This window comes from Vibrio sp. R12-SW3-ISO1, from assembly GCF_059834005.1.
This window is the reverse complement of sequence record NZ_JCBDGK010000041.1, coordinates 57,672-162,007: the sequence shown is the minus strand read 5'-3', so window position 1 is coordinate 162,007 and position 104,336 is coordinate 57,672. Positions and strand designations below refer to the sequence as shown.

The 104,336-nt window shown below is 49.4% G+C and carries 95 protein-coding genes, 4 tRNA genes, 1 riboswitch and 1 other annotated feature (1 of these 101 only partly in view); of the genes, 61 read left to right on the top strand and 38 right to left on the bottom strand.

Going from position 1 to position 104,336, the window contains the following annotated elements; genetic code table 11:
* On the top strand, positions 1–207 hold a 207-nt coding region (locus AC6R0R_RS12490; protein WP_500626927.1), incomplete at its 5' end, for a DUF2057 family protein.
* A 46-nt stretch (positions 208–253) separates the two neighbouring features.
* Here AC6R0R_RS12490 and bioA read toward each other — a convergent pair.
* Positions 254–1,546 carry an adenosylmethionine--8-amino-7-oxononanoate transaminase gene (gene bioA / locus AC6R0R_RS12485; protein ID WP_500626926.1) on the bottom strand — a complete coding sequence of 431 codons (1,293 nt, stop codon included), beginning with the start codon at positions 1,544–1,546 and terminating at the stop codon, positions 254–256.
* 129 nt (positions 1,547–1,675) lie between these two features.
* On the opposite strand from bioA, the gene bioB reads away from it, so the two are divergent.
* The 4 genes from bioB to bioD are packed head-to-tail and all read left to right on the top strand — an operon-like array spanning position 1,676 to position 5,430.
* Entirely contained in the window at positions 1,676–2,728 is a 1,053-nt protein-coding gene (bioB, locus tag AC6R0R_RS12480) for a biotin synthase BioB (protein WP_500626925.1), read from the top strand.
* Positions 2,715–3,896, top strand: a complete 1,182-nt coding sequence (gene bioF, locus AC6R0R_RS12475) for an 8-amino-7-oxononanoate synthase (protein ID WP_500626924.1) — start codon at positions 2,715–2,717, stop codon at positions 3,894–3,896. The genes bioB and bioF overlap by 14 nt, the downstream gene beginning before the upstream one ends.
* Positions 3,884–4,726: a malonyl-ACP O-methyltransferase BioC gene (gene bioC, locus AC6R0R_RS12470; protein ID WP_500626923.1), complete on the top strand. Its 843-nt coding sequence runs from the start codon at positions 3,884–3,886 to the stop codon at positions 4,724–4,726. Before bioF ends, bioC begins: the two co-directional genes overlap by 13 nt.
* On the top strand, positions 4,723–5,430 hold the full coding sequence (gene bioD, locus AC6R0R_RS12465; RefSeq protein ID WP_500626922.1) for a dethiobiotin synthase: 708 nt from the start codon (positions 4,723–4,725) through the stop codon (positions 5,428–5,430). The genes bioC and bioD overlap by 4 nt, the downstream gene beginning before the upstream one ends.
* Before the next feature lie 100 nt (positions 5,431–5,530).
* Here bioD and AC6R0R_RS12460 read toward each other — a convergent pair whose 3' ends face one another.
* The gene (locus tag AC6R0R_RS12460) at positions 5,531–5,698 is read right to left on the bottom strand and encodes a hypothetical protein (protein ID WP_334550797.1); all 168 of its coding nucleotides are present in this window, start codon (positions 5,696–5,698) and stop codon (positions 5,531–5,533) included.
* A 370-nt stretch (positions 5,699–6,068) separates the two neighbouring features.
* On the opposite strand from AC6R0R_RS12460, the gene htpX reads away from it, so the two are divergent.
* The 9 genes from htpX (at position 6,069) to AC6R0R_RS12415 (ending at position 13,390) form a co-directional block, all read left to right on the top strand.
* Positions 6,069–6,929: a protease HtpX gene (gene htpX / locus AC6R0R_RS12455; protein ID WP_500626921.1), complete on the top strand. Its 861-nt coding sequence runs from the start codon at positions 6,069–6,071 to the stop codon at positions 6,927–6,929.
* A 214-nt stretch (positions 6,930–7,143) separates the two neighbouring features.
* Complete coding sequence (locus AC6R0R_RS12450) at positions 7,144–7,563, top strand: nuclear transport factor 2 family protein (RefSeq protein WP_500626920.1); 420 nt, start codon at positions 7,144–7,146, stop codon at positions 7,561–7,563.
* Positions 7,560–8,288, top strand: coding sequence for an SDR family NAD(P)-dependent oxidoreductase (locus tag AC6R0R_RS12445; RefSeq protein WP_500626919.1), 729 nt, complete (start codon positions 7,560–7,562; stop codon positions 8,286–8,288). The genes AC6R0R_RS12450 and AC6R0R_RS12445 overlap by 4 nt, the downstream gene beginning before the upstream one ends.
* A gap of 47 nt (positions 8,289–8,335) precedes the next feature.
* The gene (locus AC6R0R_RS12440) at positions 8,336–9,637 is read left to right on the top strand and encodes an NAD(P)/FAD-dependent oxidoreductase (RefSeq protein WP_500626918.1); all 1,302 of its coding nucleotides are present in this window, start codon (positions 8,336–8,338) and stop codon (positions 9,635–9,637) included.
* Complete coding sequence (locus tag AC6R0R_RS12435) at positions 9,637–10,422, top strand: DUF1365 domain-containing protein (protein WP_500626917.1); 786 nt, start codon at positions 9,637–9,639, stop codon at positions 10,420–10,422. The genes AC6R0R_RS12440 and AC6R0R_RS12435 overlap by 1 nt, the downstream gene beginning before the upstream one ends.
* A gap of 100 nt (positions 10,423–10,522) precedes the next feature.
* Entirely contained in the window at positions 10,523–11,785 is a 1,263-nt protein-coding gene (locus tag AC6R0R_RS12430) for a class I SAM-dependent methyltransferase (RefSeq protein WP_500626916.1), read from the top strand.
* Positions 11,786–11,788: 3 nt separating this feature from the next.
* Positions 11,789–12,313, top strand: a complete 525-nt coding sequence (locus tag AC6R0R_RS12425; protein ID WP_500626915.1) for a DUF2878 domain-containing protein — start codon at positions 11,789–11,791, stop codon at positions 12,311–12,313.
* Positions 12,297–12,860 (top strand): chalcone isomerase family protein, encoded by a 564-nt coding sequence (locus AC6R0R_RS12420; protein ID WP_500626914.1) that lies wholly within the window; start codon positions 12,297–12,299, stop codon positions 12,858–12,860. The genes AC6R0R_RS12425 and AC6R0R_RS12420 overlap by 17 nt, the downstream gene beginning before the upstream one ends.
* Entirely contained in the window at positions 12,857–13,390 is a 534-nt protein-coding gene (locus tag AC6R0R_RS12415) for a DUF3833 domain-containing protein (protein ID WP_500626913.1), read from the top strand. Before AC6R0R_RS12420 ends, AC6R0R_RS12415 begins: the two co-directional genes overlap by 4 nt.
* 120 nt (positions 13,391–13,510) lie before the next feature.
* Here the strand turns inward: AC6R0R_RS12415 and purB are convergent, their stop codons facing one another.
* From purB to mnmA, 3 genes are all read right to left on the bottom strand, one after another.
* Complete coding sequence (gene purB, locus AC6R0R_RS12410) at positions 13,511–14,881, bottom strand: adenylosuccinate lyase (RefSeq protein ID WP_500626912.1); 1,371 nt, start codon at positions 14,879–14,881, stop codon at positions 13,511–13,513.
* Positions 14,882–15,035: 154 nt separating this feature from the next.
* Entirely contained in the window at positions 15,036–15,653 is a 618-nt protein-coding gene (gene hflD, locus AC6R0R_RS12405) for a high frequency lysogenization protein HflD (protein ID WP_487902047.1), read from the bottom strand.
* Between the two features lie 48 nt (positions 15,654–15,701).
* Entirely contained in the window at positions 15,702–16,823 is a 1,122-nt protein-coding gene (gene mnmA, locus AC6R0R_RS12400; RefSeq protein ID WP_487902048.1) for a tRNA 2-thiouridine(34) synthase MnmA, read from the bottom strand.
* A gap of 330 nt (positions 16,824–17,153) precedes the next feature.
* Here mnmA and AC6R0R_RS12395 point away from each other — a divergent pair, with 330 nt between their 5' ends.
* Together AC6R0R_RS12395 and AC6R0R_RS12390 are read left to right on the top strand one after the other, a co-directional pair.
* Complete coding sequence (locus tag AC6R0R_RS12395; RefSeq protein WP_487902049.1) at positions 17,154–17,426, top strand: hypothetical protein; 273 nt, start codon at positions 17,154–17,156, stop codon at positions 17,424–17,426.
* A gap of 134 nt (positions 17,427–17,560) precedes the next feature.
* Positions 17,561–18,865, top strand: coding sequence for an inosine/guanosine kinase (locus AC6R0R_RS12390; protein ID WP_500626911.1), 1,305 nt, complete (start codon positions 17,561–17,563; stop codon positions 18,863–18,865).
* A 50-nt stretch (positions 18,866–18,915) separates the two neighbouring features.
* Here AC6R0R_RS12390 and AC6R0R_RS12385 read toward each other — a convergent pair whose 3' ends face one another.
* Positions 18,916–19,323 (bottom strand): H-NS family histone-like protein, encoded by a 408-nt coding sequence (locus AC6R0R_RS12385; protein ID WP_334550775.1) that lies wholly within the window; start codon positions 19,321–19,323, stop codon positions 18,916–18,918.
* Positions 19,324–19,945: 622 nt separating this feature from the next.
* Positions 19,946–20,127, top strand: a riboswitch (Lysine riboswitch).
* Between the two features lie 111 nt (positions 20,128–20,238).
* Here AC6R0R_RS12385 and AC6R0R_RS12380 point away from each other — a divergent pair.
* The 9 genes from AC6R0R_RS12380 (at position 20,239) to hisIE (ending at position 29,416) form a co-directional block, all read left to right on the top strand.
* Positions 20,239–21,840, top strand: a complete 1,602-nt coding sequence (locus AC6R0R_RS12380) for a Na+/H+ antiporter NhaC family protein (protein WP_500626910.1) — start codon at positions 20,239–20,241, stop codon at positions 21,838–21,840.
* A 199-nt stretch (positions 21,841–22,039) separates the two neighbouring features.
* Positions 22,040–22,175: a sequence feature (His leader region), on the top strand.
* A gap of 49 nt (positions 22,176–22,224) precedes the next feature.
* Positions 22,225–23,121, top strand: coding sequence for an ATP phosphoribosyltransferase (gene hisG, locus AC6R0R_RS12375; RefSeq protein ID WP_334550773.1), 897 nt, complete (start codon positions 22,225–22,227; stop codon positions 23,119–23,121).
* A 5-nt stretch (positions 23,122–23,126) separates the two neighbouring features.
* Positions 23,127–24,425, top strand: a complete 1,299-nt coding sequence (hisD, locus tag AC6R0R_RS12370; RefSeq protein WP_500626909.1) for a histidinol dehydrogenase — start codon at positions 23,127–23,129, stop codon at positions 24,423–24,425.
* Positions 24,426–24,428: 3 nt separating this feature from the next.
* Positions 24,429–25,490, top strand: a complete 1,062-nt coding sequence (hisC, locus tag AC6R0R_RS12365; protein ID WP_500626908.1) for a histidinol-phosphate transaminase — start codon at positions 24,429–24,431, stop codon at positions 25,488–25,490.
* Positions 25,491–25,578: 88 nt separating this feature from the next.
* A complete protein-coding gene (gene hisB, locus AC6R0R_RS12360) occupies positions 25,579–26,652 on the top strand; it encodes a bifunctional histidinol-phosphatase/imidazoleglycerol-phosphate dehydratase HisB (protein WP_500626907.1) in 1,074 nt (357 codons plus the stop codon).
* Positions 26,653–26,663: 11 nt separating this feature from the next.
* Positions 26,664–27,278, top strand: a complete 615-nt coding sequence (gene hisH, locus AC6R0R_RS12355; protein WP_500626906.1) for an imidazole glycerol phosphate synthase subunit HisH — start codon at positions 26,664–26,666, stop codon at positions 27,276–27,278.
* Positions 27,279–27,291: 13 nt separating this feature from the next.
* The gene (hisA, locus tag AC6R0R_RS12350) at positions 27,292–28,029 is read left to right on the top strand and encodes a 1-(5-phosphoribosyl)-5-[(5-phosphoribosylamino)methylideneamino]imidazole-4-carboxamide isomerase (protein WP_500626905.1); all 738 of its coding nucleotides are present in this window, start codon (positions 27,292–27,294) and stop codon (positions 28,027–28,029) included.
* A complete protein-coding gene (hisF, locus tag AC6R0R_RS12345; RefSeq protein ID WP_500626904.1) occupies positions 28,011–28,784 on the top strand; it encodes an imidazole glycerol phosphate synthase subunit HisF in 774 nt (257 codons plus the stop codon). The genes hisA and hisF overlap by 19 nt, the downstream gene beginning before the upstream one ends.
* Entirely contained in the window at positions 28,781–29,416 is a 636-nt protein-coding gene (gene hisIE / locus AC6R0R_RS12340; RefSeq protein WP_500626903.1) for a bifunctional phosphoribosyl-AMP cyclohydrolase/phosphoribosyl-ATP diphosphatase HisIE, read from the top strand. Before hisF ends, hisIE begins: the two co-directional genes overlap by 4 nt.
* Before the next feature lie 88 nt (positions 29,417–29,504).
* Here the strand turns inward: hisIE and AC6R0R_RS12335 are convergent, their stop codons facing one another.
* Both AC6R0R_RS12335 and AC6R0R_RS12330 read right to left on the bottom strand, forming a co-directional pair.
* Positions 29,505–30,710, bottom strand: coding sequence for a putative manganese transporter (locus AC6R0R_RS12335; protein ID WP_500626902.1), 1,206 nt, complete (start codon positions 30,708–30,710; stop codon positions 29,505–29,507).
* A 162-nt stretch (positions 30,711–30,872) separates the two neighbouring features.
* Positions 30,873–31,598 carry a transporter substrate-binding domain-containing protein gene (locus AC6R0R_RS12330; protein WP_500626901.1) on the bottom strand — a complete coding sequence of 242 codons (726 nt, stop codon included), beginning with the start codon at positions 31,596–31,598 and terminating at the stop codon, positions 30,873–30,875.
* A 191-nt stretch (positions 31,599–31,789) separates the two neighbouring features.
* Between AC6R0R_RS12330 and AC6R0R_RS12325 the strand changes: the two genes are divergently transcribed.
* The gene (locus AC6R0R_RS12325) at positions 31,790–32,695 is read left to right on the top strand and encodes a manganese-dependent inorganic pyrophosphatase (protein ID WP_500626900.1); all 906 of its coding nucleotides are present in this window, start codon (positions 31,790–31,792) and stop codon (positions 32,693–32,695) included.
* A 73-nt stretch (positions 32,696–32,768) separates the two neighbouring features.
* Positions 32,769–33,143 carry a DUF2750 domain-containing protein gene (locus AC6R0R_RS12320; RefSeq protein WP_334550759.1) on the top strand — a complete coding sequence of 125 codons (375 nt, stop codon included), beginning with the start codon at positions 32,769–32,771 and terminating at the stop codon, positions 33,141–33,143.
* Between the two features lie 19 nt (positions 33,144–33,162).
* Here AC6R0R_RS12320 and AC6R0R_RS12315 read toward each other — a convergent pair whose 3' ends face one another.
* The 7 genes from AC6R0R_RS12315 to pspF all read right to left on the bottom strand — a co-directional run bounded on the left by AC6R0R_RS12315 (position 33,163) and on the right by pspF (position 40,404).
* The gene (locus AC6R0R_RS12315; protein WP_500626899.1) at positions 33,163–33,972 is read right to left on the bottom strand and encodes a DUF2927 domain-containing protein; all 810 of its coding nucleotides are present in this window, start codon (positions 33,970–33,972) and stop codon (positions 33,163–33,165) included.
* Positions 33,973–34,000: 28 nt separating this feature from the next.
* Positions 34,001–34,786, bottom strand: a complete 786-nt coding sequence (locus AC6R0R_RS12310; RefSeq protein WP_500626898.1) for a peptide ABC transporter ATP-binding protein — start codon at positions 34,784–34,786, stop codon at positions 34,001–34,003.
* Positions 34,783–35,781, bottom strand: a complete 999-nt coding sequence (locus AC6R0R_RS12305; protein WP_500626897.1) for a peptide ABC transporter ATP-binding protein — start codon at positions 35,779–35,781, stop codon at positions 34,783–34,785. The genes AC6R0R_RS12310 and AC6R0R_RS12305 overlap by 4 nt, the downstream gene beginning before the upstream one ends.
* Positions 35,781–36,668 (bottom strand): putrescine export ABC transporter permease SapC, encoded by an 888-nt coding sequence (gene sapC / locus AC6R0R_RS12300; RefSeq protein WP_500626896.1) that lies wholly within the window; start codon positions 36,666–36,668, stop codon positions 35,781–35,783. Before sapC ends, AC6R0R_RS12305 begins: the two co-directional genes overlap by 1 nt.
* Positions 36,655–37,617 carry an ABC transporter permease gene (locus tag AC6R0R_RS12295; RefSeq protein WP_500626895.1) on the bottom strand — a complete coding sequence of 321 codons (963 nt, stop codon included), beginning with the start codon at positions 37,615–37,617 and terminating at the stop codon, positions 36,655–36,657. Before AC6R0R_RS12295 ends, sapC begins: the two co-directional genes overlap by 14 nt.
* The gene (locus tag AC6R0R_RS12290) at positions 37,617–39,230 is read right to left on the bottom strand and encodes an ABC transporter substrate-binding protein (protein ID WP_500626894.1); all 1,614 of its coding nucleotides are present in this window, start codon (positions 39,228–39,230) and stop codon (positions 37,617–37,619) included. Before AC6R0R_RS12290 ends, AC6R0R_RS12295 begins: the two co-directional genes overlap by 1 nt.
* 139 nt (positions 39,231–39,369) lie before the next feature.
* Positions 39,370–40,404, bottom strand: coding sequence for a phage shock protein operon transcriptional activator (gene pspF / locus AC6R0R_RS12285; protein ID WP_500626893.1), 1,035 nt, complete (start codon positions 40,402–40,404; stop codon positions 39,370–39,372).
* A 188-nt stretch (positions 40,405–40,592) separates the two neighbouring features.
* Here pspF and pspA point away from each other — a divergent pair, with 188 nt between their 5' ends.
* The 11 genes from pspA to AC6R0R_RS12230 all read left to right on the top strand — a co-directional run bounded on the left by pspA (position 40,593) and on the right by AC6R0R_RS12230 (position 52,111).
* On the top strand, positions 40,593–41,267 hold the full coding sequence (pspA, locus tag AC6R0R_RS12280) for a phage shock protein PspA (protein ID WP_334550744.1): 675 nt from the start codon (positions 40,593–40,595) through the stop codon (positions 41,265–41,267).
* A 90-nt stretch (positions 41,268–41,357) separates the two neighbouring features.
* Entirely contained in the window at positions 41,358–41,591 is a 234-nt protein-coding gene (gene pspB, locus AC6R0R_RS12275) for an envelope stress response membrane protein PspB (RefSeq protein WP_334550742.1), read from the top strand.
* Positions 41,584–41,973, top strand: a complete 390-nt coding sequence (pspC, locus tag AC6R0R_RS12270) for an envelope stress response membrane protein PspC (protein WP_334550740.1) — start codon at positions 41,584–41,586, stop codon at positions 41,971–41,973. The genes pspB and pspC overlap by 8 nt, the downstream gene beginning before the upstream one ends.
* Before the next feature lie 212 nt (positions 41,974–42,185).
* Entirely contained in the window at positions 42,186–43,217 is a 1,032-nt protein-coding gene (locus AC6R0R_RS12265; protein WP_334550738.1) for an efflux RND transporter periplasmic adaptor subunit, read from the top strand.
* A complete protein-coding gene (locus AC6R0R_RS12260) occupies positions 43,217–44,311 on the top strand; it encodes an efflux RND transporter periplasmic adaptor subunit (RefSeq protein WP_500626892.1) in 1,095 nt (364 codons plus the stop codon). Before AC6R0R_RS12265 ends, AC6R0R_RS12260 begins: the two co-directional genes overlap by 1 nt.
* On the top strand, positions 44,298–47,447 hold the full coding sequence (locus AC6R0R_RS12255; RefSeq protein ID WP_500626891.1) for an efflux RND transporter permease subunit: 3,150 nt from the start codon (positions 44,298–44,300) through the stop codon (positions 47,445–47,447). Before AC6R0R_RS12260 ends, AC6R0R_RS12255 begins: the two co-directional genes overlap by 14 nt.
* A 34-nt stretch (positions 47,448–47,481) precedes the next feature.
* Entirely contained in the window at positions 47,482–48,054 is a 573-nt protein-coding gene (locus AC6R0R_RS12250) for a DNA-3-methyladenine glycosylase I (protein ID WP_500626890.1), read from the top strand.
* Between the two features lie 407 nt (positions 48,055–48,461).
* Positions 48,462–49,370, top strand: a complete 909-nt coding sequence (locus AC6R0R_RS12245; protein ID WP_500626889.1) for a siderophore ABC transporter substrate-binding protein — start codon at positions 48,462–48,464, stop codon at positions 49,368–49,370.
* Between the two features lie 69 nt (positions 49,371–49,439).
* Entirely contained in the window at positions 49,440–50,396 is a 957-nt protein-coding gene (locus AC6R0R_RS12240; RefSeq protein WP_500626888.1) for an ABC transporter permease, read from the top strand.
* Complete coding sequence (locus tag AC6R0R_RS12235; RefSeq protein ID WP_500626887.1) at positions 50,389–51,339, top strand: iron chelate uptake ABC transporter family permease subunit; 951 nt, start codon at positions 50,389–50,391, stop codon at positions 51,337–51,339. The genes AC6R0R_RS12240 and AC6R0R_RS12235 overlap by 8 nt, the downstream gene beginning before the upstream one ends.
* Before the next feature lie 10 nt (positions 51,340–51,349).
* Complete coding sequence (locus tag AC6R0R_RS12230) at positions 51,350–52,111, top strand: iron ABC transporter ATP-binding protein (RefSeq protein ID WP_487902069.1); 762 nt, start codon at positions 51,350–51,352, stop codon at positions 52,109–52,111.
* Positions 52,112–52,198: 87 nt separating this feature from the next.
* Here the strand turns inward: AC6R0R_RS12230 and AC6R0R_RS12225 are convergent, their stop codons facing one another.
* Together AC6R0R_RS12225 and cls are read right to left on the bottom strand one after the other, a co-directional pair.
* Positions 52,199–53,401: a cystathionine beta-lyase gene (locus AC6R0R_RS12225; RefSeq protein ID WP_500626886.1), complete on the bottom strand. Its 1,203-nt coding sequence runs from the start codon at positions 53,399–53,401 to the stop codon at positions 52,199–52,201.
* A 77-nt stretch (positions 53,402–53,478) separates the two neighbouring features.
* Positions 53,479–54,933 carry a cardiolipin synthase gene (gene cls / locus AC6R0R_RS12220; protein ID WP_500626885.1) on the bottom strand — a complete coding sequence of 485 codons (1,455 nt, stop codon included), beginning with the start codon at positions 54,931–54,933 and terminating at the stop codon, positions 53,479–53,481.
* A gap of 422 nt (positions 54,934–55,355) precedes the next feature.
* Here cls and AC6R0R_RS12215 point away from each other — a divergent pair, with 422 nt between their 5' ends.
* From AC6R0R_RS12215 to AC6R0R_RS12205, 3 genes are all read left to right on the top strand, one after another.
* Positions 55,356–56,783: a sodium-dependent transporter gene (locus tag AC6R0R_RS12215; protein ID WP_500626884.1), complete on the top strand. Its 1,428-nt coding sequence runs from the start codon at positions 55,356–55,358 to the stop codon at positions 56,781–56,783.
* Between the two features lie 107 nt (positions 56,784–56,890).
* Entirely contained in the window at positions 56,891–57,583 is a 693-nt protein-coding gene (locus tag AC6R0R_RS12210; protein ID WP_500626883.1) for a TIGR01621 family pseudouridine synthase, read from the top strand.
* Positions 57,584–57,611: 28 nt separating this feature from the next.
* A complete protein-coding gene (locus tag AC6R0R_RS12205; protein ID WP_500626882.1) occupies positions 57,612–58,544 on the top strand; it encodes a class I SAM-dependent methyltransferase in 933 nt (310 codons plus the stop codon).
* A gap of 88 nt (positions 58,545–58,632) precedes the next feature.
* On the opposite strand, the gene AC6R0R_RS12200 is transcribed toward AC6R0R_RS12205, so the two are convergent.
* From AC6R0R_RS12200 to AC6R0R_RS12170, 7 genes are all read right to left on the bottom strand, one after another.
* Positions 58,633–59,247, bottom strand: a complete 615-nt coding sequence (locus AC6R0R_RS12200) for a CDP-alcohol phosphatidyltransferase family protein (RefSeq protein ID WP_500626881.1) — start codon at positions 59,245–59,247, stop codon at positions 58,633–58,635.
* Between the two features lie 2 nt (positions 59,248–59,249).
* Entirely contained in the window at positions 59,250–59,888 is a 639-nt protein-coding gene (locus tag AC6R0R_RS12195; RefSeq protein WP_500626880.1) for an ATP-binding cassette domain-containing protein, read from the bottom strand.
* Positions 59,854–61,596, bottom strand: coding sequence for an ABC transporter permease (locus AC6R0R_RS12190; protein ID WP_500626879.1), 1,743 nt, complete (start codon positions 61,594–61,596; stop codon positions 59,854–59,856). Before AC6R0R_RS12190 ends, AC6R0R_RS12195 begins: the two co-directional genes overlap by 35 nt.
* Positions 61,597–61,620: 24 nt before the next feature.
* Entirely contained in the window at positions 61,621–62,763 is a 1,143-nt protein-coding gene (locus AC6R0R_RS12185; protein WP_500626878.1) for an ABC transporter substrate-binding protein, read from the bottom strand.
* Between the two features lie 219 nt (positions 62,764–62,982).
* A complete protein-coding gene (locus AC6R0R_RS12180; protein WP_500626877.1) occupies positions 62,983–63,534 on the bottom strand; it encodes a hypothetical protein in 552 nt (183 codons plus the stop codon).
* Between the two features lie 188 nt (positions 63,535–63,722).
* The gene (locus tag AC6R0R_RS12175) at positions 63,723–64,220 is read right to left on the bottom strand and encodes a response regulator (RefSeq protein ID WP_500626876.1); all 498 of its coding nucleotides are present in this window, start codon (positions 64,218–64,220) and stop codon (positions 63,723–63,725) included.
* Complete coding sequence (locus AC6R0R_RS12170; RefSeq protein ID WP_500626875.1) at positions 64,217–66,190, bottom strand: ATP-binding protein; 1,974 nt, start codon at positions 66,188–66,190, stop codon at positions 64,217–64,219. Before AC6R0R_RS12170 ends, AC6R0R_RS12175 begins: the two co-directional genes overlap by 4 nt.
* A gap of 173 nt (positions 66,191–66,363) precedes the next feature.
* On the opposite strand from AC6R0R_RS12170, the gene AC6R0R_RS12165 reads away from it, so the two are divergent.
* Entirely contained in the window at positions 66,364–67,632 is a 1,269-nt protein-coding gene (locus tag AC6R0R_RS12165) for a DUF945 family protein (RefSeq protein WP_500626874.1), read from the top strand.
* 119 nt (positions 67,633–67,751) lie between these two features.
* Positions 67,752–68,834 carry a 3-phosphoserine/phosphohydroxythreonine transaminase gene (gene serC / locus AC6R0R_RS12160; RefSeq protein WP_500626873.1) on the top strand — a complete coding sequence of 361 codons (1,083 nt, stop codon included), beginning with the start codon at positions 67,752–67,754 and terminating at the stop codon, positions 68,832–68,834.
* Positions 68,835–68,906: 72 nt separating this feature from the next.
* On the opposite strand, the gene AC6R0R_RS12155 is transcribed toward serC, so the two are convergent.
* Positions 68,907–71,174, bottom strand: coding sequence for a YgiQ family radical SAM protein (locus tag AC6R0R_RS12155; protein ID WP_500626872.1), 2,268 nt, complete (start codon positions 71,172–71,174; stop codon positions 68,907–68,909).
* Positions 71,175–71,344: 170 nt separating this feature from the next.
* Between AC6R0R_RS12155 and AC6R0R_RS12150 the strand changes: the two genes are divergently transcribed.
* The 3 genes from AC6R0R_RS12150 to AC6R0R_RS12140 all read left to right on the top strand — a co-directional run bounded on the left by AC6R0R_RS12150 (position 71,345) and on the right by AC6R0R_RS12140 (position 74,795).
* The gene (locus tag AC6R0R_RS12150; protein ID WP_500626871.1) at positions 71,345–73,810 is read left to right on the top strand and encodes an EAL domain-containing protein; all 2,466 of its coding nucleotides are present in this window, start codon (positions 71,345–71,347) and stop codon (positions 73,808–73,810) included.
* Between the two features lie 34 nt (positions 73,811–73,844).
* Positions 73,845–74,525 (top strand): HI_1241 family integral membrane domain, encoded by a 681-nt coding sequence (locus tag AC6R0R_RS12145; RefSeq protein WP_500626870.1) that lies wholly within the window; start codon positions 73,845–73,847, stop codon positions 74,523–74,525.
* A 69-nt stretch (positions 74,526–74,594) separates the two neighbouring features.
* Complete coding sequence (locus tag AC6R0R_RS12140; RefSeq protein WP_334550693.1) at positions 74,595–74,795, top strand: DUF4250 domain-containing protein; 201 nt, start codon at positions 74,595–74,597, stop codon at positions 74,793–74,795.
* Positions 74,796–74,888: 93 nt separating this feature from the next.
* On the opposite strand, the gene AC6R0R_RS12135 is transcribed toward AC6R0R_RS12140, so the two are convergent.
* Entirely contained in the window at positions 74,889–75,800 is a 912-nt protein-coding gene (locus AC6R0R_RS12135) for a LysR substrate-binding domain-containing protein (RefSeq protein WP_500626869.1), read from the bottom strand.
* A 157-nt stretch (positions 75,801–75,957) separates the two neighbouring features.
* Complete coding sequence (ohr, locus tag AC6R0R_RS12130) at positions 75,958–76,380, bottom strand: organic hydroperoxide reductase Ohr (RefSeq protein ID WP_500626868.1); 423 nt, start codon at positions 76,378–76,380, stop codon at positions 75,958–75,960.
* A gap of 113 nt (positions 76,381–76,493) precedes the next feature.
* Here ohr and ohrR point away from each other — a divergent pair, with 113 nt between their 5' ends.
* Positions 76,494–76,955, top strand: a complete 462-nt coding sequence (ohrR, locus tag AC6R0R_RS12125) for a transcriptional regulator OhrR (RefSeq protein ID WP_500626867.1) — start codon at positions 76,494–76,496, stop codon at positions 76,953–76,955.
* 24 nt (positions 76,956–76,979) lie between these two features.
* Here the strand turns inward: ohrR and AC6R0R_RS12120 are convergent, their stop codons facing one another.
* Together AC6R0R_RS12120 and AC6R0R_RS12115 are read right to left on the bottom strand one after the other, a co-directional pair.
* Positions 76,980–79,436 (bottom strand): response regulator, encoded by a 2,457-nt coding sequence (locus AC6R0R_RS12120; RefSeq protein WP_500626866.1) that lies wholly within the window; start codon positions 79,434–79,436, stop codon positions 76,980–76,982.
* 46 nt (positions 79,437–79,482) lie between these two features.
* A complete protein-coding gene (locus AC6R0R_RS12115; protein WP_500626865.1) occupies positions 79,483–79,953 on the bottom strand; it encodes a hypothetical protein in 471 nt (156 codons plus the stop codon).
* 435 nt (positions 79,954–80,388) lie between these two features.
* Between AC6R0R_RS12115 and ihfA the strand changes: the two genes are divergently transcribed.
* The gene (gene ihfA / locus AC6R0R_RS12110) at positions 80,389–80,685 is read left to right on the top strand and encodes an integration host factor subunit alpha (RefSeq protein WP_334550680.1); all 297 of its coding nucleotides are present in this window, start codon (positions 80,389–80,391) and stop codon (positions 80,683–80,685) included.
* 111 nt (positions 80,686–80,796) lie between these two features.
* On the opposite strand, the gene AC6R0R_RS12105 is transcribed toward ihfA, so the two are convergent.
* Together AC6R0R_RS12105 and yeiP are read right to left on the bottom strand one after the other, a co-directional pair.
* Positions 80,797–81,117, bottom strand: coding sequence for an HI1450 family dsDNA-mimic protein (locus tag AC6R0R_RS12105; protein WP_500626864.1), 321 nt, complete (start codon positions 81,115–81,117; stop codon positions 80,797–80,799).
* 1 nt (position 81,118) lies between these two features.
* Positions 81,119–81,685, bottom strand: a complete 567-nt coding sequence (gene yeiP / locus AC6R0R_RS12100) for an elongation factor P-like protein YeiP (RefSeq protein WP_334550677.1) — start codon at positions 81,683–81,685, stop codon at positions 81,119–81,121.
* Between the two features lie 139 nt (positions 81,686–81,824).
* Between yeiP and AC6R0R_RS12095 the strand changes: the two genes are divergently transcribed.
* On the top strand, positions 81,825–82,592 hold the full coding sequence (locus AC6R0R_RS12095) for a nucleotidyltransferase family protein (RefSeq protein WP_500626863.1): 768 nt from the start codon (positions 81,825–81,827) through the stop codon (positions 82,590–82,592).
* Here the strand turns inward: AC6R0R_RS12095 and AC6R0R_RS12090 are convergent.
* The 3 genes from AC6R0R_RS12090 to AC6R0R_RS12080 form a co-directional block, all read right to left on the bottom strand.
* Positions 82,589–84,952 (bottom strand): DNA polymerase II, encoded by a 2,364-nt coding sequence (locus AC6R0R_RS12090; protein WP_500626862.1) that lies wholly within the window; start codon positions 84,950–84,952, stop codon positions 82,589–82,591. The two genes, AC6R0R_RS12095 and AC6R0R_RS12090, sit on opposite strands and share 4 nt — an antisense overlap.
* 95 nt (positions 84,953–85,047) lie before the next feature.
* Entirely contained in the window at positions 85,048–86,910 is a 1,863-nt protein-coding gene (locus AC6R0R_RS12085; protein WP_500626861.1) for an Lnb N-terminal periplasmic domain-containing protein, read from the bottom strand.
* A 141-nt stretch (positions 86,911–87,051) separates the two neighbouring features.
* On the bottom strand, positions 87,052–87,537 hold the full coding sequence (locus tag AC6R0R_RS12080; RefSeq protein ID WP_334550671.1) for a DUF3015 domain-containing protein: 486 nt from the start codon (positions 87,535–87,537) through the stop codon (positions 87,052–87,054).
* A 360-nt stretch (positions 87,538–87,897) separates the two neighbouring features.
* Here AC6R0R_RS12080 and uvrY point away from each other — a divergent pair, with 360 nt between their 5' ends.
* From uvrY to pgsA, 3 genes are all read left to right on the top strand, one after another.
* Positions 87,898–88,542, top strand: a complete 645-nt coding sequence (gene uvrY / locus AC6R0R_RS12075; protein ID WP_334550669.1) for a UvrY/SirA/GacA family response regulator transcription factor — start codon at positions 87,898–87,900, stop codon at positions 88,540–88,542.
* A complete protein-coding gene (uvrC, locus tag AC6R0R_RS12070; RefSeq protein ID WP_500626860.1) occupies positions 88,542–90,374 on the top strand; it encodes an excinuclease ABC subunit UvrC in 1,833 nt (610 codons plus the stop codon). Before uvrY ends, uvrC begins: the two co-directional genes overlap by 1 nt.
* A gap of 78 nt (positions 90,375–90,452) precedes the next feature.
* A complete protein-coding gene (pgsA, locus tag AC6R0R_RS12065) occupies positions 90,453–91,010 on the top strand; it encodes a CDP-diacylglycerol--glycerol-3-phosphate 3-phosphatidyltransferase (protein WP_500626859.1) in 558 nt (185 codons plus the stop codon).
* 33 nt (positions 91,011–91,043) lie between these two features.
* On the opposite strand, the gene AC6R0R_RS12060 is transcribed toward pgsA, so the two are convergent.
* Positions 91,044–94,133: an EAL domain-containing protein gene (locus tag AC6R0R_RS12060; RefSeq protein ID WP_500626858.1), complete on the bottom strand. Its 3,090-nt coding sequence runs from the start codon at positions 94,131–94,133 to the stop codon at positions 91,044–91,046.
* Positions 94,134–94,466: 333 nt separating this feature from the next.
* Here AC6R0R_RS12060 and AC6R0R_RS12055 point away from each other — a divergent pair.
* The 4 genes from AC6R0R_RS12055 (at position 94,467) to AC6R0R_RS12040 (ending at position 94,888) form a co-directional block, all read left to right on the top strand.
* Positions 94,467–94,540 (top strand) — tRNA-Cys (locus tag AC6R0R_RS12055).
* Positions 94,541–94,543: 3 nt separating this feature from the next.
* Positions 94,544–94,619, top strand: a tRNA-Gly gene (locus AC6R0R_RS12050).
* Between the two features lie 78 nt (positions 94,620–94,697).
* A tRNA-Leu gene (locus AC6R0R_RS12045) sits at positions 94,698–94,784 on the top strand.
* A 28-nt stretch (positions 94,785–94,812) separates the two neighbouring features.
* Positions 94,813–94,888: transfer RNA gene (locus tag AC6R0R_RS12040), tRNA-Gly, on the top strand.
* 120 nt (positions 94,889–95,008) lie between these two features.
* Here AC6R0R_RS12040 and AC6R0R_RS12035 read toward each other — a convergent pair.
* Together AC6R0R_RS12035 and AC6R0R_RS12030 are read right to left on the bottom strand one after the other, a co-directional pair.
* Positions 95,009–96,112, bottom strand: a complete 1,104-nt coding sequence (locus AC6R0R_RS12035) for a PQQ-dependent sugar dehydrogenase (protein ID WP_500626857.1) — start codon at positions 96,110–96,112, stop codon at positions 95,009–95,011.
* A 28-nt stretch (positions 96,113–96,140) separates the two neighbouring features.
* Positions 96,141–96,659, bottom strand: a complete 519-nt coding sequence (locus AC6R0R_RS12030) for a GNAT family N-acetyltransferase (RefSeq protein ID WP_500626856.1) — start codon at positions 96,657–96,659, stop codon at positions 96,141–96,143.
* A gap of 241 nt (positions 96,660–96,900) precedes the next feature.
* Between AC6R0R_RS12030 and pheS the strand changes: the two genes are divergently transcribed.
* The 3 genes from pheS (at position 96,901) to AC6R0R_RS12015 (ending at position 100,872) form a co-directional block, all read left to right on the top strand.
* On the top strand, positions 96,901–97,884 hold the full coding sequence (gene pheS, locus AC6R0R_RS12025; RefSeq protein ID WP_334550655.1) for a phenylalanine--tRNA ligase subunit alpha: 984 nt from the start codon (positions 96,901–96,903) through the stop codon (positions 97,882–97,884).
* A gap of 18 nt (positions 97,885–97,902) precedes the next feature.
* The gene (pheT, locus tag AC6R0R_RS12020) at positions 97,903–100,323 is read left to right on the top strand and encodes a phenylalanine--tRNA ligase subunit beta (RefSeq protein ID WP_500626855.1); all 2,421 of its coding nucleotides are present in this window, start codon (positions 97,903–97,905) and stop codon (positions 100,321–100,323) included.
* A gap of 309 nt (positions 100,324–100,632) precedes the next feature.
* Positions 100,633–100,872, top strand: coding sequence for a hypothetical protein (locus AC6R0R_RS12015; RefSeq protein WP_500626854.1), 240 nt, complete (start codon positions 100,633–100,635; stop codon positions 100,870–100,872).
* A 156-nt stretch (positions 100,873–101,028) separates the two neighbouring features.
* Here AC6R0R_RS12015 and AC6R0R_RS12010 read toward each other — a convergent pair whose 3' ends face one another.
* Positions 101,029–102,468, bottom strand: a complete 1,440-nt coding sequence (locus AC6R0R_RS12010) for a sucrose-specific PTS transporter subunit IIBC (RefSeq protein ID WP_500626853.1) — start codon at positions 102,466–102,468, stop codon at positions 101,029–101,031.
* Between the two features lie 237 nt (positions 102,469–102,705).
* Here AC6R0R_RS12010 and AC6R0R_RS12005 point away from each other — a divergent pair, with 237 nt between their 5' ends.
* Positions 102,706–103,695, top strand: coding sequence for a LacI family DNA-binding transcriptional regulator (locus AC6R0R_RS12005; protein WP_500626852.1), 990 nt, complete (start codon positions 102,706–102,708; stop codon positions 103,693–103,695).
* Between the two features lie 170 nt (positions 103,696–103,865).
* On the top strand, positions 103,866–104,336 hold the 5' end (the start) of the coding sequence (locus AC6R0R_RS12000; protein ID WP_500626851.1) for a glycoside hydrolase family 32 protein. The gene runs 1,149 nt beyond the window's last position; only the first 471 of its 1,620 coding nucleotides appear in the window; its start codon is at positions 103,866–103,868; its stop codon lies beyond the right edge, outside the window.

Here is a 104,336-nt window from a genome sequence, read left to right as displayed (position 1 = left end):
CACAACCAAGCGAGAGGTGTGGTATTTGCTGCAAGTGCTGCTCTAGTCGCCAGCGCTGAGTTAGCCCCTGAAACCGAGTCGAAGCAAGGAAGTGAGGCTATGCCTAGTGTTGACACCAACAGTCTTGAGCAACTCAAAGCCTGGTACCTAAAATCTTCCACCGAAGAGCGCAAAGCTTTCCGCCGCTGGATGATTGATCAGGAGTAAGTTCCTAGTGTCTAGTTCCTAGTTCCTAGATTTTGGGTTTTAGGAACTAGGATTTAGTTTGAGTTTTAAAACACACCTCTTTCTCTAGCGCGTTCTCTACTGCTATCACCAACTTCTCAATATGCTCAGGTTCGCTGATAAACGGCGGCATCATATAGATTAGACGTCCGAATGGGCGTATCCAGACACCTTGCGCAACAAAATGCGCTTGGATGTTTTCCATATCCACAGTGGTTGTCGTCTCTACCACACCAATCGCGCCGAGCCAGCGCACGTCTTTGACCTTTTTATGTTTTTTTAGTCTCGGTAGTAGTGAGGCAAACTGACGTTCGATGCCCGCAACTTGTGTTTGCCATTCGCCCTTTTTTAACAACGCCATACTGGCACTCGCGACGGCGCAGGCGAGGGGGTTGCCCATAAAAGTAGGGCCGTGCATAAAGCAGCCCGCTTCGCCCGAGCAGACGGTATCAGCAACGTGGCGAGTGGTGAGCGTGGCCGATAACGTCATGTACCCTCCGGTAAGCGCTTTGCCGACACAGAGGATGTCTGGCTGAACCTCGGCGTGTTCGCAGGCAAACAGCTTGCCTGTACGGCCAAATCCTGTGGCGATTTCATCCAATATCAGCAGTACGCCATAGTCGTCACACAGTTGGCGTACGCCTTTTAGAAATTCTGGGTGATAAATGCGCATGCCTCCCGCACCTTGCACTATGGGCTCAAGAATGACCGCCGCTATCTCTTGATGATGATTAGTGAGTTGGTGACGAAAATCGTCCAGATCACTGGGTTGCCACGTTTGCCAGAAGCCCGTTTGAGGCGAGCGAGCAAAAATATGCTCAGGAAGAAAGCCTTTATACAGTGAATGCATTGAGTTGTCAGGATCGGTTACCGACATTGCCGCAAAGGTATCGCCATGGTAGCCATCTCGAAGGGTGAGAAACTTTGAGCGTGGCTCACCTTTCGCATGCCAATATTGCAGCGCCATTTTTAGGCTGACTTCGACTGCCACCGAACCAGAATCAGCAAGAAACACCTGTTCAAGATTATCCGGTGCGAGCTCAAGCAGCGCTTGACACAAGGTGATCGCCGGTTGATGGGTGATGCCACCAAACATCACATGAGAGAGGGTGTCAATTTGTTCATGGGCGGCGCGGTTTAACACAGGGTGATTGTAGCCATGAATCGCAGCCCACCAAGACGACATGCCATCGACTAGATGTTCTCCGCTCTCTAATTCAAGATAGATACCCTTTGCGCTACGAACAGGATAGCAGGTCAGAGGTGTGAGAGTAGAAGTGTACGGATGCCAGATATGGCGGCGATCAAAGGCGAGATCCATCAAAGTCCCTTAATAAATTAAAGTTCAAATATTAAGCAGATGTAAACCTGCGTGTTTTTATTGTGTTGACAGTGCGTATGGTGTCAGTAGACTGACGAGAAATCAATCCAATAATAAAAAGGAAAGCAGGTGGAAGTACGTCATAACTGGACTGTCGAGCAAGTCCGTGCGCTCATGGAAAAGCCATTCATGGACTTAGTCTTTGAAGCGCAAACCGTCCATCGCCACTATCAGCAGGCCAATCATGTGCAGGTGAGTACCCTGCTGTCGATCAAAACCGGCGCTTGCCCGGAAGATTGCAAATATTGTCCGCAAAGTGCACGTTACCAAACTGACATCGAAAAAGAGCGATTGATGGAAGTCGAGCGGGTACTCGATGCTGCGCAAAAAGCGAAAAACGCGGGTTCTACACGTTTCTGTATGGGCGCCGCATGGAAGAACCCCAAACAGCGTGACATGCCTCATCTCACCGAGATGGTCAAAGGCGTCAAAGAGATGGGGCTTGAGACCTGTATGACTCTGGGCATGTTGACGGCCGATCAGGCGAAGGAGCTCTCACAGGCTGGTCTTGACTACTACAACCACAACTTAGATACCTCGCCAGAGTTCTACGGCAACATCATTACCACTCGCACTTATCAAGATAGACTGGATACTCTGTCACACGTGCGTGACGCAGGCATGAAGATTTGCTCCGGTGGCATTATTGGCATGGGTGAGAGCGCCAATGACCGAGCGGGCTTACTGGTTGAACTGGCTAATCTGCCGACACACCCTGAGAGTGTGCCGATTAATATGCTCGTTAAGGTCAAAGGGACCCCACTGGAAGAGGTCGAGGACGTCGAACCGTTTGATTTCATCCGCTTAATTGCCATTGCGCGCATTATGATGCCGCGCTCTGCAGTACGCCTCTCTGCTGGACGTGAAAATATGAACGAGCAGATGCAAGCACTGTGCTTTATGGCCGGGGCCAACTCGGTGTTTTATGGTTGCAAACTGCTGACTACGCCAAACCCATCCGAAGACAAAGATATGCTGCTGTTCAAAAAGCTGGGCATTAACAGTCAACAGGTGTCGCAAAAGCCGGATGAAATAGAAGAGAACGATCTGCTGGATCGCGTTGTTGAACGTGTGGCAGCTCGCCCAGCCAAAGACGACCTGTTCTACGATGCCAGCGTTTGATTCTCGCGTGCGCGCTGCGCTGGCCGAGCGCCGCTCGCAGGGCTTACTGCGTCAGACACGCACTTTGCACGGTGGCAATCAGGTGGAGATTGCTGATAACGAGCGCCGATACTTGAATTTTTCCAGCAACGACTATCTTGGTCTTGCGACGAACGCCACTATTGGGCAAGCCTGGCAGCAAGGCATCACCGTCTATGGCAATGGCTCTGGCGCATCGCCATTGGTGACAGGTCATGGCGGCGCGCATCAAGCGCTGCGAGAGCGGCTGTGTGAATGGCTAGGCTATGAGAGAGCGGTGCTGTTCAGCTCCGGTTTTGCCGCTAATCAAGCGCTGCTATTGAGTTTACTTCAGCAAGACGATGTGCTGATTCAAGACAAGCTCAACCACGCATCCTTGATGGAAGCAGGGGTACTCTGTCCTGCGACCATGAAGCGCTTTAAACACAACGATATGGCGCATTTGCGTCAGGTATTGAACACCGTCGCTCCAGAGACTGCCACCCTTGTCGTCACCGAAGGTGTGTTTAGCATGGATGGCGATCTTGCGCCGCTTCAAGGGATCAGCGAGCTCACAGAGCAACAGGCATGGCTTGCGGTGGATGACGCCCACGGTATCGGCGTGCTCGGCGAAGGTGGACGCGGCAGCTGCCAACATGCGGGCATCAAACCACAGGTGTTGATTGTCACCTTTGGTAAAGCGTTTGGGCTCTCAGGTGCGGCGATTCTGTGTCATGACGAATTGGCCGATTACTTGACGCAATTTGCTCGCCATTATATCTACTCGACAGCCATGCCCGGGGCGCAAGCGGTCGCGCTGCATAAAGCGAGCGAGATCATTGAGCAGCAGCAGTGGCGAAGAGATAAGTTAGCTGAGTTGACGGCACTGTACGATCAACTTCTTAGTGACGAACCTGGATATGTGTCAACGCCGACACCCATCAAGCCTTGGCTCATTGGCGAGAGTGACGATGCGGTGGCCACCGCCTCACAGCTGAAACAGCAAGGTATATGGTTGACCGCCATTCGCCCGCCAACCGTACCCAAAGGCAGCGCGCGGCTACGCATTACTTTAACCGCCAATCATACCAAAACGCACATTCATCAGTTGGCCCAAGCCATCAAAGGCGCAAGAAAACCCACGGGACGAGGACACTCATGCACGCGGTAAAGACACCTTCCCCACATCCTCTTACACCGGTGAGCGTCAAAACAGTCAGCGATAAAGCAGTGAGCGATAAATCCGCGATTCGTGATGCGTTTAGCAAAGCATCCGCCACCTACGATGCCCATGCGGCTTTCCAGCGTGATGTGGGTGAGAGACTGCTTGCACGCATGCCCAGCGATTTGAGTGGTCAAGTCGTGCTGGATGTCGGTTGCGGGACGGGGTATTTCTCTTGGCAACTACAACAGCGCGGGGCTAAGGTGATCTGTCTTGATCTCTCTCCGGATATGTTGGACGCCGCTAAGACGCGCTGCGGTGACGTGAACATGCACTATCAATTGGGCGATGCCGAACAGTTGCCGCTGCAAGCGGGCAGTGTGGATTACGTGTTCTCAAGCTTGGCTTTGCAGTGGTGCGAGGACTTGGCTCTGCCACTTAAAGAAATGCGCCGCGTAGTGAAAAAGGGCGGTGAGATTGTATTTTCGACTTTGCTGGATGGATCGCTCGATGAGTTTAAAAGCGCATGGCGTAATATTGATTCATATCAACACGTTAACGATTTTATTACCGTCAATCAGTTAAAACTTGCGTTAGCGCAATCTGAATCACCCCACCATCATCTAGACTTGCCCGCTGTCACAGTGTGGTATGAGACTGCTTTTTCTCTAATGCGTGATTTAAAGGGCATTGGCGCAAACCATGTGAGCGGTCGCTCACCGGGACTCATGAGTCGCCAAACGCTTAGAAAGTTAGAGCAAGCGTACCAGGTATTTCAAAACCAAGAGGGGTTGTTACCCGCAACTTATCAGGTTTGTTTAGGGGTTATACATCGATGATTGATGCTTTTTTTATTGCTGGTACGGATACCGATGTAGGCAAAACGGTTGCTTCTAAAGCAATCCTCAACGCTTTAGCCGAGAAAGGAATGAAGACAATTGGCTACAAGCCGGTCGCGGCTGGAAGCGAACAGACAGAATTTGGACTGCGTAACTCAGACGCGCTCTATTTACAAAGCGCTGCAACGTTGGATGTCGCTTATGAAGACGTCAACCCGTATGCGCTAGCGCTACCTGCGTCACCACATATTGCGGCGCAGCGCGAAAATGTGACGATTGATTACGCGGTGCTGAGCGATAAGTTAGCGCAACACAAGCAAAATGCGCAGATGGTCCTTGTCGAAGGGGCGGGCGGCTGGCGCGTACCTGTGTCTGAGAGTGACTGTTTGTCGACTTGGGTCGTGCAAGAAAAGCTGCCGGTGGTACTGGTGGTGGGTATTAAGCTGGGCTGTTTGAGTCACGCTATGTTGACGTTAGATGCCATTAAAGCCGATGGTCTTGACGTCATCGGTTGGGTTGCAAACCGTGTCAATCCGGGCACAGAGCACTATCGTGACATCATTGAAATGCTTGAGAACAAGATTGACGCACCTAAAATCGGCGAGATTCCGTATGTGCCGAGCGTCAAACGCAAAGATTTGGCAAAATACATCAATGTTGAGCCGTTGATTGCTGATGCGACCTCACCTTTGTTAGAAGTGTGATCGGTTTTAGGCGATAACCGCACTGAAGAGACAAAAAGGGCAGCCGTGTGGCTGCCCTTTCTCGTTGCGTCTTTATCCGATGCGTTTATGTCGTTGCCGTTTACTGCTCTTCGTTTAGCCCCAGCATGGCTTGTTGCATTTCCATTGCGTGGTTCTGCGCTGATTGCCCCAAGGCTAATCCCAGTTGCTGTTTGGCCTCATCCTCAGACAATCCTAAGTGACAACGAAGCATATCAATAGCCATTTGATAGTTGTTAGTTTCAACCATGATGTCGTTCCCTTATCCATGGAAGTGAAAATCTGTTTGAAATCTACCATGAAACCAAGATGCAGCAATAAGACCAAAGTCTAATGGTGTTTGGTTAGTCTGTTGATTGATTCAAGATAGAGGCGAAAAAGTGCTGTGACATCAAATGTTTCAATTTGCCACTTAACGTTATTGAGAAAAGGAATACACTCTCTTTATCCCTGATAAATTGTGGTGTGTGTCATACTTAGCCTGAAATAATTCCTATCCTAGGTATTGATATTGAGTCAATGTGCCCACAATTCATCTACAACAGGTCATTCGTAACAGTTCATTCAGAACAGGCGATGGATCTGTTCACTGTCAGCTTTTGCGTGGAGAAGAGTAAATAATGAAGCGTGTCATGTTATTTCTAGCGACCAACTTAGCCGTTATCCTTGTGCTGAGTGTGGTGCTTAATATCGTTTATGCGACCACCGGTTTGCAGCCAGGTAGCCTATCGGGCTTGCTGGTGATGGCAGCGGTATTTGGTTTCGGCGGTTCGTTCATTTCTCTCTTGATGTCTAAGAGTATGGCGCTTCGCTCCGTGGGTGGTATGGTGATTGAGAGCCCACGTAACGAAACAGAGCACTGGCTGCTTGAAACCGTAAAGCGTCAATCTGACCAAGTGGGCATCGGTATGCCGACGGTGGCCATTTATGACGCTCCTGATATTAATGCTTTTGCGACAGGCGCTAAGCGTGATGACTCTCTGGTCGCGGTATCGACCGGTCTTTTGCACAACATGACCCGCGATGAAGCGGAAGCCGTGTTGGCACACGAAGTGAGCCACATTGCCAACGGTGATATGGTCACCATGACCTTGATGCAAGGTGTGGTGAATACCTTTGTGATCTTCTTGTCACGCTTTATTGCCAATATCGTCTCGTCGAACCGAGACGAGGAGGGAGGCAGTAGCATGATGGTCTACTTCGGCGTCTCTATGGTGTTGGAATTGGTGTTTGGTTTCCTCGCGAGCTTTATTACCATGTGGTACAGCCGTCACCGTGAGTTCCACGCCGATGCGGGTGCGGCGAATTTGGTTGGCAAACACAAGATGATTGCCGCACTTGAGCGCCTTAAAGTGAGCCACGAGTCTCAACTCGAAGGGTCGATGATGGCCTTTGGTATTAACGGTAAACGCTCAATGACCGAACTGTTAATGAGCCACCCTCCACTGGATAAGCGCATCGCCGCACTGCGCAACTCATAACGCTTATCTCGTCATAAAGACAACTTAATTGACTGAAAAGGCTTGGTTTATCACCAAGCCTTTTTTTGATCTTATTCGCTAATCAGACGTACAAGCTGGCAGTAGAAAGTTGTACAAAAAATAATTTGTACAACTTTTGATGTTCAACTAAGGTTATATAAGTTGTACATTAAATAAAAGTGTATAACTTGTATGAATGTAAGATGGAGGCGAAATGGACGTCCAGTCAGTCAGCAATATCTATCAGCAACTCGATAAGCATAATCTGGTGTTGCTTGAGCAGGTCTATCACCAAAATGTGGTATTTGAAGATGCCGCTCATCGAATGGAAGGCTGGCCTGAGCTCGAGCGTTACTTCCAGTCGCTTTATAGCAATGTCCAGCGCTGCGAGTTTGATATTCAGCACGCCCAACAAAGCGGCGATATGGGTTTTTTAACTTGGGTGATGACGTTGGAACACCCCAAATTGTCCAAAGGCAAGCCTGTTGCTGTCAATGGCGTGTCTCATCTTAAATTTGCCGATGGCAAAGTGATTTACCATCGCGACTATTTCGACCTCGGTGAAATGTTGTACGAGAACTTGCCTATTTTGGGTAGCGTCATTAAATCGATCAAACAGAGGCTCGGACAATGAAGAGCATTCTCATCACGGGGGCGACCTCTGGCATCGGCAAGCAGCTGGCGATGGATTACGCCCGCGACCATTGGCAGGTGATCGCTTGTGGTCGAAACGAGCAAGCGCTCGCAGAGCTGGCGCAGCAATTTGAGACGATAACGCCGCTGCGGTTTGATGTCACCGATCTCGCGCAGACCACTCAAGCCATCGAATCCCTCGAGAACACACCGGACGTATGGCTGCTCAGCGCCGGAGATTGTGAGTACATCGATGATGGTGTGATGGAAGCTGCTCTGTTCGAGCACATTTTTGCGATTAATGTGATGGGGGTGGTCAATCTTGTCACCGCCGCGCAATCGCGTTTTTCGCCAGGGCAACGTGTCGCGATTTTGGGCTCGATCGCCAGTGAAGTCGCCTTGCCAAGGGCAGAAGCTTATGGCGCCTCGAAAGCGGCGGTTAGCTATCTCGCCCGCACGCTGCAGCTGGATCTCAAGCCCAAAGGCGTTGATGTCACGATCATTTTTCCAGGCTTTGTCAAAACGCCGCTCACGGACAAAAACACGTTTGATATGCCGATGATGGTTTCGGTGCAATCGGCATCGGACTCAATTCGACGAGGTTTGGAAAAGGGGGTGTCGACGCTCTATTTCCCCAAACGATTCACCACGCTACTGCGCGTGTTTGGTGCGTTGCCTTATCGTTGGCAAACCGCGCTGGTCAGGCGACTACTTGGCTCGCGTTGAACGCATTCGCGGCATAGATAACAGGATAGGGAACAAGGATAACAACAATGAAAATAGCAATCATCGGCTCGGGTATTTCAGGTTTAACCTGTGGTTACTACCTACACCCAAACCACGACATCACCGTGTTTGAAGCTAACGACTATGTAGGTGGGCATACCGCCACGGTGGATGTGGAGGTTGAAGGGCGCACCTACGCGGTAGATACCGGCTTTATTGTTTACAACGATCGCACTTACCCCAATTTCATCCAGTTGATGCAGGAGATTGGCGTGCTTGGCAGACCGAGCCAGATGAGCTTCAGTGTGAGAAACGACGACACTGGACTGGAGTATAACGGCCACACACTCACGACCTTGTTTGCCCAGAAGCGAAACTGGCTTCGCCCGCAGTTCTATCGTTTTATTTTCGAGATTTTGCGCTTCAACCGTTTGGTGAAAGCGCAAGCACAGGCCAGTCAAGAGAGTTCACTGACGCTTGGCGAGTTTCTTACCCAGCATGAATTCAGTGACTATTTTTGTACGAATTATATTTTGCCGATGGGCGCCGCGATTTGGTCATCAACGTTGGCGGATATGCGCGCCTTCCCACTCGGTTTCTTCGCCCGCTTTTTCCTCAATCACGGCTTGCTGGACGTCACCAACCGCCCGCAATGGTATGTGATTGAGGGAGGATCGCGTGAGTACATTGCTCCGCTGACCAAAGGCTTCAAAGAGAGAATTCGTTTGAACACGCCTGTCACTCGTGTCACGCGTGATTCGGCAGGCGTGACGATTCATTATGTTGATAGAAACGCGACGCAAAGCGAGCAGCGCCAGTCTGAACGTTTCGATCAGGTTATTTTTGCTTGTCACAGTGATCAAGCCCTCGCGATGTTGGCTGATGCGAGTGAAAGCGAAACATCCGTGCTGAGCCATCTTGCCTATCAAGCCAACGAAGTGATTTTGCACACAGACGAGGCGTTGCTGCCGACTCGCAAGGCAGCATGGGCGTCTTGGAACTACTGGATTGAAGGTGGAGACGGTCAGCACACTCGCGCACCGACGCTGACTTACAACATGAACATTCTTCAGCACATTGAAGCGCCGGTGACCTTTTGCGTTTCACTTAACAGCGCAGAGCATATCAAGCCGAGCAAAGTGCTGCGTACCTTCAATTATCATCATCCAGTGTTCAATACGGAATCTCTCAACGCCCAGGGTCGCAGAGAGGAAGTCAACGGGCAAAGTCAAAGCTGGTTTTGCGGCGCTTACTGGTACAACGGATTCCACGAGGATGGTGTACGCAGTGCACTGGATGTGGTTCGCGGTATCGAAGCCCTTGCGCAGACGAAACGAGGTGCAGCCTAATGACAGACGCGTTGCGCAGTGCACTGCTGGTGGGGGATGTGAGACATCGGCGTTTTTCGCCCATCTCGCACAGTCTCAACTATCCGCTCTTTATGCCGTGCATCGATTTGGATGAACTAGAGGCGCTGGAGAGCAGAGTCTGGGCATTTGGTACACGCTGGTGGCACTGGGCGAGATTCAAACGCAGTGACTATGTTGGCGAGGGCAGTCTCAAGGTGGCGGTGCAAGAGAAAGTCAAACAGCTGTCGGGCGTTACCCTTAGAGGTCGCGTTGAAGCCGTCCTCCATCTTAGATACCTCGGTATTTACTTCAGCCCGGTCAATTTTTACTACCTTTATGATGAACAAGGGCAATGGCGCTACTTATTGGCAGAGGTCTCCAACACGCCTTGGAACGAGCGCCATTACTACGCGGTGGATGCCAATGATGCTAACACTTGGCGTCATGATAAGGCTTTTCATGTGTCACCGTTTAACCCAATTAAACAGACTTATCTATGGCGTCTTAAACCGCTTGCTGAGTCTCTGTTTGTCCATCTTGAATGTCATAGTGATGGGGAGGAGACAACGCGAACCAAAGTGTTTGATGCCACGATGGTGATGCGAAAACAGCCTCTTACCTCCACTCAACTCGCTAAGCGATTGATCGCAACGCCGATTATGGCAGTAAAAGTGGTGATAGGTATTTATTGGCACGCGTTGAAACTGTGGGTGAAAGGGGCCCCTTTTTACTCTCACCCCGGTTCCCAAGAACCCGGCTACCAAGACAAAGAGACCAACAGCTAGCCAAGGCGTTTAGCCATCTAAAACCCTAGCACCTAAAACAAAGACAAATGTACGCACAAAACAGAGTCCGCCGGACATGTTGCAAGGAGCAAAGAGAACAATGAATTCGCAAGTAATGCCCATACCAAGAGCGCTGACCACTGTGCAAAAAACGGCGCGTAATCTCGCCTTTTCGACGCTGTCCCATCTTCAGGTCGGGACATTGACCATACGAGAAGTGTTTAGTGACAGTGATGGCAGTCAAAGACAAGAGACGTTTGGTCAGCATCACGGATCCAATCAGCACTTAGATAATGGACCCAATGCCGTTGTTGAAGTTAAGCACCCCGGCTTTTACGCGCGTCTACTCAAGGGGGGCAGCATTGCAGCAGGTGAAGCCTATATGGATGGCTGGTGGGACAGCCCGAATCTGACCCAAGTGATGGAATTGATGGCGAAGAACTTATCCGCATTGGATGCCTTGGAAAGTCGCAGCAGCTTACTCTCTAAAACCCTCTATAAGCTCGGCCATTGGTTAAATCGCAATACGGTTGAGAAGGCGCAGAAGAACATTGAAGCGCACTATGATTTGAGCAACGAGTTATATCAAACCTTCCTCGACAAAGAGATGCTCTACTCTTCGGCGCTGTTTACTGACCCAAGTGACTCATTAGAACAAGCGCAGATCAATAAGATGGAGAGACTCTGTCAGGAATTGCAGCTCAATGAGCAAGACCGAGTGATTGAAATCGGCACGGGTTGGGGCGCGATGGCCATCTACATGGCGACGACCTACGGGTGCCATGTGACCACAACCACTATCTCTGAGCAACAATATCAATACGCCGCGAGCCGGATAGAAGCACTTGGCTTGCAGGATAATATTACTTTGCTCAAGCAAGATTATCGTCTGCTTGAGGGGGAGTTCGATAAATTGGTATCTATCGAGATGATAGAGGCCGTCGGTAAACAGTATCTGCGCTCTTATATCGAGAAGTGTCAGTCTCTACTGCGCCCGGGTGGATTGATGGCCATTCAAGCGATCACCATTGCCGATCAGCGCTATGACTATTACAGCGACAATGTGGATTTTATCCAGAAATACATCTTCCCGGGAGGATTTCTGCCATCCATCACAGCCTTGACACAAACCACCACTAAACACAGTGACTTGGTGCTGCGAAACCTATTCGATATTGGTCAGGACTACGCGCAAACGCTCAACCACTGGCATCGACGCTTTAATGGTTCGCTGGCGCGCGTCAAACACTTAGGGTTTGATGAGCGTTTTATTCGCATGTGGAACTATTACTTCTGCTATTGCGAAGGGGGCTTTAAAGCCAAGAGCATCAGCACCGTTCATATGACATTTCAGCGACCATAACTGATGATTCGTTTACTGCTGATATCGAGCTGGTTTCAAGCGCTTTGGCTGCTCGCAGTATTAGGCAATGAGGCGTGGCAATGGTGGTTGGTTGCGCTGGTGGTGGCGACTTATGCGGTCACCATAGGGGTGTCAGCTAAGCCGTTGCCTTTGAGTTTTGTTGGTATCGTTTTCGCTGTTGGTATTGGCATCGACAGTGTCAATATGCTTGCGGGGGTACTGCGGTTCGAGTACGCGATGCATTCAACTTGGTTGATACCGATTTGGCTATCGGCGCTTTGGGCGATATTCATCTGGTACAGCACTTTTTTGTTGCCCTTGGTGAACACATACCCCAGTTGGATCGTAACAGTGATAGGAGGGCTCTCGGGCGCTTTGAGTTATTGGGCGGGAGAGCGGCTTGGTGCGGTTGAATTCGGCTATTCTCCCACACTCAGTTTACTGATTCTTTTTGGTCAGTGGATGGTGGTGATAGGTTTGATGTTAAGGATATACGGCAATGAAAAAGGTCATGACATTCCTGATTAGCGTGCTGTGCTTGTCTCAATACGCGCACGCCTCCATTTCAGCGGGACACGTTTCAGGGGGAGATAATGAACAGACGCAGAGCGCGCTATGGTCACACTGGCCGGTGGTCGGTCAGGCGCAGCTTTCCATGTTCTTTTTTGATATTTACCAGTCGGAGTTACGCGCGCCCAATGGTCAATACCGGGAAAGTGACGACGTGACGCCTCATCCACTCGCGCTTTCGATTACCTATCAGCGTAACATCAGTCAAGATCAGTTACTCAATGCCACGATGGAGCAGTGGCAAAAACTCGGCTACAGAGAAGAGGTTGCACAAGGTTGGTTGACTCGTTTGGCCGAGGTTTTCCCCAACATCGAACAGGGGCACAACTTAACCTATGTGACCAACGGTCAAGTGGGTGAGTTTTATTATACGCGTCAGTCGGATACGCAGCGCATTGGTATTATCGACGATGAAGCCTTTAATGATGCGTTTGTCTCAATATGGCTTTCCCCCAACACTGACTACCCAAGATTGCGTCAACAACTGATAGGAAAGCAGCGATGATATCTCGTTTAGGTGCTCGTTTAGCGGCGATACTTTTGAGTGTCGTATTAGTGGGGTGTAGCGCCGATATTGATGATTACCAAACTAGCAGTCCCGCTTTTGATTTGTTCGACTATTTTCAAGGCGAAACCCACGCGTGGGGTATGGTGCAAGACTATACAGATAAACAGACTCGGCGTTTTTTTGTCACTATTGACGGAACCGTAGAGGGTGACACGTTGACGCTGGTGGAAGATTTTCGTTTTGATGATGGCGAGTTGAGTCAGCGTATCTGGACGATAACACGCAGTGACGCTGGTCGCTACACCGGAAAAGCCGATGACATCATCGGTACCGCCCGCGGAAGAGAAGTCGGTAATGCGCTGCAATGGCAATACGATTTTGAACTGCAATTGGATGACGGCAGTGTGTCGGTCAGTTTTGATGATTGGCTATATCGACAAGATGAACGGCACGTATTCAACCTGACCAAGATAAAGAAATGGGGGATGGAAGTGGGGCAAATCACGCTCTTCTTCCAAAAGCAGTAGGCGTGCCTTGAACAGTCCTCATATCTAAGCGAAGCTCAGATACTCTGAAATGAAAACGCCAGAAATGAAAAAGACTTTGCCGAGGCAAAGTCTTTTGATTGTTGCTGCGAGAACGCTCGCTTACAGCTTGTCAGTCAGCTCGATGGCTTGACCAATGTAGTTCGCAGGTGTCATCTCTTTCAGACGCGCTTTTTCGTGCTCTGGAAGCTCTAGACCGTCGATGAAATGACGCATTGCTTCACCATCAACGCGCTTACCACGAGTGAGCTCTTTTAGCTTCTCGTATGGCTTCTCAATACCGTAACGACGCATAACGGTTTGCACAGGCTCCGCAAGCACTTCCCAGTTTGTGTCTAGCTCAGCAAGCAGGGCTTCACGGTTCACTTCCAGTTTGCTGATGCCTTTTAGGGTCGACGTGTACGCAATGATTGCGTAACCCACACCCACACCAAGGTTACGTAGCACGGTAGAATCCGTTAGGTCACGTTGCCAACGAGAGATAGGCAGTTTTTGTGCTAGGTGGCCAAATACCGCGTTCGCTAAACCTAGGTTGCCTTCTGAGTTTTCAAAGTCGATTGGGTTCACCTTGTGTGGCATGGTTGAAGAACCAATTTCACCAGCAATGGTTTTTTGCTTGAAGTGACCCAGTGCGATGTAACCCCAAACGTCACGATCGAAATCGATAAGGATGGTGTTGAAACGTGCGATGGCATCAAACAGTTCTGCGATGTAATCGTGCGGTTCGATCTGCGTCGTGTATGGGTTCCACGTTACGCCAAGAGATTGCGTAATGAACTCTTCAGAGAACTGGTGCCAATCAAGCTCAGGGTAGGCGGAAAGATGCGCGTTGTAGTTACCTACTGCGCCGTTGATTTTCGCGAGAATCTCAACATTTTCGATCTGCTTGTATTGACGCTCCATACGGTACGCCACATTCGCCATCTCTTTACCCATAGTGGTCGGTGATGCTGGTTGACCGTGAGTACGAGAGAGTAGCGGGATGTCGCGGTACTCGACAGCCAGTGCTTTGATCGCATCAATGATATTTTTGATTTCAGGAAGAATCACGCTGTCACGCGCTTCTTTAAGCATAAGAGCGTGAGAGGTGTTGTTGATGTCTTCTGATGTACATGCAAAGTGAATGAATTCGTTCACGGCATGCAGTTCAGGAACGCCGGCGACTTTCTCTTTAAGGAAATACTCAACGGCTTTGACGTCGTGGTTAGTGGTGCGCTCAATCTCTTTGATGCGAGCCGCGTCCTCTTCTGAGAAGTTGGCCGCTAGGTCATCAAGGAACTGGTTCGCTTCTGCACTGAAGGCAGGAACTTCTGCGATGGCATCGGTCGCTGCGAGCTTTTGTAACCAACGAATTTCAACGATAGAGCGGTACTTTAGTAGACCAAACTCACTAAAGATGCTGCGAAGTGCAATTGTCTTGCTACCGTAACGGCCGTCTACGGGTGAAACAGCAGTCAGTGCTGACAGTTCCATGATGTTCTCCTGAATTGGGTTTTAAATCTGGTGAGCTTTATACCAATAACTGTGGCAATTGTCACGAATATTGCGCAAACGTTTGCGCGATTCTTATCCGACAGAGAAAAAATAAGCTCGCCGAGTGGCGAGCCAAGATTCTCTGTGGTGTATCTTACATTCTGGCGAGCAAAATTTGTGCTTGCTCCACCATCTTCTTGCGTCCAAAAATAAGGTGGCGACGTTTGCCGCCCACTTGACGCCATAGCACGGCACTACGAATGCCAGAGAGCAATAAAGCACGCACTTTGTGCTGGTTGCTAGTCTGCTGTAATACGGACGGTGTGCCAGTGACCTGAATACGTGGACCCACCGGGCTGATGACATCCAGGTAGACGCTGGCAAGGTTGCTGATCATCTGCTCGCTGTGTAGGTCAAAGTGCTCGAGTTGGCGCTCCAACATCTGGATGCGATCGCCAAGCTGAGACATCGAGTCGCGGCGGGCGCTGAGTTTACGTTCAAGCGCCATGAGACTAATGATGTAGCGTGTGATTTCGCTGCCTGCTGGCGTGCTATCGATCCCTTTGACTAAACACTCAAGCCCCAGTTTAAGATCGGATTCACGACCATACACCGCCACTGTGTTGCTTGGATTGGTGTTTAAGACCGCTTTTAACGAGGTTTCGAACGCGTCATTATCGCAGTAACCGTTCTTCGCCACTTGTTGAACCAAAGCGACAGCCTGGCAAATACCGGCAAAGGCAATGGTGCGGTCATAGAGTGCATTAGCCACCGATTCGTACTCCTATCAATAAACTGTTGATTACAGACACACTGTCCATTACAGACGCTGTTCGATGATGCCGCCACCCAAGCACACATCACCATCATAAAATACCGCGGATTGCCCTGGGGTCACCGCCACCTGAGGCTCATCAAAGGTAACCTTGATGTTCTCATCATCGATAGGTGTGATGGTACAAGGGATGTCGGTTTGGCGATAGCGGGTTTTTACCGTGCATTTGATTGGCTCGCGAATCGGTGTGCGATCGACCCAATGTAACTGTGAAGCCACCAAACCCTCAGACTTGAGCAGTGGGTGATCTGCACCTTGCACAGCAATTAACACATTGCGTTTCAGATCTTTGTCTGCCACGTACCAAGGGTCTTCATTACCGCCGCCACCTTTTTGACCACCAATGTGTAGTCCTTTACGCTGGCCTAGCGTGTGGTACATCAAACCTTGGTGTTCGCCAATCACTTTGCCTTCCGGTGTTTCGATTTTACCGGGTTGCGCAGGTAGATAGCGAGATAAGAAATCGGTAAATTTGCGCTCACCAATAAAACAGATGCCGGTGGAATCTTTTTTCTTGGCGGTGATCAAATCTTGCTCTTCGGCGATGCGTCGCACTTCCGGCTTTTCAAGCTCGCCAACAGGGAATAGGCTACGCGCTACTTGGTCACTGCTTAGTGTATAAAGGAAGTAGCTTTGATCTTTGTTGCCATCTAATCCACGCAGCATCTTAGGTGCTTCGCCATTGTCAGGGAAGGTGCGGCGCACGTAATGACCCATCGCAATGTAGTCGGCGTCGAGGACTTCGTCGGCGAATTCCAAGAATGCTTTAAATTTGATCTCTTTGTTGCAGAGAATATCCGGGTTCGGCGTGCGGCCCGCTTTGTATTCCGCCAAAAAGTATTCGAATACGTTATCCCAGTACTCGGCAGCAAAGTTAATGGTGTGCAGGTGGATGCCCAACTTGTCACACACCGCTTGCGCGTCGGCGAGATCTTCTGCTGCTGTACAGTATTCTTCGTTGTCGTCTTCTTCCCAGTTCTTCATGAACAAGCCTTCAACCTGATAGCCTTGTTGCTTTAACAGGTAGGCAGAAACGGACGAATCTACACCGCCAGACATACCGACGATGACTTTCTTTTTACTGTTGTCAGTACAGTTTTCAGACATTAGGTCACACCACTCAATTTAACTGGATGCAAATTCTAGCAGAAAGCCGGTAGCGGTGACAGATCCGAGATCGAAATCACACCCATGCTTTTCAGCTTGTTCTCGCTAGGTTGTTATGCAGCCCATAGTTTGACAAATAGAGCCCAAGTTATCTGCTAAACACGGCAATGTACCTCGCGTAAATATCACAACATATCGGTTGATTGCGTTGATGGTCATTACGTCGACAGTTAGCTCGGATATCGTTGGGTAATGCAGGGTTAGTTGTGGCATAGTGGACGAAATTCAAGAGTCCTAGGCTCATCTATCTCATTATTAAGTGAACTCCTCATGACTGAACACCAAGACGAACTGCTGCAAGAAACGCAACTTATTGAAGTAATTGAAAACCAACTGCAAGATGGCAACCCCATCAAAGTGAAAGAAACGTTAATGCGTTTGATGATGACGGGCACAGCAAGAGACGAAGCAATTGCCATGATGGCTTGCGCAGTCTCAATCGAAATTTTTGATGTGATGAAAAACGATGGTGAGTTTAATCTTAAACGCTATTCCGAGCACTTGGATTTGTTGCCAGATTTGAGTTTTATGGAAGGCGAATAAGCCGCCGCTAATCCTTATCGACGTTGCTCTAGGTTAAATGTGCGAGCAAACGTTTGCTATACTAGCGGGAGTTGCCGCGCCAATAAGGGCGCGGTAGAATCGCGCCACTTTTTATCCCTTACTTTACTCTGATTATGAAATTTCCCGGCCAACGCAAATCCAAACATTACTTCCCGGTTCATGCTCGCGATCCTTTAGTGACTCAAGCGCAGGACAGCAAGAAAATGTCACGCACCCACATTATTGGTATCGACCAAACCTTAGTGGATATTGAAGCCAAAGTGTGTAGCACGCTCATCGAAAAATACCAGTTAAGTAAGGGACACTCACTGGTGATTGATGATGCGACGGCCGAAGCGTTATACGACGAACTAAAGAGCGATGATTTGATCACCAATGAATACGCGGGTGGTACGATTGGCAATACCTTGCACAACTATTCTGTGTTGGCGGATGACCGTTCGACGCTACTGGGTGTCATGAGTCAGGACATCAAGATCGGCAGTTACGGCTATCGTTATTTGTGCAATACCTCCAGTCGAATGGACTTGAATTATCTGCAAGGCGTCGACGGCGCGATTGGACGCTGCTTCGCGCTGATCACCGAAGACGGGGAGCGCACTTTTGCCATTAGTGAAGGGCAGATGAACCAGCTTAAACCAGAGAGCATTCCAGAAAAAATCTTTAAAAATGCCTCTGCACTGGTGCTGACTGCGTATTTGGTGCGCTGCAAAGCGGGCGATCCGATGCCAGAAGCGACCATGCGCGCTATTGAGTACGCGAAAAAGCACGATGTACCAGTCGTTCTCACGCTAGGGACTAAGTTTGTCATCCAAGATGATCCGCAGTTTTGGCAGCAATTTTTGCGCGATTATGTCACCGTTGTGGCGATGAATGAAGATGAGGCGCATGCGCTCACTGGGGAGAGCGACCCGCTTGCGGCATCAGACAAAGCCTTGGAGTGGGTCGATTTGGTGCTGTGTACTGCTGGGCCACTTGGCTTGTTTATGGCTGGTTATACCGAAGAAGCAGCCAAACGTGAAACGTCATTGCCTTTGTTGCCAGGTAGTATTGCGGAATTCAATCGTTATGAATTTAGCCGCCCAGCATTAAAAGATAATTGCGATCAAGCGATCAAAGTGTATTCTCATATTTCACCATACATGGGTGGTCCGGAGAAAATTAAAAACACTAATGGTGCCGGTGATGCGGCATTGTCTGCGTTGTTGCACGATATGGCCGCGAATAAATACCACAAAGAAAATGTGCCCAACTCGAGTAAACACGCGCATGCGTTTTTAACTTACTCTTCTTTTTCACAAGTGTGTAAGTATTCTAACCGTGCCAGTTATGAGGTATTGGTTCAGCACTCTCCACGTCTTTCGAAAGGTTTACCAGAGCGAGAAGATAGCTTGGAAGAAGCCTACTGGGAAAGATAAATGAAAAAAGCGCCAACAGGCGCTTTTTTTGAACTAACTTTCGATGTAAGTTAGATCAGGAACTCTTCTAGGCTCTTGCCTGCATCCAATTGCTGTTGAATAGCAGATGGGGTGCGACCTTGACCGGTCCAAGTTTTAGTTTCACCGCTTGCATCCACGTATTTATATTTTGGTGGACGAGGTGCACGTTTCGATTTTGTTTTGGTTTTTGTTTCACCAGCAAGCGCAGAGTAAAGGGCATCAATATCGATACCTTCTTTAGATATTTGCTCAGCAATTGCAGCCAGTTTGGCTTCTTGCTCTGCCGCTGCTGCACGCTGCGCTTCTTCCTCTTCTTTACGCTCAGTAAAGACTGTCGTTAATTTGCTTAGGGCGTCTTCCAGTTGCTCAAGAGTCAGTTCACGTGCTGCTGCACGAAGACTACGAATATTTAATAGTGTTTTTGTTAGTTCAGACATAACATCTCTCATTGTTATCTTATTTAAGAGTATTTCTTAAATACTAATCCTGATATTTAAACATTACAATCCATTCTTAGCAGAATGCGATAAATTTATTGTTACTGTCAGCCAAATTTACCTTTCTTTACTTTATTGGAGCGATCATTCGGCTAAGTCCTGTTTTGACGCTCAGATTTAATAATAGAGTTTCATATCTATTATTAAACGTTTCTAATCCTGATGGCACTGTTTAGATAAAAGTCGCCGAAATCAGCATGAGAACGAATTTGCCTAATAGTTGGCATTATAATGTCGATATAGTTCAAATGAACCACCTCAATACGTTTTCTTTTACGATTTCGATCACAGCACATATTTCGACTTCGAGAAAGTGCTATCTATTTGGTATTGCAGTCAACACCGAGTTTTTAATGTCCCGGGCGTTGTACGTCAGCACAGTGTGAAATGTCACCAAATTGAGAGTTGGCTTCCCGTTTGTACCATCGCTAAGCAATAAAAGTGACAACAAAACGAGCCAAATTGTTGAAATGCAGTTTTAGATGGGTACAATGGCGCCACCTAATGCATGACTACAGCAAAACCTTTGTTAATTTGATGTTTCATTGGTTGATTATTTTGGTTGTGCGGTAGAGGAGCGGAATAAAATAGTAGCGTTTGTTGGGGTGATGCCAATGAGCATGCGTGAAAGGTTATCTCGCCGAAGTGGGCTTCCATATCAAAGGAGCTCGCTGGGGTTAGTCTCGAAAGGGCTAACACTGCCATAGTCTATAATGTGTAAAACTATGGAGCGCTACTGTAGGGTTGGGTGAATTGTCTACTTCCCTGTCGCTAAGTTCAACATTATCAACGGCCTCGTGCGGTTGACTAATCTGCAGTAGATCTCTAACCATTTATTACTGGTTTTTGAAGATCATGAATTTAATTGATTTTGCCTCATCTCCTTTATCTCTTTTGCCACCACTCGTGGCGTTGAGTCTTGCGATCATTACGCGTCGCGTTCTTGTGTCTCTCGGTGTGGGTATCGTTTTAGGTGCCGTATTGCTTAACGACTATTCGTTTGCGAGTGCGTCGGGTTATCTTGCGTCAACCGTATCGGGCGTTTTCGTAGAAGACGGTGGCCTCAATACTTGGAACATGAGTATTGTTGGCTTCTTGCTTTTGCTCGGTATGATGACAGCACTGCTGACGCTCTCAGGCGGCACTCGCGCGTTCGCTGAATGGGCGCAGTCTCGTGTGAAAAGTAAGCGCGGTTCAAAACTGCTTGCTGCGTTTTTGGGCGTGTTCATTTTTGTCGATGATTACTTTAACAGCTTGGCGGTGGGTGCGATTTCTCGCCCAGTCACGGACCGTTTTTACGTCTCTCGCTCTAAGCTGGCTTACATTCTCGATTCGACCGCTGCCCCTATGTGTGTCTTGATGCCCGCATCAAGCTGGGGTGCCTATATTATGACCATCATTGGTGGCATCTTAGTCTCTCATGGCATCACAGAGTATTCCGCGTTGGGCGCTTACGTGCGTTTGATTCCGATGAACTTCTATGCGGTATTTGCGCTGTTGATGGTGTTTGCTGTGGCTTGGTTTGGTCTCGACATCGGTAAGATGCGCAGCCATGAAATTGCGGCGTCTCAAGGCCGTGGCTTTGACAAAGATGCAGAGAACGACACCAAAGAAGCGCATGAGCTCAATGAAGAGCTGGATATTCGTGAAAGCGAAGGCGGACGCGTTCTTGATTTGGTTTTGCCTATCGTGCTGTTAATCATTGCAACGGTCGCGGCCATGCTTTACACCGGTGGTCAGGCGCTTAAAGCGGATGGTGAAGCGTTTAATCTGCTGGGCGCTTTTGAAAACACCGATGTGGGTTTGTCTTTGATCTACGGTGGTATTGTGGGTTTGGCAACTGCGCTGTTTACGGTGGTTAAGCAACGCATTGCGACCATCGAAATTGCTCGTACACTGTGGATTGGTGCGCGCTCAATGTTTGGTGCGATCCTCATTCTAGTCTTCGCGTGGACCATTGGTAGCGTGATTGGTGACATGAACACAGGTAAATACTTGTCAACGCTGGCGCAAGGTAGCATCAACCCACATTGGTTGCCGGTTATCCTGTTCTTGCTCTCGGGCTTGATGGCGTTCTCGACCGGTACCTCTTGGGGTACATTCGGTATCATGTTGCCGATTGCGGGTGATATGGCTGGAGCAACAGATATTGCCTTGATGTTGCCAATGCTGAGTGCGGTGCTCGCAGGTTCGGTCTTTGGTGATCACTGCTCACCGATTTCGGATACCACGATCTTGTCTTCGACGGGTGCTCGTTGTAATCATATTGATCACGTCTCGACTCAGTTACCTTATGCGTTATCTGTAGCAGCGATCTCTTGTGTCGGCTTTATCACTCTCGGTATGACAGCGTCGGTCGGTCTCTCATTTGCGGTCGCCAGCGTGGCGTTTGTGGCCGTGTGCGCGGTGCTTTCAATGATGTCTAAGTCGAAGCTAGCGAGCTGTGCGACGTCCTAAAACGATAGACAGTTCGTATCTAACTGACAGATTCTATTGATTATTTTAAGGAGGCTTTGGCCTCCTTTCTTATTTGTATTAGACAAATAAGAAAAAGTTGAAATTAAAGGTTGAAAAGATCCCTGAGCTTGGTTAGTGTGGGTATCAACCAAGCGAGCTAAGAGAGCTTTTTCAGTATGCGCAATTTTGTAATGAACATTCATCATCACCATCACCCAATCTAGTCTTTCGGGAGATGTGCGCATACCCGGGAGATAGGAAACTCCCGGAGGTAAAAATCGCAAATATAATGATTTATGACCCTCGGGAGACAAACCTTCCGAGGGTTTTTTAGTTTTTAAGTCTAACGTTTTGAAAGATTTCGAACACAGGGATACAAGAGTCATGCAAACACAACGCCTAAGAATCGCCATTCAGAAAAAAGGTCGTCTAAGTAAAGAGAGCCAAGCACTGCTGAAAAAGTGCGGTGTGAAATTTAACGTCATGGGTGAAAAACTGGTGGTTCACTCAGAGAACATGCCAATCGATTTGCTGCTTGTGCGTGACGACGATATCCCAGGTTTGATCATGGACGGTGTGGTTGATCTTGGTTTCATTGGCGAAAACGAATTGGAAGAAGTCCGCCTAGACCGCAAAGCATTGGGTGAGCCTAGTGAGTTTGTGACATTGCGTCGTCTCGATTTTGGTGGCTGCCGTCTTTCTATCGCGATTGATAAGGATGAAGAGTACAACGGCCCGCAAGATTTGGCCGGTAAGCGTATCGCTACCACCTATCCACAATTGTTAAAAGCCTACATGGATGAGCAAGGCGTACCGTTCTCAACCTGTATGCTGACCGGTTCTGTTGAAGTCGCGCCACGTGCTGGCCTTGCTGATGCCATCGCCGACCTAGTGTCTACCGGCGCTACTTTAGAAGCGAACGGCTTAAAAGAAGCGGAAGTCATCTTCCAATCAAAAGCGACCCTTATTCAGCGCAAAGGTGAGTTCGCACAAGATAAAACCGAACTGATTGATAAGCTATTGACTCGTATGCAAGGCGTTCAGCAAGCGAAAGAGTCGAAATACATCATGCTGCACGCCCCAGCAGACAAACTTGAGCAGATCAAATCGCTCCTTCCTGGCGCAGAAGATCCAACCGTTTTGCCGCTCTCTGCTGATAAACAAAAAGTGGCCGTTCACCTTGTTAGTACCGAAAACTTGTTCTGGGAAACCATGGAACAACTCAAAGAGCTTGGTGCTAGCTCAATCCTAGTACTGCCAATTGAGAAAATGATGGAGTAAGGGCGATGAGAACAGTTGTTTGGCAATCATTGAGTGAATCTCAACAAGACTCCATTTTAGAGCGCCCTGCCATTACCGAAGGGGCGAATATTACCGCTGCGGTGTCTGAGGTTATCGCACAAGTAAAAACGCAAGGCGATGCTGCTCTATTGGCGTTGACGGAAAAGTATGATCGCGTCAAACCAGAGTCGATTCGAGTCTCAACTCAAGAGATTGAGGCGGCGTCAGAGCGCTTAAGCGAAACCATGAAGCAAGCGCTTGAGCAAGCGTACGCCAATATCGCTAAGTTTCACAAAGCCCAAAAGCCACAGCCTATTAAAGTTGAAACGCAACCTGGTGTTGTGTGTGAACAAGTGACTCGAGCGATTCAGAAAGTCGGTCTTTATATCCCAGGTGGCAGTGCGCCACTGCCATCGACCGTATTAATGCTCGGCGTACCGGCTAAGATTGCGGGTTGTCGTAAAGTGGTACTCTGCTCACCACCACCGATCGCAGATGAAATCCTCTACGTGGCGAAGCTGTGTGGTATCGATGAAGTTTACAATGTTGGTGGTGGTCAAGCGATTGCTGCGATGGCTTACGGAACAGAAACCGTGGCGAAAGTGGACAAGATTTTCGGCCCAGGTAATGCGTACGTCACAGAAGCTAAGCGCCAAGTGAGCAACGATTTTCGCGGTGCCGCGATCGACATGCCAGCGGGCCCTTCTGAGGTGTTAGTGATCGCTGATGAGACCGCCGACCCAGATTTCATTGCTGCGGATCTCTTGAGCCAAGCTGAGCACGGCCCAGACTCACAAGTGGTGCTGGTCACGCCATCGCCAGTGATTGCCGATCAAGTGACGGATGCCGTTCAGCGTCAGCTCAAAGTACTGTCTCGCGCTTCTATTGCAGAAAAAGCACTGGCGTCGAGTTTGATCATCATTTCTGATTCCATCACTCAGGCGGTTTCTATTTCGAACTACTATGGCCCAGAGCACTTGATCGTACAGACCAAGAACCCACGTGAGCTGCTACCCCTTCTTGATAACGCAGGGTCGATTTTCCTTGGTGATTGGTCTCCTGAGTCAGCGGGCGACTATGCGTCGGGCACCAACCACGTTCTGCCTACCTATGGTTACACTCGCACCTATTCAAGCCTAGGCTTGGCGGATTTCTCCAAGCGTATGACGGTGCAAGAGCTCTCAGAGGAAGGGATTAAAAATCTTGCGCCGACCGTCGTGACCATGGCGGAAGCAGAAGGACTGGATGCGCACAAACGCGCCGTAACCATTCGTGTTGAAAAATTGGCTCAGAAGCAAGGGTAAGAGATGGAAAAGCTAGCACGCAAACAAGTTCAGCAACTGACGCCTTACCTGTCAGCACGTCGCATTGGCGGCAGTGGCGATGTGTGGCTCAATGCTAACGAGTCGCCGTTCAACAATGAATACAAAACGGATTTCGCCCGCCTGAATCGCTACAGTGAGTGTCAACCTGCTGAGTTGATTAACGCTTACGCCGCTTACGCGGGCGTGAAACCTGAACAAACGCTCACCTCGCGCGGTGCGGATGAGGGTATTGAGCTTTTGATTCGCGCATTTTGTGAGCCGGGTGAAGACGCCATTTTATATTGTCCACCTACCTACGGAATGTACGCTATTTCAGCGGAAACCATTGGTGTGGAGAAAAAAGTGGTGCCGTTGACCCAAGATTGGCAACTGGATCTCAGCGCCATTGAAGCCAATCTAGACAAGGTAAAACTGGTCTTTGTTTGCAGCCCTAACAATCCAACCGGTAATTTGGTTAAGCGTGAAGACATCGTCCGACTGCTTGAGATGACCCAAGACCGCGCTATCGTTGTGATGGATGAAGCTTACATCGATTTTTGTCCAGAAGCATCGACGGTCGATTTACTGGCTCAGTACCCCAATTTGGCTATTTTGCGCACTTTGTCCAAGGCGTTTGCCCTTGCCGGTCTGCGCTGTGGCTTTACCTTGGCGAATGAGGCGTTGATCAACGTCTTGCTGAAAGTGATCGCGCCATACCCAGTGCCTGTGCCAGTGGCGGATATTGCCACCCAAGCCCTCTCAGAGGCAGGGCTTGCTAGAGCCAAGTTCCAAGTGCTGGACCTCAACGCCAACCGCGCGTATTTGCAAGCGGGCCTGTCGACCATTGCCGGTTTAACGGTGTTCGAAGGGTGGGGCAACTATCTATTGGTGAAGTTCCCTGATGGTGATGCACTGTTTAAAGTCGCGTGGGAAACTGGCATTATTTTGCGCAATTCGCCAATTGAGGATTGTGTCCGCATCAGTATTGGTAGTCGAGATGAGTGCGAGAAAACACTCGGTTTTATCCGCAACTACTATTTATCCGCAAGTGCTATTAATCCGTAAGCACTATAGCGCGTGATGACACGCAGTAAAGAAACAAATGGGCGCTGGCTGTGGCGGGCGCCTTTGAGATTGAGATAAGGAAGTTCGAGTGAGCACACAACAAAAAATTCTTTTCATTGACCGAGACGGCACCTTAATCGTCGAACCGCCGGTTGATTTTCAAGTCGATCGTTTAGACAAACTCAAGCTAGAGCCGTTTGTGATCCCAAGCCTGCTTGCGCTGCAAGACGCAGGGTATCGCTTGGTGATGGTCACAAACCAAGATGGCCTAGGCACAGACAGCTATCCGCAAGCGGATTTCGATGCGCCGCACGACATGATGATGGAAATCTTCTCCTCTCAGGGTGTGAAGTTTGATGATGTATTGATTTGTCCTCACTTTGAAGAGGACAACTGTTCGTGCCGTAAACCGAAATTGGGTATGGTCAAAGAGTACCTTCAAGGCGGCAAAGTGGATTTCAAGCACTCTGTGGTCATTGGCGATCGCGCGACCGACCTTCAACTGGCGGAAAACATGGCGATTCGCGGCATCCAATACCACCCAGAAACCATGGGGTGGCCGACAATATTAAAAGAGCTCACCGTGAATGCTCGCGTTGCTGAAGTGGTGAGAACCACCAAAGAAACCGACATCAAAGTGAAGGTTAATCTCGATGAGCAAGGTGGCAACGCCATCAGCACTGGTCTTGGCTTTTTTGACCACATGCTAGACCAAATTGCGACGCACGGCGGCTTCCAAATGGTATGTCAGGTGGAAGGCGATCTGCACATCGACGATCACCACACCATCGAGGATACCGCACTTGCGTTGGGCCAAGCACTAAAAGAAGCGTTGGGCGATAAACGTGGGATTGGCCGCTTTGGTTTCAGCTTGCCGATGGATGAGTGTCTTGCTCAGTGCGCGTTGGATCTCTCTGGCCGACCTTACTTGAAGTTTGATGCCAAGTTTAGCCGCGATCAGGTCGGCGATTTATCCACTGAAATGGTGGTGCACTTCTTCCGCTCATTGACCGACACATTGGCGTGTACCTTGCACCTCTCTTCAGCAGGCGATAATGATCACCACATCATCGAAAGCTTGTTTAAGTCGTTTGGTCGCACTTTACGTCAAGCTATTAAAGTGGAAGGCAATGAACTGCCGAGCAGTAAAGGCGTGTTGTAAGGAGAGAGACTATGACAAAGCAAAACGTCGTTATCATCGACACTGGCTGTGCCAACGTCTCATCGGTCAAGTTCGCTATTGAGCGCCTAGGTCAATCCGTGACGATTTCAAAAGATCCTGATGTGGTGCTCACTGCGGATAAGCTGTTCTTACCCGGTGTTGGCACGGCAAGCGAAGCAATGAAAAACCTTGCTGAGCGTGATTTGATTGATTTGGTGAAACGGGTCGAAAAGCCACTGCTTGGTATCTGTTTAGGTATGCAACTGCTTGGCAAACTCTCCCAAGAGAAAGGCACGCAAGGCGAAAATGCGGTTGAGTGTCTCGGTCTTTGTGATGGCGAAGTGCGCTTGATGGAGACGGGTGATCTTCCGCTCCCGCACATGGGGTGGAATACGGTATCGGCCACCCCAGATCACCCACTGTTTAAGGGGATTGAAGAGGGCGAGTATTTCTATTTCGTCCATAGCTTTGCGATGCCTGTCGGCGACTACACCATCGCTCAGTGTGAGTATGGCCAACCCTTTACCGCTGCGGTGCAAAGTGGCAATTACTACGGGGTGCAATTTCACCCAGAGCGCTCATCGAAAGCCGGCTCAAAACTGATTGAAAACTTTTTAGCATTATAGGGACATAACCTTCGTGATTATTCCAGCACTCGATTTAATAGAAGGTCAGGTCGTTCGTCTTTATCAGGGCGATTACGGCCAAGTGACCGAATACAAAGTGGATCCAGCTGAGCAGTTTAATCTGTATCACCAAGCTGGCGCCAACTGGCTGCACCTGGTCGATTTGACTGGTGCGAAAGACACCAGTGCGCGTCAGTTAGACCTGATTGCCAAACTGTTAGCCAGTACCCCTGCAAAAATTCAAATTGGCGGCGGCGTGCGCAGTGAGCAAGACGTGGTGGATTTACTTGAAGCCGGCGCCGAGCGCGTCGTGGTTGGTTCCACAGCGGTGAAGCAACCAGAACTGGTCAAAGGTTGGATGGAAAAATACGGTGCGGAGAGAATTGTCTTAGCGCTCGACATCAATATCGATGATCAAGGTGTACGCAAGGTGGCGATCTCCGGCTGGCAAGAAGATTCAGGCGTGACGATTGAAGCCTTAATTGACGATTATCTAACCGTCGGATTACAGCATGTTTTATGCACGGACATCTCACGTGATGGTACGTTGACGGGCTCTAACGTTGAGCTTTATGTCGACCTATGCAAGCAGTACCCGCAAGTGCAATTTCAATCGTCAGGGGGCATTGGGTCGCTGGCTGACATCGAGGCGCTCAAAGGTAGCGGTGTGTCTGGCGTGATTGTTGGTCGTGCGTTACTCGATGGCAAATTTACTACAGAGGAGGCGTTTGCATGTTGGCAAAGCGAATAATTCCCTGTCTCGACGTTCGAGATGGTCAGGTGGTGAAAGGGGTTCAGTTTCGCAACCATGAAATTATCGGTGACATCGTGCCCCTCGCGCAGCGTTACGCTGAAGAAGGCGCGGACGAGTTAGTGTTTTACGATATTACCGCATCCAGTGATGGCCGCGTGGTCGACAAGAGCTGGGTAGCCCGGGTTGCTGAGGTCATTGACATTCCTTTTTGTGTGGCTGGTGGTATCAAATCGGCTGAAGATGCGGCGCGGATTCTCGAGTTCGGTGCTGATAAAGTGTCGATTAATTCGCCGGCCTTAGCCAATCCACAGCTGATTACCGATCTTGCGGATAAATTTGGTGTGCAGTGCATCGTGGTAGGCATTGACTCTTATTACGATAAAGAGACAGGCCAATACCAGGTGTACCAGTTCACTGGTGACGAACAACGTACCAAAGCGACACAGTGGGAAACACGCGACTGGGTACAAGAAGTTCAAAAACGAGGCGCCGGTGAGATTGTCCTTAACATGATGAATCAAGATGGCGTGCGCAACGGCTACGACATCGAGCAGCTCAACATGGTGCGTGAAGTGTGCAAAGTACCACTGATTGCTTCCGGTGGAGCCGGTGAAATGGTCCACTTTGCAGACGCTTACCATCAAGCTAACGTCGATGGTGCACTAGCGGCTTCCGTTTTCCATAAGCAAATCATCAATATTGGTGAGTTAAAACACTACCTGAAACAACAAGGCGTAGAGGTACGAGTATGAGTTTTGCGAGCGGGCAAGTGAGCGCACTTGCTGAGCGTATCGATTGGGACAAAGTGGATGGCTTAGTGCCTGCGATTGTTCAAGACTTCCAATCGAGCCAAGTGCTGATGATGGGCTACATGAATCAAGATGCGCTAGAGAAAACCGCGCAGACAGGACACGTGACCTTCTTTTCACGTACGAAATCACGCCTGTGGACGAAAGGTGAGACCTCAGGGAATGTGCTTCAACTGAAAAACATGGCGCTTGATTGCGACAACGATACCTTGTTGGTCAAAGTGGAGCCTATCGGACCGACGTGCCACACAGGTACCACGACGTGCTGGGACGCTGACAAGCAAGAAGAGTCGCAAATGGTGTGGCTTCATCAACTTGAGCAGCTATTGGCTGCCCGCAAGAGTGCCGACCCAGACTCTTCCTATACTGCCAGCCTTTATGCCCGTGGCACCAAACGTATTTCGCAGAAAGTGGGCGAAGAGGGCGTTGAAGTCGCGCTTGCGGCGACGTCGGGCGACAAGGCGGAGCTAGTGTGTGAATCGGCCGATTTGATCTACCACTTGATGGTATTGCTTCAAGACCAAGGTCTATCGATGAACGATGTGATCAATAAGCTTAAAGAGCGTCATAAGTAACATGATTATTGATGAATGAGTGGTGCATGACATCGCTTGCTGACAGAAAAACGCTCTCGGCGATACCGAGAGCGTTTTTTTTGAGCGTCTATTCGAACAAAAAGAAGTAGCCGTAACCGACCAGTAACGCCGGTAAGGCTGAATAGACGGTCGCGACTAAGGCGGCTTTTGGCGCCAGTGCAATCGCCGGGAACAAGGCATCGCCATCGTTAGAGATGGCATTCGCCAATTGTGCCGATAGGGGCGCCGCACCAGAGATATACAAACTGGTCACCAAAATTTGCGGCCCGCACCCGGGAAGCAGACCCACAGCAACCCCCATTAGAGGCATCCAAACCCCAAGTTGAGCGACACTGTCACTGATATCGATATGCGCAGCCTGTTGGATGAGCTCAAAGGCGAGGAAGGCGACAATCACCCAGGCAGTCACAAAGTTGGTATCTTGCGCGGCTTTTTGAATCGGGTGTGACGAGACGATTTTGCAATCTTCCGCCACCGTTGACTCATAGTCTTTGATCTCACGAGTTAGAGACCACAGCAGCATACTAATGACAATCAAACCCGTCCCAAGCCACTCCATGGTCATGTCAGGCACGTTTAACCACTGATTCACATCAACTTGAAAGGAACCGAGTATGGCGACAAGAGCGGTGGGGATCAGCAGCCACTTCCAGAATGTCCCTTGCAGATTGATGGCTTGAATTTCAATCGCTTTACTCGTCTCTTTATTGGCTGCGTGTTGCAGCGTCTGTAACGTTAGGGCTTGCTTGAGTGCGGGACGCAAAAAGTCGTCTTTGTGAATTGCGTTAACCACCAAGCCACTGACAATACCCACGACAACACCCAGTGCAATCACACCCAATCCCACATTTGGCTGGCTGGCGAGGAGCAGAAAGGCCGCATCACCCATGGTGGCGGTCAGCACAGCGACGATGGCGCCAAATCCGACCCGGCCACTAACAAATTGAGTGGTCACGACAATCGCGCCACCGCAACCTGGCAGCGCGCCGAGCAGAGCGGCAAAAATCACTTGGTAGTGGCGCGAGTGCTGATACAGCGCCACGATTCGGTTGTCCGAACGAGTGATCTTCGCAATCGAGTGGTAGAGAGCAAGCGTCATTGCCACGTAGCAAGACACGGCCCAGAAGGCATCAGAGAGGGTTGAAACCGTGAGCGCGCGTGTTGAGTCGTTTAATAACAGCGCCAATAGCCCTACTGGTAGCAGCAAGCGTTTGTAAGCGGGTCTAAATTGCAGCGAGTCAAGCGTGGCAGTTTGGGCATCGAAGTGATTCATAGTGCAAACCATCGTAAAGCATTTCCTTGATTATATGAAAATGATAATGATTTGCAAATGCATTTAAGTCGATTTCACCTATCGATTCAATGGCTAAAACGAGCCCGTTTAAACCCCTTACTTGACAAGTGGTAAGCGCTGATGGTTGCAAGAGCACGAAGGCTATCGGTACTTCATCACGAGTTCATCATAGCGTCCGCTCTGTTTTAGCTGGTGGAGCCCTATCATAAAACGGACCATTAGGGTGTTTTTTTCGGGATGATCTTTGGCGATGGCGAGATGCACGGGTTTTATCATCAAGCTTTTATCGACAAAGTAAAAGTGGTCTGAGTCTAAACCGATTTCCTTCATGGTATGAATGGCGGCTCGCTCATCGGCGATGATGGCGTCAACGCGTTTTGCGCGCAGTTTTCGAAGATTGGTGGCGAGATCGCTCGCGACGACCCGAGTAAAGTAGGTGGATTCATTAAAGCGCTCTCCATAGCCATAATCTTCAATAATGCCGACCGTCATGCCTTCTAACGAGGTGAAGTCTTGGTACTCAAAGGCGTTTTCTTTTAGCACAATGAACTTTAGGTGGACCATCAAATAGGGCACGCTAAATTCTAGCTCTTGGGTGCGATCGTCAGACCACCAAAGCGACACCAGCATATCTTTTTTACTGTTTCGCACTTCTTTAAGTGAGCGCAGCCAAGGCAAAATTTCCAAATCGATGTCATAGCCCTGCGTGGCAAACGCTTCTTGAACAATCTCTATCGCTAGCCCGGAGTTGACCCGTTCAAACACATAGGGAGGCCACTGCGCTTGAGTGGCGCGTATCACGGGAGGGCTGGCCCAAAGCGCTGTGCTAAGGAGAAGCAGCGGCAGAGCATAAAAACAAAAACGCATGGCGTTGACTCATTTATGATTATTGTCTTTTGAGTGTAGACACCTTTTGCCCGACAGCCAAAACACCCGATAGGGGTTAATTGGCGCTTTTGGCACCGTTAGGCGATGACAAATTCTCAAAATCAGGTAAAGTATCGGGCTTCGTGAGTAATCGCCCAGATCGGGCTCGTAATAGTCGTATAGGAAATAAGATGATTCTAGTCGTAGGTCACAAGAACCCTGATAGTGATAGTATTTGTAGTGCTTTGGTGGCAACTGAACTGCTGAAAGCACGTGGCGAGCAAGCCATGCCTATCCGCCAAGGTGAAATCAACCGTGAAACTCAACACATCCTTGACGTTGCTGGTGCAGAGACGCCAGAGCTTCGTACGTCTGTGGCCGGTGAGAAAATCTGGTTGGTTGACTATTCAGATCTCGCACAGGCACCTGATGATGTGGCAGACGCAGAAATCCTAGGTATCGTCGATCACCACCGTCTAGGTGATGTGATGACCATCAACCCGATGGAAGCGTGGATCTGGCCAGTAGGCTGTACCAACACGGTTCTATTCAATATGTTTAAAATCGAAGGCCACACAATCACGCCTAAGATTGCCAAGTTGATGATGTCGGCTATCTTGTCTGACACTGTGGGCTTTGCTTCGCCAACGTGTACGCAAAAAGACAAAGACGCGGTTGAAGAGCTAGCGAAGATCGCAGATGTGGCAGACATTGATGCCTTCATCAAAGACCTTCTGATTGCTAAGACGAACATTGAAGGTCTGTCAGCAGCGGAATTGGTTGAGAAAGATCTTAAAGGTTACCCATTCAACGGTCGTGATGTCATGGTGGGTCAGGTTGAGCTTGCAACCCTAGAGCAAGTTGATGGTATGATTGATGCGCTGGAAGCGGATCTTGAGCGTCGCTGCGATGAAGAAGGTCTTGCGTTTGCAGCTGTGATGCTGACAGACATCACCACAGCGCAAACTCGTCTACTCTATAAAGGTGAGTGGGCGCAGAAGCTGGTTAAGCATGAGAAAGATGGCATGCTGATGATGGAAAACACGCTGAGCCGTAAGAAGCAAGGCTGGCCTTGGCTACAAACTGAGTTGGCGTAATCCAAACAGTGATCATTTTCAAGCGCTTACAGGGTCGCCTGTGAGCGCTTTTTTCTTTGTTTAAGGGGGTAACATGTCACTCAGTGAAGAGCAAAAGACAAGCATTAACAAGATGCGTCCGGATGAGCGTTTTAATTACTGTTTAAATGCGATCGCAAAAGAGCGCAAAGTGTGGATCTTAACCGATGAGCATGGCTGCGTGATGCTCAACACCGAAGATGATGATTGCGTGCCTGTGTGGCCCTCTGAAGAGTTTGCGCGTGAGTGGGCGACCGGTGAGTGGTCTGAGTGCGAGCCGCAATCCATTTCCACCGCAAAATGGTTCAGCCGTTGGACCGTCGGACTTGAGCAAGATGAGCTCTCTGTCGTTGTCTTTCCTGACAGCAATGAAGAGGGCGTCGTGCTGTTTCCAGACGAGTTTGAATTTGAGCTGAAAAAGCGCGGTTAATCGTGCCCGATGAACGTGATTAATAGCCACCAACCAGCTTAAATAGCTGGTTGTTTTTTGCCTGCTTGGCCGCATCGCGTAAGATGCCTTGTTGCTGATAGCGTTGCAGCAGTCTACGCACCACTGGCGCGGCCTGCTCTCGACTCATACCGGGGCGTAGCTCAGCTTCGTAGAGCAGTTTTAATAAAATGACGTCGAGAGGCGAGAGCAGATCTTCAGGCGTTTCGTCATTAAAAATCGAAGGGTAGGCGCTTTCTGCGTCATTGGGCAGACCAAGCACTTGGGTGATCTCTTCGACGATGCATGCCAGCAGCTTGCCGTGACTGCGCGCTTGATCCACCGGGATAATGACGACCCCTTTGTCGATAACGCTGCTGTTCGTATAACTAAAGCTCGCTTTGCAGATGGCCCCCTTGATGTGCTCAAGAGCAAAAAGACCTATTTCGTCGGCGATCTCGTCTTGCCACTGACTTTGACGGGTGAATATCCACACCACGTTGGCGTCCTCCCGGCGTGAAACGCGCCGAATGTCATGGCCAGTCATCGCGGATAAGTCGCGCAGATGCGCATTGGTGAGCTCATCATGAAGCGCATGATCAGCCACGCGGTGATCAACCCAAATACGAATCGGCGCCTGCCATTTTGTCAGTGGCTTGTCACCAGGGCGGTATTCGTTTTTTAGTGCAACATCGAGAAAAGCGCGTTCAACAAAGGTTGGGTCAAGCCAGGTCGTCTGACTAGGGTAGGCGAAGGTGAGGTGAGCAAAGAGCAGCAAGGGGCTAAGTAGAATCGCTTTGCCCCGTTTGAATAGATAGATTCGCTGTTCCATTGCTGACTTCCCTGATTGAAATGGCGATTTAGCGAAAGCAGAGCGCTTTGTTAAAGTGGCTTTCAACCATGCGCTGAGTGATCGGGTGTTGTGGGTCAGTCAGCACCTTGTGGGTATCACCCGCCTCGACCACTTCTCCCTCGTGCATCACCATCACTTTGTCAGTGATGTGTTTGACGGTGCCAATATGCTGCGACACATAGACAAACGATACGCCCATCTCTTCTTGCAGTTCTAGAAACAGGTTGATGATCTGTGAGCGCATTGCCATATCAAGACCATTAAGCGCTTCGTCGGCGATGATGACAGAAGGCTGCAAAATCAACGCTCGCGCGAGACAGACGCGCTGTTTTTGACCTGTTGCCAACATTTGCGGATAGAAGTACGCATGCTCGGGCAACAATCCCACTCGAAGTAGGGTCTCTTTCACGCGCTTAATACGTGCTTCGGGTGGCATGTTGGTGTTGCGCTTCAATGGCCCCTCAAGGATACGGCCGATCTGAATTCTTGGATTGAGCGAGGTGTTCGGATCTTGGAAAATCATGCGAATGAGCTTACAACGCGTCGAGTAGTCTTCATGGCGCAGCGCTTCGCCATTCACCCGGATTTCGCCAGAGCTGGGTTCAACCACACCGGCCAACATGCGCGCTAACGTGGACTTACCAGAGCCATTTTGGCCGATAAACCCCACAGTTTGCCCTGCATCTAAGCTAAAGCTCACGGGCTTGACAGCCTGTTGGATTTTCTTTCGAAACAAGCCAGAACGCGTGACAAACTGTTTCGACAGTTGGTCGACTTCAAGTAGCGCACTCATGCTTTTTTTCTCTCCGTATTGAGTGGAAAGTGACAGGCAAATTTGTGGTTTTTAATCCGTCTGGTCATGGGGATCTCAACACACTGACGCTGCGCGTATGGGCAGCGGGGTCCAAGTCGACAGCCAATTGGCAAATGTTGCAACGGTGGAATGGTGCCGGGCAAGGATTGCAGTTTTTCTTTGTGAGGAATCCACTCACTAAAATCGGGCATCGCCTTCAATAGCGCCACGGTGTAGGGGTGTTTTGGCTTTTCAAGCAACTGCTCGGTATCTGCCGACTCCACTGATTGACCACAGTACATCACGGTGATGCGATCGGCCCACTGGGTGATGGTGGTGAGATCATGACCAATCAGCAAGATTGAAGTGTTGTTAATCTGATTCATTCGACTGAGCAAACGCAGGATTTGCGATTGCGTGATCGGATCGAGGTCATTGGTGGGCTCGTCTGCAATTAACAGCTTGGGTTTGGCCGCGATCGCCATTGCGATCATCACCTTTTGGCACTCCCCATCCGTCAGCTCATAAGGGTAGCTGTTCATCAGACGGTTGTGATCTTTAATGCCCACTTTGTGCAGTAGGCCAATGGCTTGCTTCTTACGCCAACTAAAGCGCTCGTACCAGTGGCCTTCAAAGGCGCTGGCTGGAATGGATTCAATCAGCTGTTTGCCCACTTCTTCCGATGGATCCAAACAGGTGGAGGGCTCTTGGAAGATCATCGCCACATCGCGCGCAATAACGCGGCGACGCTCTTTCGGCGTGAGTTGCAATAGGTCTATATTGCCTAAGCGCATGCGGTCGGCGGTGATTTTCCAGTTCTCTTTGCACACGCCAACGATGGCTTTCGCCACCAGACTTTTGCCTGAGCCAGATTCGCCCACCAGTCCGCGAATTTCACCTTCGTTGAGAGTCAGGCTCATTCGATCGACCGCTTTCATCAGCCCTTGTGGCGTTTCAATCTCGATCGTGAGATGACGGATATCTAACAGCGGCATTATTCAATCCCCGCATTCAATGCTTGGCGAACCCCTTCGCCAACGAGGTTGATCACGATGACAGTGAACATAATGGCAAGGCCCGGTAACGTCACTGTCCAAGGCGCTAAATAGATGAGCTCGACGGAGTCACCGAGTAGCGCGCCCCATTCGGTACTTGGGGTTTGAGCGCCAAGGCCCAAAAAGCCCAGTGCGGTGATGTCCAAGATGGCCAATGACAACGCGTAGGTCATTTCGGCTGCGATCACCACTAAGATATTGGGCAAAATGGAGTTCCACAGCAGGTAGAAATCATTCGCACCATCGAGTCTTGCGGCCATGATGTAGTCTTTTTCCACTTCTGCGTGCACCGCGATATATAAGGAGCGCACGAAACGCGGAATAAGCGCTAGACCGATCGCCAGTAGGATATTGAATTCACCAAAGCCCAGAAAGGCGACGAAAATGATCGCCAAAAGCAGGGAAGGGATCGACATCACGGTATCAAGCAAGTGGTTTAGCGTACTGGAGAGCAGGCCTTTAGTCATTCCAGCCAAAATACCGATTGAGCAACCTATGAGGGCCGCGATGAGTGTGATGATGATGGCGGCGCCGAACGTCAGCTGTGAGCCTTCGATTAAGCGCGAGAGAATGTCTCGGCCTAAATCGTCGGTGCCAAGGAAGTATTCGACGGTGCCGGTCGGATCCCAAGAAGGGGGAATCAGCAATTCACCGGTTTGTGCTTGTGGGTCATGGGGTGTGATCCACGGAGAAAGTAGCGTGATGACGATCAGCAGAATCAAACACCACAAACCAAACATCGCTAAGCTGTTGGCTTTGTAGCTGCGCCAAAAACGCTCAAACTGAGTGGGTATCGACTCTTCTTGATAGATGTTATCGCTTAGCATACCACTCCTTCCTTACCAGCGGATTAACCATAGCACCAAACAGATCCGAGACAATATTGGCGGTGAGTACCAGTGTTGCCACTACGATGACACCCGCTTGAATAGAGACGTAGTCGCGGTTTGACAAAGCATCCAGTAGCCAGCGACCAATCCCCGGCCAGTTAAAAATAGACTCGGTAATGATGGCCAAGGTTAACATGCTCGATAACTGAATACCGATTTTGGGGATGATGGGTGGGATGGCATTACGCAGCACGTGTTGAGTCACGATCTCGTGATTTGAGAGACCTTTAATCCGCGCCGCGCGAATGTAGTTTTGCCCCATCACTTCCGCAACCGAGGCGCGCATCAAGCCAATAACTTGTGTGGTCGGAGCGAGTGCCAGCACCAAGCAGGGCAAGATCAGGTGTTCGATAACACTTTGCAGCGCGTGTGCTCGGTACGCACCTTTGGCAAAAAACGCGTCAACTAAGGCAAAGCCGGTCACGTGTTCTATTTGATACAGAAGATCGTAGCGGCCGCCAACGGGAAATAACTGAAAGTGCAGTGAGAACGCCATGATCATTAATAGTGCAATCCAGAATATCGGTGCAGAATAGCCCGACATCGAGGTAAAGGAGATCGCCGTATCAATCCACTTACCTTGGCGCATGCCCGCTAACGTGCCAATCGGAATACCAATCATCAGGGAGATGACAAACGCGATAAAGCACAGCTCAATGGTGGCAGGGAAGACCACGCCAAGCTCGTCAATAATCGCCACGCCTTGCTTATTAACGCCAAAGTTTAAGTGCATCAACTCTCCGACGTAAGTCGTCCATCCTGACCAGTAGCTCATTTGGTTCCAGGCGGAGTCGGGCTCTAAACGAAGTAAGCTAAAGCCCACCATGGTCAAAATGAGCAAGGTGATGATAAAGAGGTTCAGTCTTCTTAGGGTATACAGCAGCATCAGTTCACCCTCTCCACTTTATCAAAAGGTTGTGCATTGAATGGGCTCATGCGAAAACCACGAATCGAGCGATCATGCGCTTGCAACTGCACGCCGTGATTGAGTGGGATCACGGGAAACTCTTCGTTCAAAATATTCTGTGCTTGCCTATAGAGGTTGAGGCGATAGCGAGGACGATCCACTTCAAGCGCCAAATCGAGCAAAAAGTCGAAATCTGGGTTACACCAACTGGAGACATTCAGTCCAACGCGATCGGAATCACACGACAAGAGTGGACGCAGAATGTTGTCCGGATCACCCGTACTGGCGATCCAACCGGTGAGGTAGAGATCGATGTTGCTGGAGAGGTTGGTTCGCTCGAAGCGCTCATCAGTAATGAGGTTTAAGGTGATGCCAATGTCTGCCAAGTTCGCTTGAATCAACTCCGCGGTTTTGCGCGGGCTTGGGTTGAATGCGCGAGGCTCAAGAGGTACCGACATACTGAGCTCCAAACCTTCGCTGAATCCAGATTCTCGCAGCAGTGCCAAAGCATAGTTGCGATCGTAACGAATTTGGTTGGCGTCTTTTTGGTACGCCCAAGAGCTAGGCGGCAGAACCGAATAGGCTTGGCTACCCGTACCATAGTAGACAGAATCTAAAATGTTTTGTCGGTTAATGGCAAAGTTGAGCGCCTTGCGCACGCGCGCATCTTTGAGCGCAGGGTGGGCGGTATTGACAGCAATAAAGGAGATGTTCATTGCCGGCTTGGAAATCAACTCAATGTTATCTTGCGCGCGAATGATGGGCAGTTGACTCGACAGAGGCGAGCTCAGTACATCACATTCGTTACGCAGCAGTTTAGCCAGTGTGCCAGTACCGCGATGGGAGATGTCAAACACAACTTGCTCCATCAAGGCGGGCTGTTTCCAGTAACGTGTATGGCGTTTAAGGCGAATCAGGTCGTTGACTTGGTACTCTGCCAAATAAAAGGGACCGGTGCCGACGGGGTGGGAATCTAAGCGCGCTTTTTCATCTTTTATCTCCAGTTCACTCGCGTACTCTTTGGAGAGAATCACCGGGTAGCTGGTGGCGATGTTGGATAAAAACGTGTTATCCGGACGAGAGAGAATAAAGCGGACTTGGTCATCTGAGGTAGCCACGACATCTTCAATTAAATTGGGGAAGTCGATGCTGTTAAACCAAGGGTAAATACCGCCCCCAACGTGATGAAACGGATGTTGTGGGTCAATGATGCGCTTAAAACTAAACACCACGTCTTGTGCATTCAGTGCTCGAGAGGGCGTAAACCACGGTGTGATTTGAAATTGGATGTTGGGACGAAGCGTAAACGTGTACTCCGTACCGCTTGCATCAACCTGCCATGCGGTGGCGAGACTGGGTATGGGTTCGTATGTGTCTGGATCGAGGACCAGTAAGGTATCGAAAATCTGAGGACTGAGCGCTTCAGACGTGATGCCGCTGTCGACCAGTTGCGGGTTAAAGGTCCCGGGGCCACCTTGGCCACAATAGACGAAGCCACTTTGGCGGATTTTGCTGTGGTCGATGTCGTCTCCGCAGCCGCTAAGCAAACCGAGGCCAACGAGACCGAATGTTAACTGTAGTAATGCTTTCATAGAAAGAGCGATTGCCTGAGATAAAGCACAAAGCGATTGGACATTATGCCTCAATATCTGAGTGATTTACCATAAAAGATAAGGGTAATTTATCATTAAACCTCTTGATAACCCAAGTGTTGGGTTATCAAGAGCCGATTTACTCATCGTCTGCGGAAGACTCAAGGTTTGGCGTATTTAATTGATACTTTCTCACCATTCCCCTGAGCTGATGATAGCTAAGACCGAGCAATTGTGCGGCTTTTCGCTGGTTGTATTTGCTTTCTGCCAGCACTTGGTTAAGCAGAGCGATGTCCTGCTCTTCCTGCCAGCGTTTGTAATCCATCGGAAAAGTAAACACAGGCGCACCCTCAGCGTTGGACGCCTTCTCTATAGTGTCATGAGAAGCGGATTCGAGAGGCTCACTCCACTGCGGCTTAAAAGGGTTAAAGGTTAACTCATCAATCGGCGTTTCTTGCTCGCCATGAAGGTACACGGCACGTTCGACGACATTTTTCAGCTCGCGCACGTTGCCAGGCCAGTCGTAATCGAGCAGCGCTGACTCCGCATGCTCGGTGAAGCCGGCAAAATAGCTAAGCCCTAATTCGCGGCACATCTTGATGGCGTAGTATTGGGCTAGCAATAGGATGTCTTGTTGACGCGCTCGTAGCGGCGGAAGGTAAATGACATCGAAGGCGAGCCTGTCGAGCAAGTCGGCGCGAAAATGCCCGTCTTTCGCCATGGTGGGTAAATCGGCGTTGGTGGCGCAGATGAGTCTGACATTGGCTGTCAGTGGTTTTTGCCCTCCGACTCGCTCATAGTGACCATACTCGATGACGCGCAGCAGCTTTTCTTGCACCATTTGCGGGGCAGTGGCCAGCTCGTCTAGAAACAGCGTGCCATTTTCCGCACGCTCAAATCGGCCTTGATGACGCCCTTTGGAGCCGGTAAAGGCTCCTTGCTCATGGCCAAATAGCTCGGAATCTATCAAGCCTTCGCTAAGCGCCGCGCAGTTAAGTGAAATTAAAGGTTGGTCCCAACGCTTGGACAGGTAGTGAAGGCGCTGTGCGATCAGCTCTTTGCCCGTTCCTCGCTCGCCGATAATTAATACCGGACGCTCTATCGCAGCCAATTTGGAGACTTTATCGAGCACCGCAAGAAACGCGGGTGACTCGCCAATCAGATTTTGTTGCATAGTCGCGGCTCACTCAAAATTGCCCCTATGGGCGGTTGGTAAAATTTACCTTATGTTGGTTATTTTCATCACATGCGTGTCTTTCAATCAAGGGGGAAAATCTAAGTGATTGTTTTAAATGAGCTTATTTATTGGCACGACACTTGTATTGTTCACACTCGTAGCGACAACCATTAAGGAGCCTCATCATGGGTATTTTTTCAAGATTCGCCGACATCGTTAACTCCAACATCAGTGCTCTGCTTGATAAAGCCGAGGATCCCGAGAAGATGATCCGCCTCATTATCCAAGAGATGGAGGATACACTTGTCGAAGTGCGCACTAACTCCGCCAAAGCGATAGCGGACAAAAAAGAGCTGGCGCGCAAAGTGGAAGCCATTGATGAGCAAGTGCATGATTGGCAGCAAAAGGCCTCTTTAGCATTGACTAAGCAGCGCGAGGATCTCGCCCGTGCCGCCTTGATTGAGAAACAGAAATTACAAGATGTACTCAAAGGTCTTCACACAGAGCAAACCTTAGTGGAAGAAACCATCGAGAAGCTGACCGGTGAAATCAGTAAGCTAGAGAGTAAAATTACCGAGACCCGCGCCAAGCAACAGGCGTTGGCGATTCGCAGCCAAGCGGCCTCCAATCGTCGTGATGTTCAGAAACATCTGCACACGGCCCGAACCAACGAAGCGATGGCGAAGTTTGAGCAATATTCACGTAAGATTGATGAACTGGAAGCGGAAGCAGATGTGTTTGCGCAATCTGGCCAGAGTAAATCACTTGACCAAGAATTTGCTGAGTTGCAAGCTCAAGATGAAATTGAGAAAGAACTCGCGCAACTAAAGCAGCAGATGGAAGAGAAAAAATCCTCTTAATCCCTCTGTGAAAAATCATTTCGCCGCAGAACATTCGCCCCACAACAATAGGGAGAAGCGATCAGCTTCTCCGCCTAAAAGGAGTCATGTATGTCATCGTTTATGGTTACAGGGCCATTAATTGTCTTTTTGATTTTTGTCGCCCCCTTGTGGCTTTTCTTGCACTATCGCAGCAAAAAAAGAACCAGCAGTGGCTTATCGCAAGAGGATTACCAGCGCCTGCAAAGCTTATCCAACAAAGCCGATGCGATGCAGCAACGAGTAGAAACCTTAGAGCGGATCCTTGACGAGCAGTCCCCAAACTGGAGACGTCGCTATGAGTAAACGTGAACTGTATCGAGACCCTGCCAACGGTAAGTTGTCGGGCGTGTGTGCTGGGCTGGCCAACTACTTCTCACTAGAAGTGTGGCTAGTACGTATTTTGGTCATCTCTGCAGCGCTGTTGGGCGGCTCGTTTCTGGTGCTGCTAGCCTATGTTGCTCTCAGCTTTATGTTGGAAAAAATGCCCGCCAGTTATCAAGCGGAAATGGAGAGCGAGCAAGGACATAAACTCAAGAGTAAGCCTTGGGAAAAGGGTCAAGCGCCAAGCGCATTACTCGATAATATTGAGCAAGAGTTTGATCAGCTCGAAGGCAAAATCAGAGATATGGAAGCCTACGTCACCTCAGATACGTTTAGTGTCGAGCGGGAATTTCGCTCGCTCTAACGGGGCGGCGGCAAACAGTGATGGGGCGCCCACTTCATGCCTTTATCATCAAAGCGTGAAAGTTCATCACTGAGACTGATGTCTAAAACTCGGCCAAATCCCTAATTTTCATAATAATTTATTATCCCTGTTATGGAAGCGTATATCGCTATCATCTACCTTTATTAATAGTTGGATTGAATAGATGAATAGCGAACAATGGAACTGTGACTATGAGAACTTCCTTAACGCTCTTGGTGGGCGCCGCGCTGATTAGTGGCTGCGGAAAAGAGCCTGCCCCTGTCCCTGAGCCAGACTCTCGTCCGGCGAAATTATTTACCGTCTCGGTTGGCAACACGCAATTTGAACGTCAATTCCCGGCAGTCTCTGAAGCCGGAGATCGCGCCGTTCTTGCATTTCGCGTGCCTGGGCAGCTGCAAACCATTGATGTGCGCGAGGGGCAAAATGTCACGCGTGGTCAAGTGTTAGCCACCCTCAACCCCGATGAATATGCCTTACTTGCAGAGCAAGCCAACGCCCAGTTCACACTGGCTGACGTGCAATATCGCCGCTATAAAAAACTGCGTGAAGATAAAGTCGTTTCCGAGCAAGATTTCGACCAAGCGCAAGCTAATCACAATTCGGCAAAAGCACAGCTTGATCAAGCCAACGCGAATTTGGGCTACACACGCTTACTTGCGCCTTATGATGGCACCATCTCGTTGATCCCCGCTGAAAATTTTGAATATGTCGCTGCGAAGCAAGCAGTGATGAACATTCAAACCAATCAATTAATGAAAGTGGTGTTCCAACTGCCAGACTACCTACTCAATCATTTTGCGCGAGGGGCTCAATCCCAAGCCGTCATGACTTTTGACGCCTTTCCTGAGTACCAATATTCGCTGAGCTTTCAAGAGTTAGATACGGAAGCGGACCCCAAAACCGGATCGTACAAAGTGACCATGATTATGGAGCGCCCAACGGATGTCGGGATTTTGCCTGGCATGGCTGGCATTGTCAGTGTCACCGCTGGCAGCGGAGAAGCGACCACCATCCCGAAATCAGCGCTGCTTGAACAAGACGGTGTCACTTATGTATGGCGAGTCGATGACCAAGGTTTAGTGGAAAAAGCGCCAGTCACATTGGATGAGCGCCGTTATGTGGTGTCGGGGCTCAGTGATGGCGACCAAATTGTCACCTCTGGGGTCAACAGCATGACTGCAGGTATCAAAGTGCGTGAATGGATTAAAGAGCGGGGGTTGTGATGAACAGAATATGGACCACATCGGTCGCCTTGCTGTGCACCAGCGTATTGTTTGGCTGTGAAAGAGAAGCGGACTACCTGGATTTTGGCTTGCCTAAAGTAAAAGTGGCGAGCGTCGGCAGCGAGTTCAGCGGTGATAGCCTCTTTTTTCCTGCGGTGGCCAATGCGGCTGAGCGCGCTCATCTTAGTTTTCGTGTCGCTGGTGAAATTAGCCAATTGAATGTCAAAGAAGGGGATAAAGTCGCAAAAGGTGACGTCATCGCCGTGCTTGACCCAACCGACTATCAGTTGGATGTCGACAACGCCAGTGCCAAATACACTGTGGTCGACAGTCAATATCGCCGCTCAAAACCTTTGGTGGATAAAGGGCTGTTGGCGAAGTCTCAGTTTGATGAAATTGCCGCGAACCGCCAAATTGCGCTCGCAGAACTGCAACTGGCCAAGTTGCGGCTCTCGTTTACCCAATTATTAGCCCCCGTCGATGGGGTGATTTCACGTGTGGCGGTGGATCAGTTCGAAAATATTCAAGTGGGTCAGCAAGTGGTGAACATTCACAGCTTAGACAACGTCGAAGTGGTGATTCAATTGCCAGACAGACTCTACGCCCGCCAACCAGAGCAAGCCAAACTGGAAAAAATCGATGCGGTGGTTCGTGTGCCTAGTGGCAACGAATATTCAGCAACCATCAAGGCGTTCACCACTGAGCCCGATCCCTCAACGGGCACTTTCACCGTGACCTTATCGATGCCCATGCCGGAAGAGGAGTACATTTTGGACGGCATGGCGGTCGAAGTGACCTCACGTGGGGAAAACGCAGGCTTGAATCTATCGGCAGGGGTACAAGTACCCATTGAAGCGATATTCAATGCCGATGGCGATGCACTAGCGCGCAGCGAGACCTTCATCTGGCGTCTAGACGATGACGGTACGGTTAGCAAGCAAGCCGTGGTGACCGGCAAGGCGACCAAAACATCGGTGCAGATTCTTGAGGGCCTGGAAGCGGGTCAACAAGTTGTGATCGCAGGGCTCGGGAAATTGACACAGGGAATGCAAGTTGAAGTCATTGCCAAGGAGGCGCAGCATGACGAACTCTAACCAAACGCCACGCGCAGACGACGACATTACAGGCATCGCCGCGTACTTTATTCGCAATCGAGTCATCAGTTGGATGATTTCACTGATCTTTTTGATTGGTGGAGCGGCGGCGTTCTTTGGTTTGGGCCGTTTGGAAGACCCTGCCTTTACCATCAAAGATGCTATGGTCGTCACTTCCTATCCCGGTGCCACACCGCAGCAAGTGGAAGAAGAGGTGACTTACCCACTAGAAAAGGCGATTCAGCAACTGACCTATGTCGATGAAGTGAACTCAATTTCCAGTCGAGGTTTATCGCAGATCACCGTCACCATGAAAAACAACTACGGGCCGGATGATCTGCCGCAAATTTGGGACGAGTTGCGCCGCAAAGTCAACGACCTCAAAGGCTCGCTGCCACCTGGGGTGAATGATCCACAAGTGATCGATGACTTTGGTGATGTGTATGGAATTTTGCTCGCCGTCACCGGAGATGGGTACAGTTATAAAGAGCTGCTCGATTATGTCGATTACCTGCGTCGAGAGCTGGAACTGATAGACGGTGTCAGCAAAGTCTCGGTGAGTGGTCAGCAACAAGAGCAAGTCTTTATCGAAATTTCAATGAAGCGCCTCAGTAGCCTCGGGTTATCACCGAGCACGGTGTTTAATTTGCTTTCGACACAAAATGTGGTCTCGGATGCCGGCGCGGTGCGCATTGGCAGCGAATACATTCGTATTCAGCCGACGGGTGAGTTTCAAAATGTCGACCAACTGGGCGACTTGATTTTGACCGAATCGGGCGCACAAGGGCTTATCTATCTGCGAGACGTCGCCGAGATTACGCGCGGATACATCGAAGTCCCAAGCAACATTATTACCTTTAACGGCCATTTGGCGCTCAACCTCGGCGTCTCTTTCGCGCAAGGGGTGAACGTGGTCGAAGTGGGGCAGCGTTTTGATCGCCGTTTGGCTGAGCTGAAATATCAGCAGCCGGTAGGCGTCGAGATTGCAGAAATCTACAGCCAGCCGAAGGAAGTTGACAAGTCAGTGAGTGGCTTTGTGGTCAGCTTGGGCCAAGCGGTCGCGATTGTAATTGTGGTGCTACTGTTTTTCATGGGCTTACGCTCCGGGCTCTTGATTGGTCTTATATTGCTGCTGACCGTGTTAGGTACCTTTATTTTTATGAAGTACTTTGCGATCGATTTGCAGCGCATCTCGCTTGGCGCCCTAGTTATCGCACTTGGTATGCTGGTGGACAACGCGATTGTGGTGGTGGAAGGGATACTGATTGGCACGCAAAAAGGGCGCACCCGCCTGCAAGCCGCGACAGATATCGTCACGCAAACCAAATGGCCACTGCTCGGTGCGACGGTGATTGCGGTTACCGCGTTTGCGCCTATTGGGCTGTCTGAAGACTCGACCGGTGAGTATTGCGGTACCTTGTTTACCGTGTTGCTTATCTCGTTAATGCTCAGTTGGTTTACCGCGATTTCGATCACGCCGTTTTTTGCTGACATCTTCTTTAAAGGGCAAAAAAACGCCGCGGGCAGTGAGGATGCCGATCCCTATAATGGGATTATCTTTGTCGTCTATCGACGCTTTTTGCAGTTGTGTATGCGCCAAGCTTGGCTTACCGTCATCGTCTTGGTGGTGGGGTTGGCCGCCAGTGTGTATGGCTTTGGCTTTGTTAAGCAGGCGTTTTTCCCCTCATCGACCACGCCCATGTTTCAGGCGGATATTTGGTTGCCTGAAGGGACGGACATTCGCGCGACCAACACTAAGCTCAAAGCGTTAGAGAGTTGGATCACTCAACAAGATGGCGTCGAGCATGTCACCACGACCGCCGGAAAAGGCTTGCAGCGCTTTATGCTCACCTATGCTCCGGAGAAAAGCTACGCGGCTTATGGTGAGATCACCACGCGAGTCACCAGCTATGAATCTTTGGATGCCTTGATGGTGAAATTTCGTGCCCACGTTGAGCAGCAGTTTCCGGAAGTCAATTACAAGCTGAAAAAGATTGAGCTTGGCCCGGGCGGTGGCGCAAAAATTGAGGCGCGCCTGATTGGCTCCGACCCAACGGTGCTGCGTTCGCTCGCCGCAGAGGTGCAGGGCATCATGCGTGACGATCCTGGCGCGACCAACATCCGTCATGACTGGCGTGAGCGCACTAAGGTTTTAGAGCCCAAGTTTAACGAAAGCCAAGCGAGACGTTACGGCATCACAAAATCCGATGTTGACGATTTTCTTTCGATGTCATTCTCTGGGCTCTCCATCGGTGTCTACCGTGATGGAACGACCTTGATGCCGATTGTCGCAAGACTGCCCGAGGAAGAGCGGGTGGATATTCGCAACATCGAAGGGATGAAGATATGGAGCCCTGCACTGAGCGAATTTATTCCCCTGCAGCAAGTCACGCTAGGTTATGACATGCGCTGGGAAGACCCGATTATTGTGCGTAAAAACCGCAAACGTATGTTAACCGTCATGGCTGACCCAGATTTGCTCGGCGAAGAAACAGCGGCCACCCTGCAAATTCGCTTACAAACCAAGATAGAAGCGCTCGAGTTCCCGCCGGGGTATTCGCTAGAATGGGGCGGGGAGTATGAGTCATCCGCCGATGCGCAAGCATCGCTATTTACTACGATGCCGATGGGCTATTTGTTCATGTTCTTGATCACCGTGTTCTTGTTCAACTCCATCAAAGAGCCGATCATCGTCTGGTGCACCGTGCCATTGGCCCTGATTGGTGTCACCAGTGGCCTGTTGCTGCTCGATACACCGTTTGGTTTCATGGCGCTACTCGGCTTTTTGAGTCTGTCTGGCATGGTATTGAAAAACGGCATTGTGCTGCTGGATCAGATCGAGATAGAGATGAAACTGGGTAAAGATCCCTACGTCGCGGTGGTGGATGCGGCGCTGAGTCGTGTACGTCCGGTGTGTATGGCGGCGATCACTACCATTTTAGGTATGATACCGCTGCTACCGGACATCTTCTTTAAACCGATGGCCGTGACCATTATGTTTGGTCTTGGGTTTGCCACCGTGCTGACGTTGATTGTGGTCCCCGTGTTGTATCGCCTATTCCACTCAGTACGTGTGCCGAATGGTCGGGAGCCAAGTGACCCTTCAGCACTGGGTATGCAAGAGGCGACTCAGTAACTCGCAGTTATAACAACCAAGAAAAGGAGAGTGCATGCAACGGTGCCGTTGGGTGGATGAATCAAAGCCAGATTACGTGGCTTATCATGACAATGAATGGGGCGTGCCTGTCCATGATGATAAGGTGTTGTTTGAATTTTTAATTCTCGAGTCCGCGCAGGCAGGGTTGAGTTGGTACACCATCTTAAGGCGTCGCGAGGGTTATCGCCGTGCGTTTGCAGGCTTTGACCCGCAGAAGGTCGCACAGTTTGATGCCAAAAAGGTTGAGGAACTGATGCAAGACGCCAGCATTATCCGCCACCGGCCGAAAATTGAAGCAGCGATTAACAACGCTCAGCGCTTTCTTGAGGTACAAAAGGAGTTTGGCTCATTCAGTGCGTTTATTTGGGGATACGTCCAAGGAGTGCCCGTCGATAATCGCAGTGAAGAGCGTCTCCCTGTGGCCACCACGCCGTTGTCTGATCAACTGTCTAAAGAGATGAAAAAGCGTGGATTTAAGTTCTTGGGAAGTACGACGCTTTATGCGTATCTGCAAGCGGTTGGGGTAGTCTTCGATCACGATTTGGACTGTTTCTGCCGGGAGAAAACCACGATTCAACACGCATAAGCCAAGTGAACTCAGTAACGTACAAAAGTGAACGGAGTAACGTAAATAAGCAAAGGGGCTATCAAGCCCCTTTATCGTATCGGTATACTTTTAACGTTTCGTTTGTGGCTCCGTAAGTCAACCTTATCTAAATTCATTTTCTGCATAACCAGTATGGAAACTATCCTATTGACGGATTGATATTAGCTGATATTCTCAATCATAATCAAGAATCATTCTTGTTACTATTTGCGATATGGCCATTTAGCTGCCAACTATTGGTGAGAAGAATGATTCAATATTTGAATATGGAACAACACCTTAAACGTGGTGATGTCGTGAATCCTCAGTGATACATCCTGTCATTGAGTGTGGTTAGGTAAAGGTGGAACCTCCGTATGGCAAGGCTTAAGGCTTTTTCTTTAAACATGGTATTTTCTTGGAACATCGTATTGGGTTGTGCAGTTGCGCTGGCAAGTACATGGGCAAGTGCGAAAACAATCGAACACAATTTGGGTAGCATTGAGATTGAAGGTCAGCCCAAACGCGTGGTGGTGCTTAGTTACGGCGCGTTGGATTTGCTCGATGAGTTGAATGTTGAAGTGGTGGGTGTGGTGAAGCAACTGATCCCAGAGCACCTTAGTCAATACCAAGCGGAGCAATATGCGTCGCTGGGCAGTTTGAAAGAACCCAATTTTGAAGCCATTTACATGGCGAAACCGGATTTGATCATTGCTGAAGGGCGCCAAGCGGAAATGTACTCTGCTTTGTCTGACATCGCGCCGACCTATATGTACCAAATTGACAGTGCAGATTACTGGACAACGACGCAGCATCACTGGCGTGTGATGGGGGATGTGTTTGGTCAATCCGAGCGTGTTGAGCAGATGATCGCAGACGTGCAAGCGCAGTTTGATGCCGTCGCGAAGAAAGCGCAGTCTGGTGAGTTCAGCGCGCTGACCGTGATGAACAATGGCAATCGCATTTCTATGTTTGGTCGTCAAAGTCGTTTCTCGATTGTGTATGACGAGTTTGGTTTCCATACCAACGAAAGCAAAAATGTCGAGACCGTCGCTGCGACACACGGCAACTTGATCTCCTTTGAATACATCGCTGACGCCAAACCGGATGTGATGTTTATCCTTGATAGACAACAGGCGATTGGCGCGGGCAATAATGTCTCTAAACAGCTGTTTGATAATGCTTTGGTCAACAACACACCGGCCGCCCAGCACGACCGCATTGTGTTTTTGGACCCTGCTGCGTGGTACTTGACCGCAGGGGGATACCACTCAACGCAAACCATGGTGGCCGACGTCGAAAAAGTGTTCCACTGAGCCTCTGACGTTTAAATTTTATCATTGAGACAGCGACGGATGGTGTCGGCCATACGTCTACCTTATGTAATGAATAACAAAATTCTCTTCGCAATACTTGGTTTGTGCACACTGAGTATTGCTTCTTTATTTGTGGGTGTGGCGACGATCAATTTGTCGTCTCTGATGGCTGGTGACAGTCACACGCTCGACATCATTGTGACCAGTCGGCTGCCAAGGCTGTTGGCGATCGGGCTTGCGGGCGCAGGGCTTAGTGTGGCGGGTTTGATCATGCAGCAGATTGTTCAAAACCGCTTTGCTGCCCCGTCGACCACGGGGACGGTTGACTGCGCTATGCTCGGCTACATTATCGGACTAGTGCTGTTCTCCGAGGCGCAAAGCTGGCTGCATCTCACCATCATTATGAGTTTTGCTCTGCTTGGAACGCTGATCTTTGTCCGTTTTATTCAAAAGCTGAAATTTAAGAACGCTATGCTGGTGCCATTGATTGGGATCATGTACGGCAATGTCGTCTCCTCAATGACCACTTTTATTGCTTACAAATACGATTTGGTGCAAACCCTAGGCTCATGGACAGTGGCCAATTTCGCCTCCGTTCTCAAAGGCAATTATGAAGTGCTCTATCTTGCTGTCCCGACGTCGATTTTGGCCTATCTCTACGCGAGTCGGTTTAGCGCGGCGAGCATTGGGGAGAGCTTTGCGAGAAATATCGGTCTCAACTATCAACGAATCGTCACTGTGGGCGTACTGCTGGTGGCGGTGTTGTCCTCTTCTGTGGTGATGATCGTCGGTGTGATTCCCTTTCTAGGTTTGATTGTACCGAATGTGGTGTCACTGTTTATGGGCGATAACATGTGCCGAAATCTACCCTGGACAGCGTATTGGGGTGTGTTGCTTGTGCTGATCTGTGATGTGCTAGGACGAGTGATCATTTTCCCTTATGAGGTACCGATTTCGATGATCATCAGCATCCTAGGCGGAGCCATTTTCGTGACACTGATTCTAAGGGATAAGAGCAATGCGTAATGGCGTAAAAATGGCGTTGCTGACGGCCTTGTCACTGCTGTTTATCGGTTACTTTTTGGGGAAAGGTCTGACCGTCGACAACTATCAGTTTTTCTTGTCGCGTCGCATCCCTAAAGTGCTGGCGATTGTGATTGCGGCGGTGGCGATTGCCTCGTCGTCTTTGGTGTTTCAGACCATCACCAACAATCGAATCCTCACCCCCAGTATTCTCGGCTTCGACTCGCTGTATGTGATGATTCAGGTCTTGCTGGTGGTGACGTTGGGCAGTATGAGTGTGTGGGTGGTGAACAGCGGCATCAACTTTTTGCTCTCCACGTCGATTATGTTGTTGCTCGCCATGACGCTGTTTGGCTTTTACTTCAAAAAGGCGCAGCGAAACCTGTTTACCTTGCTGCTGATTGGCGTGGTGTTGAGCAGTCTATTTAGCAGCGTCACCGGCTTCTTCACTATGATTGTCGATCCCGATGAATTTATCATGATTCAGGGGTCTATGTTCGCGAGTTTCAATAACATCAACGGTGACTTGGTCTACTGGAGTCTGTTGCCTCTCTCTTTGAGCGCGGCGTACCTCTTTTATCTCTCTCCACAGTTGGACGTTTTTTGGCTTGGTGAGGCGAACGCGAAAAGTCTCGGTGTCGATACCCAAAAGCTGACGATGAGGGTGATGTTTGCCATCACCATTTTGGTTTCCATTTCCACAGTGTTGGTCGGTCCGGTGCTGTTTTTTGGTCTGATAGTGGTGGCACTGACGCGCGAGTTGTTTCGCGCCTATCAGCATCGAGTGTTACTGGTTGGTGCCAGTTTGCTGTCGATTGTCATGTTGGTAGGTGGGCAGTGGATGGTTGAGAACCTATTAGATTTTCAAACCACGATTAGTGTCATCATCAACTTTGTCGGTGGTGCCTATTTCTTAATGTTGTTGAGCAGAGAAAAACTCAGTTAAGGCGAGCAAAATGATTACCATCCGTGGATTAAGTAAACAATACGACGAACAGTATGTGGTCAACAATGCTGATGCTTTGTTCCCTCTCGGGGAGGTGACGAGCATTATCGGCCCAAATGGGGCGGGAAAAAGTACGCTGCTTGCTATGGCGAGCCGCTTGACGGACAGTGATGCTGGAACGGTTGTGATTGGCGACAAGCCACTCAATCAATGGGAAACCCAGGAGCTTGCTAAGCATCTTGCAGTGCTGCGCCAATCCAACAACATTAATATGCGATTTACGGTGCGTGAGTTGGTCGCCTTTGGCCGTTTCCCCTACTCACAAGGACGCTTGACCAAAGCGGATCAGTCGGTCATTGACGATGCGTTGGCGCAATTGGAGATCACTGATATTCAAGATCGTTTTATCGATCAGTTGTCAGGCGGGCAACGCCAGATGGCGTTCATCGCTATGGTCGTCGCTCAAGATACCGACTACGTATTTTTAGACGAGCCACTGAACAACCTCGACATCAAACACTCGGTCGATATGATGCAGTCATTGAAGCGTCTCGCGCATAAAAATAACAAAGCGATTGTGATTGTGATTCACGATATCAATTTCGCTTCCTGCTATTCGGATAACATTATTGCGATGAAAAAGGGGCATGTGGTGAAAAGCGGCCCAACGCAGGAAGTGATTCAAGAGTCGGTATTAAGTGATATTTACGAGCTGCCTTTCACGATTCGTGAAGTCGATGGCAATCGTATTTGTATGTATTACCAAGGATGACACTCTTAGTGAATCACTCTCGCTGCATCATCCATAAAACAAAAGCGCCTTCGTGGCGCTTTTGTCATGTTGGCTGTTTGGTATTTGTCACTGAGCCGCTTTTTCGGCAATGAGAGCATTGTAGCGCTGAAAACCCGCCTCCAGATCGGCCAACAGATCGTCAACGTCTTCAAGACCAATGTGGACACGAATCAAGGTGCCAGTGAAGTTCGGGTTGGCTACCGTGCGTAAACTGTTAAAACTCTTTGGCTCGTTGGCTAAAATCAAACTTTCAAATCCACCCCATGAGTAGCCCATACTGAAATGCGTCATTCCATCGAGTAGGGCGGTGGTGGCTCTTGGGTAACTGGTTTTGAGTACAAAGGAAAACAACCCGTTGCCGCCGGTAAAGTCACGGGCAAAAAACTCATGACCCGGACAGGTATCGAGCGCAGGGTGGCGAACGTGATCCACTTCTGGACGATTGGCCAGCCACTGGGCGACTTTCAGACTGTTCTGCGCATGCTGTTTTAGTCTCACATCCAGCGTGCGAATGCCGCGCAGACCCAGATAAGCATCATCCGGCGAGACACATTGCCCCATCAGATAGCTTTGCTCACGTAACTGATCCCAGTGCTTTTCATTTGCCACCGCGGTACCTAGCATGACGTCCGAGTGACCAACGATGTATTTGGTTGCCGCCTGAATCGAAATGTCGACCCCATGTTCAAACGGTGAGAAGTGGACGCCCGCTGACCAAGTGTTGTCGAGCATCACAATGATATCGTGTTTATGCGCAATTTCGGCGAGCGTCGGGACATCCTGCACTTCCATGGTGATTGAGCCTGGAGACTCGAGAAATAGCACTTTGGTGTTAGGTTGGATAAGTGATTCGATCTCTTCGCCGATCATAGGGTCAAAGTAGGTCGTCGAGACGCCCATCTTCTTCATGATGGTGTTACAGAAATCACGTGTCGGTTCGTAACAGGTATCCACCATAAGAATATGATCGCCCGTCTCGACAAAAGAGAGGATCGCGTTGGAGATGGCGGCCGTACCACAGGGGAACAGCGCACACCCTGCGCCGCCTTCAATCTCAACCATCGCATCTTGAAAGGCAAAATGGGTGTGAGTACCACGACGACCATAGAAGAGGGTTTTGTTCGCGCGGTTGACCATGGCGTGATGTTTTTCCGCAACGGTGTCGAACACCACGGTTGAGGCGCGTTGCACGGGTGGGTTGACCACGCCGTTGGTCCATTTTTTGTCACGACCTGCGGTGACGAATTTTGTTTGTTTGCCCTCTGACATCTTAAGTCCTTGTCTTTGCTGCGTTGCCAATGAAACGAACCTCTATTTAAAACATGGCGAGCGGCAATGATCAAGCCTTATAACAGTGGGTTAAATAAGTAGAAGACACGCTCTAGGAAGCGGGAATAGAGAGAGCGTTCGTTCCACTGCTCTAACTCCACCTTATAGGCACTCTCGATGTAGCTTTGCTGTAACCAATACATCTCTTTAGTAAACGCCACGTCATCGATGGCGAGGGTCAACTCGAAGTTAAGCCATAAGCTGCGCATGTCCATATTGACGGTGCCAACTAAACAGAATTGCTCATCAATCACGACCGATTTGGTGTGCAATAACCCGCCATAGAACTCAAAAATCTCCACACCCGCTTGCATCAATTCAGCGTAGAAACCGCGTGACGCCCACTGCACCATCAGTGAGTCATTTTTGTGTGGAATGATGAGTTCTACTTTGACGCCTCGCTGAGCGGTCATCTTCAAGGTTTCCAACAAATCGGCGCTCGGGACGAAGTAAGGCGTCGTAATGCGCACGGATTGGTTGGCTTGATTGATCGCCAAGGTTAAAACTTGGGAGATCAAATGCTCAGGCATCCCGGGACCAGAAGGGACCACTTGCACAGGGTGCTGGGTCTGCCTGTCATCTATTCGGCATTCTGGAATGGAGGGTAAGCTGCGCTGGCCGGTTTCCACTTCCCAATCCCAGCAATGGATGGCAGAGAGGACATTGACGGTGGGGCCAGTGATGCGGATCATGATGTCGATCCACTGACCGACACCGGAATCTTGTTTGAAATGGGCAGGATCGACCAGATTCATCGAACCGGTATACGCCACTTTTTCATCAATAACGATGATCTTGCGATGTTGGCGCAAATCGAGGCGACGCAGAAAAATACGCCACGGGCTCACTTCGAGCGCCTGAACCACCTCGACGCCCGCTTGTTTCATCATGGTGTGCCAATCACTGCTAAAAAAGCGCGGGCTGCCTGCGGAATCGAGCAACACTTTGACATTTACGCCTCGCTTTGCCGCGCGAATAAGGGCAGAGGCGACAGAGTCGGCGAGCCCACCGGGATGCCAGATGTAAAACACCATTCGAATGCTCGATTGAGCGTGTTCGATATCCTCTATGATGGAGCGCAATATCTCATTGGGTGAACTCTGCAGAGATAATGAGTTGCCTGATAAGGCGGGCAAACCGAGGCGATTATTGCACAGTTCGTCAATGCGGGTGATGTGGCGGCCAAACATCTCAGGGGAGTGCGCATGGCAATCATTGAGTTTTGAGAACCAAGTCGCAAAGGGAGCGAGCATCTCTTTCGCCCGTTCGGCGCGTTTTCTACCTAAGTTAAGTTCGCCAAATAAGAAATAGCACCCAACGCCCACCACGGGAAGAATATAAATGATCATCAACCATGCTAACGATACGCTGACAGCGCGCCGTTTATGGACGACACGAAGCGTGACGCCAGCAACAAGTATCCAATAGAGTACGATCCCCGCGAGGGTAAGGAACTGGTAAAATTTATCCATCAATTAACCTAAGACTGCAATAGCTTGTCCATCTTACTTCGAGCCCCGTTTTCCAACAAGCGTTTGAAAGTTTGCAATGGACATAAATGCATAACATTTATGAATGCGTAATAGGGTAGAGAACGGCTTATATACCAGACTGGTTTCGTATAGCGAAACAGAACGATTGTGTTAGAGAATTGTAAAATGAAGACACAAGCATGCGCGCTAGGTCAAAAAAGCAGCATTTAACTGCGCAGGTTACAAATATGTTGGTAATTTGTACTTGGCAGGGCTTCCAATTTTACTGGTAAACTGGTTTACTTACCACAACGTTAGCGTCACTCAAAATTCTTAAAAGTGTAAAAAATAATATACACATAACTTTTAAAGACGCCTAACAGAAGCATACACAACATCAATCAAGTTTTAATGGAGTAACCGTGGCTACATCAAGTTCATCAGCCCGTGATACGTGGGGGTCTAAATTAGGCTTCATCATGGCCGCAGCAGGTTCTGCTGTTGGTTTGGGTAACATCTGGAAGTTTCCTTACACTGCTGGGGAAAGCGGCGGCGGCGCGTTCGTTGCGATTTACCTAGTGTTCGTTATTGTTATCGGTTTCAGCGTCATGCTGACAGAATTTGCGATCGGTCGTAAGACGGGTCTTTCTGCGGTTGGCGCGTTCAAGTCAACAGACCGTCGCTGGGCCTTTACCGGCGTATTGGGTGTGTTCAGTGGTCTATTGATCATGGGCTTCTACCCAGTCGTTGGTGGTTGGGCGTTAGCATACGTGTTTAAAGTCGGTGGTGGTCTACTGAGCACACCGGACGCGATTGGCAGCAGCTTTGGTGGTTTCATCTCTGATCCTGTTCAGCCTCTACTTTGGATGGCGGTTTACCTTTTCCTAAACATCATGATCGTTATCAAAGGTATCTCTGGTGGTATCGAAAAAGCAGGCAAAATTCTTATGCCGTTGCTTTTCCTAATCCTCATCGTGGTTTCGGTACGTGGTCTTATGCTACCAGGTGCGACAGCGGGTCTGGAGTTCCTATTTAGCCCTGATTTCTCGAAAGTTGACAGCAACGTAGTACTTGCAGCACTAGGTCAAGCGTTCTTCTCGCTTAGCTTGGGTATGGGTGCAATGCTGACGTACGGCTCTTATTTGAAGAAGAAAGAGAACCTAGTACAGAACACGGCTATCGTTACTGCGATGGACACCGGCGTTGCCATCCTTGCTGGTATCGCCATGTTCCCAGCAATGTTCGCTTTCGGTATGGAACCAGCTGCAGGCCCAGGTCTAGTATTTGTCGTTGTACCTCAACTGTTTGCTGAAATGGGCGGCGTCGTAGGTCTATTGCTTGCTCTGGCGTTCTTCATTGGTCTAACAGTAGCGGCTTTGACTTCTTCCGTTTCTCTACTTGAAGTGGTTGTGTCTTACCTTATCGATGAAAAAGGTCTGAAGCGTTCAACAGCGGTAATTGGTTCAGGCGCTGTAATGGCGACACTATGTATCATCGCATCGCTTTCTCTTGGTGGCGTTGGTCCTACACTGTTTGATACTGGTGCGTTTGACATCTTCGATCTACTAACGGATAAAATCTTCCTAGCAGTAGGTGGTATGTTGATCTGTATCTTCGCAGGCTGGAGACTGAACCGTGACGACCTGAAGAAAGAAATCACCAACGATGGCGAAGTGTCTTTCCCACTATTCGGTCTATGGTACAACCTAGTGAAATTCGTTATCCCTGTTGCTATCGCGATTGTTGCCTTCATGGGTATCAAATCTGGCTTTGATAGCGGTAAAGGCGAAATCATGCTGCTGGGTATCGGTATCATCGTATTGGCGGGTATCTTCTCTAAGAAGTTGTAATCGCTAAGCGTTGACCTGATAAACAAAAACCTCCCTCTGGGAGGTTTTTTGCTATTTCGCTTTCGCCTCAAATCGGTATACTCGCCTTTCCAAGTAAAGGCCCATCTATGTTTGATATTCTACACACTCACCCAGACTTTCTTATCATCAACAAACACCCCGGTGTCTCTGTACACAAAGACGACGGTGATACGCTGCTTCTGCAAGCTATCGCGAGTCTCTCGGGGGATGACAAACTCTATCTTATCCATCGCCTTGACAAGATGACCTCCGGGTTATTGCTTCTAGGTAGAAACAGTCAGGCCGCGAGTGAGCTATCAGCGCTGTTTGCGAAACGAACGGTGAGTAAGTTTTATCTGGCAATCGGCAGCAAAAAACCAAAAAAGAAGCAGGGATTGATCAGTGGTGATATGGCGCGATCGCGTCGAGCAAGTTGGAAGTTAATCAATACACAGTGTAACCCTGCGCTGACACAGTTTTTCTCTGCCGCGGCGATGCCTGGCGAGCGTCTGTTTTTGTGTAAGCCACATACTGGAAAAACTCATCAGATTCGGGTAGCGCTAAAATCTATTGGCTCGGCCATTGTGGGTGATCCAATCTATAATGCCAGCTCTAAAGCAGATAGAGGCTATTTACACGCGTTTGCGCTCGGCTTTGACTATCAAGGTGAGCGCTACCAGTTTGTCTGTGACCCACGCGAGTACGAGACGCTGGGGAATAAATGGCGTGAGGCACCAGTATCACAAAGTATCGACGCTTGGCTGACGCCTTGGACACTCAACTGGCCAACCATTAAATAACGGCAAATCAAATAACGGATAACGACCTATGCAATTACTGCCCATTGAATCATTGATCACACAGTTGACCCATGCGTTGTCAGAAGCGAGCGATGAAGTTCGACGTCTATTTCACGGTCGCGGACGTCAGTATGAAGGGCTAGAGCAAATCACCTGTGATTGGGTCAATGGTCAGTTGATGGTGAACCTGTTTAAACCTGTCAGCGACGAGAATTTGCAGGCACTTAAAGCGGCGCTTATCGCCATGACCGAGCGCGATGTTTGGCGTGAAAAATGCGGGCGTTCAGTGGTGATTCAACACCGATACAGTGAAGGTGCGCCTACGGAAGTGTTGTTCGGTGAGTTAGACCGTCACCCTGTGGTGGTGGAATCTGGACTGAAGTATCAGCTTGATATTGGTCGAAATCAAAACTTCGGGTTGTTTCTCGATATGCGCTTTGGCCGGGATTGGGTCAAAGCGAACGCGCGCCATAAAAACGTGCTTAACTTGTTTGCTTATACCTGTGGCTTCTCCGTCGCCGCGATAGAAGGCGGCGCCGATCAAGTGGTCAACGTGGATATGGCCAAGGCGTCATTGAGCAAAGGACGAGATAACCACAGACTCAATGGCCACAATCTTAATCAAGTGAAGTTCTTGGCCCATGACATCTTCAAATCGTGGGGAAAAATCAAGAAAAGTGGTCCGTATGATTTAGTGATTATCGATCCACCGTCGTTTCAAAAAGGCAGTTTCGCACTGACGAAAGATTACCAAAAGATCTTGCGTCGCTTGCCCGATTTATTGGCGCAAGACGGTGAGGTGCTGGCGTGTGTGAACTCACCGCAAGTCACAAGCCAATTCCTTATTGATGGTATGCAAAGTGAGGCGCCGCAACTATCGTTTGTTGAGCGCCTAGCGAACCCACCTGAATTTACCGATGTCGACGATGAGGCCGCGCTGAAGGTACTGCGCTTTCGCTAACGCCAAGTCATCGAACAATAAGCGGATGTATAAGCCCTGATTTTCAAGCGAGGGTTAGCAGTGAGTTGATGACTTCAAGATGTCTGCTTTATGGCGCTGATTTCAGTGTATGGAAGCCAGAATAAATCCGTGTGAAGGTGGTAAACCAGCATGCTGCGCCAAACACATAGGCTATCAGGGCGAAGTGTTCAGGTAATAGGCAGAACAGAATAAAGCAGGCGATGGTCTCTGTGCCCTCTGTTAACCCGCTCATGTAGTAGAGCGACTTGTGAGAGTAGATCGGGTTCTCAATACCTCGTTTACTTGCCAAAACGGCGAAGGCGAGAAAGCTAGAGCCAGTGCCGATGAATGAGAAAATCAAAAAGGCTCCCGCAACGGCGTTCTGCTCTGGGTTGGCCAAGACAAAACCAAATGGCACTAAAGAGTAGAACAGAAAATCGAGGCTGATGTCTAAAAATCCACCCGCATCGGTGATCCCTTGTCTGCGTGCCAGCGCGCCATCTAAGCCATCACAGAGTCGATTGAGGACGATGAAAAACAGCGCCACATCGTAGCGAGAAACGATCAGCGCTGGCAAAGCCAAAACGCCAAGCAAAAATCCACATAGTGTGGTTTGGTTGGCCGTCACACCAAGCTTATCCAATCCCTTAGCCGCTAGGGTTAGCGGTGCACGTATCACGCGAATACTCACTCTATCGAGCATGATTATTTCCCCCAACGCCAATGCAAAATACGTCCCTCGGGCGGCACATCTTGTTCATCGTGGGTGACCAGTAGGGTAGGGATGTGCGCTTTGCTTAGCTGTGAAAACACCCAGTCACGAAACTGGACTCTGAGCTGTTGATCGAGTTTGCTAAACGGCTCATCAAGTAGCGCCAATTTAGGCTTAGCCAGCAACATGCGGATCAGGCTGACACGAGCACGCTGACCACCAGAAATATGCTCAGGATATTGGTTCGCTAACGCGTCCAAGCCGACACTCTGAAGGGCTTGCAGTGCGTCTTTTTTTCGTTGCTGGCCTTTAATTTGATTGGGCAGAGCAAAGGCGAGGTTTTGCCAAACATTAAGGTGAGGAAACAAGAGGTCATCTTGAAATATAATCCCTACTTCTCGCTGGTGGGCCTCGACCTGATTGAGCTCACGATCATCAAGAATGATCTCTCCTTGCGCCTGAAAGTCATCACTGAGGTGACCCGCAATCAAATTCAGTAGCGTCGACTTTCCACAGCCGCTAGGGCCCATGACACAGACGACTTCACCATTTTCTATCGTTAAATCAAGGTCATGCAGTAGTGCCTCTCCTTGTCGATTATGGATGGCGAGGTTTTTGAGATAGAGCGTCATGAGTGGAATCTTCCTTTACAGCATTGGATGTGAGAGTGGCGCTTACGGCGCTTTCTGATACTCGGCGTGTTGTTCTCCGGGTGACAGCGCGGCTCAACAGCAAGGCACCACTAAAAAAGACAAAGGGTAGTAAGGCTTGCCAGATTGCGTAAATGGCGGTGACACGGCGATCAAAGCCACTGGAAAGCGCCACAGCTTCGGTGGTGATCGTCGCGATTCTACCTGCGCCGAGCATCAAGGTCGGTAAATACTGGGCGAGGCTGACACTGGCCCCCACCGCCCAAGCGTAACAGATTGCAGGAAACAGCAGTCGCGCCTTGATGGTGAAAAAGACGCTCAGTGGCGATTTGCCGAGTGACAACGCTGCCTTGGTATAGTTGAGATTGTAACTTCGCCAAGGCCCATCGAGGGCGAGGTAGACAAAAGGAAACGCAAAGAACACGTGTGCCCAGACTGTCCATACCCAGTAGAGGTCACTGTTGATCGATAGGGTGACCACTTGTAAGCCGAACAAGATAGAGAGCTGTGGGACCAACATCGGCAAGGCGATGACAAATCCAGGCACATGCAAACGCGATCGCAGCCGGTACTCATGGCACACCAAGGCGGCTATTAGGGCAATGGTGGTTGCGGTAAGCGCTAGGAGTAAGCTATCGCTTATGGTTGGCAACACGTTCTGCCACTCATTGTGCCAAAATCGGCCACTCCAAGACGTGGGCAATAGGTCCGGAAAACGCCAACGCTGTGCGACGCTCCACACCAGCATGATGGGCAGCATTGACGCGGCAAGCAGTGCACTTAGTGTGAACACAGATTTGCCAGGTAAAGCCAATCCGGCGCGGCCAGAATATTGCCAGCCAGACCAGAATTGCGTGATCGCTTTTTCAATCACGACCACGGCAAGCAGCAAACTTGATGCGATGGCAAACAGGGTGACGGCGCCCGCAGCGGCGCGAGGTAAGACGTTGAGATCAGGATCGTTAAACCACTGCCAAATCATCACCGCAAAGGTGGGTGGGTTGGTGGGCCCCAAAATCAGGCTTAAATCGACTACGGATACGCCGTAGGCGATCACGGCAAACAGAGGGAAGCGCATTTTTCTCAGCCATTGTGGTAGCACCACTTTCCACCACATTTGTGCGCACGAATATCCGAGCGAATGAGACACCTGGGCGAGCTTAGGAAGGTTAAGCTGGCCAAGTACCGGGATACTCATTAAGAGGAAGAAGGGCACCTCTTTGAGTGCGAGAGCTATCGTTAGGCCTGTGGCGTAAGGGTCATGGATCAACCAGGCTGCATTGTGCGTATCACTGCTCATCATCAACCATTGATTCGCCCATCGTGCCAGCAAGCCGGTCGGTGAGAAGAGAAAGGCAAAGCCAATGGCAAACGCGACGTGGGGCATCGCCAATAAGGGGGAGAGCAGCAACTCTACCTTACGCCAATGTTTGTTCATCCACAAACTTTGTAAGATGGCAAAGGTGATGGCGCAGGCAAGATAGGTACTCACCAGTGCGCTGGTCAGGGTACTGCCGATGGCGCGTCCCACTCCCGGCCATTGCAACACAGTGTCATACGCAGCTAATGTGATTTGGTCAAAGCCGATGACCGGCATATACCCCAAAGAAGAGAGCATCACACCCAATATGCCGGGCATAATGGGCATGATGCAGATTAGTAAAACAATGAAATACGTCGCTCTAAACATCTGGCTCTCGTATTGGTTTGCTGGCTACTGGCCGTAGCGTTTCTGCCACTCGACTTCGAGTGCGGATTGCCAACTTGGGTGCGGCTCCGCCACAGATTTAAACAGCGTTGTATTTTTCGCGCTGCCTTGTAACACCTCATTCTTAAGCACTGACGGATCGCCCCACACATTCAAATCTCCTTTGCGTGATTGCGCTTCTGGGCTGAGTAAGAAGTTAATCGCCACCTTGGCGCCCTCGGGCGCATTGGCGTTCCAAGGAATCGCTAAGAAGTGAATGTTAGACAGGGCGCCGCTCTCCATCGCATAGGCCGCCGTGGTTGGAGCAAGCTTTCCGCTTGCTTGAGCGGAAAAAACCGCATTGGGATTAAAGGTAATCGCCAAGTCTAACTGTCCGTCGTCGAGCAATTGCAAAGTCTCTGCGGTACCTGATGGAAATTGTTTCCCTTGACGCCACGCGACCGTATGAAACTCATCGAGATATTGCCAAAGTGATGCCGTCACTGCATCAAACTGGGCCTCAGACACGGGCTTGGTGAGCGATGGATCATTGTTAGTCAGTTCAATCAACAGCGCTTTTAAAAAACTTGTGCCGTGAAATTCGGGCGGGCGAGGGTAGCTGACACGATTAGGGTAGGCCTTGGCGTAGCTCAGCAGTTCACTAAAAGAGGCGGGCGGATTATTCAGTGTGGTGGTGTCATGGATAAACACCAGCTGTCCTACCCCCCAAGGTGCTTCAAGGCCAAGTGTTGGCTCTGAAAAATCACTGTCAACGGGCAGTGACTTATCGACATACTGCCAATTGGGCAGCGATTCAACAAATGGACCATAAAGCAGAGCGTTGTTTTTCATCGATTTAAAGTTTTCACCGTTGATCCACACCATATCAACGCTGCCCCCGCTGTTTTTGTCTGCCGCTTTTTCAGCAATCAGGCGAGTCGTGGTTTCGGCAATGTCCGTCACTTTGACGTGTTTCAATGTCACGCCGTATTGACGCTCTAGTTCAGAACTTGCCCAGCGCAAGTAGTTATTGATCTCCTGGCTGCCACCCCAAGCATGAAAATAGACAGTTTGCCCTTTGGCTTTTTCAACCACCTGAGTCCAGTTGTCGGCCGCTAGGCTACTGAACGCCACAAGAAGCGAGGTGAAGAGTGTGATAAACCTTGTCATGAGTATCCTTTCTGATGAACGTATTGAATGGTTGCGATAAACAAGTAGACCGGAGCCGCATTGCGATTCATTCATTATGAACGAAAAAAAACAAAAGTTTTACGAGCGAAAGAGAAATGTGGGTTAAATCAAGGCGCTGCGTTGGAAATAAAACTTGCGGACAATAAAAAGCAGCGCTTTGGGCGCTGCTTATCAATACACGTTGATGATCGTGATGCGTTAGAACTTAAAGCGCGTGGTAAACATCAATTGGTCGCCGTAGAAGTCGTTGATACGAGCCTCTGCACCGAGAGAGAACAATTCGGTGGAGTGGAAACGTGCGTAGACAGAGCCTAACCATTGGTCTTTGTCGTCGAGCGATAAGTAACCGCCGCCACCGCCGACTTCAAGTTGTGGCCCAAGCCACTGACGAACGCCTAAGTTAAGCTGCATGCCTGTTTCAGTGCTCTTATTGTTGCGGCCATTGAAATCCACCATACGGAAGAGCATCGAACCGGTCAGATCCGCCCAGTTGTTGATCGGTGCGTGAAAGCCAAGACCGACCGCTGAGTCGTAATCGCCTTCAAACTCTGAATCAATGCGAGCAATAAAGTGTGCGTTAGGGTGGATGGACTTGCTCACGCCACCGCCGAAGGTCACTGGGCTTGCGCCGATACGAGCTTCGAAGTAGTCGTAACTGAAGTTACTCATAACCGCTGGGCTGTTTGGATCCTCAGCAAATGATTGGCCAGATGCAAGCACTAGCGCCGCTGCTAAAATTGTTTTACGCATAATGGACGATAAACCTTTATCTTGTTAATTTCCTTGGTCTTTAGCGAGAGTGTCGCTATGACGATGTGTCAACATAATAATGCATCATAGCGAATGCCACTACACTAAATGTCATTGTTTTGTCGATATATCTAGCATTTAGCAAGTGATATGCCAAGATTTAGCCAGTGAATGGCTAAGGTGGTCGTCTATTCACCCAAGTCCAAACGGTTTTTCGCTATCGCGGCAAAGATCGCTTCTGTATCGAGTGTCGATGCCCAGTGGAGCGGATTGGGCTCGTTGTCGATAACAAATTGGGTGAGTTGCTCTGTGATGACCTTCCGCAACTCCTCTCCGCGCCAGGGCTTCGCGATGTAAAAGTCGAGGCTCGAGTGATTAATCGCTTCCACGGTATCTTCTAGCCCCGCTTGTCCGGTGAGAAGTAATTTTCGCGTCGGCTTCGTCTCTTCTTGCTCATTTAATTCAATCAGGAACTGGATCCCGGTCTGCTCGGGCATAATGTGATCGCAGAGAATCAGGGCCAAACGGGTACCTTCTTTAGCCGACGACTGAATGATCTGTTTGGCTTCTGCGACCGACTCTGCCGCCTCGAGTACAAACGTCTCTTCAAAGCAATCCAAATCTTGCACTACGCTATCGAGGACTTCTCGCTCGTCATCCACGCACAAAATGAGATAGTTGTTCATACATGAGTCCTTGTTATGTGAGACATGGGGTTGACTGGCAGCCAAACCGACATCTTAGTATAGGGGGCCAACTCTGGGTGATGGTGGCACTCCTCTTCGGTAAGTGAGGCCACGTCTATCCTGCCACCGTGTTGCAGGACAATTTGCTGACAGACCGATAAGCCAATACCTAGGCCAAAATTGCCTTCTTTTTTGGTGGTGAAATTGAGAGTAAAAATTTTATCCAGTTGCGCTTTGGGAATACCACAGCCGTTGTCTTTAAACGCCACTTCTAGCCAGTTGTCGTCATGAAGGGTGGTGGAGATCTCCAACACACCTTTGGCAGGAAAGACATCAATCGCGTTGGAGATAAGATTGGTCCACACTTGTTGCAGCGCGATAGGCTGACAGGAAATGAGAGGGATGTCGCCATAGTGCTTTTCAACATGATGGAATTTTAATTTGTTTTCAAAGATCACTAAGGTGTCTTCCAACCCTTCGTGTATGTCACTCAAATGAAAAGATTCATCATCGGGTCTCGCGTAACCTTTCAGGCTCTTGACCATATCTGCAATGCGCTGCGCGCAGACGTGGATTGAGCGCAGGGTAGCCCCCGTCAATTGATAGGCTTCGAGATCGGTGAGTTGGCTTAGCGTCTGCTGCGGGTGACGTTTTGCGCGCGTTAACCACTCTTCATCCTCATTAAGCCCTAGCTTGACCAGCTTTTTTGCCACGCGGCGATCAGAGACGCGCTTTTCAGCGGCGGCGGCGAGCTCGCGCTCTTGTGAGGTTGAGCGGGGCCGTGCGGTCAAGCCATGAGTGAGAATCTCGCTCCCCAATGCTTGTATCGGCTCGTCCCCTTGATGGGCGATCAACTGATGGATTTTGTCAGTGATGGTATCTGTGCCGCGCAGTATTGCGGCTATCGGGTTATTGAGCTCATGGGCAACGCCTGCGACTAGCTGCCCCAACATGGCCATTTTTTCTCTTTCGATCAGTTGTTGGTGGGCCAGTTCCAGCGACTCCAGGGTTTTTTGCAACTCAAGTTTGGTGGTAATGCTGCGTTGCAAACGGCGATTGAAATGGCGCAGTAGTAAATTGGTAAATAGTGGCAGCAGCGCAGTATTGGAGTGCATGACTTTGGCGAAGACGTCACGATCGAGTTTGATGACTTCTGTTTTCGTCAAAGTTATGGCGGTCGAGAATGACGTTTCGCCGGTGACAAAGGACATCCCGCCCACGATGCTGCCTTGACTGTGACGGACGACTTCACGCTGAATACCGAGCTCATCTTTTTTGTACAGTGCCACTTGGCCTTCGGTGATGAACCACAGAAAGCGGTTTTCCTCGCCTTCTTTGGTTAACAGATGGTCGGCGGAGTAGGTACGACATGCGTTGGTATCATCTTGGTCAGAAAAAAACTCGCGCAGAGCACCGGTCACTTGTTCTGCTAATTGTTGGTCGGTCAGGGTGTGGTGATCGCTGATAAAGCCCTCGCGATAGCTTCGCATCTTCTGATCGATGTGGGCGCGAAGTAGGCGGTGTTGGTCGAGAACTTGGCTATAGCTGAGCAGGTTATCGCGATCGTTTTCGAGCACGAATGTGGTCAGTTCTTTCAATGCGGTACGTTCAACCACGTTGTCTTGCAAAGGCTTGGTTAAGCAGTGGTCAAGGCGGCCATCATTGACCGCGGATAAAATGGCTTGAATATCCTGCCCACAACTGACGAGCACTTTTCTTGCTAAACGTGTTTGAGGTGACTTATCAAGGTGAATCAAGAAGCTGGCGCCATCAAACTGCTCATGGTGACTGGCGATCACTAAGGCCATCTCCTGTTGCCTTTCGATACAGAACTCGAGAATCGAGTGGGCGTCCTCGATGGTATCGGCAGTGTAAATGTCGAATTTAGGCGCAAAGGTCGCAAGTTCACGTCGCAGGATTTCAACGCTCACAGGGTTGTTGTCGAGGCACAATAATGCGTAATGATTCACGGCGTTTTCATTTTTTGGAAACCAACACATGATCCACTGTAACAAGCCTTACCAAACCATGTTGAGAGCTGAGTAATAGAATCTTTGCCAAAATCGAGAGAAAGACAATACTCTGATTTATCTCAATGTTTTTTGGTGTAGACTTGGGACAAATCTCCATACCGGACACGTACATGCATCAGCTTAAAAAGATTGGCGCCATCGGTGGTGCCATTTCTCTCGCCCTTTGTTGGCCATTGGCCGTGGGGCAAATTGGTCAAAATGTTATTCAAGATGGCATTCGTCACCTAAACAGCGCGGCCATGAGTGCCGACGTCGTCAGTTACGATAGAGGCTACCTTTCCTCTAAGGTGACCACCCGCTATGTGATTCACGATCAAGAGCTCGCCGCCCAAATGGCTCAAGATGGCTTACCCAGTGAGTTTATCGTTCACAGTGATTTGACTCATGGCTTGGTGAGCCTTGACGCCGATTCGGTCATCGAAGGGCTAGAAGCCATTCCATTGACGCTGCACACCTCAACCCAACTCAACGGCAATACTCGTTATACCGTATCTATGGACAGTTGGAATTATGTCGCGCAAGGCGCTGATAACGCGGTGCTGTCGATGTCACCATCGACGCTGAGCGGTCAGGTCACTGTGCTAGGTGAAGTGAGCTACGAGCTGGATATGCCCGCTGCGGATATCGACTTTAACCACGGCGAGTCGCTGCATATTGTGGGTTTAAAAGGCAGTGGAAGTGGTAAGAAACAGGGCAGCTTTTGGTTAGGTGAGCAGACCCTATCTGTCGATGAAGTGACGTTGACGGATCCGGCTCAAGCGGTGTGGCTTGGCCTCAAGCAAGGTCAATACCGCGTCACCAGCTCTATGGACGAAGTGAATCAAACCGTCAGCAGTCAGCATGTTGTTCGTCTTAACGATGTTATCGGTCAAGAGGGCGAAGTGAAAAGTGTTGGTTTTGATCTGACTTTTGGTGGTTTAGATATGGAATCGTTCAACCATTTAGTGAATATCTATCAAAACAACCCTGTTCTCAGTGAAAATGAGATTGAGCAAGCAATTTTACAAGTTGAGACCCTGTTTACCAAAGGGTTTTATCTCACTATGAACAAATTGGATGTCGATTTGGGTGACGGCGCAGTGTTCGATTCTACTTGGACTGTGGCAGTACCAGAAGGTACATCTGGCATCTCACAAAACCCTATGATGGTAATCCCAGCGTTGACGGGCGAGATTAATACCTTTTTCTCCAACCAACTTGTTGAACAGTATCCGTTTATTAAGCAGGGTGTTGATGAAGCGATTGTGATGGAGTTTATCTCACAAACCCAGCAAGGCTACCAAATCCAAGCCACCCTTGAGCAGGGGAATTTGGTGTTTAACAATGGTCAGAAAATACCCTTGATGACCTTGTTTCTCTCTGCAATGATGCAGCCATAGTTAGGAAAACAAACCACTAAGCAAGAAAAGAGGTCGTAACACCTCTTTTCTTGCTTTTTATCTCGCAGAAAACGTGTTATTAATCCTAGCAATCTCTCAGAATGATCAAGGAATGTGAAATGGACAACGTATATAACTTCAGTGCAGGTCCAGCGGCGCTACCTAAAGCCGTGATGGAAAAAGCGCAAGCAGAATTTGTTAACTGGAACGCGCTTGGCACTTCGGTTATGGAGATCAGCCATCGCAGTAAAGAGTTTATTCAAGTCGCTGAGGAAGCTGAGCAGGATTTACGTGATCTGCTGAATATCCCAGACAACTACAAAGTCCTTTTCTGCCAGGGTGGCGCGCGCGCTCAGTTCGCCGCCGTGCCGCTTAACTTGCTCGGTAGTGCGCGCAAAGCCACTTACATTGATGCCGGTTACTGGGCACAAAGTGCGATAGAAGAAGCGCAGAAGTACTGTGATGTTGACGCATTCTCTGCAAAAACAGAGAAAGACGGCAAACTTGCTGTCGTCGCCGCGAGCGAGTGGCGTATCGATGCAGACAGTGCTTATGTCCACTTTTGTCCTAACGAAACCATCGATGGTATTGAGATCAGCGAACTGCCCGTGACTGACAAGCCGATTGTGGCAGATATGTCTTCCAACATCTTGTCACGTGAGATTGATGTGTCGAAATATGGGGTGATTTACGCAGGCGCGCAGAAGAACATTGGCCCAGCCGGTATCTGTATCGCGATTGTACGTGATGACTTACTGGAGCTTGCCAGTGACGTGTTGCCAAGCTTTTTAAACTACAAAATTTTGGCGGAAAAAGAGTCGATGTTTAATACACCGCCGACGTTTGCTTGGTACCTCTCTGGGTTGGTGTTTAAGTGGTTGAAAGAGCAAGGTGGCGTGGCAGCTATGGAGAAAATCAACCAACAAAAAGCCGCGACACTTTACAACTACATTGACCAGTCAGACTTTTACATCAACAACGTGCATTCCGACAACCGTTCGCGCATGAACGTGCCTTTCCAACTCAAAAAACCGGAGTTGGACAGTCTGTTCCTAGAGCAAGCGAAAGCCCGAGGTTTGGTGGCACTTAAAGGTCACCGCGCGGTCGGTGGGATGCGTGCATCGATCTACAACGCGATGTCGCTCGAGGGTGTACAAGCCTTGGTGGACTTTATGGCTGAGTTTGAAAAAGCCAACGCATAACGGTATTTCCACCGCGTTGCTTAAAATAGAGATTAAAAAAGGGGCGTTTGCCCCTTTTTTGATCATCATTTATTAGCGGTGTTTGGGTTTTCGCTTGCCTTGGCCATTGGATCGGCCTTGCTCTGCAATCACATGATCGCGTGAGGCTTTACCCGCTGGCGCTTTGCCTTTCTTATTTCCGCTGTTTTTACTCGCTTTACCTTTTTCACTGCCATGCATTTTTTCAAAGCCAGGCTGAGTTTTCGTGTGCTTAGTAGCAAAGCGATTGGAGCCGTGACGTCCGGACTTTCTGCGTTGCGCAGGCGTCTGGGCGGAACTGTCTTCAGCAGGAACGAGACAACTCGGCTTATCACCGATCAGGTGCTTTTTACCCATGTTGATCAGCGCTTCACGAATCAGTGGCCAGTTTTGCGGATCGTGATAGCGCAGCAGAGCTTTGTGTAAACGACGCTGGCGCTCTCCTTTCGCAACGGGCACCACTTCACGCTGCTTATATTTAACGCGCTTGAGCGGATTCGTCTCTGAGTAGTACATTGAGGTCGCATTACACATCGGTGATGGGTAGAAGTTCTGCACTTGATCGCACTCAAAGTCATTCTTTTTCAGCCAAAGGGCGAGATTGAGCATGTCTTCATCTTCTGTGCCAGGGTGGGCGGAGATGAAGTAGGGAATCAGATATTGCTTCTTGCCTGCTTCTGCACTGTATTTTTCGAACATCTCTTTGAAACGGTCGTAGGCACCCATGCCCGGCTTCATCATCATATCAAGCGGACCTTTCTCGGTATGCTCTGGTGCAATTTTCAGGTAGCCGCCCACGTGGTGCGTAACCAACTCCTTAACGTACTCTGGGGATTCAATCGCCAAGTCATAACGCACACCAGAGGCGATCATCACCTTGTTGATCCCCTCGACTTTGCGCGCCGCGCGGTAAAGGTCGATGGTGTGCTTATGGTCAGTATTGAGTTTATTACAGATGCCAGGGAAGACGCACGATGGACGACGACAGTTGATTTCCGCTTTCGGATCGCTACAGCCGAGACGATACATGTTAGCCGTAGGGCCGCCCAAATCAGAAATAGTTCCGGTAAAGCCGGGCACTTTGTCTCGAATTTCTTCCAACTCATTCAAAATAGACTCTTGAGAGCGGTTTTGAATGATGCGGCCTTCGTGCTCGGTAATGGAGCAGAATGAACAGCCGCCAAAACAGCCACGCATGATGTTGACTGACGTCTTGATCATGTCATAGGCAGGAATTTTTGCTTTGCCGTACATCGGATGAGGCACGCGTGCATAAGGCAGACCAAACACGTAGTCCATCTCTTCTGTGGTCAGAGGAATTGGCGCTTGGTTGACCCACAGCTCTCGGTCACCGTGCTTTTGAATCAGAGCACGTCCTGAGTACGGGTTTGTCTCTAGGTGCATGATGCGACTGGCGTGCGCGTAAAGTATGCGGTCATTGTTGAGTTTTTCAAAATGAGGCAGGCGCACTGCGGTGGTTTTCGCATCGTGGCGCGAAGGGCGAATCGTGATCGGTTGTGGCTTTGTCTCTTCTTGTTTCGCTTTGGTGTCGCACTGCTCTTCCACCACGTAAGGGTTTGGCGGAATAAACGCCTCTTTTCGGGGCTTCTCAATACGTGATGAGTCGATGATGGTGTAACCTTCTGGCTCGGCCGCCAAGTTCACCGCGGTACCACGAATATTGGTCATATCCGCGATAGCTTCGCCGTCGGCTAAACGGTGCGCGACTTCAACCAGTGCGCGCTCTGCATTACCAAACAGCAAAATATCGGCTTTAGCATCAAATAAAATGGAGCGACGCACTTTATCTGACCAGTAGTCGTAGTGCGCAAGGCGACGTAAGCTGGCTTCAATACCCCCCAGTACGATAGGCACACCTTTGTAGGCTTCACGACAGCGCTGCGAGTAGACCAGTGTGGCACGATCTGGGCGCTTGCCCCCTTCGTTGTTTGGGGTATAAGCGTCATCATGGCGTAATTTGCGATCCGCCGTGTAACGGTTGATCATCGAGTCCATGTTGCCGGCGGTGATGCCGAAAAAAAGGTTAGGTTTGCCAAGCGCCATAAAGGCATCTTTGGTTTGCCATTCTGGCTGAGCGATAATCCCGACACGAAACCCTTGGGCTTCCAAAAGACGCCCGATGATGGCCATACCAAAACTGGGATGATCCACATAGGCATCGCCTGTGACGATGATGATGTCACAGCTATCCCAACCTAAAGCGTCCATTTCCTTGCGACTGGTCGGAAGGAATGGCGCGGTGCCAAAACACTCGGCCCAGTACTTTTTGTGTTGGTGAATCGGGGTAATATCGTTGAACATATTTTGCTCTCTGTGCCAGGGAGCGCGAATTATAGCGGCTTGTCATTCATCTATCTACCTCAACATAGCCCTCATTTTTTTACGTATAAACACGGCAGGTTAACGGATAATTTCGAGCATCCAGTCTAAAATTAACCTCATCAACATAAACCACACAGGTGTTTACGAGCATGGAAGATAATTTTCAAGTGCATGCGCTTGAAACCACAGCAGAGCCTTCTAATCACCCCAAGTACAGCACGTTTGATTGGCGTTTGGACCTTAACAACCAGACTTTTAGTTGCGATCCCGATGCGATGCAGCTGTTGTTTGGCCAGAATGTGGCGAGCGTTTCGGCGAAGCAGTTATTCAAGCTGCTTCCTACGTTACACCGTAAGCGCTGTCAGAGTGTGTTCAAGTCGGTACTGAAAACCGGTGAGATGGACAGGTTCCATTGTTGTTTGCTGATCCCTCATGCCGTGTTTGCTTACGTTGAGTTTGACGTCAACAGAGAAGCGACCAACGTGCTTTCAGGCTGCTTTTCTCCACGTCTGGTGATCGGTTCCCGCTCGGACGCCAGTGACCTGTTTTGCTCTGCATTTGAAAGTGAGACGCGCGGTGTGGTCATCACCGACGCGCAAACTCGCATTTTGGCGTGTAATCGTCGCTTTGAACAAAATACTGGCTATTTACTCAATGAAATTGTGGGCTTGAAAACCAGTATTTTTAATGCCGACAAGCTGAGTGACGAATTTTATGAAGCGATGTGGGCGAGTGTAAATCGTTGTGGGGCATGGAGCGGACCGATCATCACCTTGAAAGCGGATGGCTCCACCGTGCCACAAGAGCTCTCAATTACGGCAATTGAGCGTGCCAGTGGCGAGCGTATCTATATTGGCGTTACGTCAGATCTCTCCAAGCAGCTGGATAAAATTGATGGCTTGGAAACCGATGGTATTGATCTACTGACCTTATTACCCTCTCGAGACAGTTTCATTGCCGAACTGGAGCAACAATGTGAGCAAGCGCCGGATGCGTTGAATGCGGTGATGTTGGTATTGCAGCCAAAGTTTCCTGCCGACAAAGCGCATCAAGTCAAAAAGCAATTTGCCAGTTATTTGATTGAGAGCACCAAAGTGGCAAGCTGCGGCTATTTGGGTAATGGTCGTTTTGCGGTGTGTTTGTCGATAGCGGAATCCATCGCCGAAGAGCGAATTCGAGAAGTACGCAAAGCGGTGAAGAACTTTTTTCACCTTTTCAAGCGTGCCCAAGGAGAAATTGCCTTGGCATTGCGTGACGGATTAACCGGGGTATCGGTGTTGGGTGTCGATGCGAATAACCCTTCGCGTTTGATTTCACATGCGACTCAGGCGTTACTGGAGCTGAACCAGAGTGAAGGCAAACGTATTGCGTTTTTCGACCGAGAGATGCATCAAGCGCAAGAGCGCAAGAAAGCGTTGGAGGAGTTCGCGATCAAGTGCGTGAAAGGTGGTCTGGTGGATGTCCACTTCCAGCCTTTGGTGGATATTAAATCGGGTCAGATTGATAAGTTTGAAGCGCTGTGCCGTTTTCCAATCAATGATCAATTGAACACTAATACGCAAGAGATGGTGAGTGTCATTGAAGACCTTGATTTGATCGTTGAGCTCGATGATATGATTTGCCATCGAGCAATGTCGATGCTGCCCGAATTACAAAAGCGCTTTGGCGCTCAAGTGGGCTTGTCTGTTAACCGCTCCCTCAACTCAAAACACGATATTGGTGAAGTCTTGGGCCGTACGGTGCAGATGGTGGACAGATTGAAAATTGACCCTGATCGATTAACCATCGAGTTTACCGAAAGCGCCTATTTTGAGAGTGACAGCTATCAAGAATCGATGTTGTCGGCGATACGAGAGGCAGGTGTGCTCATCGCCGTAGATGATTTTGGCACAGGCAGTGCGTCATTTGAGTATCTCAATCGCAGCTATTTTGATGTGTTAAAGATTGATCGGGTGTTTGTGAGTGGTATCAGTGAAACCAGCCGTAAGTACCATTTAGTGGCTTCCATCACTAAGCTAGCACAAAAGCTTGGCCTCAGGGTCGTGGCAGAGGGGGTGGAAACGGAACAAGAGTACCAGGTGATTGCCAGTCTCGGCGTCAATTATGTTCAAGGTTACTACTTTTCAAAGCCGATGAGCCTTGATGACCTTAGATTGGTTGAGGACTACTGCCAATTGCCCGATGCGCCACGTTCAAGCAGCGGTGAGCCATCATTAGCGGATTTGGTATCGCCCAACGTCAGCCACCTTAGCCCTACGGTGGCGCTGTCACTGATTTATCAGAAATTTCAGGACAAAACGATACAAGCCTTACCTGTGATCGATGAAGGGGAATGTCTGGGTGTGATAGAGCGTGCTTCGATGAATTTACACCTGACGCCCACCATGGGCACCGATTTAGAAAGCAGCAAAGAGCGCAACATGTGGCTGAAAACCGCGAACCGTATTATGTCGCCGCCTGCGGCGATCATCTATTGGCAAACCCCGCTCGATAGTATGGCGGCACTGTTGGAGCAGTACCCGCACTTTCCCTGGGTGTTGGTCGACAAGGAAGGCGCGTTCAAAGGCATTGTCGAGCAGCGCACTGTATTGAAGCATCTCACCAGTCTGTTATGATTCGCGCCTTGTTCATTCAATTATCTGACAGATTATGATTCCTGATTTGCTTGCCTCTTTCGCACCGATGTTGCTCGGCGCGCAATTGATCTTAACCCTTATTCTCGTTAAAGGGGACATCTGCCCGGGCCAGCGTGGGCGTATTCATAAGGTATTACCCGCGATCGCGATTTTGTGGTTAGCGGTCGCCTCCTTACGTATTGAAGCCATGATGGTGGTGTTCGCTATCGGCTATTTCTATTCTCAGGTTCAAACTAAGAAAACACGAGTGCAAGGACCGTTATGGGTGATGTACTTGGCGAACGGTTTAGCGCTGGCTTACGTTGGAATCATGATAACTGAACAATCGAGCTTTGCCGCTGGATTGAGTGTTTTGGTTCAGATTGTGTTGCTAGGCGGATTGTTTGCCCATTTGCTGTTGACGGTGGCAAAAACGAGATTGCAAGCGTTTCATCGAATTTTACCTGTCGCGGGGGTGGCTTCTGCAATGATAATGAGCATTGCTGTGTTGCTTAAAGCATCGGCATTGGACGAGCAGACGCTCACCATGGCAACGCAGCCGTTGTTGGTCAGCTTTGCGCTGCTCATCAGTGCTGTGGTGGTCTGGAGCTGGCATATGTTGCTCAGTAAAAGCATCACTAAGCCGCAGTTGGCGGTTGCACTGGTGATGTTGCTGAGTGCGGTGACGGTTAACCAGGGCTTATTCGTTCTTTAGTCTCGGTCACTGTTATTTTTCTGCTGAAGGTCTAAGCTTGTGTTATCAACACGACAAAGGAGCGCAGCGATGGATCTTAGTAATGTTGGCCGTTTCGATAGCACGATTTTACTTGGTATCGTGAACGAGAAACTGAGACTGGAGTGTGACAGTCTCGAAGAGTTGGTAAGCACCTATGAAATGGATGCAGAGACAGTGATTGGCAAATTGGATGTGCTTGGCTACCAATATGACCCGCTCACCAACCAGTTCAAGTCGAACCAACGATAGGACTCCACTCAATTCAGCGTCGATGTCGGTTCAATACCTGACAGCGAAGCCAGGTATCGGCGCGACGAACTGTCTCGGTGTAACCTTTAGAGGTTACACCGTTTTTATGCCCTCTAAATGACTTTTCGACTGTTGCCGAGCGGTGTGGAAAAACGCTTGTAAATAGCGTTTGCCCTTATCACTGTCTCTGGTCGCCGCGAACAGTCGACGCCACAGTCCGTCTCCCAAAGGAATACTGGTGATCAAACCCTGACGAGAAAATTCACTGATTGCCCAGTTAGGTAGCGCCGCGATACCGAGCCCCGCGGACACCATCTGTACCAACATCAGCGTATTGTCTGCTTGTTTCCACTTTGCCGGCTCCACCCCCGCCGGAGTCAAAAAGTGTTTCACTACATCTAAGCGTTTTTTCTGCACTGGATAGGAAATCATGGTTTCGCCTTCAAGCTCGCGTGGCTCGATACGGGTTTTTGTTGCAAGCGGGTGCGTGGTTGAGGTGATTAAGCGCATTTCAAAGTCGAAGAGCGGTTCATAGTGAATTTCAGAGCGCGGTTGAATATCTGAAGTAATAACCAGATCCAACTCACCACTGATCAATGCGGGTAGGGGTTCAAACGAGAAACCCGATGAAAAATCGAGTGTGACACTGGGCCACGCAATTTGATACTCACGTAGTGCTGGCATCAACCACTGAAAGCAGGAGTGACAGTCTATCGCCATGTGCAGGCGTCCGTTGACGTCTTCTTTGAGGCTTGCCAGCTCATTTTCTGCGCGCGCTAGCTTGGGCAGAACCTCATCGGCGACACGAAGTAAGATTTGTCCTTCAGAAGTGAATTTCACCGGACGAGTCTTACGCAGAAAGAGCGGACTGCCAATGCGAGACTCCAGATCTTTGATTTGATGAGAAAGGGCCGATTGGGTCAAGTGCAGTGACGTTGCGGTTGCGGTGAGTGATCCGGTATCTCGCAGTGATACTAATGTTTTCAGATGCTTCAGCTCGATCATTAATTTATTTCAACCTTTCCCTATCTCAGATGAGTAAAACTAACTTACTCGTTTTTTATGGGCGTGTAAACATCTAGACGTCCAAGTTGATTTAATATACATTCTATAACAACAACGCCGACCCAAATGGGTCGGCGTTGTTGTCGTAGGGATTGGTTTACAGTGCTTGACCATTCACCGTGACATGAACGTCAATGTTGCCACGAACGGCGTTGGAGTATGGACACACTTGGTGAGCGATTTTCGTCAGCTCTAGTGCTTGTGCATCGTCGAGAGCGAGTGCGACGTTCAAGCTCACGGTGAGTGCAAAGCCACCTTGCTCATTTGGACCGATACCGACTTCAGCGGTCACTGGCGCTTCTTTCAATGTGACCTTGCCTTCACGCGCAACGTGGAGCAGAGCGTTGGAAAAACACGCTGCATAACCTGCGGCAAATAGTTGCTCTGGGTTGCTCGCTGCACCGGTACCACCCATCTCTTTCGGATAAGCAAGGCTAAGCGACAGTAGACCGTCGTCAGTTTGAACCTGACCATTACGGCCTGCCGATGCGGTGGCTTGAGTTTTGTAGAGTGTGCTCATGGGTATCTCCTTGGTTATTTAAGTTGTGCGCAATATAATTGTTTGCAATCATATATCGAACCCAAGTTGTTTTGCAACTATATTGTGCGCAATTTATTTTTAAGGTGAATGCTATGGACACTTGTCATGTGACGCCCCCCTTGAGTGATGAGGATAAAATAAAACTCGAGAATCAAGTCTGTTTTCCACTATACAGTGCGGCTAACGCAGTTGGCCGAGCATACAGACCGCTACTGGATGCATTGGATCTCACCTACGCGCAATACCTAGTGATGATGGTGCTGTGGGAGCAGGATGGCGTCAGTGTCAAAGAGCTGGGTGCTCGGTTATACCTCGATTCAGGGACCTTGACGCCACTGTTAAAACGTTTGGAAACCAAAGGGTTTGTAGAACGAGCGCGCAGTGAGAGTGATGAGCGCGTGCGGGTCCTCAATCTCACCTCGCACGGAAAAGCGTTGAAGCAGCAAGCCCTTACCGTGCCCACTGCGCTGTCATGTAAAATCAATTTACCCCTAGAAGAGATGGTGATGCTCAAGCAGCTATGTGAAAAAGTGCTTGAGCGTCTAGGTGAGTGAGGGAGAACGCCTCACTGCGTATCGTTACAACACTTCTTCTTTGTTAAAGAAACGGTTGAGCACACTCGCCAAGGCCTCTTTGGTTGCTGGCTTGGTGAGGCGACCATCCATCAGCTTGGCCATTTTCGTTACACTGGCGCTCTCTGCCTCTCCGCTGAGCGCAATAATAGGAATGCTTGGGTAAGACTCCTTGATGCGTCTCGAGGCTTCAAAGCCATCCATGATCGGCATCTGGATATCCATAAACACCAACTCAACGGGATTATCGTGAATGATGTCGAGCGCGGTTCGACCATTATTCGCCATAATCACTCGATAGCCCAGTTGTTCGACGTACAGTTTGACTAACGCACGTTGCACTTCTTTATCATCGACCACCAACACCACTGGCGCACCCGGAGCGGTAGGGCTCGAAACCACTTGGCGATCAGGCGGTTTTACTTTATTTGGAGGCTCAGTGGCGGGCGTTGATTTATTCGGCGTGACGACAGGCTTTTGCGTGGTGGGGGGAAAGCTCAACGTGAACTCGGTAAATTTGCCTTGTTCTGAGCGGCAATGAATTGTCCCACCAAACGCTTTCATCACGCGTTGACAATAGCCTAGACCTAGCCCACTACCACCACTCTTACGGTGACTGAAGAAATCATCAAAAATACGCTCAAGAAGATCTGCGGGAATACCTGGGCCTGTGTCGGTAACAACGAGTCGGTTGTCGTTCTCCCCAGGCACGGTTTCAATGGTGATGTGGCTATCTGGGTAAGAGTCAAAATAGTAAATGGCGTTGCGAAGGAGATTGAAAATCACAAAGTTAAACAGTGTCTCGTTTACCTTAGCGACAAAATCTTGATTCAGTTTTAGGTGGACACGGCGGCGAGTGGGTTCATCGTCAAAGCCATAGTTTTCGACAGCGCTGCGCACGCAGGCGCTGATCGATGTCGCCAACGCGGGCTCTTGATCCAGCGAGGCACTGTTCACCTCTCGCAATATGATATCGATCAGCTGACGGCCGCGTAGGACGGCTTGCTTGCCGTTGTCGACGTGTGTCATCAATTCAAAATGGGCGGGCAAATGGCGAATTTTTAAATTGAGATGCTCAAACTCATACTGCACTTGGCTGAGTGGGTTACGCATTTCATGTGCAATGGAATTGGCTAATGCCTGAGACTGTTTGACCTTACGTTCGTAGTTGATGTGCGCTTGAACTTTGGAGAGCACCCGTTGCAGCGCTTCAAGTTCCTCATAGGAGAAGTTTAATCCGCCATCTTTCTCACTTGAGACCAAAACATGCGACAGTTTATTTCGACCTTCGTAAATAGGCAGAACTAGGGCGGATTGTGTCTTTTTCATCGCTGAGCGAACTTGACTCAGTTTGCTACTGCCACTTTTCGCCATCGCTTCTTCCACCTCATCGAGCACAAGTGGTGCGGTGTGGGTTTCAAAGTAATCCCGGTAAAAGCTTGCTCCTTGAAAGTCATCCAACAAGCGCAGTTTATTTTCAGGTACATCGAGGTAGCGTGCGAGTTTGTCCATCGCTTGTGTTGGTGAGTGATGAAATTCGTTCTCCAACTTGATGATTTTTTCCACTGGAGACACGGGATCGCCATACACAATATAGCTAATGGAACGTTGCAAGCTGCGGTAAAGTTTGGGCCAAGATAAGCCAACAATCGCGACTATGGTGACCACCTCAAACGCGTGTGAATCATCAAATATGGGCAGTAAGGTTATGGCAGAAAAATAGACGAACAGCGTCACGGCGAAGCTCAAACCGATATACAGAATATAGCGCGAGCTATAAAAGCGAGAGGTGAGCAGCGCGTAACCCATGAAGAGCATTTCGCTGACAGACAGTGCAGGTGGTAGCCAAGTCAACGAGAAGTCATTGAGGAAATAAGTAAAGCCAAGCTGAATGACCGCCGTTGAGCACATGAAAATGGCCATGCCAAGAATCATGTAGTTGATTCGAGTCCTTTGAATACGGTTTTCACTTGCCGTTAGAGAGAGCAAATTGATAAACGTCAGCACCACCAAGGTGGTCAAACCGAGGAAAAAGGGCTGAGTATACGGACCAAACTCTAATACGAACTGACTGGGGCCTGAAATAGAGGCGCCTTGCACTGTCAAGTCCGGTAAAAGGTTACAAGCCAAACCAAAAGCAAATACGCTCCATGCCACAATGGATTGGAACACGGGTACGCGTTTACTTGCGTAATAGGTGCGCAGCTTAGCGGTAAAATGATACGCAGAAACAAAGGCGACTAGCGCAGAAATATTGGCGACAATCGCCATTAAGACCGCCGCTTTCTCACCGAGCAATGGCAGCAATCCGGTATGAAAGTAGTAGTTACTAAGAATCCAAATAAACAAGCCAAACGTGTAGGTCACATAGTAAAGATAACTGTTAAGACTGCTTGCACCGTACTTTTTATACAGTGAGTAACAGAAGTAACTAGACCAAGTTAGTACCAAAATCGCTGTCATAAAGAGCACTATGGCCTTGGGGTACATAAGCTCTTGAAGGAGAAAATTAAGCATGAGTTCTGGATTTCACCATGGGTTGACGTTGTTGTGATTGTGCGTTGTTTTTATCGTTAGTTTGGCAGTATCGATGACCGCTCTGATTGTGATGATTCGCGTCTGTTCTGGAGAGCTCTGGAGTGCTTAGTTTTTGGTAATCATAGTACCTCAGTTCACCTTGTGGGAGGGCGAGTGAATCAAAATAAGCGCGGGAAGATAGTTGTTGCTCTAGGGTTGGTGATCCATCATACGAAAGGCTGCGTTTTAAAGCGCGTACACGACAATCCAGTGCTTTTTGAAAAAACACATTCGCCTCTTCGGCATAGTTTTCTTCTACCTGATAAAACCAAGCATGTTTTGCTTCCTCTTTAGAGACGGACGCAGAAATTGGTCTCACCGATAGGGGGCTGTTTGCTCGGGAGCGGTTGGTCGCCATGACGTTGTCGTATTTATTTTTATGTGAACACTCTTGTTGTTGCACATAATTCACACTAATGCAACTTGGTTAATATTCTGGTTGGATCTTAATTCCAAGAAATGATGAGCGTGGTTCGATGCGCGATGCAACAAAATCTGGCTTGCGATAATTTTGTGACCTAACGCTATTTAAGTGTTGGGTTGTTGATTTAATTATCAAAATGACATTATTCACTAAAATCGGACGATTTTTTCACAGAATTTTGGCATGATTGATTGCTAAGTTGCGGTGAAATCTATTTATAATTCTGATGCTTAGCGTTTCGTTACCGTTGACTTTCTCGCCAAGTGATAGGCAGATAGATAAAAAAGTTGGCGAAAATCAGAAGCTTGGCATACACTTTTCAAAGTAACGCCGATATGTTGTTGATTGGCTTACCGAAAGTACTGGGTGTTGCCTTGGCGCAACTATGTTTAACACAGCTTTGAGGAAAGTTTTATGGCGCTCACAAAAGCCGATTTGGCTGAAAACCTGTTTGAAAAGCTTGGATACAGTAAACGGGATGCCAAGGAAACGGTTGAAGCGTTTTTCGAAGAGATTCGTAAAGCTCTAGAAAGTGGCGAACAGGTAAAACTGTCAGGGTTCGGAAATTTTGATCTTCGTGATAAGAATGAACGACCAGGTCGAAACCCGAAAACTGGTGAAGACATTCCTATCAGTGCACGCCGTGTAGTCACCTTCCGTCCTGGGCAAAAACTGAAAGCCCGAGTTGAAAACGTGAAAACAGAAGGTTGATCTGACAAACAGCGCCCTGTGCGATGATGGCAGTCCGAATTCCATAAAAAATCCCCAAGTCTTTGACTCGGGGATTTTTGTTTTTATGCCATGGCGATACAAGAGTGGGGGTTAGTCGCGCTTCCACAGGATGTGGCAAAACTTATGTTCTGGATCGCGGCTGACTAATAGACGCGCGAATACGTCATCCAACACGTCATTGTCTTCATTGACGAGTCCAACCCGAACCTCTGCATACGTCTCTTTGTCGACATCAAAGCCAACATGGCCCGCCCAATCTTCTCCGGTTTTAACCAGTTCGGCAGCACCACGGTCATCAAATTGCGCCGTAAACAGAATCACATCTGCGGGCTCAAGATTATCGGGAGCCATCTCTAGAAAGATGTCGTAGGCCGTGTCAATGGTGTCATCGTAAGAAATTAGATCAGACATATTACGCTCGGCTTGTGTATTTACGTTCAGCAGTGTTGATGATGACGCGATCGCCAGTGGCTATGTACTCAGGTACTTGCACGACAAGGCCAGTCGAGAAACGAGCAGGCTTGGTGCGAGCAGATGCTGACGCACCCTTGATCGATGGGTCGGTCTCTTCAATCACAAGTTCAACTGAAGCGGGCAGTTCAAGTGCAACCGCGTTGCCGTTGACTAAAACCACGTGTAAGCCTTGAATCTCTTCAGTGATAAATAGCAAGTCATCTTCGATATCATCGCGTTTAAAGGTGTACTGAGTGTAATCTTCATTGTCCATGAAAATGTACTCGTCACCATCAACGTATGAGAATGCTGCGGCGCGTTTGAACATGTCGACAGTGTCAAGTACGTCATCGGACTTGTAGCGCTCATCAACGCGAGCACCAGTCGTGAGGTCAGTGCAACGCAGTTTATAAATTTTTGAACCGCCGCGACCGCCAGGAGTCGTCACTTCAATATCTTTGATGAGTAGCGTTTTGCCGTTAGATACAATCGCAAAACCTTTCTTTAGCTCACTTGCCTTAGGCATGAACGTTTTCCTTTATATGGGTGTATTTTGGCGCATTATATATCAGTTATTCTTTGAGAAGGAATAACTTGATTGCACAGAGCGTGTGAGCGATCATTAAAGTCACCATTGATTGACAATAAGTTCAGACTGTTACCACATGCCTCTTCCCGTTATCGACCCAACTCAACCGTTCCAAGCTCGTTATCAGCCTGCAATAGGGGAGCTGATGGCCTATTTACAAAGTGGACTGGGTGACAATCTCCACAGCGTTTATCTCTATGGCAGTGTGGCGCGTAAAACGGCGATCGAAGGGAAGTCCAATATGGATGTCATCGTGATTACGCATCGCTCTTTTAGCGATTCGCGGTCATCTCTGTTTAATACCATCAAATTTCACTTTCAAAAGCGTTATCCGTTTATTACTGGGGTTGCTTTTAAAACTGGTTTAGCCAGTGAGGTGGCGAGTTTAGAGGGTATTCTTTCTTGGGGATTTTTATTGCGTCATTGCGCGGTGTGTATTCATGGTGAAGATCTCTCGGAGTGCTTTGGCGATTATGAGCCGAGTTGGGAAATCGCTAAGCAGTGGAACATGGACGTCGAGGATTGGATTGCCGTGTACCGCAATCGAATTGCGCGCAGCAACAAACCCGAAGACCAAAGTCATGCTCAAATCATCATCGCCAAAAAGCTGCTCCGAGCAAGCTACTCATTGGTGATGGTTCGAGACAAACAGTGGTTCGATGATCCCATTGAGTGCGGCCAGCAATTCTTACGCTACCATCCTGAAAAGCAGCTCGACATTGAGCGCTTGGGGATTTTACTGTCTGGGCGTGTTATCCCTAAACGCTCTGTGGTGGGTCTGTTGGATTCCTTTGGTGATTGGTTGGTCAAACAGTACCAAAAGACGGAATTTAAAATCGGTTAGAACAAGCCAAGTTGAGGCTCACTCAAGCGTGCAAAGTCGAGCCCGATAAAGGGCAGAATTGCATCTGCGACGGGTTTGAGTTGTTTATCAATGTAGTGCTGATAATCAATCGGACTCTTTCGATACTCTTTGGGTTCAGGCCCTTGTGTGGTGATGAGGTACTCGATTCGGCCTTTGTTTTGGTATTGCAAAGGTCGACCAAGTTGCGCGTTTATTTCATCCGCCATTCGAGCGGCTCGCACTTGAGGCGGAATGTTCTTTTGATACTCATGAAGTTTGCGCCGTAGCCTTTTCTGATACACCAACTCCTCATCAAAGCGCCCGTCTAACGTCTGCTCGACACAATCTCTAACGTATTGACACGGATCCTCACCGTGAAAGACTAAGCGATAGAGCTCATTTTGAAAGCGCTGTGCCAGTGGCGTCCAGTCTGTACGGGCGCTTTCTAATCCTTTAAACACCAGGCGCTCGCCGCTCTCGGTGACAATCAATCCTGCGTAGCGTTTTTTCGATCCTGTTTCTTGGCCGCGAATCGTTGGCATCAAAAACTTTTTGTAATGGGTTTCGTATTCCAGCTCAAGCATCGAGGTTAAACCGTATTCTTGGCTAAGATGCTCACTCCACCACGCATTGATGTGTGTGGTCAGTTGCTGGCCTATCGCATCAGCTTCTTGCTGGCTTAAGCTTGTCCCTAGTGACACAAAGGTCGAATCGGTATCGCCGTAGATCACTTGATAGCCTTGGGACTCAATCAGGCGTTTGGTCTGCTTCATGATTTCGTGGCCGCGCATGGTGATGCTAGAGGCGAGGCGTGTATCAAAGAAGCGGCAGCCCGACGAGCCTAATACACCATAGAAGGAGTTCATGATGATCTTAATGGCCTGAGAAAAGGCCTTTTCATTGTTTTTCTTCGCTCTATCGCGTGCGGCCCACAAGGTTTCAATCATGGTAGGCAGAAAATGGGTGCTGCGGTGGAACTGGCCGCCGCGAAAGCCTTCGACCGCTTGGTGGGCCTCTTTACCTACCTCAAGCTTCAGCCCTTCGACTAGCCCGATTGGGTCAATCAGAAAGCTGCGAATGATCGAAGGGTAGAGGCTTTTAAAATCCAGCACCAGCACCGAATCGTACAAACCCGGGATTGAATCCATCACATAGCCCCCGGGACTGGCTAGCCAGTTCTCAGGCTGTAAGTTGGGAGCCACGTAACCGGCGCGATGGATCTGCGGTAGATAGAGGTTGGTGAATGCGGCGACAGAGCCTCCGACGCGATCCAACTCAACACCGGTTAACCGCGATCGTTCGATGGCAAAATCGAGCAAATGGGTATGGGCGAAGATTTTATTGACCAATACACAGTCTTGCAGGTTGTAGCGGGCGAGAGAGGGTTTGTCGTGTCGAAACATGTGGTTAATTTCATCCATGCGATCATGGACGTTGTGGATCTGTTTCCCTTCGCCAAGAAGCTCCTGAGAAACGGACTCCAATGACCAACTGCGAAAGTGATAAGTCGCGGTTTTTAACGTGTCGATACCGTCCATGACGACGCGACCGGGGATCGAGATGAACGCTTGGCCGGTCGATGCAGATGAGCGGAAGTAGGCTTTTTGGTTGCCTCGCCCTAAGTAGAGCGCCATCTTGTGCCATTGGGCTCGTTTATCGAGCAAGCGAAAGTCAAAATCAATCACGTTCCATCCGATGACCACATCGGGATCATAGGTTTGGAACCAGTGAACCAGAGCTTGGAGGAGGGCTTTCTCATCACTGACCCACTCTATCGGAGTATCGGCGGCTTGTGGCGTTCCCACCATAATCACGCGACTGTCTTTGGGGCTGTCTAACCCGATCGAATATAGAAGGCCTTTTTCGGAGCATTCGATATCAAGCGACACCACATGGAGTGTTGGGGTGTATTGGCCTTGGCGACATTTGGCGTTGCTGACTCGAACATAGCCTGACTTTTGCTCTACGTGACCGACAAACTCTACGCTACCCTGAATAAATCGTTCCATGAGGAATCTATCCGCAAGGCGGATGTCGTCTTCCAAAACGAGGACATCTTGCTGCTTCAACTGTTGGCTGAAGGCCGTCGCCGTTTGAATGGTGGCACTGTAGCAAGCCGCGAGAGGGGTGTGGGTAAAGCTTTTCAGTTCGAGGGGTTGGATAGTGGCATCGAACCCATGCTGTAAGTTGATCTCGCGCGCTTGGTCTATATGCGATTGCGGGATAAAGAACACGGGTTTTTCGCCCACAATGACCAGTTGCATCGGCCCTTGCGCGGTAGAGAGCCAGAGGTCAATTTGAGTGCGGCGTCCAACATCGCGTGCTTGGCGTGTCAGTAAAAAACCGTGTTGAATGGTCATAGTAAAGCGTGTTCCTTGGTGAGCATGATAACCCCAATTGGATGCTGTGATGGGCCATGCTCGACCAGTGTAGCACAGGCGGCTAAGTGATAACGCTAGTAATAAACGTAAGCCGTCAACTGCGCGAGAAGCTCGTCACGATGCCAGTGCCGGTAGCTTACTTCACTGCGAAGGGCGAAATCTGACGTCATGGACCAATGCCAGTGGGTACTGGCTTGCGCTTTGTGAGAGGCAGGAGAATCGAACAGACTGAGGTACTGGCCCTGCACGCTCACTTTATGCGCCTGATTGATTTGATAGAGCAGACCCACCTCGGCCCCTGCGCCGAGGGTAGCTTGGTAGTCGGTCAGCGCACCACCACTTAATTCAGCGGAGAGCAGCGCATAGCCGTGTACGAGATTGGGATCCCCCCATGCCTTTCCCACTCCCCCTTGGCCAAACCAGCGTCCGGACGTGTTGGTGCTATCGGGCTGTCTGTCAAAGCCTGTGCGAATATTCCATGCCCAACTGCTGAAGACGCGATTACTCGGCGCAAGCGCCATTGCATCAATAATATACAGCTTCTCTAACCGGCTTGTGCCGTTGTCATCAAGGCTCATTTGCGCATCAAGAAAGCTAATTTGTGCGCCGGGAATAAATCCAGCTTGCGAGTCTAATAGATCATGATACGCGGCGCGCCAATCTAAGGTCAGCCGATGACGGTTGAGATCGGAGTAGCGGTAGCCTAGCCCGACACGCGCAGAACCATGCCCATGTTCAGGCGATACGCTAGGTACGGGGACGTCGCTGAAGGGTGAGGGGGTTTTAATGATACTGCGTTGATACAAGAGGTCGGTGAGCTGTTTGGCGGTAGGGTCGCGCTCTAACCCTTGGTCGTAGAGCTCAAAGTTAAGCCACTCATAGGCGAATTCAAGGATCGCCGCACGTTCTGCATCACTGTATTCTGATGCGCTTGGGTAGATGCCTCTTTTTGCAAGTTGCGCCGCAGAAAAGAGCTCATCACTCATCGACTGCGATTGATGCAGTAAGCGTGTACCAAAGGCCGCACGATACTGGGGCGCGGCTAACAGATCTTGCGCCGCGAGGGCTTTGACTGTATCCGAAGGAATGGCCTGAACGGGGAACTGATCGACTAAATAGAGATCTTCACGAGCCAATTCCAAAAGAGCGAGCAGTTGGTAAGAGCAGTTTTCATCCAAGAAATAGTAATCAAATTGAGCTTGCTGCATTTCCCAGAGATGCAGTAAGACCCGTTCCACTTCATTTTCTGTTAAGTTGAGGGGGTATTCCCAAATATCTCTCGACTCGATGTCATTGTATTCCCTCACCTTTCTGTAATAGGGCATCACGGTATAGCGACCTGGATAAGCGCCAAACAACCCTTTCATCGCATAGAGTGCTGCGTTGTCTTGCGTTTCCGGCTCCGCGGCGAAATTCACCGCAAACGCCACTAATTCTTTATGACGCGTCTGGTCTTTGGCGTCGACGCGCAGCAGGGTGTGGCCAAACATGGAGGACGGGTTATTCATAAAAGCAGTAGGAAACACCAGTGTGAGTCCTTGAGGATCCAGTACCGCCTTCCATGTCTCCAACTCCGGGCAGTCGAGCGTCGCTCGTCGTCCTTGTTGCTCTTCAAGCCAAGTAAAGCGTGCGGGAAATTGGCACCTTGCAATGTGGGCTTGTGCTTCCTCCTGCTGATAGAACGCATGAATAGTCGCCTCAAGCTCTCGCTCTGGCGATCGCTTACCTTGCGCAGAGAAAAAGAATTCGTCCGAATCCACTTGGCTCTCTATACGGCCAGACCAATTGCTCTGATAGTGGCCCAGTTTATGCCAATATGAAGAGTGAGCTAACGTCGCGATGTCTAGTGTGACCTCGGTCGGCGACTCGGCTTGCGCCAAGCAAAGAGGGGAAGAAAGTGCAAGTAAAGCGCCAGTGAGTGGCATCAGTTTTTTCATAGTTGGTCGGGGAGATCCTAAATCGGCTTGCGATGACTTTAACGCCAACATGCTGATAATACGAGTGTTACAGTGATATTCAATACAAGTTTGAGAGGATAAAAGACGCCACACAAGCGTGCAGCGCCTTTTAAGCGAGGATTAAATCGCGTAGTTGGCCAGTGTTTGGTCGCTTGAGACCAAGGCGTTGAGGTTGGTGAACACCTCTTCAGAGGTGACGTTTTCAGACTGGAATACTTGCGAGAAGTTCTCTTGCGCTAGCGTATTGAACGCGCCTTTATCTGATTCTTGGATGCCCCACACTTCAGAAAGTGTCGCGAGCGTTTCACCTTCGCCTTTCGCGATGTCACGCGCAAGATTGTCCATGTTGCCATCGATAAACAGGGCTAATTTCTGGGCTGAGTTGATCGTGCCGTTGCCATCACATCCCAATGTACCAAATGTAATACCAAAGGTTTGGTTACCGAACGTACCGTTTGTTGTGGCGCCTAGCACTTTGAAGACTTTGCCAGATTGACCATCAAAAATCATGGTACCTAGACCACAACCGATATCAGAATCGGCCATTGCGACGTTTGAGAGAGGAAGAGTTGAAGCCAGTGCTGCCACTGCGAGAAGCTTTTTCATACCATATCCTTATATCATTATGGTTCGTCAGCTTAATGCCAACGAAGGTTATGCAACGCAATTCGTTACATCCTTTTTATGAATAGCTGAAATTGATTGCATTTTCAATGCATAGCTACGAATAAAGTATTCATGCTCCAAATGTTGAGAATCTATCGTTTTAAATAGTGTCAAACTATTGATTTTTAGGTTAATTAAGTGCAGTCCAACAGTTATGAAAATAAGTTCTTGCTAAACTTTGCGTTTGGGCACATATTCAGTGCAGGCAATAAAAACCAAAATGAGTTAAACTAGGCAGCCATGCTGTTATCCACTGTATAAGTGGGTGCAGAGCCAAGTTAAAAGTGTGGAGATACAAGTTTGATAAATGTTTTCCTTGTAGATGATCACGAGCTGGTTCGCACAGGGATACGACGTATTATTGAAGACGTCCGTGGAATGAACGTAGCAGGGGAAGCTGTAAGCGGTGAAGATGCAGCAAAATGGTGTCGTAGCAATCATGCAGACGTCATTTTGATGGATATGAATATGCCCGGTATTGGTGGCTTAGAAGCGACAAAGAAAATCCTGCGATTCAATCCAGATGTAAAAATCATTGTTTTGACTGTTCATACGGAAAATCCGTTTCCAACGAAAGTGATGCAAGCGGGAGCTGCCGGTTACTTAACCAAAGGTGCAGGTCCTGATGAAATGGTCAACGCGATCCGCGTTGTTCACAGTGGTCAGCGTTACATCTCACCAGAGATAGCGCAGCAGATGGCATTAAGCCAATTCTCACCCGCCTCTGAAAATCCATTCGCTGATTTATCAGAGCGTGAGCTGCAAATCATGATGATGATCACCAAGGGGCAAAAAGTGACGGACATTTCCGAACAACTCAATCTTAGCCCCAAAACGGTAAACAGCTATCGCTACCGTTTGTTCAATAAGCTGCACATCAGTGGCGATGTTGAATTGACGCACCTAGCGATACGACATGGAATGCTCGACACCGAGACCCTCTAGTGACACAAACGTTTGACTCGGTAACCTTCCTTAAGACTGTGACCAATCAGCCCGGTGTGTACCGCATGTACAACACCGAGGCTGAGGTTATTTATGTCGGCAAAGCTAAAGACCTCAAAAAGCGCCTCTCTAGCTATTTTCGCAAAAATGTGGATAGCGAGAAGACTCGTGCGCTCGTTAGTCATATCGCCAAGATAGATGTCACCGTTACGCACACGGAGACGGAAGCCCTTATTCTTGAGCACAATTACATCAAGCAGTATTTGCCTAAGTACAATGTGCTATTGCGTGACGATAAATCCTATCCGTACATTTTTGTTAGTGGTCATAAGCACCCGCGGCTTTCAATGCATCGTGGGGCGAAAAAGCGTAAAGGTGAGTATTTTGGTCCGTATCCTGACTCTGGTGCTGTTCGAGAAACGTTGCATCTGATTCAGAAGATCTTTCCGGTTCGTCAATGTGAGGATACGGTATACAGCAATCGCACCCGCCCTTGTTTGATGTACCAAATTGGTCGCTGTGCTGCACCTTGTGTCAGTGACGTTATTTCTGACGCGGAATATCAAGAGTTGGTTGATCTCGTGCGCTTGTTCTTACAAGGCAAAGACAGCCAAGTGCTCTCGACGCTGGTGGAAAAAATGGAGCAGGCGAGTCAGTCACTGCGCTTTGAAGATGCGGCTAAGTTTCGCGATCAGATTCAAGCCATCCGCCGTGTGCAAGAGCAGCAATTTGTCTCTGAAGATTCGATGGACGACATGGATGTACTGGGTTTTGCTCAAGAGAAAGGCATCGCGTGTATCCACATCTTGATGATTCGCCAAGGCAAGGTACTTGGCTCTCGAAGCCATTTTCCTAAGATCCCAGCAGAGACGGATGCACAAGAAGTCTTTCACAGTTTCCTGACTCAGTACTACCTCGCGCACAATGAAGCACGCACCGTACCGACGCGTATTATCTTAAATGCGGGGTTAAGTGACGAAACCAAAGCGTTGCAAACTGCGCTCAGTGAGCGGTTAGGTCGTAAAGTCCATTTTCACACCAAACCGACAGGGACACGGAGTCGCTACCTCAAACTGGCGAACACCAATGCACTGACGGCAATCACCACCAAGATCAACCATAAAATGACCATCTCCCAGCGCTTCAAAGCACTTCGGGAGGTATTGGGTATGGAGACGATCGCCCGAATGGAGTGTTTTGATATCTCACACACCATGGGTGAGAGTACGATTGCCTCTTGTGTGGTATTCAATCACGAAGGCCCTTTGAAGCAAGAGTACCGGCGCTACAACATTACCGGGATCACCGGTGGCGATGATTACGCCGCGATGGGGCAAGCCCTTGAGCGCCGATACGCCAAGCAGCTTGATGTCGAAAAAATCCCCGACATTGTCTTTATTGACGGTGGTAAAGGTCAGCTTAACCGAGCTCATGACATCATTTCGCAATACTGGGGGGATTGGCCAAAGCGACCCAAACTGATTGGTATTGCGAAAGGGGTGACACGAAAACCTGGCCTAGAAACCTTAATCACCACCGATGGTGAAGAGTTCAACTTGCCCGGTGACGCGCCTGCTTTGCATTTGATGCAGCACATTCGCGATGAGAGCCACAATCATGCGATTGCCGGGCATCGTGCGAAACGTGGTAAAACACGCCGTACGAGTGCACTTGAAGGCATTGAAGGCATCGGACCGAAACGTCGTCAGGCGCTGCTGAAATACATGGGCGGTTTACAAGAGCTCAAACGTGCAACTGTTGAAGAAATCGCCAAAGTTCCGGGCATCAGCCACTCTTTGGCAGAAAACATCTATCAAGCATTGAAACAATAAGAAAAATCCCGCAACATAAGAGCCCGCCAAAACGGCGGATTGCCAGCCGTACGCACACAAAAAGAGCCTTAAATAAATATGCGTTTAAACATTCCGAACCTACTGTCTTTGTTGCGACTTTTCTTGATTCCCATCTTCGTCGTGGCATTTTATCTTCCTTACGCGTGGGCTCCATTCGCGGCGGCAATGATTTTCTTTGTGGCAGGGTTCACCGATTGGTTAGATGGCATGTTGGCGCGAAAACTGGGTCAAACTTCCCGTTTTGGGGCGTTTATCGATCCTGTTGCGGACAAAGTGCTGGTGGCAACCGCCTTGATTCTGATTACCGAGCACTTTCACTCCATTTGGGTGACCATCCCTTCTGTCACCATGATTGCCCGAGAGATCATCATCTCTGCATTACGTGAATGGATGGCGGAAATTGGCAAACGCGCCAGTGTCGCCGTCTCTTGGGTTGGCAAAGTGAAGACGGTGAGCCAGATGTTTGCGCTTTGGGTTCTGATTTGGCGTTACGATGATTGGATGATTTGGCTCGGCTACGCGGCATTATACGTCGCGACGTTTCTTACCTACTGGTCGATGGCGCAATATTTGTTGGCCGCCAAAGACGATCTACTCGACGAAGAACATCATTAATCCATTACGTTCATTATTCACGCACACAGCCCGTCAATCGACGGGCTGTGTTGTTTCTAATGCTGAAGGTTCAGTCAAGGCGGGTTGTTGCGCCGGAACGTAGTGACTGAGTTGCTCTATAGGGCTCGGCATCGCAAAACAGTAGCCTTGCAAGAAATCCACGTCCAGTTTGGTGAGTTTATCCAAATGCGCGGTGGTTTCCACGCCCTCTACCACGACGCGCAGCCCAAGCCCTCTCGCCATCACGACGATGGTCGAGACAAAGTTTAGGTCGTTGTCGTTAAACACGATGTCTTTGACAAACGAGCGGTCAATTTTTATCTCATCAATCGGCAGTTTTTGCAGTAAAGAGAGAGAGGAGAAGCCGGCGCCGAAATCATCGAGTGAGATTTTCGCGCCCGCTTGGCTCAAGGTGGTGAGCGCTTGTAAGCAGGCGTCGAAATCTGTGATGGCGGCGGTTTCTGTGACCTCAAAACAAAAGCGGCTGACAGGAAGGTGGTGATGATGAATGATGGAGAGCAGCTCATGGGCGAAGTCGGGTTGGATTAACTGCTTTGCACTCAAGTTGACAGAGACATGCTGGTAGCGGTTAAGGCTGACGGACTGTTTGATGTCGCGACACACCTGATGAATCAGATGCTTACCCAGAGCACCAATCAGGTTGATTTCCTCTGCGAGACGAATGAATTGATGCGGCGCAACGTGTCCAAGCTGCGGAGAGTGCCAACGCGCCAAGGCTTCCACAGCGGTAAAGTGATTGTCCGTTGGGGAAAACAGCGGTTGGTAGTGCATGACGATTTCGCGGTTTTCAATCGCGAGTTTGAGGTGATGCTCCATGGTCACTTTATCAAACAGGGATTCTTCGTCTTGTTGACGATAGCAGGCGGGCTGTGTTGCACCTTGGCGCTTGGCTTGGTACATGGCAATGTCTGCCCGCTTGATGAGATCATCGGGCGTTGTCGCATCCCACGGATACATGGCAATGCCAATACTGCCGCTGGCGACCAGCTCAATCTCTTCGCAGTGCAGCGGTTTTTTGATGACGTCCAACATATCACTGGCGAGCGCCAGCGCTTGTTCGCGGTTTGCCACATCGCAAAAGAGTAAGAACTCATCACCCCCGAGTCTGGCGATGCGATGTGTCGCGGCTAATGTGCTTTGGATTTGTTGCGTGACGTGTTGCAACAAGGCGTCACCGACATGATGACCAAAAGTATCGTTGATGAATTTAAAGCGATTTAAATCCATCAACATGACCGCTTTGGGCTGTGTAGGTAGGGCGGCAAGTTGGCTGTTCATGACTTCAATGATCTTGCGGCGGTTCGCTACGCCTGTTAGAGCGTCGTAATAGGCCATTTGACGGATTTTTTCCGCGCTCACTCGGCGCTCGGTGACATCGGTGACTGAGCCGATCATTTTCACCGCGCGACCCTGCGCATTATATAGGGCGGAACCAGCCGCATTGACCCACAATATCTCACCTTTCGAACTTTTTAAGCGAAATTCCAACTTGAAAGGGGTTTGATCGCGCAGATGCTGCTTGAGCGCTTCCTTTAGCGTCTCTCTATCTTCATGGTGAGCTAAGTCGATGACCTGTTCGAGAGGGTAGACGCCGCTGGTTCGGCTGCTCTCTATACCCACCATCGCCAGTAAACGACCATTGAGGCGAAAATGGTTAGCGGCGATGTCCCACTCCCAAATACCATCGTTTGAGCTATTGGACACCACTTCGAGTTGTTCTAGCAGTTGCTGTGATTGTTGCTCGTTATGTTTGCTGGTGGCAATCAGTGCGTCACGCTCGATAAACAGCGCCAGCATATCTAAATAGTTATTGAACATCGCCATCGAGTGAATGTTGACTTCGTCACTGATGGCGTCCACAACCGACACCAGTTTCCACTGCTGCTGGGTTCCGGTGGCGATCGGGATGATGGTGGCAATGTAGTGGGTATCGTGTTGGATAAACGGAAAACTCTCGATCCCGTCGCTGATACGATGTTGACTATCCAACGTGCTAGGATGTGTCATCCCTTTCTCAGCCCAACTGTCAACGTGGTACTCACCATGACGCCCTGTGGCTAAACATGCCCAAGCGAGCGGACTGTTATAGATACTCTGGGCATCTAAGATGGCAGAAAAGCCCTCTTGAGCGAGGGAATAAAAGTTTTCGAAAATCTCAAACGACGATCGCCCTTCATTGGTCAGTAAAGCTTGGCGAATCGGGGAGCCGAGGGTGGGGTCGATGGCCTTGCGATCTTCGCGAGGCTCAACGCCACAAGAGCGCCGCACAATCAACTGTTGCTCGAGCGATGTGCTGATTCTTGAATAGGGTGCACCTTGCATCCGCTTAAGGGCTCGAAAGAAAACATCTCGAGTGAGCGTCTCAAGCCTTTGGTCGACAGTGGTGAGCGGTGGAGTAGTGTGGTCGCCAAGAAAGACATTGTCCACACCAACCACCGCGATGTCCTGCGGTACCTTTAGGCCCTTGTGTTCAAGCTGTTCTATCATTCCAATCGCATTGTGGTCGGTGGCACAAATAATCGCGCTACACGGTGATTGGCGCTGTTGATAAAGCACCGCTGCTTCACGGCCACCGGCCAGCGAGCAGTTGTTGACTTCGAAGATCATCGCTTGACTGGCAGGGTGACCATAGGCCTGTTGGATGGTTTTATAGGCAGAGAAACGTTGTCGAATGTCATCAACGGTAAAATCGCCACAAAAGCCTATCTGGCGGTGACCAAGTGAGGTGAGATGCTGGTAGAGGGCGGTGATTCCCTGAGCTTGGTCGCTAAAAAAGTGTTCAACGTCCAATGAATAATGCCCACCCATTGAAAGGACGGGAATGTTGAGAGAGAGGGCATGTTCAACCAAACGTTCACTGGCGCAACCGAGCAATACAATGATGCCATCTAAATGCAGAAAACCGACGGGTAAATCGAACTCTGGATGATCGCCACTGCGAATAAACATCAGGTTGATATTGTTCTCAAAGGCAAGCTGCCTGAGGGTCGCGTTTATCTCACCCATGTAAAATCCACTCAGCACCGGCATGATGATACCCAGCGTCGGTCGCGTTGGAATAAGGTTGTCTGGTCGCTGCATTGGGGCTTTTCTCTCCGCCATATTCTTTTTAGAACTTCATTCTATATAGAACTCAGTGTCGAACGAGCAGCAAAGCAAGATTTTGTTTCTTGGCTCACGCTCTGTGCAAGAGGGTACGGGGCCTAGCGCACAGTTGGTGTCGATTTGGTTGACAACGAAACAGACAGAAACAAGGTAAAGAATTGGCGGAAATTGAACAGAAAATAGTTAATTTTGAAAGTTTTGGCGGTAAATTAGACAAACGATTCAAAAAATAAAAATTAGTGTTGACGAACAAGTTCGAATCCGTAGAATGCATCCCGTACCCAAGAGGAAGGCAGCAAGCAAGCAAGCAGCTTAACTTGGTACGACGAAGGCGCGTTGGCAGAGTGGCTATGCAGCGGATTGCAAATCCGTGGACCTCGGTTCGACTCCGGGACGCGCCTCCATTTGCGACACTAGCTCAGTTGGTAGAGCGCAACCTTGCCAAGGTTGAGGTCACGAGTTCGAACCTCGTGTGTCGCTCCAAATATTCAGATAGCGATGATTCGATATCTAGATGGTGTGTTACGTTTCCGTAACGGCATCACAAATTTAGATTTGTGTGCCCTGGTGGTGGAATTGGTAGACACAAGGGATTTAAAATCCCTCGGCGTTCGCGCTGTGCCGGTTCAAGTCCGGCCCGGGGCACCATCTAACGCTAAGTTATTAGCAAACCTATGCGACACTAGCTCAGTTGGTAGAGCGCAACCTTGCCAAGGTTGAGGTCACGAGTTCGAACCTCGTGTGTCGCTCCAAATTATAAGCCCTAGCAGAAATGCTGGGGCTTTTTGGTTTTTGGTGATCGTCCTTGCCAGTGAATATTATCACCGTCTTAACTTGTAGCCGATTTAGCTGCGGCGCAGGCACCCAGCGCTCTAAGGCTTAGTCAGTTGAAACAGTTTTCCGCTGTCTGTACTAAACACGATGCCTCCGTTGGGGAGCACTTCGATATCTCGAATACGTTCACCTAAAGGCTCCAGTAAGCGCGTCTCTTCGATGATGTTGTTGTTTTGCAAGGTCAAGACGTTGATATGGGTGAGTTTTAGCGCCCCAGCGAGAAGTTTGCCATCCAGCTCAGGAAAGGCCTCGCCGCGATACAGCACTAACGAGCCAGGTGCGATAGACGGGACATACACTTTTCGGGGAGACGTCACGCCGGGCGCTTCTTCAGCTTCACCTACCGCAAGCGGCCCCCAATACTCTTTGCCGTGCGATGTGATAGGCCAACCATAATTCGCGCCTTTTTCTATCAGATTTATTTCATCGCCGCCGCGTGGCCCATGCTCTATAGACCAAAGTGTTTGACTCGGGCCGTCGTAAAACAGTCCTTGGGGATTTCGGTGACCATAGCTCCAAATTTCTGCTTGCGCATCCTTCTCGGTAACAAAAGGGTTGTCTCTTGGGGCTGTACCATCGGGATGAAGCCTTAATATCGAACCTGCATGCGTGGAACGATCTTGACCATTGGGCCGTTCACCACGGTCGCCGACGGAGAGGTAAAGGTATTGGTCATCAAAGGTAATCCGGCTGCCAAAATGGCGACCGGTATCAGAGCCAGATTTTGTCACGAGCAGTTCACGCCACTGGTTGAGTTTACCCGCTTGAATCGTTGCAGTTGCCAGTGCGGTTTCAAGCGCATCGCCGACACGTTTAGTGAAGGTAAAGTAGTAGCGATCGCTCTCGAAAGGTGAACGGGCGACATCCAACAATCCACCTTGTCCTGACACCGCCACATCGCTGACTTGATGGATGGCCGTGTAGCGCTGAGTGTTGAGATTCACTTGACCGATTTCGCCATTTCTCTGGCTGATAAGTAAGGTGGTGTCATCGACAGCGGCGATTCCCCAAGGGACATTGAGCCCGGAGACGATAAGATTGGCTTGCCACTCCTTCTCTGACACTTGCGCAGTGGCGTAAGTGACGTTCAGTGAAGCAAGTGTATAGATTAAAAAAGCGCGTGTGAGAAATAGCTTGGTCATACATCGTCCTCTGAGTTAGAGCCGAAAACTAGTCCGTTATGAATGATTTTAGCATCCATACGTCGCAGCCGTTGTGCTCTGTTTCGTCCATTGGCTCGGCTAAGTGTGTAAAGCCTAAGGATTCATACAGAGCGATGGCTTGCGTCATGCTTGCGAGTGTGTCGAGATAGCACTCTTCAAATCCGGCGGATTGAGCGAACGCCAAACATTGCAACGCCAACGCTTTGCCGATTCCGAGACCGCGAGTTTCAGGCAAAAGAAACAATTTCTTCAGTTCACAGCGCGTAGCGGATTGGCCAAACGGCGCCAAACCACACCCACCAACGACTTTGCCATCTAAGAGAGCAACCAAGTAGAGGCTGCGTTCGCTCGGTCGGTAGTGCTCACTCATGGCGAGCACTTCGGCGTCGGAAGGGCCAAAGCCTTCCCCAATGGCACCGAACTCTTGCCCGACACGTTTGATAATATGGCAGATTGCGTCGTTATGTTCCGCTGTGATTGGGGTGATGGTATGGTCTTGAGTGGTGGTATAGCTCGGTGTGTCCAATTCTGATTCCTTGTCCGTTTAAATGCGTGTTACCTACGATAGGCCTAAATAGAGTTTTATCAAGGCTTGGGGCGAATTTTCATTCAAAGGCAGTAATTATCACGATTTCGGTTTGGATTTGACCTTGGCATTCGTTACTATGTACAGCTATTTGAAAATGCCCACAATCCCTTTTGGGAACCTTATGGACACTACCACTTATGGCGGTTGTGATTGACCGACATAGGGTAATGAGGAAACGATGCAACATCTACAAGAGATCATTGCTAATGCGAACGCAGCCATTGATGCTGCGACATCGCTCGTCGCACTTGATGAAGTGCGTGTTCAATACCTAGGAAAAAAAGGTGAGCTGACGGCTCAACTTCAAAGCCTAGGTAAACTGCCACCGGAAGAACGTCGCGAAGCGGGTCAAGAGATCAACAAAGCGAAAGGTGTGGTTCAACAAGCTATCGCGGCGCGTAAAGATGCCCTTCAACGCGCAGAGCTAGAAGAGAAATTGGCCGCTGAAACCATCGACGTGACACTCCCTGGTCGTCGCATCGAAAACGGTGGTTTGCACCCGGTGACTCGTACGGTTGAGCGTATCGAGCAGTTCTTTGGTGAGCTAGGATTCAATGTTGAGTCTGGTCCTGAAATTGAAGACGCTTTCCACAACTTTGATGCCTTGAACATTGCAGAGGATCACCCAGCACGTACGGATCACGACACCTTCTTCTTCAATCCTGATTTGATGCTGCGTACTCACACATCGGGTGTACAGATTCGTACAATGGAAAACGGTCAGCCTCCTTTCCGCTTCATTGCACCTGGCCGTGTTTACCGTAATGACTATGACCAAACGCACACGCCAATGTTCCACCAAGTGGAAGGCATGCTGGTGGATGAAAACGTCAACTTTGCTCAGTTAAAAGGCATCCTGCACGACTTCCTATGCAACTTCTTCGAAGAAGAGGTTCAGGTACGTTTCCGTCCATCTTACTTCCCGTTTACTGAGCCTTCAGCGGAAGTGGATGTAATGGGAAAAAATGGCAAATGGTTGGAAGTTCTCGGTTGTGGCATGGTTCACCCGAACGTACTTCGCAGCGTTGGTATCGATGCGGAGAAATACTCTGGATTTGCATTTGGTATGGGTGTCGAGCGTTTGACTATGCTGCGCTACGGCGTCAACGACTTGCGTGCGTTCTTTGAGAACGACCTTCGTTTCCTTAAACAGTTCAAGTAATCCAGGGGATACATCACTATGAAATTTAGCGAATCATGGCTTCGTGAGTGGGTAAACCCTTCAGTCTCGACTGACGAACTTACTCACCAAATCACAATGGCGGGTCTAGAAGTAGACGACGTACTACCTGTTGCTGGTTCTTTCACTGGCGTTAAAGTAGGTAAAGTGGTTGAGTGTGGTCAACACCCAGATGCGGACAAACTGCGTGTGACTAAAGTCGATGTTGGTGCAGAAGAGCTGCTAGACATCGTGTGTGGCGCGTCGAACTGTCGCCAAGGTATCAAAGTGGCTGTCGCAACGGTTGGCGCTGTGCTACCGGGCGATTTCAAAATCAAAAAAGCCAAGCTGCGTGGTCAACCATCACACGGCATGCTGTGTTCATTCTCTGAGCTCGGTATTGATGTTGAATCTGATGGCATCATGGAGCTAGCAGAAGACGCAGTCATCGGTACAGATTTCCGAGAATTCCTAGGTCTTGACGATGTAACCGTTGACGTAGACCTAACAGCGAACCGTGCGGACTGTTTCAGTATCCGTGGTATGGCGCGTGAAGTTGGCGTTCTCAACCGCGCTGACGTAACTGAGCCAGCGGTGAACCCAGTGGCTCCTGTTATCGATGATCAAGTCTCTATCGAAGTGAAAGCGCCGGCGGCGTGTCCACGCTACCTTGGCCGTGTGGTTAAAAACGTTAACGTTCAGGCTGAAACGCCGCTTTGGATGCAAGAGAAACTGCGCCGTTGTGGTATCCGCTCTATCGATCCAGTAGTAGACATCACTAACTTTGTGCTTCTAGAGCAAGGCCAGCCAATGCACGCATTCGATCTTGCTAAGATTGAAGGCGGCATCGTAGTTCGTATGGCAGAGCAGGGCGAAAAGCTTACTCTTCTAGACGGTAACGAAGCTGAGCTAAATGCAGATACGCTAGTGGTTGCAGACCACAACAAAGCTCTAGCTATTGCGGGTATCTTTGGCGGTGAAGAGTCTGGTGTAACGACTGAGACTAAAGACGTACTACTTGAGTGTGCATTCTTCGCGCCAGACCACATCCGTGGCCGCGCTCGTAGCTACGGTCTACACACGGATTCTTCAATGCGTTTTGAGCGTGGTGTGGATTTCGCACTACAAGCTAGCGCAATGGAGCGTGCAACAGAACTTCTTGTTGAGATCTGTGGCGGTGAAGTCGCACCTGTTGTTGCTGTAGAGTCAGAAGCTGACCTACCAAAAGCAAACACAGTAGCTCTACGTCGCACTAAGCTAGACAGCCTACTAGGTCACCACATTGCTGATAGCGATGTTGTTGAGATTCTAGAGCGTCTTGGCTTAGCGGTTGAAACAACAGACGCAGGTTGGACAGCAACAGCACCGACATGGCGTTTTGATATCGCTATCGAGCAAGACCTAATTGAAGAAGTCGGTCGTATCTACGGTTACGATAACATCCCTAACCAAAACCCAGCCGCAGCACTTAAGATGCACGACCACGTTGAAGCGAACATTCCGCTAAAACGCGTTCGTAACTTACTTGTTGACCGTGGTTACCAAGAAGCGATCACTTACAGCTTCGTTGAGCCTGAGCAGCAAAAACTGATCGTTCCGGGTGTTGAGCCACTCATCCTGCCATTCCCAATCTCTGCGGATATGTCAGCAATGCGTCTTGGTCTAATTCAAGGCCTGCTCAACACTGTGGTTCACAACCAAAAACGTCAACAGCCACGTGTTCGTCTATTCGAATACGGCCTACGTTTTATCCCTTGTGAGTCGGCTGAAAACGGTATGCGCCAAGAGCCAATGCTTGCTGGTGTTATCGCAGGTACTCGCAGCGAAGAGCATTGGGACATCGAAACTAACACAGTTGATTTCTTTGACCTTAAAGGTGACCTAGAAGCGGTGCTTGAGCTAACAGCTAACGAAGCCGCTTACTCTTTCGCAGCGCTTTCTGCTGAAGATAAAGCTGCGAACCCAGCGCTTCACCCTGGTCAATCTGCAGCGATCATCGTTGATGCTGGTCTTGAAACAGAAAGGCAAGTTGGTGTGATTGGTACCGTTCACCCAGAGCTAGAGCGTAAGTTTGGTCTAAACGGCCGTACTATCGTATTCGAAGTGGAATGGTCTGCAATCAACACCAAAGTGATTCCAGAAGCGGTAGCGCTTTCTAAGTTCCCATCAAACCGTCGTGACATCGCGGTCGTTGTTGACGAAGCCGTCGCTTCTGGCGACATCGTTGCCGCATGTCTAGAGCAAGGTGGTGAGTTCTTGAAAGGCGCGAAACTGTTCGATGTTTACGTTGGTAAAGGCGTTGAAGAAGGCAAGAAGAGCCTAGCCATCGCTCTGACCTTGCAGTCGGTTGAGCGTACGCTCGAAGATGCGGACATCGCCGGTGCGGTTGACGCCATCGTCGCGCACATCTCGGATAAGTTTGGCGCGAGCTTGCGCGATTAATTGTCCGTATTGACTGAGTAATAGAGAGCCCGAAGCGACTTCTTCGCTTCGGGCTTTTTTATCTCTATCGCTCTGCATCTCAACGGAAGCAGAAAAAATTACTGTCAATAATGTTGTATAGTATGACAAAATATGTGTGCTGAGCGTGAGTTTCGTGCTTCAGTGAAGGTTACACTATCACTCCCCCCAAGTGTGTTGTTGCGTATCGATGAGATCGGTGACGCAATAGTTTTGCCCAAAAAAGCAAACGTTTGCACCAAGGTGATAAGACAGAAATAGATACAGATAATTGAATATTAAGGGTTAGTTGTGGAAAAGTTTTTTACAGCATTAGAACAGTTGGGGTTAGCTTGCACCCCAACTCAAGAAAATTCGCAGACGCTCCTTTGGGATGGCGTGGTGGACAATCAAGGCACAGAGACCAATGTTTGGATTCGTTGGTGCAACGAATTCAAGCGCCCGATTTATTGCAGTTTTGGCTTTCAAAGTTACTGCCATGCATTGTTTATCCGTAAGAACTTTGACAACGCATACCCTATCAGCGCTTAATTTCGTGTGGCTGTAGGTCACAACTGAAAAAGCAAAACGCCCCAATATCAGTGATATGGGGCGTTTTTTGTTCTTCAAGACATTCAACTCACAAAAAAAGAGCCCCGCTCAGGCGAGGCTCGGCGTCAAAAACATGCTTTGACTGCGGGGGTTAGGTTAGGCCGTCGCGGTGGCCACCGCTTTGGCTTTGTCTCGTGCACCGAGTACCAATGTCAAACCAAAGGCGACAGCGAATGAGATAGCCATGCCAGCGACATAGTATCCAATCTTATCAGGGGTGATTGAGATAATGCCCGGTAGTCCTGCTGCGCCCAATGCTTGTGCTTTCACATTGAATAAGGTGACAAACGCACTCGCCGCCGCTGCGCCAATGATGGCAGCGATGAAGGGGTAGCGTAGCTTGAGGTTCACACCAAACATTGCCGGTTCGGTAATACCGAGCAGAGCTGTAATACCAGATGGCATTGCGATACCTTTCAGTTTTGTCTCTTTGGTGGTGATGCCGACCGCAAGTGCCGCTGCGCCTTGTGCGACGTTCGACATTGCCGCAATCGGGAAGATGAAGGTACCACCGGTCACAGCGATGTCTGCCAATAGTTGAGTTTCAATAGCGATAAAGCTGTGGTGCATGCCGGTGATAACAAACGGCGCGTAAATAAAACCAAACAGCGCGCCGCCAATAAAGCCAGCCGAGTCGTAGAGCCAGTTGAGGCCATCACCGAGCAAGAAGCCGATATCGCGGGTAATGGGTCCAACGAGTGTGAACGTCAGGAAGCCCGTAATAAAGATTGCCAGCATGGGTGTCAGCAAGTTATCCAACACAGATGGGATAAACGAACGTAGGCCATTTTCGACTTTCGCTAAGATGAACGCTGACACGAGTACAGGTAGAACCGAACCTTGATAGCCGACTTTCTGAATCTCAAAGCCAAAGATGTTCCAAGTCGGAATCGTACCTGCAACGCTCGCTCCGCCAAAACCCCAACCATTGAGCAAATCTGGGTGGACCATCAACATACCCAGTGCTGCGCCTAAGAAAGGGTTGCCACCAAATTTCTTACTGGCAGAGAAAGCGAGAAGAACTGGCAAGTAAACAAAAGGCGCATTGGCGAAAGTGTTGATCATACTTGCAAGATCGGCGAGGCCTGGGTTTGCGTCAATGAGTGACTGTCCTTCAATGAACAGACCCGTCGCGGTCAGCACATTAAACAGACCCATCAACAGACCTCCCGCCACAATGGCAGGGATGATAGGGACAAAAATGTCCGATAGCCCCTTAACAGCGCGTTGGACGATGTTCTGCTTTTGTGCACCCGCAGAGGCAACGTCCGACGTCGACATTTCGCTCATGCCAGTCAGTTTCGCCATTTCTGCGTAGACTTGGTTGACGATGCCTGAGCCAAAGATAATTTGGTATTGCCCTGCCACTTTAAACTGACCTTTGACGCCATCGAGATTGCCGATAGCCTCTTCATCGATTATCGAATCGTCTTTCAATGCTAGGCGAAGACGAGTCGCGCAGTGGGCGAGTGCTTGGAGGTTATCTTTGCCTCCTAGCAGCGTGAGCAGCTCTTTTGCAATGTTAGGATAATTCATTCCGGACCCCAGTTTGGTTCGTTACTGTTGATTATATACAATTCTCGCTTGTTCTCTTTGGGAACGTTTGCAAGATGGATTTTTGGAGATTTAACCTATTCAGTCAAAGAATATTGGATGTTTATGTGAGATGGATCGGTTTATATTTTTTGCTAAATCGTTTGAGCAGAGTGATTTTTGCGGTGTTTTTTGCTAATTTTTGCAAACAATCCCAATAAGTTAACCCAAGGAATTCCGATGGCGAGCCTACATGACGTCGCGAAGTTAGCCGGCGTCTCTAAATCGACGGTATCCCGAGTCATTAATGATGAATATGGCGTGAAAGAGGCCACCAAGCTAAAAGTGATGAAGGCAGTCGAAGAGGTCGGTTATGTGGTGAATCAGGTCGCCAAAGATCTCAAATCGCAGAAAACCAATTTGGTGGGCGTCATCGTTCCTCGTATGTCATCAAACGCTGTTTCCCTCGGTGTTGATGGCATCAGCGCGGCGTTTGAAGCCGCAGGAAAACACGTGTTGTTGGCGAGCTCTCAACAGCTGTCAGAAAAAGAAATTGAATACATTCAGGTATTTAATCAAAAGCGGGTCGAGGGTATTGTGCTCTATGCGACCCATATTGACATGCAATTGGTCGATGCTATCCGCGCCTCTCGCGTTCCCGTAGTACTTGTCGGGCAAGATGGCTCTCTGTTCAACATACCCAGTGTGGTACACGATGATTTGCGCGTGGGCTTTGAAGCGGGTCACCGCTTATTGGATGTGGGCTGCAAAAACATCGGCTTTATGGGGGTAAGAGACTCCGATATCGCTGTCGATAGCTTGCGTTCGCAAGGCTTAGAGCAAGCCCTAAGCATGCGCGGCGCACAACCTCTGCTGTTCCATAGTCATGGAGAGTTTTCGGTTGATTCGGGTTATGCGCAGATCCCGTCGCTTATCGAGCAATACCCTCAATTGGATGGCCTATTTTGTGCGACGGACCGCATTGCCGTTGGCGCGATCAAGGCCTTGCAAGAGCGTGGCATTCGAGTTGGCGAGCAAATCAAAGTGCTCGGAGTGGGGAATGATGAACTGGGCTATGTGGTGTCACCGAGTTTATCTACCTTTGGTTATGCCTTTGATAAAGCGGGAGAAAAAGGTGCCAAGCTACTGCTCGATTTGATTGAAGGCCAACCTCAAGAAATGAGTAAAGTGGTATTAACGTTTCATCGGGTTGATCGAGAGACGTGCTGATCCCTTGATACTCAGATTTTTATCTTCAGTTAGGCTACTGGGACACATGCTATCAAGCACTTAGCCTTAAAACGACCACTGAAGTGCGGTTCATGACGGACTCATTGCTTGCTCAAACCATCATTTTTGATTAATCTTGCAAACGTTCCCAAAAATTTAGGTGTTGAGCCATGTCGTTAGAATACTACGTTGCGCTGTGTGGCGGTGAAGAGAATCTCCTGCGAGTCCTGATCCCCGATAGTCGGTTGATCTTTGCGGTGAAAGAGAGCGATTGTTTGTCAGATGAACTCGACTCCAAGGCCATAAGCCGTGTTGGTGATGAATGGCAAGTGACTTTTGTTCGCCCCTCAGACATAGAAGCCGAGCTTCTCCAGCTTGGGCAAAAGATAGCAAAGCGTCAGCAACAAGCGCTCAGCGAGGCCATGGTGCCTGTCGCGTGCCCATATCGTCCTAAGTGGCACGTTTCTCCGCCGCAAGGGCTTCTCAATGATCCAAATGGCTTTATTTATCATCAAGGGCAATACCACCTCTTCTATCAATGGTACCCGTTTGGTTGCGTGCACAAAGACAAATACTGGGCTCACCTGACCAGTAAAGACTTAGTCAATTGGCATTGGCAGCCAGTGGCATTGACGCCATCG

Bases quoted from the DNA above. Each gene is read 5' to 3' on its own strand.
- AC6R0R_RS12440 (WP_500626918.1), top strand. From the start codon at position 8,336: ATGAAAATAGCAATCATCGGCTCGGGTATTTCAGGTTTAACCTGTGGT.
- AC6R0R_RS12240 (WP_500626888.1), top strand. From the start codon at position 49,440: ATGAATAACAAAATTCTCTTCGCAATACTTGGTTTGTGCACACTGAGT.
- AC6R0R_RS12385 (WP_334550775.1), bottom strand. From the start codon at position 19,323: ATGTCTGAACTAACAAAAACACTATTAAATATTCGTAGTCTTCGTGCA.
- AC6R0R_RS12090 (WP_500626862.1), bottom strand. From the start codon at position 84,952: ATGACCATTCAACACGGTTTTTTACTGACACGCCAAGCACGCGATGTT.
- pgsA (WP_500626859.1), top strand. From the start codon at position 90,453: ATGCGTTTAAACATTCCGAACCTACTGTCTTTGTTGCGACTTTTCTTG.
- bioD (WP_500626922.1), top strand. From the start codon at position 4,723: ATGATTGATGCTTTTTTTATTGCTGGTACGGATACCGATGTAGGCAAA.
- AC6R0R_RS12165 (WP_500626874.1), top strand. From the start codon at position 66,364: ATGCATCAGCTTAAAAAGATTGGCGCCATCGGTGGTGCCATTTCTCTC.
- AC6R0R_RS12325 (WP_500626900.1), top strand. From the start codon at position 31,790: ATGATTCTAGTCGTAGGTCACAAGAACCCTGATAGTGATAGTATTTGT.
- hisF (WP_500626904.1), top strand. From the start codon at position 28,011: ATGTTGGCAAAGCGAATAATTCCCTGTCTCGACGTTCGAGATGGTCAG.
- hisC (WP_500626908.1), top strand. From the start codon at position 24,429: ATGGAAAAGCTAGCACGCAAACAAGTTCAGCAACTGACGCCTTACCTG.
- AC6R0R_RS12225 (WP_500626886.1), bottom strand. From the start codon at position 53,401: ATGTCAGAGGGCAAACAAACAAAATTCGTCACCGCAGGTCGTGACAAA.
- AC6R0R_RS12445 (WP_500626919.1), top strand. From the start codon at position 7,560: ATGAAGAGCATTCTCATCACGGGGGCGACCTCTGGCATCGGCAAGCAG.
- pspC (WP_334550740.1), top strand. From the start codon at position 41,584: ATGAGTAAACGTGAACTGTATCGAGACCCTGCCAACGGTAAGTTGTCG.
- AC6R0R_RS12315 (WP_500626899.1), bottom strand. From the start codon at position 33,972: ATGGAACAGCGAATCTATCTATTCAAACGGGGCAAAGCGATTCTACTT.
- pheS (WP_334550655.1), top strand. From the start codon at position 96,901: ATGCAACATCTACAAGAGATCATTGCTAATGCGAACGCAGCCATTGAT.
- AC6R0R_RS12310 (WP_500626898.1), bottom strand. From the start codon at position 34,786: ATGAGTGCGCTACTTGAAGTCGACCAACTGTCGAAACAGTTTGTCACG.
- AC6R0R_RS12105 (WP_500626864.1), bottom strand. From the start codon at position 81,117: ATGTCTGATCTAATTTCTTACGATGACACCATTGACACGGCCTACGAC.
- htpX (WP_500626921.1), top strand. From the start codon at position 6,069: ATGAAGCGTGTCATGTTATTTCTAGCGACCAACTTAGCCGTTATCCTT.
- AC6R0R_RS12255 (WP_500626891.1), top strand. From the start codon at position 44,298: ATGACGAACTCTAACCAAACGCCACGCGCAGACGACGACATTACAGGC.
- pspB (WP_334550742.1), top strand. From the start codon at position 41,358: ATGTCATCGTTTATGGTTACAGGGCCATTAATTGTCTTTTTGATTTTT.
- AC6R0R_RS12135 (WP_500626869.1), bottom strand. From the start codon at position 75,800: ATGATCGAGCTGAAGCATCTGAAAACATTAGTATCACTGCGAGATACC.
- AC6R0R_RS12320 (WP_334550759.1), top strand. From the start codon at position 32,769: ATGTCACTCAGTGAAGAGCAAAAGACAAGCATTAACAAGATGCGTCCG.
- bioC (WP_500626923.1), top strand. From the start codon at position 3,884: ATGCACGCGGTAAAGACACCTTCCCCACATCCTCTTACACCGGTGAGC.
- AC6R0R_RS12425 (WP_500626915.1), top strand. From the start codon at position 11,789: ATGATTCGTTTACTGCTGATATCGAGCTGGTTTCAAGCGCTTTGGCTG.
- AC6R0R_RS12035 (WP_500626857.1), bottom strand. From the start codon at position 96,112: ATGACCAAGCTATTTCTCACACGCGCTTTTTTAATCTATACACTTGCT.
- AC6R0R_RS12430 (WP_500626916.1), top strand. From the start codon at position 10,523: ATGAATTCGCAAGTAATGCCCATACCAAGAGCGCTGACCACTGTGCAA.
- AC6R0R_RS12140 (WP_334550693.1), top strand. From the start codon at position 74,595: ATGGATCTTAGTAATGTTGGCCGTTTCGATAGCACGATTTTACTTGGT.
- AC6R0R_RS12060 (WP_500626858.1), bottom strand. From the start codon at position 94,133: ATGGCGGAGAGAAAAGCCCCAATGCAGCGACCAGACAACCTTATTCCA.
- AC6R0R_RS12145 (WP_500626870.1), top strand. From the start codon at position 73,845: ATGATTCCTGATTTGCTTGCCTCTTTCGCACCGATGTTGCTCGGCGCG.
- AC6R0R_RS12460 (WP_334550797.1), bottom strand. From the start codon at position 5,698: ATGGTTGAAACTAACAACTATCAAATGGCTATTGATATGCTTCGTTGT.
- AC6R0R_RS12005 (WP_500626852.1), top strand. From the start codon at position 102,706: ATGGCGAGCCTACATGACGTCGCGAAGTTAGCCGGCGTCTCTAAATCG.
- hisH (WP_500626906.1), top strand. From the start codon at position 26,664: ATGACAAAGCAAAACGTCGTTATCATCGACACTGGCTGTGCCAACGTC.
- cls (WP_500626885.1), bottom strand. From the start codon at position 54,933: ATGGATAAATTTTACCAGTTCCTTACCCTCGCGGGGATCGTACTCTAT.
- AC6R0R_RS12175 (WP_500626876.1), bottom strand. From the start codon at position 64,220: ATGAACAACTATCTCATTTTGTGCGTGGATGACGAGCGAGAAGTCCTC.
- AC6R0R_RS12390 (WP_500626911.1), top strand. From the start codon at position 17,561: ATGAAATTTCCCGGCCAACGCAAATCCAAACATTACTTCCCGGTTCAT.
- AC6R0R_RS12180 (WP_500626877.1), bottom strand. From the start codon at position 63,534: ATGCGTAAAACAATTTTAGCAGCGGCGCTAGTGCTTGCATCTGGCCAA.
- AC6R0R_RS12295 (WP_500626895.1), bottom strand. From the start codon at position 37,617: ATGCTGCTGTATACCCTAAGAAGACTGAACCTCTTTATCATCACCTTG.
- AC6R0R_RS12420 (WP_500626914.1), top strand. From the start codon at position 12,297: ATGACATTCCTGATTAGCGTGCTGTGCTTGTCTCAATACGCGCACGCC.
- AC6R0R_RS12290 (WP_500626894.1), bottom strand. From the start codon at position 39,230: ATGAAAGCATTACTACAGTTAACATTCGGTCTCGTTGGCCTCGGTTTG.
- pspA (WP_334550744.1), top strand. From the start codon at position 40,593: ATGGGTATTTTTTCAAGATTCGCCGACATCGTTAACTCCAACATCAGT.
- AC6R0R_RS12185 (WP_500626878.1), bottom strand. From the start codon at position 62,763: ATGACAAGGTTTATCACACTCTTCACCTCGCTTCTTGTGGCGTTCAGT.
- AC6R0R_RS12200 (WP_500626881.1), bottom strand. From the start codon at position 59,247: ATGCTCGATAGAGTGAGTATTCGCGTGATACGTGCACCGCTAACCCTA.
- AC6R0R_RS12235 (WP_500626887.1), top strand. From the start codon at position 50,389: ATGCGTAATGGCGTAAAAATGGCGTTGCTGACGGCCTTGTCACTGCTG.
- AC6R0R_RS12335 (WP_500626902.1), bottom strand. From the start codon at position 30,710: ATGAATCACTTCGATGCCCAAACTGCCACGCTTGACTCGCTGCAATTT.
- AC6R0R_RS12245 (WP_500626889.1), top strand. From the start codon at position 48,462: ATGGTATTTTCTTGGAACATCGTATTGGGTTGTGCAGTTGCGCTGGCA.
- bioF (WP_500626924.1), top strand. From the start codon at position 2,715: ATGCCAGCGTTTGATTCTCGCGTGCGCGCTGCGCTGGCCGAGCGCCGC.
- AC6R0R_RS12195 (WP_500626880.1), bottom strand. From the start codon at position 59,888: ATGACGCTCTATCTCAAAAACCTCGCCATCCATAATCGACAAGGAGAG.
- AC6R0R_RS12415 (WP_500626913.1), top strand. From the start codon at position 12,857: ATGATATCTCGTTTAGGTGCTCGTTTAGCGGCGATACTTTTGAGTGTC.
- AC6R0R_RS12210 (WP_500626883.1), top strand. From the start codon at position 56,891: ATGTTTGATATTCTACACACTCACCCAGACTTTCTTATCATCAACAAA.
- bioA (WP_500626926.1), bottom strand. From the start codon at position 1,546: ATGGATCTCGCCTTTGATCGCCGCCATATCTGGCATCCGTACACTTCT.
- ohr (WP_500626868.1), bottom strand. From the start codon at position 76,380: ATGAGCACACTCTACAAAACTCAAGCCACCGCATCGGCAGGCCGTAAT.
- AC6R0R_RS12380 (WP_500626910.1), top strand. From the start codon at position 20,239: ATGAATTTAATTGATTTTGCCTCATCTCCTTTATCTCTTTTGCCACCA.
- hisG (WP_334550773.1), top strand. From the start codon at position 22,225: ATGCAAACACAACGCCTAAGAATCGCCATTCAGAAAAAAGGTCGTCTA.
- purB (WP_500626912.1), bottom strand. From the start codon at position 14,881: ATGGAACTGTCAGCACTGACTGCTGTTTCACCCGTAGACGGCCGTTAC.
- AC6R0R_RS12085 (WP_500626861.1), bottom strand. From the start codon at position 86,910: ATGAAAAAACTGATGCCACTCACTGGCGCTTTACTTGCACTTTCTTCC.
- AC6R0R_RS12305 (WP_500626897.1), bottom strand. From the start codon at position 35,781: ATGCCGCTGTTAGATATCCGTCATCTCACGATCGAGATTGAAACGCCA.
- AC6R0R_RS12095 (WP_500626863.1), top strand. From the start codon at position 81,825: ATGCCTCTTCCCGTTATCGACCCAACTCAACCGTTCCAAGCTCGTTAT.
- ohrR (WP_500626867.1), top strand. From the start codon at position 76,494: ATGGACACTTGTCATGTGACGCCCCCCTTGAGTGATGAGGATAAAATA.
- AC6R0R_RS12080 (WP_334550671.1), bottom strand. From the start codon at position 87,537: ATGAAAAAGCTTCTCGCAGTGGCAGCACTGGCTTCAACTCTTCCTCTC.
- AC6R0R_RS12265 (WP_334550738.1), top strand. From the start codon at position 42,186: ATGAGAACTTCCTTAACGCTCTTGGTGGGCGCCGCGCTGATTAGTGGC.
- hisD (WP_500626909.1), top strand. From the start codon at position 23,127: ATGAGAACAGTTGTTTGGCAATCATTGAGTGAATCTCAACAAGACTCC.
- ihfA (WP_334550680.1), top strand. From the start codon at position 80,389: ATGGCGCTCACAAAAGCCGATTTGGCTGAAAACCTGTTTGAAAAGCTT.
- AC6R0R_RS12150 (WP_500626871.1), top strand. From the start codon at position 71,345: ATGGAAGATAATTTTCAAGTGCATGCGCTTGAAACCACAGCAGAGCCT.
- AC6R0R_RS12260 (WP_500626892.1), top strand. From the start codon at position 43,217: ATGAACAGAATATGGACCACATCGGTCGCCTTGCTGTGCACCAGCGTA.
- AC6R0R_RS12010 (WP_500626853.1), bottom strand. From the start codon at position 102,468: ATGAATTATCCTAACATTGCAAAAGAGCTGCTCACGCTGCTAGGAGGC.
- mnmA (WP_487902048.1), bottom strand. From the start codon at position 16,823: ATGTCTGAAAACTGTACTGACAACAGTAAAAAGAAAGTCATCGTCGGT.
- serC (WP_500626873.1), top strand. From the start codon at position 67,752: ATGGACAACGTATATAACTTCAGTGCAGGTCCAGCGGCGCTACCTAAA.
- sapC (WP_500626896.1), bottom strand. From the start codon at position 36,668: ATGCTAAGCGATAACATCTATCAAGAAGAGTCGATACCCACTCAGTTT.
- pheT (WP_500626855.1), top strand. From the start codon at position 97,903: ATGAAATTTAGCGAATCATGGCTTCGTGAGTGGGTAAACCCTTCAGTC.
- AC6R0R_RS12155 (WP_500626872.1), bottom strand. From the start codon at position 71,174: ATGTTCAACGATATTACCCCGATTCACCAACACAAAAAGTACTGGGCC.
- AC6R0R_RS12230 (WP_487902069.1), top strand. From the start codon at position 51,350: ATGATTACCATCCGTGGATTAAGTAAACAATACGACGAACAGTATGTG.
- AC6R0R_RS12395 (WP_487902049.1), top strand. From the start codon at position 17,154: ATGACTGAACACCAAGACGAACTGCTGCAAGAAACGCAACTTATTGAA.
- AC6R0R_RS12120 (WP_500626866.1), bottom strand. From the start codon at position 79,436: ATGACAGCGATTTTGGTACTAACTTGGTCTAGTTACTTCTGTTACTCA.
- AC6R0R_RS12205 (WP_500626882.1), top strand. From the start codon at position 57,612: ATGCAATTACTGCCCATTGAATCATTGATCACACAGTTGACCCATGCG.
- AC6R0R_RS12190 (WP_500626879.1), bottom strand. From the start codon at position 61,596: ATGTTTAGAGCGACGTATTTCATTGTTTTACTAATCTGCATCATGCCC.
- AC6R0R_RS12435 (WP_500626917.1), top strand. From the start codon at position 9,637: ATGACAGACGCGTTGCGCAGTGCACTGCTGGTGGGGGATGTGAGACAT.
- hisIE (WP_500626903.1), top strand. From the start codon at position 28,781: ATGAGTTTTGCGAGCGGGCAAGTGAGCGCACTTGCTGAGCGTATCGAT.
- AC6R0R_RS12330 (WP_500626901.1), bottom strand. From the start codon at position 31,598: ATGCGTTTTTGTTTTTATGCTCTGCCGCTGCTTCTCCTTAGCACAGCG.
- pspF (WP_500626893.1), bottom strand. From the start codon at position 40,404: ATGCAACAAAATCTGATTGGCGAGTCACCCGCGTTTCTTGCGGTGCTC.
- AC6R0R_RS12450 (WP_500626920.1), top strand. From the start codon at position 7,144: ATGGACGTCCAGTCAGTCAGCAATATCTATCAGCAACTCGATAAGCAT.
- yeiP (WP_334550677.1), bottom strand. From the start codon at position 81,685: ATGCCTAAGGCAAGTGAGCTAAAGAAAGGTTTTGCGATTGTATCTAAC.
- AC6R0R_RS12250 (WP_500626890.1), top strand. From the start codon at position 47,482: ATGCAACGGTGCCGTTGGGTGGATGAATCAAAGCCAGATTACGTGGCT.